General features: G+C 64.2%; 104 protein-coding genes, 1 rRNA gene, 2 pseudogenes and 1 other annotated feature (1 of these 108 only partly in view). Of the genes and pseudogenes, 98 read left to right on the forward strand and 9 right to left on the reverse strand.

Annotation, left to right across the window (positions count from 1 at the left end; translation table 11 throughout):
• From uvrA to A9Z00_RS10520, 3 genes are all read left to right on the forward strand, one after another.
• Window positions 1-872, forward strand: the 3' end of a protein-coding gene (gene uvrA / locus A9Z00_RS10510) for an excinuclease ABC subunit UvrA (protein WP_296976866.1). 2008 nt of this gene lie to the left of the window's left edge; 872 of the gene's 2880 nt are visible here — the last part of the coding sequence; the start codon falls outside the window, past its left edge; its stop codon occupies window positions 870-872.
• Between the two features lie 52 nt (window positions 873-924).
• Window positions 925-2016: a 3-isopropylmalate dehydrogenase gene (gene leuB / locus A9Z00_RS10515; RefSeq protein WP_296976869.1), complete on the forward strand. Its 1092-nt coding sequence runs from the start codon at window positions 925-927 to the stop codon at window positions 2014-2016.
• Between the two features lie 589 nt (window positions 2017-2605).
• Window positions 2606-2821 carry a DUF2759 family protein gene (locus A9Z00_RS10520; RefSeq protein WP_296976870.1) on the forward strand — a complete coding sequence of 72 codons (216 nt, stop codon included), beginning with the start codon at window positions 2606-2608 and terminating at the stop codon, window positions 2819-2821.
• Between the two features lie 103 nt (window positions 2822-2924).
• Here A9Z00_RS10520 and A9Z00_RS10525 read toward each other — a convergent pair whose 3' ends face one another.
• Window positions 2925-3893 (reverse strand): sugar phosphate isomerase/epimerase family protein, encoded by a 969-nt coding sequence (locus tag A9Z00_RS10525; protein WP_296976873.1) that lies wholly within the window; start codon window positions 3891-3893, stop codon window positions 2925-2927.
• Window positions 3894-4181: 288 nt separating this feature from the next.
• On the opposite strand from A9Z00_RS10525, the gene A9Z00_RS10530 reads away from it, so the two are divergent.
• The 8 genes from A9Z00_RS10530 (at window position 4182) to A9Z00_RS10565 (ending at window position 16438) form a co-directional block, all read left to right on the forward strand.
• Window positions 4182-6695: a U32 family peptidase gene (locus tag A9Z00_RS10530; RefSeq protein ID WP_296976875.1), complete on the forward strand. Its 2514-nt coding sequence runs from the start codon at window positions 4182-4184 to the stop codon at window positions 6693-6695.
• A gap of 209 nt (window positions 6696-6904) precedes the next feature.
• Complete coding sequence (locus A9Z00_RS10535) at window positions 6905-8623, forward strand: AfsR/SARP family transcriptional regulator (protein WP_296976878.1); 1719 nt, start codon at window positions 6905-6907, stop codon at window positions 8621-8623.
• Window positions 8611-10209, forward strand: coding sequence for an ATP-binding SpoIIE family protein phosphatase (locus A9Z00_RS10540; RefSeq protein WP_296976879.1), 1599 nt, complete (start codon window positions 8611-8613; stop codon window positions 10207-10209). Before A9Z00_RS10535 ends, A9Z00_RS10540 begins: the two co-directional genes overlap by 13 nt.
• Window positions 10210-10228: 19 nt before the next feature.
• Complete coding sequence (locus tag A9Z00_RS10545; protein WP_296976882.1) at window positions 10229-10618, forward strand: STAS domain-containing protein; 390 nt, start codon at window positions 10229-10231, stop codon at window positions 10616-10618.
• A 76-nt stretch (window positions 10619-10694) separates the two neighbouring features.
• Window positions 10695-11414 carry a heptaprenylglyceryl phosphate synthase gene (gene pcrB / locus A9Z00_RS10550; RefSeq protein WP_296976884.1) on the forward strand — a complete coding sequence of 240 codons (720 nt, stop codon included), beginning with the start codon at window positions 10695-10697 and terminating at the stop codon, window positions 11412-11414.
• A gap of 318 nt (window positions 11415-11732) precedes the next feature.
• Window positions 11733-14057: a DNA helicase PcrA gene (gene pcrA / locus A9Z00_RS10555; protein ID WP_296976887.1), complete on the forward strand. Its 2325-nt coding sequence runs from the start codon at window positions 11733-11735 to the stop codon at window positions 14055-14057.
• 77 nt (window positions 14058-14134) lie between these two features.
• Window positions 14135-16120 carry an NAD-dependent DNA ligase LigA gene (gene ligA, locus A9Z00_RS10560; RefSeq protein WP_296977143.1) on the forward strand — a complete coding sequence of 662 codons (1986 nt, stop codon included), beginning with the start codon at window positions 14135-14137 and terminating at the stop codon, window positions 16118-16120.
• A 183-nt stretch (window positions 16121-16303) separates the two neighbouring features.
• The gene (locus A9Z00_RS10565) at window positions 16304-16438 is read left to right on the forward strand and encodes a hypothetical protein (protein WP_296976889.1); all 135 of its coding nucleotides are present in this window, start codon (window positions 16304-16306) and stop codon (window positions 16436-16438) included.
• A gap of 142 nt (window positions 16439-16580) precedes the next feature.
• Here the strand turns inward: A9Z00_RS10565 and A9Z00_RS10570 are convergent, their stop codons facing one another.
• Complete coding sequence (locus A9Z00_RS10570) at window positions 16581-17561, reverse strand: hypothetical protein (RefSeq protein WP_296976891.1); 981 nt, start codon at window positions 17559-17561, stop codon at window positions 16581-16583.
• A 469-nt stretch (window positions 17562-18030) separates the two neighbouring features.
• Here A9Z00_RS10570 and A9Z00_RS10575 point away from each other — a divergent pair, with 469 nt between their 5' ends.
• From A9Z00_RS10575 to clpC, 7 genes are all read left to right on the forward strand, one after another.
• A complete protein-coding gene (locus A9Z00_RS10575; RefSeq protein WP_296976894.1) occupies window positions 18031-18369 on the forward strand; it encodes a DUF2512 family protein in 339 nt (112 codons plus the stop codon).
• 47 nt (window positions 18370-18416) lie between these two features.
• The gene (locus tag A9Z00_RS10580; RefSeq protein ID WP_296976897.1) at window positions 18417-18599 is read left to right on the forward strand and encodes a hypothetical protein; all 183 of its coding nucleotides are present in this window, start codon (window positions 18417-18419) and stop codon (window positions 18597-18599) included.
• A gap of 27 nt (window positions 18600-18626) precedes the next feature.
• Window positions 18627-19277 carry a hypothetical protein gene (locus A9Z00_RS10585; RefSeq protein WP_296976898.1) on the forward strand — a complete coding sequence of 217 codons (651 nt, stop codon included), beginning with the start codon at window positions 18627-18629 and terminating at the stop codon, window positions 19275-19277.
• A 207-nt stretch (window positions 19278-19484) separates the two neighbouring features.
• Window positions 19485-19952 (forward strand): CtsR family transcriptional regulator, encoded by a 468-nt coding sequence (locus tag A9Z00_RS10590; RefSeq protein WP_296976901.1) that lies wholly within the window; start codon window positions 19485-19487, stop codon window positions 19950-19952.
• A gap of 47 nt (window positions 19953-19999) precedes the next feature.
• Entirely contained in the window at window positions 20000-20515 is a 516-nt protein-coding gene (mcsA, locus tag A9Z00_RS10595; RefSeq protein WP_296976903.1) for a protein-arginine kinase activator protein McsA, read from the forward strand.
• A gap of 39 nt (window positions 20516-20554) precedes the next feature.
• Window positions 20555-21631: a protein-arginine kinase McsB gene (gene mcsB, locus A9Z00_RS10600; protein ID WP_296976906.1), complete on the forward strand. Its 1077-nt coding sequence runs from the start codon at window positions 20555-20557 to the stop codon at window positions 21629-21631.
• A gap of 4 nt (window positions 21632-21635) precedes the next feature.
• Window positions 21636-24092 carry an ATP-dependent protease ATP-binding subunit ClpC gene (clpC, locus tag A9Z00_RS10605; RefSeq protein ID WP_296976908.1) on the forward strand — a complete coding sequence of 819 codons (2457 nt, stop codon included), beginning with the start codon at window positions 21636-21638 and terminating at the stop codon, window positions 24090-24092.
• Window positions 24093-24276: 184 nt separating this feature from the next.
• Here clpC and A9Z00_RS10610 read toward each other — a convergent pair whose 3' ends face one another.
• The 4 genes from A9Z00_RS10610 to A9Z00_RS10625 form a co-directional block, all read right to left on the reverse strand.
• Window positions 24277-25263: an SPFH domain-containing protein gene (locus A9Z00_RS10610; protein WP_296976911.1), complete on the reverse strand. Its 987-nt coding sequence runs from the start codon at window positions 25261-25263 to the stop codon at window positions 24277-24279.
• A gap of 110 nt (window positions 25264-25373) precedes the next feature.
• Window positions 25374-26174: a TPM domain-containing protein gene (locus tag A9Z00_RS10615; RefSeq protein ID WP_296976914.1), complete on the reverse strand. Its 801-nt coding sequence runs from the start codon at window positions 26172-26174 to the stop codon at window positions 25374-25376.
• Window positions 26171-27202 (reverse strand): TFIIB-type zinc ribbon-containing protein, encoded by a 1032-nt coding sequence (locus tag A9Z00_RS10620; RefSeq protein ID WP_296977146.1) that lies wholly within the window; start codon window positions 27200-27202, stop codon window positions 26171-26173. The genes A9Z00_RS10615 and A9Z00_RS10620 overlap by 4 nt, the downstream gene beginning before the upstream one ends.
• 162 nt (window positions 27203-27364) lie before the next feature.
• The gene (locus tag A9Z00_RS10625) at window positions 27365-28054 is read right to left on the reverse strand and encodes a PspA/IM30 family protein (protein WP_296976917.1); all 690 of its coding nucleotides are present in this window, start codon (window positions 28052-28054) and stop codon (window positions 27365-27367) included.
• Window positions 28055-28224: 170 nt separating this feature from the next.
• Here A9Z00_RS10625 and A9Z00_RS10630 point away from each other — a divergent pair, with 170 nt between their 5' ends.
• From A9Z00_RS10630 to pssA, 3 genes are all read left to right on the forward strand, one after another.
• Window positions 28225-29154, forward strand: a complete 930-nt coding sequence (locus A9Z00_RS10630) for an alpha/beta hydrolase family protein (RefSeq protein WP_296976920.1) — start codon at window positions 28225-28227, stop codon at window positions 29152-29154.
• Window positions 29155-29263: 109 nt separating this feature from the next.
• Window positions 29264-30628: a DNA repair protein RadA gene (radA, locus tag A9Z00_RS10635; RefSeq protein WP_296976922.1), complete on the forward strand. Its 1365-nt coding sequence runs from the start codon at window positions 29264-29266 to the stop codon at window positions 30626-30628.
• Window positions 30629-30964: 336 nt separating this feature from the next.
• Window positions 30965-31702 (forward strand): CDP-diacylglycerol--serine O-phosphatidyltransferase, encoded by a 738-nt coding sequence (pssA, locus tag A9Z00_RS10640; protein ID WP_296976925.1) that lies wholly within the window; start codon window positions 30965-30967, stop codon window positions 31700-31702.
• 80 nt (window positions 31703-31782) lie between these two features.
• On the opposite strand, the gene A9Z00_RS10645 is transcribed toward pssA, so the two are convergent.
• Complete coding sequence (locus tag A9Z00_RS10645; protein WP_296976927.1) at window positions 31783-32178, reverse strand: DUF1573 domain-containing protein; 396 nt, start codon at window positions 32176-32178, stop codon at window positions 31783-31785.
• 159 nt (window positions 32179-32337) lie between these two features.
• Between A9Z00_RS10645 and A9Z00_RS10650 the strand changes: the two genes are divergently transcribed.
• The 73 genes and pseudogenes from A9Z00_RS10650 (at window position 32338) to A9Z00_RS11010 (ending at window position 94875) form a co-directional block, all read left to right on the forward strand.
• Window positions 32338-33432 (forward strand): PIN/TRAM domain-containing protein, encoded by a 1095-nt coding sequence (locus A9Z00_RS10650; protein WP_296976929.1) that lies wholly within the window; start codon window positions 32338-32340, stop codon window positions 33430-33432.
• Between the two features lie 314 nt (window positions 33433-33746).
• The gene (locus A9Z00_RS10655; RefSeq protein ID WP_296976932.1) at window positions 33747-35084 is read left to right on the forward strand and encodes an ABC transporter substrate-binding protein; all 1338 of its coding nucleotides are present in this window, start codon (window positions 33747-33749) and stop codon (window positions 35082-35084) included.
• A 166-nt stretch (window positions 35085-35250) separates the two neighbouring features.
• Window positions 35251-36987, forward strand: a complete 1737-nt coding sequence (locus tag A9Z00_RS10660; RefSeq protein WP_296976934.1) for a cache domain-containing sensor histidine kinase — start codon at window positions 35251-35253, stop codon at window positions 36985-36987.
• Window positions 36984-38498, forward strand: a complete 1515-nt coding sequence (locus A9Z00_RS10665; RefSeq protein WP_296976936.1) for a response regulator — start codon at window positions 36984-36986, stop codon at window positions 38496-38498. The genes A9Z00_RS10660 and A9Z00_RS10665 overlap by 4 nt, the downstream gene beginning before the upstream one ends.
• Complete coding sequence (locus tag A9Z00_RS10670; protein ID WP_296976939.1) at window positions 38485-39420, forward strand: carbohydrate ABC transporter permease; 936 nt, start codon at window positions 38485-38487, stop codon at window positions 39418-39420. The genes A9Z00_RS10665 and A9Z00_RS10670 overlap by 14 nt, the downstream gene beginning before the upstream one ends.
• Complete coding sequence (locus A9Z00_RS10675) at window positions 39417-40232, forward strand: carbohydrate ABC transporter permease (protein WP_296976943.1); 816 nt, start codon at window positions 39417-39419, stop codon at window positions 40230-40232. The genes A9Z00_RS10670 and A9Z00_RS10675 overlap by 4 nt, the downstream gene beginning before the upstream one ends.
• A gap of 40 nt (window positions 40233-40272) precedes the next feature.
• Entirely contained in the window at window positions 40273-42486 is a 2214-nt protein-coding gene (locus tag A9Z00_RS10680) for an alpha-galactosidase (RefSeq protein WP_296976947.1), read from the forward strand.
• 338 nt (window positions 42487-42824) lie between these two features.
• Window positions 42825-43514 (forward strand): annotated as a pseudogene (gene ispD, locus A9Z00_RS10685) (2-C-methyl-D-erythritol 4-phosphate cytidylyltransferase); the annotation flags it as partial.
• Window positions 43515-43595: 81 nt separating this feature from the next.
• Window positions 43596-44084 (forward strand): 2-C-methyl-D-erythritol 2,4-cyclodiphosphate synthase, encoded by a 489-nt coding sequence (gene ispF, locus A9Z00_RS10690; RefSeq protein ID WP_296977148.1) that lies wholly within the window; start codon window positions 43596-43598, stop codon window positions 44082-44084.
• A 56-nt stretch (window positions 44085-44140) separates the two neighbouring features.
• The gene (gene gltX / locus A9Z00_RS10695; RefSeq protein ID WP_296976950.1) at window positions 44141-45601 is read left to right on the forward strand and encodes a glutamate--tRNA ligase; all 1461 of its coding nucleotides are present in this window, start codon (window positions 44141-44143) and stop codon (window positions 45599-45601) included.
• A gap of 694 nt (window positions 45602-46295) precedes the next feature.
• On the forward strand, window positions 46296-47087 hold the full coding sequence (gene cysE, locus A9Z00_RS10700; RefSeq protein ID WP_296976954.1) for a serine O-acetyltransferase: 792 nt from the start codon (window positions 46296-46298) through the stop codon (window positions 47085-47087).
• 1 nt (window position 47088) lies between these two features.
• Complete coding sequence (gene cysS, locus A9Z00_RS10705) at window positions 47089-48537, forward strand: cysteine--tRNA ligase (protein WP_296976959.1); 1449 nt, start codon at window positions 47089-47091, stop codon at window positions 48535-48537.
• The gene (locus tag A9Z00_RS10710) at window positions 48534-49028 is read left to right on the forward strand and encodes a Mini-ribonuclease 3 (RefSeq protein WP_296976962.1); all 495 of its coding nucleotides are present in this window, start codon (window positions 48534-48536) and stop codon (window positions 49026-49028) included. Before cysS ends, A9Z00_RS10710 begins: the two co-directional genes overlap by 4 nt.
• Before the next feature lie 3 nt (window positions 49029-49031).
• Complete coding sequence (gene rlmB / locus A9Z00_RS10715) at window positions 49032-49841, forward strand: 23S rRNA (guanosine(2251)-2'-O)-methyltransferase RlmB (protein ID WP_296976964.1); 810 nt, start codon at window positions 49032-49034, stop codon at window positions 49839-49841.
• Between the two features lies 1 nt (window position 49842).
• Window positions 49843-50382 carry an NYN domain-containing protein gene (locus A9Z00_RS10720; RefSeq protein ID WP_296976967.1) on the forward strand — a complete coding sequence of 180 codons (540 nt, stop codon included), beginning with the start codon at window positions 49843-49845 and terminating at the stop codon, window positions 50380-50382.
• A gap of 138 nt (window positions 50383-50520) precedes the next feature.
• Window positions 50521-51255 (forward strand): ABC transporter ATP-binding protein, encoded by a 735-nt coding sequence (locus A9Z00_RS10725; RefSeq protein ID WP_296976969.1) that lies wholly within the window; start codon window positions 50521-50523, stop codon window positions 51253-51255.
• Window positions 51252-52304, forward strand: a pseudogene (locus tag A9Z00_RS15880) (ABC transporter permease). The gene A9Z00_RS10725 and the pseudogene A9Z00_RS15880 overlap by 4 nt, the downstream one beginning before the upstream one ends.
• 27 nt (window positions 52305-52331) lie before the next feature.
• Entirely contained in the window at window positions 52332-53021 is a 690-nt protein-coding gene (locus A9Z00_RS10735; RefSeq protein ID WP_296976972.1) for a TetR/AcrR family transcriptional regulator, read from the forward strand.
• A gap of 186 nt (window positions 53022-53207) precedes the next feature.
• Entirely contained in the window at window positions 53208-53858 is a 651-nt protein-coding gene (gene sigH / locus A9Z00_RS10740) for an RNA polymerase sporulation sigma factor SigH (RefSeq protein WP_296976975.1), read from the forward strand.
• Window positions 53859-54297: 439 nt separating this feature from the next.
• Window positions 54298-54447: a 50S ribosomal protein L33 gene (rpmG, locus tag A9Z00_RS10745; RefSeq protein WP_296976977.1), complete on the forward strand. Its 150-nt coding sequence runs from the start codon at window positions 54298-54300 to the stop codon at window positions 54445-54447.
• Between the two features lie 18 nt (window positions 54448-54465).
• Window positions 54466-54675, forward strand: coding sequence for a preprotein translocase subunit SecE (gene secE / locus A9Z00_RS10750; protein WP_296976980.1), 210 nt, complete (start codon window positions 54466-54468; stop codon window positions 54673-54675).
• 35 nt (window positions 54676-54710) lie between these two features.
• A complete protein-coding gene (gene nusG / locus A9Z00_RS10755) occupies window positions 54711-55244 on the forward strand; it encodes a transcription termination/antitermination protein NusG (RefSeq protein WP_296977149.1) in 534 nt (177 codons plus the stop codon).
• Between the two features lie 190 nt (window positions 55245-55434).
• Window positions 55435-55860, forward strand: coding sequence for a 50S ribosomal protein L11 (rplK, locus tag A9Z00_RS10760; RefSeq protein WP_296976982.1), 426 nt, complete (start codon window positions 55435-55437; stop codon window positions 55858-55860).
• Between the two features lie 103 nt (window positions 55861-55963).
• Window positions 55964-56656 carry a 50S ribosomal protein L1 gene (gene rplA / locus A9Z00_RS10765; RefSeq protein WP_296976985.1) on the forward strand — a complete coding sequence of 231 codons (693 nt, stop codon included), beginning with the start codon at window positions 55964-55966 and terminating at the stop codon, window positions 56654-56656.
• A gap of 16 nt (window positions 56657-56672) precedes the next feature.
• Window positions 56673-56827, forward strand: a sequence feature (ribosomal protein L10 leader region).
• Between the two features lie 53 nt (window positions 56828-56880).
• The gene (gene rplJ, locus A9Z00_RS10770; RefSeq protein WP_296976988.1) at window positions 56881-57384 is read left to right on the forward strand and encodes a 50S ribosomal protein L10; all 504 of its coding nucleotides are present in this window, start codon (window positions 56881-56883) and stop codon (window positions 57382-57384) included.
• A gap of 112 nt (window positions 57385-57496) precedes the next feature.
• On the forward strand, window positions 57497-57865 hold the full coding sequence (rplL, locus tag A9Z00_RS10775; RefSeq protein WP_296976990.1) for a 50S ribosomal protein L7/L12: 369 nt from the start codon (window positions 57497-57499) through the stop codon (window positions 57863-57865).
• Window positions 57866-57980: 115 nt separating this feature from the next.
• Window positions 57981-58595: a class I SAM-dependent methyltransferase gene (locus tag A9Z00_RS10780; RefSeq protein ID WP_296976992.1), complete on the forward strand. Its 615-nt coding sequence runs from the start codon at window positions 57981-57983 to the stop codon at window positions 58593-58595.
• A gap of 420 nt (window positions 58596-59015) precedes the next feature.
• Window positions 59016-62579 carry a DNA-directed RNA polymerase subunit beta gene (gene rpoB, locus A9Z00_RS10785; protein ID WP_296976993.1) on the forward strand — a complete coding sequence of 1188 codons (3564 nt, stop codon included), beginning with the start codon at window positions 59016-59018 and terminating at the stop codon, window positions 62577-62579.
• A gap of 128 nt (window positions 62580-62707) precedes the next feature.
• Window positions 62708-66328, forward strand: a complete 3621-nt coding sequence (gene rpoC, locus A9Z00_RS10790) for a DNA-directed RNA polymerase subunit beta' (protein WP_296976996.1) — start codon at window positions 62708-62710, stop codon at window positions 66326-66328.
• A gap of 344 nt (window positions 66329-66672) precedes the next feature.
• Complete coding sequence (locus tag A9Z00_RS10795; protein WP_296976998.1) at window positions 66673-66903, forward strand: ribosomal L7Ae/L30e/S12e/Gadd45 family protein; 231 nt, start codon at window positions 66673-66675, stop codon at window positions 66901-66903.
• A 141-nt stretch (window positions 66904-67044) separates the two neighbouring features.
• Window positions 67045-67467: a 30S ribosomal protein S12 gene (gene rpsL, locus A9Z00_RS10800; protein ID WP_296977001.1), complete on the forward strand. Its 423-nt coding sequence runs from the start codon at window positions 67045-67047 to the stop codon at window positions 67465-67467.
• A 46-nt stretch (window positions 67468-67513) separates the two neighbouring features.
• Window positions 67514-67984 (forward strand): 30S ribosomal protein S7, encoded by a 471-nt coding sequence (gene rpsG, locus A9Z00_RS10805; protein WP_296977005.1) that lies wholly within the window; start codon window positions 67514-67516, stop codon window positions 67982-67984.
• A 27-nt stretch (window positions 67985-68011) separates the two neighbouring features.
• Entirely contained in the window at window positions 68012-70099 is a 2088-nt protein-coding gene (gene fusA, locus A9Z00_RS10810) for an elongation factor G (RefSeq protein ID WP_296977009.1), read from the forward strand.
• 107 nt (window positions 70100-70206) lie between these two features.
• Window positions 70207-71400, forward strand: coding sequence for an elongation factor Tu (gene tuf / locus A9Z00_RS10815; protein ID WP_296977012.1), 1194 nt, complete (start codon window positions 70207-70209; stop codon window positions 71398-71400).
• Between the two features lie 256 nt (window positions 71401-71656).
• Window positions 71657-72568, forward strand: a complete 912-nt coding sequence (locus A9Z00_RS10820; RefSeq protein WP_296977015.1) for an ABC transporter ATP-binding protein — start codon at window positions 71657-71659, stop codon at window positions 72566-72568.
• A gap of 403 nt (window positions 72569-72971) precedes the next feature.
• Window positions 72972-73289, forward strand: a complete 318-nt coding sequence (gene rpsJ, locus A9Z00_RS10825) for a 30S ribosomal protein S10 (protein WP_296977018.1) — start codon at window positions 72972-72974, stop codon at window positions 73287-73289.
• Between the two features lie 52 nt (window positions 73290-73341).
• Window positions 73342-73962, forward strand: a complete 621-nt coding sequence (gene rplC / locus A9Z00_RS10830; protein ID WP_296977021.1) for a 50S ribosomal protein L3 — start codon at window positions 73342-73344, stop codon at window positions 73960-73962.
• A 32-nt stretch (window positions 73963-73994) separates the two neighbouring features.
• Window positions 73995-74621 carry a 50S ribosomal protein L4 gene (gene rplD / locus A9Z00_RS10835; RefSeq protein ID WP_296977023.1) on the forward strand — a complete coding sequence of 209 codons (627 nt, stop codon included), beginning with the start codon at window positions 73995-73997 and terminating at the stop codon, window positions 74619-74621.
• A complete protein-coding gene (gene rplW / locus A9Z00_RS10840; protein ID WP_296977026.1) occupies window positions 74618-74911 on the forward strand; it encodes a 50S ribosomal protein L23 in 294 nt (97 codons plus the stop codon). The genes rplD and rplW overlap by 4 nt, the downstream gene beginning before the upstream one ends.
• Window positions 74912-74938: 27 nt before the next feature.
• On the forward strand, window positions 74939-75769 hold the full coding sequence (gene rplB / locus A9Z00_RS10845; RefSeq protein WP_296977028.1) for a 50S ribosomal protein L2: 831 nt from the start codon (window positions 74939-74941) through the stop codon (window positions 75767-75769).
• Window positions 75770-75875: 106 nt separating this feature from the next.
• Window positions 75876-76157 (forward strand): 30S ribosomal protein S19, encoded by a 282-nt coding sequence (gene rpsS / locus A9Z00_RS10850; protein ID WP_296977030.1) that lies wholly within the window; start codon window positions 75876-75878, stop codon window positions 76155-76157.
• A gap of 96 nt (window positions 76158-76253) precedes the next feature.
• Window positions 76254-76589 carry a 50S ribosomal protein L22 gene (rplV, locus tag A9Z00_RS10855; protein WP_296977033.1) on the forward strand — a complete coding sequence of 112 codons (336 nt, stop codon included), beginning with the start codon at window positions 76254-76256 and terminating at the stop codon, window positions 76587-76589.
• A gap of 12 nt (window positions 76590-76601) precedes the next feature.
• The gene (rpsC, locus tag A9Z00_RS10860) at window positions 76602-77267 is read left to right on the forward strand and encodes a 30S ribosomal protein S3 (RefSeq protein ID WP_296977036.1); all 666 of its coding nucleotides are present in this window, start codon (window positions 76602-76604) and stop codon (window positions 77265-77267) included.
• Between the two features lies 1 nt (window position 77268).
• A complete protein-coding gene (rplP, locus tag A9Z00_RS10865; RefSeq protein WP_296977040.1) occupies window positions 77269-77712 on the forward strand; it encodes a 50S ribosomal protein L16 in 444 nt (147 codons plus the stop codon).
• Window positions 77702-77899 carry a 50S ribosomal protein L29 gene (gene rpmC / locus A9Z00_RS10870; RefSeq protein ID WP_296977152.1) on the forward strand — a complete coding sequence of 66 codons (198 nt, stop codon included), beginning with the start codon at window positions 77702-77704 and terminating at the stop codon, window positions 77897-77899. The genes rplP and rpmC overlap by 11 nt, the downstream gene beginning before the upstream one ends.
• A gap of 49 nt (window positions 77900-77948) precedes the next feature.
• Complete coding sequence (gene rpsQ, locus A9Z00_RS10875) at window positions 77949-78212, forward strand: 30S ribosomal protein S17 (RefSeq protein ID WP_296977043.1); 264 nt, start codon at window positions 77949-77951, stop codon at window positions 78210-78212.
• A gap of 37 nt (window positions 78213-78249) precedes the next feature.
• The gene (gene rplN / locus A9Z00_RS10880; RefSeq protein ID WP_296977046.1) at window positions 78250-78618 is read left to right on the forward strand and encodes a 50S ribosomal protein L14; all 369 of its coding nucleotides are present in this window, start codon (window positions 78250-78252) and stop codon (window positions 78616-78618) included.
• Window positions 78619-78695: 77 nt separating this feature from the next.
• Complete coding sequence (gene rplX / locus A9Z00_RS10885) at window positions 78696-79049, forward strand: 50S ribosomal protein L24 (protein ID WP_296977048.1); 354 nt, start codon at window positions 78696-78698, stop codon at window positions 79047-79049.
• A gap of 31 nt (window positions 79050-79080) precedes the next feature.
• Window positions 79081-79623: a 50S ribosomal protein L5 gene (rplE, locus tag A9Z00_RS10890; protein WP_296977051.1), complete on the forward strand. Its 543-nt coding sequence runs from the start codon at window positions 79081-79083 to the stop codon at window positions 79621-79623.
• 24 nt (window positions 79624-79647) lie between these two features.
• Window positions 79648-79833 carry a type Z 30S ribosomal protein S14 gene (locus tag A9Z00_RS10895; RefSeq protein WP_296977054.1) on the forward strand — a complete coding sequence of 62 codons (186 nt, stop codon included), beginning with the start codon at window positions 79648-79650 and terminating at the stop codon, window positions 79831-79833.
• Window positions 79834-79866: 33 nt separating this feature from the next.
• Entirely contained in the window at window positions 79867-80265 is a 399-nt protein-coding gene (rpsH, locus tag A9Z00_RS10900; protein WP_296977058.1) for a 30S ribosomal protein S8, read from the forward strand.
• A gap of 28 nt (window positions 80266-80293) precedes the next feature.
• A complete protein-coding gene (rplF, locus tag A9Z00_RS10905) occupies window positions 80294-80836 on the forward strand; it encodes a 50S ribosomal protein L6 (RefSeq protein WP_296977061.1) in 543 nt (180 codons plus the stop codon).
• 88 nt (window positions 80837-80924) lie between these two features.
• Entirely contained in the window at window positions 80925-81293 is a 369-nt protein-coding gene (gene rplR / locus A9Z00_RS10910; protein ID WP_296977063.1) for a 50S ribosomal protein L18, read from the forward strand.
• 28 nt (window positions 81294-81321) lie between these two features.
• Entirely contained in the window at window positions 81322-81819 is a 498-nt protein-coding gene (rpsE, locus tag A9Z00_RS10915) for a 30S ribosomal protein S5 (RefSeq protein WP_296977066.1), read from the forward strand.
• A 13-nt stretch (window positions 81820-81832) separates the two neighbouring features.
• Window positions 81833-82018, forward strand: a complete 186-nt coding sequence (rpmD, locus tag A9Z00_RS10920; RefSeq protein ID WP_296977069.1) for a 50S ribosomal protein L30 — start codon at window positions 81833-81835, stop codon at window positions 82016-82018.
• Window positions 82019-82074: 56 nt separating this feature from the next.
• A complete protein-coding gene (gene rplO, locus A9Z00_RS10925; RefSeq protein ID WP_296977073.1) occupies window positions 82075-82515 on the forward strand; it encodes a 50S ribosomal protein L15 in 441 nt (146 codons plus the stop codon).
• Entirely contained in the window at window positions 82515-83810 is a 1296-nt protein-coding gene (gene secY, locus A9Z00_RS10930; RefSeq protein WP_296977076.1) for a preprotein translocase subunit SecY, read from the forward strand. Before rplO ends, secY begins: the two co-directional genes overlap by 1 nt.
• A 77-nt stretch (window positions 83811-83887) precedes the next feature.
• Complete coding sequence (locus A9Z00_RS10935) at window positions 83888-84541, forward strand: adenylate kinase (protein ID WP_296977079.1); 654 nt, start codon at window positions 83888-83890, stop codon at window positions 84539-84541.
• The gene (gene map, locus A9Z00_RS10940) at window positions 84538-85290 is read left to right on the forward strand and encodes a type I methionyl aminopeptidase (protein WP_296977082.1); all 753 of its coding nucleotides are present in this window, start codon (window positions 84538-84540) and stop codon (window positions 85288-85290) included. The genes A9Z00_RS10935 and map overlap by 4 nt, the downstream gene beginning before the upstream one ends.
• A gap of 29 nt (window positions 85291-85319) precedes the next feature.
• Entirely contained in the window at window positions 85320-85601 is a 282-nt protein-coding gene (locus A9Z00_RS10945) for a KOW domain-containing RNA-binding protein (RefSeq protein WP_296977084.1), read from the forward strand.
• A 2-nt stretch (window positions 85602-85603) separates the two neighbouring features.
• The gene (gene infA / locus A9Z00_RS10950) at window positions 85604-85819 is read left to right on the forward strand and encodes a translation initiation factor IF-1 (RefSeq protein WP_296977086.1); all 216 of its coding nucleotides are present in this window, start codon (window positions 85604-85606) and stop codon (window positions 85817-85819) included.
• 45 nt (window positions 85820-85864) lie between these two features.
• Complete coding sequence (gene rpmJ / locus A9Z00_RS10955; protein WP_015253313.1) at window positions 85865-85978, forward strand: 50S ribosomal protein L36; 114 nt, start codon at window positions 85865-85867, stop codon at window positions 85976-85978.
• Between the two features lie 21 nt (window positions 85979-85999).
• The gene (gene rpsM, locus A9Z00_RS10960; protein ID WP_296977098.1) at window positions 86000-86365 is read left to right on the forward strand and encodes a 30S ribosomal protein S13; all 366 of its coding nucleotides are present in this window, start codon (window positions 86000-86002) and stop codon (window positions 86363-86365) included.
• A gap of 18 nt (window positions 86366-86383) precedes the next feature.
• The gene (gene rpsK / locus A9Z00_RS10965) at window positions 86384-86788 is read left to right on the forward strand and encodes a 30S ribosomal protein S11 (RefSeq protein ID WP_296977101.1); all 405 of its coding nucleotides are present in this window, start codon (window positions 86384-86386) and stop codon (window positions 86786-86788) included.
• A 156-nt stretch (window positions 86789-86944) separates the two neighbouring features.
• Window positions 86945-87889, forward strand: coding sequence for a DNA-directed RNA polymerase subunit alpha (locus tag A9Z00_RS10970; RefSeq protein ID WP_296977104.1), 945 nt, complete (start codon window positions 86945-86947; stop codon window positions 87887-87889).
• A 46-nt stretch (window positions 87890-87935) separates the two neighbouring features.
• Window positions 87936-88301: a 50S ribosomal protein L17 gene (rplQ, locus tag A9Z00_RS10975; RefSeq protein ID WP_296977106.1), complete on the forward strand. Its 366-nt coding sequence runs from the start codon at window positions 87936-87938 to the stop codon at window positions 88299-88301.
• Window positions 88302-88642: 341 nt separating this feature from the next.
• On the forward strand, window positions 88643-89425 hold the full coding sequence (gene truA, locus A9Z00_RS10980) for a tRNA pseudouridine(38-40) synthase TruA (protein WP_296977154.1): 783 nt from the start codon (window positions 88643-88645) through the stop codon (window positions 89423-89425).
• Window positions 89426-89735: 310 nt separating this feature from the next.
• The gene (rplM, locus tag A9Z00_RS10985) at window positions 89736-90173 is read left to right on the forward strand and encodes a 50S ribosomal protein L13 (protein ID WP_296977108.1); all 438 of its coding nucleotides are present in this window, start codon (window positions 89736-89738) and stop codon (window positions 90171-90173) included.
• Between the two features lie 22 nt (window positions 90174-90195).
• Window positions 90196-90588 (forward strand): 30S ribosomal protein S9, encoded by a 393-nt coding sequence (rpsI, locus tag A9Z00_RS10990; protein ID WP_296977110.1) that lies wholly within the window; start codon window positions 90196-90198, stop codon window positions 90586-90588.
• 164 nt (window positions 90589-90752) lie between these two features.
• On the forward strand, window positions 90753-91448 hold the full coding sequence (locus tag A9Z00_RS10995; protein WP_296977111.1) for a phosphoadenylyl-sulfate reductase: 696 nt from the start codon (window positions 90753-90755) through the stop codon (window positions 91446-91448).
• 165 nt (window positions 91449-91613) lie between these two features.
• Window positions 91614-92783, forward strand: a complete 1170-nt coding sequence (gene sat, locus A9Z00_RS11000; protein WP_296977156.1) for a sulfate adenylyltransferase — start codon at window positions 91614-91616, stop codon at window positions 92781-92783.
• A gap of 127 nt (window positions 92784-92910) precedes the next feature.
• Window positions 92911-93684 (forward strand): N-acetylmuramoyl-L-alanine amidase CwlD, encoded by a 774-nt coding sequence (gene cwlD / locus A9Z00_RS11005; RefSeq protein WP_483316295.1) that lies wholly within the window; start codon window positions 92911-92913, stop codon window positions 93682-93684.
• Window positions 93685-93777: 93 nt separating this feature from the next.
• Window positions 93778-94875 carry an Mrp/NBP35 family ATP-binding protein gene (locus tag A9Z00_RS11010; protein ID WP_296977117.1) on the forward strand — a complete coding sequence of 366 codons (1098 nt, stop codon included), beginning with the start codon at window positions 93778-93780 and terminating at the stop codon, window positions 94873-94875.
• Between the two features lie 183 nt (window positions 94876-95058).
• Here the strand turns inward: A9Z00_RS11010 and gerD are convergent, their stop codons facing one another.
• The gene (gerD, locus tag A9Z00_RS11015; protein ID WP_296977120.1) at window positions 95059-95775 is read right to left on the reverse strand and encodes a spore germination lipoprotein GerD; all 717 of its coding nucleotides are present in this window, start codon (window positions 95773-95775) and stop codon (window positions 95059-95061) included.
• 127 nt (window positions 95776-95902) lie between these two features.
• Between gerD and A9Z00_RS11020 the strand changes: the two genes are divergently transcribed.
• A complete protein-coding gene (locus tag A9Z00_RS11020) occupies window positions 95903-96532 on the forward strand; it encodes a KinB-signaling pathway activation protein (RefSeq protein ID WP_296977122.1) in 630 nt (209 codons plus the stop codon).
• A gap of 6 nt (window positions 96533-96538) precedes the next feature.
• On the opposite strand, the gene pdaB is transcribed toward A9Z00_RS11020, so the two are convergent.
• Window positions 96539-97339 (reverse strand): polysaccharide deacetylase family sporulation protein PdaB, encoded by an 801-nt coding sequence (gene pdaB / locus A9Z00_RS11025; protein WP_296977125.1) that lies wholly within the window; start codon window positions 97337-97339, stop codon window positions 96539-96541.
• Between the two features lie 126 nt (window positions 97340-97465).
• Here pdaB and A9Z00_RS11030 point away from each other — a divergent pair, with 126 nt between their 5' ends.
• The 3 genes from A9Z00_RS11030 to A9Z00_RS11040 form a co-directional block, all read left to right on the forward strand.
• Window positions 97466-98077, forward strand: coding sequence for a stage II sporulation protein M (locus A9Z00_RS11030; RefSeq protein ID WP_296977128.1), 612 nt, complete (start codon window positions 97466-97468; stop codon window positions 98075-98077).
• Between the two features lie 188 nt (window positions 98078-98265).
• Window positions 98266-98487: a hypothetical protein gene (locus A9Z00_RS11035; protein WP_296977131.1), complete on the forward strand. Its 222-nt coding sequence runs from the start codon at window positions 98266-98268 to the stop codon at window positions 98485-98487.
• Between the two features lie 548 nt (window positions 98488-99035).
• A 16S ribosomal RNA gene (locus tag A9Z00_RS11040) occupies window positions 99036-99434 on the forward strand; the annotation flags it as partial.

Genomic DNA, 99434 nt, shown 5'->3' on the forward strand with positions numbered 1-99434 from the left:
AGCACGATGCGATCCTCGGCCTCGAGCATCTCGACAAGGTGATCGACATCGACCAGTCGCCGATCGGCCGGACGCCCCGTTCCAACCCGGCGACGTACACCGGCGTGTTCGACGACATCCGCGACGTGTTCGCGAACACGCCCGAAGCGAAGGTGCGCGGCTACAAGAAGGGCCGCTTCAGCTTCAACGTGAAGGGCGGCCGGTGCGAGGCGTGCAGCGGCGACGGCATCATCAAGATCGAGATGCACTTCCTGCCGGACGTCTACGTGCCGTGCGAAGTGTGCAAGGGGAAGCGGTACAACCGCGAGACGCTCGAAGTGAAATACAAGGGCAAGAACATCGCGGACGTGCTCGACATGACCGTCGAGGACGCGGTCGAATTTTTCCGCAACATCCCGCGCATCCACCGCAAGCTGCAGACGCTGCTCGATGTCGGCCTCGGATACATCAAGCTCGGACAGCCCGCGACGACGCTGTCCGGCGGGGAGGCCCAGCGCGTGAAGCTCGCATCCGAACTGTATCGCCGCAGCAACGGCCGGACGCTCTACATTCTCGACGAGCCGACGACCGGCCTGCACGTCGACGACATCGGCCGCCTGCTGAAGGTGCTGCACCGGCTGGTCGACGCGGGTGACACGGTGCTCGTCATCGAGCACAACCTCGACGTCATCAAGACGGCGGACCACATCATCGACCTCGGACCGGAGGGAGGCGACGGAGGCGGCACGGTCATCGCGACCGGCACTCCCGAGGAAGTGGCGGAATCGCCGGTATCCTACACCGGCCGCTACCTGAAGCCGATCCTCGAGCGCGACCGGAAGCGCATGGAAGAGCGGCGGCGCGCCGAGATTGCGGCGGCCGAGGCGAAGTAGGAGAATTGTGGTATGATTAGGTTTGTGAATCACGCCTGAAGGAGTTGGAAAAATGGTCAGGGCAACGATAGGAGTTCTGCCGGGAGACTACATCGGTCCAGAAATCACCAGGGAAGCGCTCAAGGTACTGGATGCGATCAACCGGAAATACGGCTGGGACATCCGCACCGTGCATCTGGAAGCGAGCGGAGAGGCCTACGACAAATACGGCAAACATCTTCCGGACCATACGCTGGAAAAGGCGGCGACGTGCGATGCGCTCCTGAAGGGTCCGTTCGGCGGTCCGCCGGAGGAATTGCACCATCCGAAGTGGTCGGGCGTGGAACAGGGCGCGATCCTGCCGCTCCGGAAACATTTCGACCTGTTCATGAACCTGAGGGAAACGAAGGTATATCCTTCGCTCATCCAGCATTCTCCGATCAAGGAAGACATCGTGGCGGACACGAACATCCTGATCGTCCGCGAACTGACGTCCGGCATTTATTTCGGCAAGAAGGAAGAGCGAATCGTCGACAACGAACGCGAATATTCCGACGTCGAAGCGTACCGCGAATCGGAAATCCGGAGAATCGCGCTGCGGGCGTTCGAGATTGCCCGGAACCGGCGGAAAAAGGTCACGCTGGTCGCGAAATCGAACGTGCTGAAAAGCAGCGTGCTCTGGAGAGAAGTCGTCCAGGAAGTCGCGAAGGATTTTCCGGATGTCGTCCTGGATTACATGCACGTCGACAATGCCGCCATGCAGCTGATCCTGAATCCCCGGCAGTTCGACGTCATCCTGACCAACAACATGTTCGGGGATATTCTGTCGGACGAAGCCTCCGTCCTGAGCGGCTCCATCGGGCTGCTTCCCTCCGCAAGCCTGGGCAGCTCGACATTCGGGCTCTATGAGCCGATCCACGGTTCGGCTCCGAGCATCGCCGGCAAGAACATCGCCAACCCGATCAGCGCCATCCTGTGCATCGCCCTGATGCTGCGGTATACGTTCGACAAGGAACAGCAGGCGCAGGAAATCGAGAACGCCGTGGAAAAGGTGCTCGAACAGGGATATCGGACCGCGGATCTGGTGCAGGGCAGGCCCGATGTGCAGGTGGTCGGGACCGACCGGATGGGGGATCTGATTACGAAGCAGATTCTCGGATCTTGATCCGGAACATCACACGATGGGCCATGGCCGTCGCTGCTCGGGGCGCAGGGGCTGTTGATGCCGCCGCGCCGGCCGGGGAACGGACCTGGCCCGTTTTGCATTCAAGGACGGGGTGTTCGTTGCGTCCGGCCGATCTTGTTACAGTCCGCGGGTTTCGCGGATGTACAGATCCAGCGTTCTTCTGAACCATTCCCCGTAGCCCGCGAGCGGATAGACCGTCCATTCCGCCGGATGTCTCGCCACCTCGATTCCGTTCCATGATGGATCGATCGCCTGAGCGGGAAATCCCGGACGGTGATCCGAACGCCGTGTGGGGAGCAAGCCGCTGCTTCCGGGCGCGAGCAAACGTCCGGCTGCAGCGGAAATCCGCGGAATGTGACGGGAGCTGTCTTCCATTGTAGCAAAAAAACGGATGGTGCGGGCGAAAATGTTTTTGGGGCATGCTAAAGAACGGGCGGCTCCGGGAAGCCCGGAGCATGACAAACTTGTTAACAATGTGAAGAAAGGCTTGCAAGCGGCGCCATGACAGGCTAACATAGACGGAGACAGTGTTTACCTTCGGCGCGACGAATCAGAAGGAGGTCCCCTCATGTTGCTTCTTGCGGAAGAGTCTGCAACCGCCAGCAGCTTCGATCCGTTCGACATCATGATGCTGCTGTTCACCATCGTCATTGCGATCGGCTTTGTGCGGCTGCTCATGGAGCGTCCGCGCAAGAACTACTTCGCGATCGGATTCGCGGCCGTGTCCCTCGCGGTCTTCCTGTTCATCGACTATGTCATGATCTTCGAGATCTGGATGGGCTGACGTGCCGGCAGCGCATCCGGCGCGGAATACAAAGAGCCTCTCCGCCGCTCGGGCGGGAGGCTCTTGTCGTTCATGCCGTTCGGTTGATCGCGCGGCGGGCGGCTTACACCCACCACATCTCGCCCAGCGGTTCGCGGATCAGCACCTGCTGCAGATGCTGCACGGCCTTCGTGAAGCCTTCCTCGACGGACATCAGGCCGTCCTCGTGCTCGATGCTGACGACGTAGTCGTATCCGACCAGCCGCAGGGCGCTGATGATGTCGGCCCACGTCTTCAGGTCGTGGCCGAATCCGACGGTGCGGAACTGCCAGGCCCGTTCGAGCATGTTCGTGTACGGCTGCATGTCCGTCAGGCCGTAGCGGTTCACGTTGACCGGATCGATCGACGTGTCCTTCGCGTGGAAGTGATGGATCGCTCCGGCGCTGCCGAGGATGCGGACCGCCTGCACCGGATCGATGCCCTGCCACCACATGTGGCTCGGGTCGAGGTTGGCGCCGATCGCCTCGCCGGCCGCCTCGCGCAGGCGGAGCAGCGTCGCCGGCGAATGGACGGAGAAGCCGCCGTGCAGTTCGAGCCCGATCTTGACGCCCCGTTCGGACGCGTATTTCGCGATTTCGCTCCAGTACGGAATGACCTTGTGCTTCCACTGCCACTCGAGCACTTCCTGAAAGTCGTTCGGCCACGGCGCGACCGGCCAGTTCGGGTACTTCGCGTCCTCGCTGTCGCCCGGGCAGCCGGAGAACGTATTGACGACCGGCACGCCGAGCTTCGACGCCAGGTCGATCGTCTCGCGGATCAGCCGGTCGGCTTCGGACGCGATCGCCTTCTGCGGATGGAGCGGGTTCGCGTGGCAGCTGAACGCACTGATGATCAGACCGCGGGATTCAACCGCTTTCAAATATGCCTTGCGCTTGCCCTCGTCCTCCAGCAGTTCCCTCCGGTTGCAGTGGGCGTCGCCGGGGTAGCCGCCGGTACCGATCTCGACCGCCTCCAGCCCCTTCGAGGCGACGTAGTCGAGCATTTCCTCGAACGGTTTCTGTGCGAACAGCACGGTAAAAATGCCGAGTTTCATGCCGCCGCTGGACCTCCTTCGCATTCCGGCTTCTGACATCTTCTTCCCGTCCATTATATCATGCCCCCGATTCCCGCAGAACGCGCGCGCGGCAAAATGCCAAATTTGAATAGGAACAAACCAAACGGCCGCCCGTCTTCCGGTGCCGCCGCCCGGATTCGCGGCCGGGCTATTGGAATCCCGGCCGCCGGGTGTTACACTGGTGTTGCCTGCACGGGTGTTGCCGCGGCGGAGAACGGTATCTCGCGAAGGCGAAAGACAGGACATACCGGAGGATCGGAGATACGGATGAGAAGGAACGGATTGGGACGCGAAGACATCGAACTGCTGGCGCCGGCCGGCAACTGGGACTGCCTCCGGGCGGCGGCGGCAAACGGCGCGGACGCGGTGTACTTCGGCGTCGAGCAGTTCAACGCGCGGGCAAGGGCCGAGAATTTCCGGATGGAAGAGCTGCCGGACATCATGGCCTTCCTGCGCCGCTACGGCATGAAGGGGTATCTCACGTTCAACATCCTCGTCTTCGAGGATGAGCTGGAATATGCGAAGCGGCTGACCGAAGCGTGCGCCGACGCCGGCATCGATGCGGTCATCGTGCAGGATCTGGGCCTCGTGCGCATGATCCGCGAGATCTCGCCGGACCTGCCGATCCACGGTTCGACGCAGATGACGATCACCTCGGCGGAGGCGGTCGAATTCGCGGCAAGCCTCGGCATCAGCCGGGTCGTGCTCGGCCGGGAGAACAGCCTGAAGCACATCCGCCGGATCGCGGAGCAGACGGACGTGCCGCTCGAAGTGTTCGTCCACGGCGCGCTGTGCGTCTCGTATTCGGGCCAGTGCCTGACGAGCGAGATGTGGGGCGGCCGTTCGGCGAACCGGGGCGAATGCGCGCAGGCGTGCCGCCTGCCCTACGACCTGATCGTCGACGGCGTCGAGAAGCCGATGGGCGACGTCGCCTATCTGCTCTCGCCGAAGGATCTGGCCGCGATCGGGCTCGTGCCGGATCTGATCGAGGCGGGCGTCGTATCGTTCAAGATCGAGGGGCGCCTGAAAAGCCCCGAGTACGTCGCGAACGTCGTGGGCAAATACAGGGCCGCGATCGACCGGTATTTCGCGGGGGAGCACCGCGAGCCCTCGAAGGAGGAGATCCGGGAGCTTCAGCAGAGCTTTTCGCGCGGGTTCACGCCGGGTTTCCTGCTCGGCACGAACAACAAGCAGCTCGTGGAAGGGACGTTCCCGAAGAGCCGCGGCGTCTATCTCGGCCGCGTCGAGCGCGTCACCCGGGACGGCGTCGTATGCCGGCTCGAAGCGCCGCTCAAGCGCGGCGACGGCATCGTGTTCGACGCCGGAAATCCGGAACTGCCGGAAGAGGGCGGCCGCGTCTACGACATCCGGCGGAACGGCGCGAAGGTCGAGGGGGAAGCGGGGGAAGGCCAAACGGTTGAAATCGTGCCCGGCCGGAGCGATGTCAACCTGAAGCGGGTGAACCCGGGCGACCGGATCTGGAAGACGAGCGACCCGGCGCTCGAGCGGCGCCTGCGCCGGACGTTCGAGACGGACAAGCCGTACCGCACGTTCCCGGTCCGCGTCACGGTGTCCGGCCGCGCGGGCGAGCCGCTGCGGACGGTATGGACCGATATCCGCGCCTCGAACAGCGTGGAGATCGTCAGCGCGATGCCGCTGGCCGTCGCCGAGAAGCGCCCGCTGGACCGGTCGCTGCTCGCCGAACAACTGGGCCGGCTCGGCGGGACGATTTTCCGGTTGGAGGAGATGGAGATCGGGCTGGAGGGGCCGGTGATGCTGCCGGTCAGCGAGCTGAACCGGCTCCGCCGGGAAGCGGCGGCGAAGCTGGAGGAGGTCCGGATGAGGCCGCGGCCGTACGCGAAGCGGAGCATCGACCCCTACGCGGATGCCCGGACGGCTTCGCCCCTTGCGGGCGAACCGGAGCTGACCGCGCTGTGCCGCAGCCTGGAACAGGTCGAAGCCGCCTTCGCGGCGGGCGTCGGGCTCGTCTACGCCGACTTCGAATTCATCCGGCAGTATGCGTCGGCCGTCGAGCTGGCGCGCCGGGCGGGAAAGCGGATCGGGCTGGCGACGCCGCGCATCCACATGCCCGGGGAAAACGGGTACCATGCCATGATCCTGAAGCTCGAGCCCGACGCCGTGCTCGTCCGGAACACGGGCGCGCTCCAATACTATCTTCGGAAGCGGGCGGAGGCCGCGGGGTCCGAATCCCGGTTCCCCGAGCTGATCGGCGATTTCTCGCTGAACATCGCCAACCACAAGGCGGCGAACCTGATGCTGGACCTGGGCCTCCGGCGCGTCACGCTCTCCTACGATTTGAACGCGCAGCAGATGGCGGATCTGCTCCGGCGGATGGACGGCTCGCGGGCGGAGATCGTGATTCACCAGCATCTTCCGATGTTCCATACGGAGCATTGCGTCTACTGCACGTTCCTGAGCGACGGGACGGACCATACGAACTGCGGCCGGCCGTGCGAGAAGCACCGCGTGTCGCTCCGCGACCGGATCGGCATGCTGCATCCCGTCCGCGTCGACGACGGCTGCCGCAACACGGTGTACAACGCGATCGAGCAGTCGGGCGCCGAATATCTGCAGAGCTTCATCGCGCTCGGCGCAGGCACGTTCCGGGTCGAGTTCCTCGAGGAGCCGGCGGCGAAAGTGGAGGAAGTCATCCGGCTTTATACCGGCGCGATCCGCGGCAAAATCGGGGGAACCGAAGTCTGGCGCACCCTCAAGGCAATCAACCAGCTCGGCGTCACGCGCGGGGCTTTGGTCAAGTGATCGAAACGGCAGAACGGCACGACGGCCCGGCCGCGCGGCGTGGCGGCAGGGCTGCGTGCCGTTGTCGCATCGCCGGGGCGGGCCGCCGGGGCTGCCGGACGGAAGGAATTCAATGCGATGTGAGCGAACTTTGATTGTTAGAAAGTATTTCTTTTTTCCTAAACCGGTAGTACGATGAACCTACATTTCATGGAAACGGAGTCTTCACCATGCGTCACACCGGGAATCAAGGCGAACCGGACAACTTGAGAGAACGCGTGCTGAGGCTCGAGCAGGCCGTGCAGGACGGGCAGCTTCCCGATTGCGCGGAACTGGAGCAGCTTCCCGAACACGTCCTGTTCCGCTCGCCGTTCCTGCTCCGCGCCGGCGCCGTCAAGCACATGCTGGACGGCAGGCTCCGGGATGCGCGGAAATGGGCGCAGGCCGCCGTGAAGGCGTTCGCGGTGCTCGCGGACCATCGCGGCATGCTGTCGATGATCGGTCTGCTGTCGCTCATCCATGTGCGGATCGGCGATTTCGCGGACAACGAGGCGATGCTGATGCACCTCGACGCGGAAGCCGGGCGCGATCCGGATCTGTGCGGCGGCTACGTGTGGTGGGCGCTGGCGCGGGGCAAATGCTGGTCCCGGACGACCGCCTTTCTCGCACCCAGGCTGATCGACGACGACTTCGCCCGGGCGGCCGAGCGGTTCCGCGAGGACGGGGACGCGATCGGGTTCGCCTATGTGCTGCTGGACCGGTGGATGTACGATCCGGCCGGCATGCAGAAGGGCGCGTGGCCGGGCAGGATCGCCGAGCTCGGCCGCTGGGCGGCGCTCAGGCCGGAGTGCGCGTTGGTGTACGAGGCGCTGACGGGTGGGACGTACAGCGGTCTTCCGGAGCGGTATGCCTACATGATGCGCACGCTTCGGCCCGGGGCGGAGGACGTCGGCTGGCCGGAGGGCGAGCTTCGTTACGACGTGGAGGTGCAGATGTTCGCCTGCCGGCTCAACGTGGAGCGCCGCCTCGCGGAAGGCGAGCGGACGGACGCGGCGGTGGCGCTGCGGCAGCTGGAGCTGCTCCACAAAGAGATGTCGACGCCGCGCACGCTGGCCTGGGTGGCGGAGTTCAAGGGCAAGCTCGGCCTGGCCGCCGTCCAGCCCGTGCGGCCGAGCGAACCGCAGGAGGCGGGGTCGGAGGAGCGGGCGCGGCGGATGCGCATCCAGCTCATGTCCGGCATCCGCATTTTCCTGCCGGACGGCACGGCGCTGCAGCCGAAGTGGAAGCGCCGCAAATCGCGCGAGCTGTTCGTCTACCTGCTGCTGCAGCAGGATTACCGCGCGCTCCGCAACCAGGTGCTGGAGCAGCTGTTCGGCGAAGCGGACTCCTCCCGGGCGGCGAACCACCTGTATGTGTCGCTGCACGAGCTGCGCAGCGCGCTGGCGGGCATCGGCTTCGAAGACGCGATCGAGGTCCGCGGCGGGCTGGTCGGCTTCCGCGAGTCGGTCATCGACATGGTCGACGTCGAGCAGTATGTCACGCAGTCGCGCGTCGGCGACCAGCTCTGGTCGACGGACCGCGACGCGGCCGTCATGCTCTACATGGATGCCGTGCGGCAATACGGACTGCTCGGGGCGGACATGCCGGCTTCGGACTGGCTGGAACGGTGGCGGATCCAGCTGCTCGAGCGGCAGACGGTGATGCTGCGGCGGCTGGCGGAATATTACGTCAGCCTGTCCGAAGACAGCCTCGCGGAGCAATGGCTGACCGCCTGGATCGATCTCCGGCCGGACCAGGAGGAGGCGTATCAGGCCATGATCCGTTTCTGGAAAGAACGCGGCCGCCACGCCGAGGCGGTCAGTTGGTACAAGCGGCTCGAGCGCGTCTTCCGCGAAGAATACGGCATGGAACCGCTGGAGGAGACGAAGCGGCTGGCATGGGATTCATGAGGCGCCTGGCGTATCCGGCGGCCGCCGCGGCGCTGCTGATCGCCGGTGCCGCGGCCGGCTGGATGGCAGCGGCATTCCTGCCCCGCGACGCAGCCGCGGCGGCGGCCGCGGCGGTGCTGATGGCAGCCTCGTGGGCCGCGGGATGGGCGATGCGTTCCATGGTCCGGCGCGGGAGGTGCGAAGAACCGGACCCGCGGACGGACGGGGCGCGGGCGGAGCGGGAGGATGCGGGCGCGAAAGCGCCCGGTGACGGATGGAATGCCGGTTTTGACGCGAGGCAGCCTGCGGCCCGGGACGCGGCTTCCGGAGCGGCCGCTCCCGCCGAGCGGCCGTCGGCGCCGGGCGCGGCCGGCATCCGGGAAGACGGGGAAGGCCGCGCGCCGGCGGGCGTCGAACCGATGGCGGCCGAGCTGCGGCTTGCGATCGAGATCCAGCGCCGATGGCAGCCGCCCGTCGACCTGCGCCTGGACGCCTGCCGCGTGACGGCCCGCAGCCGCCAGGCGGCGGAGATCGGCGGCGATCTGTTCGACGCGGTCGTCCTCGACGACGCGTGTGTCGCCGTGCTGATCGGCGACGTTCCCGGCAAGGGGTTGCAGGCGGCCTTCATGGTTCCCGCGCTGCTGCTCCTGTTCCGCTCCGAGGTGAAGCGGGGCGGCGGTCCGGCGGAGCTGCTCGGGCGGATGAACCGCGTACTGGCGGGCATCGGCGCCGAAAGCCTGGCGGGGGGCGGCATTCCGCTCGGCATCGGCCTGTTGGACGCCAAGAAGGGCGAGATGCGGTACGCCGGCGCCGGACATCCGGCCCCCTATCTCGTGATGCCCGGAAGGGCGCCGAGGCAGATCGAAAGCTCGTCGCTGCCGCTCGGCGTGAACATGGAAGAGGAGTACCGCGACACGGTGTTCCGGTTCGCGCCGGGCGAGCGGTTCGTGCTTTATACGGACGGCATCATCGAGGATACCGGTCCGGACGGCGACATGTACGGCTTCGACCGGTTCGAGGCGGAGCTTGCGGCATGGCCGGCGGACATGCCGGCCGCGGAGTGGATGGAGCGGCTGCTGGACGGGCAGGAGCGACGCCGGGCATCCCGCCGCGACGACCGGACGCTGCTCGTCGTCGAGTACAATGCCGGCAAGGCCGGCCGGGTCAGGGAGCTTCGCGGGCGGAGCTGGCGCGTGCCGTCGGCGCCGGGCTGCGAGCGGTTGATCGCCGCGGAGCTGGCGTCCCTGCTGCGGGAAGAATGGGCCGATTCCGGACGGACCGACGACATCGTGTCCTGCGTCGCCGAGGCGGTGATGAACGCCGCCGAACACGGCAACGGCTTCGACCGGGAGAAGACGGTCACCGTCCAGGTCCACTTCGGCCAGTCGATCATGGTCTGCCGGGTGCGCGACGAAGGCGCCGGCTTCGATCCGAAGGCGTACCGGTCGGCCCGGACGGCGGGCTCCCGCCACGATGACGACGCCGATTACGGCCGCGGATGGGGAATCCGGCTGATCGACGAGCTGACCGATTACTGGATCGCCACGCGCGACCCGAACGGTTTTTGCGTGGAAATGTATTTTCTTTCGCATGATCGAAGACCGTGAAGCGGGGGGAGGGGTTGTGATGGATTCCATGCTTGAACTGAGCGTTGTGCCGTTCGATTCCGGGTTGTCCATCACGCTGAAGGGTGATCTGGACCAGCAGGCGGAACCGAAAATACGGTCCATCCTCAATTGGGAGGAAGGGCTCGGCGACGGGCGGCGTTATCTGATTCTGAACCTGCACGAGGTGAATTTCATCAACAGTGCGGGCATGGCGCTGCTCATCCGCATTGCCAGAACCGGCCGGAAGCGCGACTACCACACGTTCATCTGCGGCGCTTCGGCGCATTATCAGAAACTGTTCCGCATGGTCGGGCTCACCGAATACGTCATGCTGTATCCGGACGACTATGCGGCGATGCAGCGGATCGAAGCGCTGGAGAGCGGCGTGACCGGCGCCGGGCAGGTTTGACGATGCCGGAGGCGCCCGGACCGATGGGTCCGGAACCGGGGATGGCTACCGGCAACTCGCAAGCGGGGTGGAGGACATGAACGACCGCGCGGCGGAACGGCTGCTCAAGGCGTGGCGCCATCTCTTCAAACTGGATCCCGACCGGTACCTATCCGATTCGGCGCTGGACGCGGTTTGCCGGTCCGGAACGGACGCCGTCATCGTCGGCGGTTCGACCGGCGTGACCTTCGACAACACGGCCGATCTCCTGGCCCGCATTCGGCGCTACGAAGTGCCGTGCGTGCTGGAACTGTCGTCGGCGGACGCGGCCGTACCGGGGTTCGACGCGTATCTGGTGCCGATCGTGCTGAACGCCGGTACGGCGGAATGGATCGCCGGCCGGCAGGCGGAGGCGATCGCCGCCTACGGTTCGATGATTCCGTGGGACGTGACGATCGCCGAAGGATACATCATCCTGAACGGCGGCTCGGCGGCTGCGAGGCTCACGGGAGCCCGCACGGAGATCGGCGGGCGCGACGTGCTGGCCTACGCCCGCCTGGCGGACCGGCTGATGCGGCTGCCGGTCGTATATCTCGAATACAGCGGGCGCTTCGGCGACATGGAGCTGGTCGAGCGGGTGCGGGCCGACCTGAAGGGCGCGCGGCTGTTCTACGGCGGCGGCGTCACCGACGCGGAGCGGGCGCGCCGGGCGGCCGCGGCGGCGCACACGGTGATCGTCGGCAACGTGATCTACGAGCGGCTGGACGACGCGCTGGCGACCGTCGCGGCGGTCAAGGGCACGCCCCCGCCGGCGTGACGGAGCTTCCCGCGCCTGCCTTGCCTTCCGGCCTTGATGCCCCGTCCGCCAGGGCCCCGACCACGATGGTCCATCCCCCGGGCCCAACCCGTCTTTCCGCATTCCTCCGTTCGGGCAGCGTGGCGGGGTTTCATCTTCCGCCAACCGCTCCCGAACTTCGTGCTTCGCATCCACGGCGGTCCGCCGCCTCTCCGTCCGCATTCCGCATTGCGCGCAGATAACCGTCCGCATCCCTCCCCGGCCGCAAATTGACACGCCCGGTGCGGTCGACTAGACTGAGAACAGGCGAACAACCATGCGAACAGAAGGAGTTCTGCCATGTTCAGTTCCATCGACCTCGACCAGGCGGTCGAGCGGCTCAACCCGCGCCAGCGGGAGGCCGTTCAGACGACGGAGGGCCCGCTGCTCATCGTGGCCGGCGCGGGCAGCGGCAAGACGCGCGTGCTCACGCACCGGATCGCGTACCTGATCGGAAAGAAGCGCGTCGCCCCCTGGAACATCCTGGCGATCACGTTCACGAACAAGGCCGCGCGCGAGATGCAGGAGCGCGTCGAGGCGCTCGTCGGCCCCGGTGCCGCCGACATCTGGGTGTCGACGTTCCACTCCATGTGCGTCCGCATTCTGCGGCGCGACATCGAGCGGCTGGGCTATACGAAAAACTTCACGATCCTCGATTCGGCGGACCAGCTCTCGGTCATCCGGGCCTGCATGAAGGAGCTCAACTATGACGTCAAGAAATTCGAGCCCCGCATGATCCAGGCGAAAATCAGCGGGGCGAAGAACGAGCTCCTGTCCCCCGAACGGTACATGGGCCGCAAGGGCGATTACGTCGACCGCATCGCCGCCGAGGTGTATCAGCTCTACCAGAAGCGGCTCAAGAGCAACAACTCCCTCGACTTCGACGATCTCATCATGGCGACGATCGACCTGTTCAGGGCGGAGCCGGACGTACTCGAGTTCTACCAGAACAAATTCCGCTACATCCACGTCGACGAATACCAGGACACAAACCACGCGCAGTATGTGCTGTGCCGGATGCTTGCCGAGCGGCATCGCAACATCTGCGTCGTCGGCGACAGCGACCAGTCGATCTACCGCTGGCGCGGCGCCGACATCACGAACATCCTCAACTTTGAAAAAGATTACCCGGAAGCGGTAACGATATTGCTTGAGCAGAACTATCGGTCGACCGCCAACATCCTGAACGCGGCGAACGCCGTCATATCCCGGAACGTCGGCCGCAAGCCGAAGAATCTGTGGACCGACCGCGGGCCGGGCGAGCCGATCCGCGTCTGCCAGGCCGAGTCGGAACACGAGGAAGGGCTGTACGTCGCGAACGAAATCCGCAAGAACCGGGAAGCCGGGCGCCGGTATTCCGACCATGCGGTCCTGTACCGGACGAACGCCCAGTCCCGCGTCATCGAGGAAATGCTGATCAAGGCGGAGATTCCGTACCGCATCGTCGGCGGCATCCGGTTCTACGAGCGCAAGGAGATCAAGGACCTGCTCGCGTACCTCCGGCTCGTCTCGAACCCGCACGACGACATCAGCCTCGAGCGGATCATCAACGTGCCGAAGCGCGGCATCGGCGAGACGACGTTCGCGAAGCTGGCGGCCGAGGCCGCACGGCGCGGCACGTCGATCTTCGGGGTGCTCGGCAATCCCGAAGGGCTGGACGTGACGGGCAAGACGCGGGCGGCGCTCGAGGAATTCCGGCGGATGATCGAAGACCTGTCGCGGATGGTCGACTACCTGTCCGTGACGGAGCTGACGGAGCAGGTGCTCGAGCGGACGGGCTACCGCGAGGAACTCCTGCGGGAGAACACGCTCGAGGCCCAGTCCCGGATCGAGAACATCGACGAATTCCTGTCCGTCACGAAGGACTTCGAGCAGCGCAGCGAGGACAAATCGCTCGTCGCGTTCCTGACCGATCTCGCGCTGATCGCGGACATCGATACGCTGGACGACGGCGCGGACGGCGGGGATGCGGAAGACGCCGTCATCCTGATGACGCTGCACAGCGCGAAGGGACTCGAGTTCCCGATCGTCTTCATCATCGGCATGGAGGAGGGCGTCTTCCCGCACAGCCGGGCGCTGACGGACGAAGAGGAGCTCGAGGAGGAGCGGAGGCTCGCCTACGTCGGCATCACGCGCGCCCAGGAGCGGCTCTATCTCACCTGCGCACGGATCCGCACGCTGTTCGGCCGGACAATGGCCAATCTGCCGTCGCGCTTCCTGGCGGAGGTGCCGGACGAGCTGAAGCAGCACGATTCTCCCGATCGTTCGTTCGAACGGGGTTACTCCCGCTTCGGCGGCGCTGCAGCCGGAATCGGCCGGCGCGGCGGCTTCGGCGGCGGATATGGCGCCGGGTCCGGAGCCGGGATCGGCTTTGGCGCCCGGGGTGCCGCGGCGGCCACCGGAGCCGACGGCGCGCGGACGTCCGCCGGCGCCGCCCCTTCGGGCGGAGGCGCGGCCGGCGTGTCCTTCGCGCCCGGCGACAAGGTGAACCACGCGAAGTGGGGCGTCGGCACGGTCGTCGCCGTCAAGGGAGAAGGCAACGACCGGGAGCTGCAGATCGCGTTTCCGGCGCCGGTCGGGGTGAAGCGGCTGCTCGCCGCCTTCGCGCCGATCACGAAGCTGTAGCCTGTCAGGAACCGCAAGCCCGACGCAATCGTGAAAGTGGGGGTGCGACCGTGGCTATTCAGGAAAAGCTGGACCGGATGGCCCGGCTGGTGGATGAGATCAATTTTCACAACCGGAACTACTACACGCTCGACAGGCCCGTCATCAGCGACAAGGAGTACGACGCGCTGTACGACGAGCTCGTCGCGCTCGAGCGGGAGACGGGCGTCGTGCTGCCGGATTCGCCCACGCGGCGGGTCGGCGGCGAGATTCTGAAGGGCTTCGAGCCGCACCGCCACAAGGCGCGGCTGTGGAGCCTCGACAAGGCGCAGACCGTGGAGGATCTGCTTGCCTGGAACGCCCGCGTGCTGAAGGCGATCGCGGACTACAACGCGCAGAACCCGGACCATCCGCTGCCGAAGCCGACCTACGTGATCGAGCTGAAGTTCGACGGTCTGACGCTGAACCTGACCTATGAGAACGGCCAGCTTGTGCAGGCCGCGACGCGCGGCAACGGCATCGTCGGCGAAGGTATCCTGCCGCAGGTGAAGACGATCCGGACCGTGCCGCTCACGATTCCGTTCAAGGGCCTCATCGAGGTCCAGGGCGAAGGGATCATGCACCTGTCCGTCTTCGAGGAGTACAACCGGACGGCGGCGGAGCCGCTCAAGAACCCGCGCAACGCCGCGGCCGGCGCGCTGCGCAATCTCGATCCGCGCGTCACCGCCGAGCGGAAGCTGAACGCCTTCTTCTACAACGTCGGCTATTCGGAGGGCATCTCCTTCGCGACCCACGAGGAAATGATCCGGTTCCTGAAGGACAACGGCTTCCTCGTAAACGACTATATCGCCTATTTCGACCGGATCGAGGACGTGGCGGAGGAACTGAAGCGCATCGAGGAGCGGCGCGGCAGCTTCGATTTCCAGATCGACGGGGCGGTCGTGAAGCTCAACGACATGCGCACGCGCGAGGTGCTCGGCTACACGGACAAGTTCCCGCGCTGGGCGATCGCGTACAAGTTCGAAGCGGAGGAAGCGACGACGGTGCTGCTGGCCGTCGACTGGCAGGTCGGCCGCACCGGCAAGCTGACGCCGATCGCCCGCGTGGAGCCGGTCGAGCTGGCCGGCGTGACGGTGCAGAACTGCACGCTGAACAACATGGGCGACATCGAGCGCAAGGGGCTCAAGTACGGGCTCGGCACGCGCGTCTGGATCCGCCGCTCGAACGATGTGATTCCCGAAATCCTCGGCCGCGCGAGCGAAGAGGAGGGCGGCGAGATCGTCTGCCCGACGCATTGCCCGGCCTGCGGCTCGCCGCTCGAGCAGCGGGGCGCGCACCTCTACTGCAACAACCGGCTCGGGTGCAAGCCGCAGATCGTCGCACGCATCACGCATTTCGCGTCGCGCGACGCGATGGACATCGAGACGTTCAGCGTCGCGACGGCCGAACAGCTTTATGACGAATGCGGCGTGCGCGATCCGGCGGACCTCTACGATCTCACGAAGGAGGAGCTCGTCGCGCTGGAGCGGTTCGGCGAACGCAAGGCGCAGAAGCTGCTCGACGCGATCGAGCGGTCGAAGGAGCGCGACCTTGCTTCCTTCCTGTTCGCGCTCGGCATTCCGAACACGGGCAAGGCGACGACGAAGATGCTTGCGGACCACTACGGCAGCCTGGACGCCGTCATGGCGGCGAAGGCGGAGGAGCTTCGGCAACTGCCCGATGTCGGCGAGATCGTGGCGGAATCGATCGTCGGCTTTTTCGCCGATCCGGTGAACCGCGAGAGCATCGCGCGGATGCGCGCGGCCGGCGTGAAGGCGGAGGCCGGGCGGCCGGCGGCCGTTCGGACCGACAGCGTCTTCAGCGGCAAGACGGTGGTGCTGACCGGCACGCTGTCATCGATGACGCGGGATGAGGCGACGAAAAAGCTGGAGGCGCTCGGCGCGAAGGTGGCCGGCAGCGTGTCGAAGAAGACCGACTTCGTCATCGCGGGCGAAAGCGCCGGCAGCAAGCTGGCGAAGGCGCGGGAGCTCGGCATTACGGTCATCGACGACGAGGCGGAGTTCCTGCGGATGCTGGGCGAGTGAGCGGAGTTCCCGCGGATGCGGGCAGAAAGGGCACATGAAGCGGAGAAGCGGGCCGCAGGGGCGGTCCGTTTTTTCATGCAACGGATGGCCGGCCTTCCGGCAACCCCGGCGCGTCCGGCCGCATAACGCCGCGCGGGCGGTGCAGATGCTAACGGCTGAATTCACCGAAAGGGGGTGCCGGTCTTGGCGAAGAAAAACCGCGCCGGCAAGGCGGACGAGCAGACGACGAAACTGAACCGGCTGCCCGCCGACGATACGGAATTCGCGGGCGAATACGCAGCGGAGCAGAGGAAGAAGCAGAAGTCGAAGAACGCATGACGCCCCGCGACGGGCCGACGCAAAATGGATCGCCCATCCGGAGTGGTTGCCGGATGGCGGCACGTTGAACGGACCAAAGCAAATCAAGGGCCGCATCCCGCACGGGAGCGGCCCTCGTTTTCCGCCCGGTCCTGGTTCGGGTTCAGTGCACGGTCTCGTTCTCGATGACGAATTCGTCGATCAGCTTGTTGCGGTACATGAGGGAGAGGTTCAGGCCGTCGTACTCTTTTTCCTTGTCCAACTCCCGCATCAGCACCGCCGCGATCGCGCCGGCGTCGTCGGCGTGCCGCCGCTCGCGGAAGTCGATAAACCCGGTCAGGCGCCGCTCGCGGATGTCGACCGTCGCCGTGCCGATCGTCCGGTTGCCGTCGGCCTTCGACCGGATCTCGTAGGTGAGCGCGTCGCCGTCGTCGCGGATCAGCCGGGCTGTGAAGTTCGCTTCTCCGCGCATCCCGGGCTTGATCGCGGCCCCGGCCTTCTTTCCGCGTCCGGCCTTCCGCGCCTGCTCTTCTTCATACGCCAGCTCCACCGTCTCGATCAGTTCGTCGTCATGGCGGTGGTCGATCAGGAACTCGTCGACCGAGTCTTCATCGAAATCCGAGACGATCAGCTCCGTGACCAGCTCGATGTCATCCTCGTCCGGTTCGCGGCGCCATTCCACGCTGCCCGTCACTTTGCCGTTGGCCGCACGCAGACGGGCTTCCGCGAGCAGACGGCTCCGGTCGTCGTAGACGTGATAGTGCAGCCGGTTGCGCCGCTTGCCGACGAGCACCAGCTCGTATTCCGCTTCGCCCCATTCCGGCTCCGCGTCTTCTCCGGCCGCTTCAATCGCATCGTCCGCCGTCACGATGAGCTGCTCATACGGACTGTACGTGACGAACACTTCGCACGTATCGATGTCCGCGGCCATCACGACGGACCGGACGTAATCGTTGATCCGCGCGAGCACTTCCCGCTTGTCGCGGGCGCGAACCGCTTCGCGGTCGAGCTGGACGGCCCCGGTCAGCCGCCCGCCTTCGCGCCAGACGAGCGCCATCGTGCCGGCGAAGCGGCCGTCCACGAGGATGTCGTTCACTTCGCCTCCCGCCGTCCGAAGATCGGGACGCAGTTCGAACCGCTTCACATTGATGCCTCCTTCGCCTGGGTATGTCGCTCCAACGACGCGGCGCGGATGAGGCGCCGACTGTGTCAGCATTCCCCGATTGCGGGCCGGTTCATTCCGGCATCGGGTGCCGGGCGCGCCTTGCCGTGTATCGTTGCGGGGCGTTTGTGTCCGCAGCGCACCTCTGCATCCCGCTGCCAACGGTACGCTGTACCGTTGAAGGGATCCGGAGCGCGTTTGTCCCCGCAGCGTACCACCGCATTTCGCCGCTAACGGTACGCCGCTAACGGTACGTTGTACCGTTGGAGGGATGCGGCGGGCACTTCACGCGCGTGTAACGGTACGGCATACCGTCGGAGGGCGCCCGGCTTTGCGGGCGATCGCGGCGGGCCGGGAGTGCCGCCGCTGCCGGAAAGTTCCGCCGCTTAAAAAGCCGGACTCCGCGGAACACTAGCCGTGCGGCGCTCCCCGCGAGGAGGCGACAGTTCCCGTGCATTTTCTGTTCAAATGGCTTCTCAACGGCATCATCGTGACGCTGCTTGCGGCCTGGTACGCGGACGTGACGTATCTCGCCGCCCTGGCCGCCGCTTCGGCGCTGGCGGCGATCGCGTATCTGGCGGGCGACCTCTGGCTGCTGCCGAAGACGAACAACACGGTGGCAACCGTCTCCGATTTCGCGCTTGCGGCGGTATTCCTGTTCGCCGTCAGGTACTTCTTCGACTGGGACCTCGGCTTCGGCGAAATTCTCTTCATATCGGCGCTCGTCGCCTGGGCTGAATGGCTGTACCATCGTTACGTTCTCGGCGGCGAGCTGAAGGTTCCGGGGTAAGGCCGGGCTGCGGCGGCTCGATATTCTCCGGTCGGGAGGGACGCAACATGAGCCGGTTGAACGATGTTGTCGCAAATCACGAGAATCTCGACAAGCTGAACGTCATACTGAAGCATTACGGCGTGAGCGCCGAGTTCGTCGCCCATACGCTGGCGGAGGGTTTCAGCCAGGACAAGGAGCTGCCGAAGGAGCTCATCGAAGACATGAAGCAATTCTGCGCCATGCTGTGATGCGCGAATCCTGGAGGTGGGGCGGCCGTGAACAGGATCAGGCGGATCGCGATCGGAGTCGCCTGCGCGGCGGCGCTGACGACGCTGGCTTTGACGGGCTGCGCGGGCGGCGGGAACGACGGCGATCGGATCGGCGCGTTCGGCACCGGGTACGGATCGAACGGCACCCGGCTGCTGGAGCGGGACGATGACGGCAGGCCGTCCGCCGGCGCGCCGGAAGAGGCCGGTCGCATCGGCGGACCGGCAACCGATGAGGTCGGCGGATACGGCCGGCGCGGAGCGAAAGGCGGCTTCGCAGGCGGCGTGAAGGAAGAGGGCGGCCCAAGCGCGGGCCGGATCGAGCCCGGTCTGTCCGGAGAACGGCTGCGATCCGGAAGCCGGAGCGGCGTTCCGGTCGGCAACGGATACGACGGCATCACCCCGGACGGCAAGGGCACGTCCGATCCGAAGGGCGCCGCGGCGGAAAACTCCGGCGGGGTCGCGCTGCAGCTCGGCGGCCTCCGGATTGCGGACGCCGAAGCGATGGCCGGGGACGGCGCCCGCGTGCTGCGGGTGACAAGCCCGGCGGCCCGCCAGGCGCTCTCGCGGCTGAGCCGGAATTTGCAGTCCGGCCGCCCGTGGGACCGGGCCGACGAGATTGCGAGGGATCTGCGCATCGTGCTGAGGGACGCGCGCTGACGGACGAACGGCCGGCCGCGCCGGCCGATTCGTACATAGAAAATTCGTGGAAACACCGCTTGACGGAGATGAAAAATCAGGTATAATAAAGTTAAGGTCAAAGATAGTCAAAGTCAGAACACCGGAAACGGTGGGTCGAATCGGTACGGTCAAAGGGAATACACAGTTTGGTCAAATCCGGCCGGCCATCGACTGGGGGGTGTGACCATGCGCAATATTTCCGACCTCATTGAGCAATATCTGAAACAGATGATCCGGGAGAGCGCGGAAGGGATCGTCGAGATCCAGCGCAACGAACTGGCGGACAAGTTCTCGTGCGTGCCGTCGCAGATCAACTACGTCATCGCCACCCGATTCACGCTGGAACGGGGTTACCTGGTCGAAAGCAAGCGCGGCGGCGGCGGTTACATCCGCATCCGGAAGCTGGAGCTGCCGGCCCATCAGCCGATCCATGAACACGTGCTGCGCACGATCGGCGGCCGCATCGATCAATCCGCGGCGGAAGGCCTGATCGGCCGCCTGGCGGAGGCGCAACTGCTCAGCGACCGTGAAGCGAAGCTGCTGAAGGCCGCCGTCTCCCGCGAGGCGCTGGCGCTCAATCTGCCGCTCCGGGACGAGCTCAGGGCGCGGCTGCTCAAGTCGATGCTGGTGGCGCTCTTGGCGGAAGGGAACTGATGCCCATGGCGCGGAAATGGAAATATTACAGAAGGAGGTCGTCCGGCATGTTGTGTCAGGATTGCGGGAAACGTCCGGCCACACTGCATTTCACGAAGATCGTCAACGGCGAGAAGTCGGAGTTTCACTTCTGCGAGGCCTGCGCGCGCGAGCGGGGGGAGCTGATCCCGGGCACGGCGAACGGATTCTCGATCCACAGCCTGCTCTCCGGGCTGCTCGATTTCGATCCCCCGGGCGGCGGAGCCGGGCATGTCTCGCATCCGCTGCGCTGCGAATCGTGCGGGCTCACCTACAGCCAGTTCAGCAAGGTCGGACGCTTCGGGTGCAGCGACTGCTACCGGTACTTCTCCGGCAAACTGGACGGGCTGCTCAAGCGGGTGCACGGCAACACGGTGCACGTCGGCAAGGTGCCGCAGCGCGCGGGCAGGATGATCCGTTCCCGGCGCGAGATCGACCGGCTGAAGCGGGAGCTGCAGGAACGCATCGCCCGCGAGGATTTCGAGAGCGCGGCCCGCATCCGGGACCGGATCCGCGAGCTCGAGCGGAGGCTGGCGGAAGGCTGACCGTCGTTCACCACCGGACTGAGAGGGAGGGGATGTGAGATGGAAAAGCGTCGTTTTGCGCGCGAAGCGATCAGCGAATGGATGCGGCACGGCGGACCGGATTCCGACATCGTGATCAGCAGCCGCGTCCGTCTGGCACGCAACCTGAGCGGGCATCCGTTCCCGATGCTGGCGACGAACCATCAGGCGCGGGAAGTGATGGAGAAGCTGACCGGGGCGGTCCGGGCGGGCAAGTTGGACGAGATCGGGAAGTTTGATATTTTTGTGTTGGATGATCTGACCGAACTGGAGAAGCAGGTGCTGGTCGAGAAGCATCTCATCAGCCCGGCGCTGGCGAACGAGTCGCGCTGCGGGGCGCTCATCCTCGACCGCACCGAATCGGTCAGCATCATGGTGAACGAGGAAGACCATCTCCGCATCCAATGTCTGTATCCGGGCTTCCAGGTGAAGGAAGCGTGGACGAAGGCGAGCCGGATCGACGACAAGTTCGAGGAAGCGGTCGATTACGCGTTCGACGAGACGCGCGGGTATCTGACGAGCTGCCCGACGAACGTCGGAACGGGCATCCGGGCCTCCGTCATGATGCACCTGCCCGCGCTCGTCATCACGCAGCAGATCAACCGCATCATCCCGGCCGTGACGCAGGTAGGCCTGGTGGTGCGCGGCATCTACGGCGAGGGCAGCGAAGCGCTCGGCAACCTGTTCCAGGTATCGAACCAGATTACGCTCGGACAGTCGGAGGAGGAAATCCTCGACCATCTCCACAACGTGGCGCGGCAGATGATCGAGCACGAGAAGGCGGCGCGCCGGCGTCTGCTGGCCGAGTCGCGCCTGAGGATCCAGGACCGGGTGTGCCGTTCCTACGGCATTCTCTGCCACGCGGCCGTCATCGACTCGAAGGAGGCGGCGCAGCGGTTGTCGGACGTGCGGCTCGGCATCGACCTCGGGCTCATCCCGGACGTGCCTCCGGCGGTGATGAACGAGCTGTTGGTGAAGACGCAGCCCGCTTTCCTGCAGCAGACGTTCAACGAGACGATGACGCCGGAGCAGCGTGACGTCCGCCGCGCGGAGATGATTCGGGAGCACTTCAGAAAATTCAGGTACGGAGGTGCGTGAGGTCATGATGTTCGGAAGGTTTACGGAGCGCGCGCAGAAGGTGCTCGCGCTTGCGCAGGAAGAAGCGGTGCGTCTCGGCCACAACAACATCGGGACGGAGCACATTCTGCTGGGGCTCATCCGCGAGGGTGAAGGGATCGCCGCGAAGGCGCTGACGGCGCTCGGCCTCGGCCTCGAGAAGATTCAGGATGAGGTGGAATCGCTGATCGGCCGCGGCCAGGAGCATCCGACCAGCATCGCCTACACGCCGCGGGCGAAGAAAGTGATCGAACTGTCGATGGACGAAGCCCGCAAGCTCGGCCACACCTATGTCGGAACGGAGCACATCCTGCTCGGCCTGATCCGGGAAGGCGAGGGCGTCGCGGCGCGCGTGCTGAACAACCTGGGCATCAGCCTGAACAAGGCGCGGCAGCAGGTGCTGCAGCTGCTCGGCAGCAGCGAGGTCATGTCGAGCAGCCACGGAGCGCCGACGAACGTCAACACGCCGACGCTGGACAGCCTGGCCCGCGACCTGACGGCGGCGGCCCGCGACGGCAATCTCGACCCCGTCATCGGCCGGAGCAAGGAGATCGAGCGGGTCATCCAGGTGCTCAGCCGCCGGACGAAGAACAACCCGGTGCTGATCGGCGAGCCGGGCGTCGGCAAGACGGCGATCGCGGAAGGGCTCGCGCAGCGCATCGTCGCGAACGAGATTCCGGAGACGCTGCGCGACAAGCGCGTCATGACGCTGGACATGGGTTCGGTCGTCGCCGGCACGAAGTACCGCGGCGAATTCGAAGACCGGCTGAAGAAGATCATGGATGAGATCCGGCAGGCCGGCAACATCATCCTGTTCATCGACGAGCTGCACACGCTGATCGGCGCCGGCGGCGCGGAAGGCGCGATCGACGCGTCGAACATCCTGAAACCCGCGCTGGCGCGCGGCGAGCTGCAGTGCATCGGCGCGACGACGCTCGACGAATACCGGAAGTACATCGAGAAGGACGCGGCCCTGGAGCGCCGGTTCCAGCCGATCATGGTGGAGCAGCCGACGCCGGAGGAGACGATCCAGATTCTGCACGGGCTGCGCGACCGCTATGAAGCGCACCACCGGGTGAAGATCACCGACGAGGCGATCGAGGCGGCCGTCCGGCTGTCGGATCGCTACATCACCGATCGGTTCCTGCCGGACAAGGCGATCGACCTGATCGACGAAGCGAGCTCGAAGGTCCGGCTCCAGTCGTACACGGTGCCGCCGAACCTGAAGCAGCTGGAAGCGCGGCTGGAAGAAATCCGCAAGGAGAAGGACGCCGCGGTCCAGAGCCAGGAGTTCGAGAAAGCGGCCGCGCTGCGTGACACGGAGCAGAAGATCCGCGAAGAGCTCGAGATGACGAAGAACCTGTGGAAGGAGAAGCAGGGCCGCACCGATTCCGAGGTGACGCCGGAGGACATCGCGCAGATCGTCTCGAGCTGGACCGGCATCCCGGTCAGCAAGCTGAAGGAGGAGGAGACCGAGCGGCTGCTGAAGCTGGAGGAGATTCTCCACAGCCGCGTCATCGGGCAGGATGAGGCGGTCAAGGCGGTCGCCCGCGCCATCCGCCGCGCCCGCGCCGGGTTGAAGGATCCGAAGCGGCCGATGGGCTCGTTCATCTTCCTCGGCCCGACCGGCGTCGGCAAGACCGAGCTCGCCCGGGCGCTCGCCGAAGCGCTGTTCGGAGACGAGAATGCGATCATCCGCATCGACATGTCGGAGTACATGGAGAAACATTCGACGTCCCGGCTCGTCGGTGCGCCTCCGGGATACGTCGGCTACGAGGAGGGCGGCCAGCTCACGGAGAAGGTGCGCCGCAAGCCGTATTCGGTCGTGCTGCTTGACGAGATCGAAAAGGCGCATCCGGAAGTGTTCAACATCCTGCTCCAGGTGCTCGAAGACGGCCGCTTGACCGACTCGAAGGGTCGCGTCGTCGATTTCCGCAACACGCTGATCATCATGACGTCGAACGTCGGCGCCGACCAGATCAAGCGGAGCTCGACCCTCGGCTTCACGGCGACGCAGGATTCGAGCCGCGAGTTCGGCCAGATGAAGGAGAGGGTGCTGGCCGAGCTGAAGAAGACGTTCCGTCCGGAGTTCCTGAACCGGATCGACGAGACGATCGTGTTCCATCAACTCGAGCAGGAGCACATCAACCAGATCGTCACGCTCATGGCGAACGAGCTGCGCAAGCGGCTGCGCGAGCAGGACGTCGACTTCGAGCTGACGGATGCGGCGAAGGAATTCCTCGCGAAGGAAGGCTACGACCCGCAGTACGGGGCGCGTCCGCTGCGCCGCGCGATCCAGAAGCACATCGAGGACCGGCTGTCGGAAGATCTGCTGCTCGGCAAGATCAAGAAGGGAGACAAGCTGACGATCGACGTGCGGGACGGCGGGCTCGTCGTCATCCCCACGGGTTCGATCGCTCCGGAAGAAGCGGCATCGAAATAACGGCAAACAGAAATAACGGTATAAACGGCCTGTCGGGGCCTGACGGCACCCGGCAGGCCGTTCTTTGTCCCGGGATCCGGACGCCGCGGTGTCCACCGCTCGGTTCCGTGCGGATCGCATGCGGCGAAAGCCCAAAAAAAGGCCGTCCCGACAACCGTCGGAACGGCAGCGGCCTGCCGGCGGATCACACCAGCTTGTATCCGCAGTTGGAGCAGAAGTTGCCTTCGCCCGCCTTCGCGCCGCAGTTCGGGCAGAAGTTCGGCCGCGCGGCCCCGCCGGTCCCGGGCGCCTGCCCGGCCGCCGGCGTCTGCGCGGGACGGGGCTGCATCGCCTGGTTCATGTTCTCCAGCATCTTCCCCGCGATCTGCATGCCCATCATCATGCCCGCCATGTCCGGGGCGACGCCGCTTCCGCCCGTTTTGCCGGACGCCATCGCCTCCGTCATCGCGATCTGCTGGTACCGCCCGATGTCGCCCACCATCCCCTGCGACGCCACCTTGTTGATCATGTCCTGGACTTCCTTCGGATAGTTGAAGCTCACGATCGTGAACCCCGTGATCGTGATCCCGCTCTTCATCATCTCCATGTCCAGGTCTTCCCGGATCCCCCGGCCGATCTCCGCCGCGTTCGCCTGCAGGTTGAACATGTCCCGGCCTTCCCGCGTGATCCACTTCATCAGCAGCTGGTCCAGCACCGCGCTGATCCGGATCCGCACGTCCTCGACCAGATACTGGTCGCGCACGCCGGCGATCTGATCGATGAACGTCACATAGTCGCTCACCTTGAACGTGTACGTGCCGTGGGCGCGTACCGGCATGCCGCCGGGGAAGCCCGCGGCCGGAATGTTGATGACGTTCGGCGTGCCCCACTTGACGACGAATTCCTTCGTGCTGACGAACAGCACCTCGACCCGCATGCCGCTGTTGAAGCCGAACTTGAATCCCTTGAGGGTGGAGAGGAACGGGATGATCTGCGATTCGATGTCGTACTCGCCCTCGTCGCGGAAGATGCCCTCGATCTTCCCGTTGTTCAGGAAGATCGCGTCCTGTCCCGGGCGGATGATCAACCGGCTGCCCTTCTTGATCTCGTCGTTCTTCCACTTGTAGAAGATCATGTCGTCGCGGAATTCCTTCCACTCCACCACGTTCGCGAACTGCTTGCGGAAAAACATCGGATCTCCTCCTCGCCCTCGATGATCGGAACCGGCCCCTGCCGGATCGGAGCTTTCTCCGCCCGAGCGGAATCTGCCGCATCAGATCCCGGTCAATCGGACTCGACGCATCAGAACTTGCCCCGGCTGCTGCTGAAGGACCGGCCGCCCGGCGTGACGCCGCCTCCGCCGCCGAAACTTCCCCCTCCGGAGGAAGGCTTCTCGATCTTCGTCTTCGTGACGGTCTTGTGCGTGAACACATCCGACCGGCCGACGACGCCCGAGCGCCGTTCGTCGAGATAGGTGCGGGCGTTCACGGTCACCCGGCCGCCGGCGTTCATCGCCATGACGCCGACGGCGACGGCGGCGACAACCAGCGAGACGGCGACCTGGAACCACGCCTTGAACAGGATGTTGTCCGGATTGACACCGGGGCGGTAGCCCATATAGTCGTGGGCCAGTCCAAGGTATTTTTCGAACGCCTCGTAGAATTCCCCTTCCGACAGGAGGGGAGTGATCTTCCCGCGGATTTTGTCCAGCCTTCCGGAATCGAGCAGGGTTTCGGCCTTGCCGAATCCGGCCAGGAACACGTCGCGCTCCGCCAGGTCGACGGCCAGAATCGCGGCGTTGCCGTGGGGCCGGTCGTATCCCGGGGCTTCTTCGTCGTAGAACCGGGCGACATATGCTTCGATGTCCGGTCCGCCGGTGCCGTTCAGCGTGATGATCAGGAAATCGGTCTCGCGCTCCGCGCCCAGCCTGGCGGCAAGGCTGCCTAGCGCCCGCTCCTCCTCTTCGGCGAGCAGATCCGCGTGGTCGTACACCAGCTTTTTGGCGCGAACCGATTCCGCCGCGGCCGGAAACGCGAGCATCAGCGCAAGCAGGAGGGCGGCGGGCAGCAGGCACGCAAGCGCCGTTCCCTTCCGTCCGATCACAGGAAACCGCCTCCCAACGCCCAGGACAGGGTCTTCATCGCGAGCAGCGTGCCGGCGAAAATGCCGCCGAACCAGGCGGCGATTTTGGCCCGGCTGAGCGGCGGCCTGCCGGTGATCTTGCCGGTCTGGCCGTTCATCGCGAAGTTGTGCTTGAAGTTGTCGTAGTCGTAGACGACGAGCCAGACGGGAAGCAGCACGTAACGGCTTTCGACGTGCCGCGTGTCGATGTCCTCCGATACCCGCGTGACGGTGGCGTATCCGGAGAAACTGGAGCGGATCGCCGACTCGATGAAGCCGCGGATTTTGTCCTTCGCCCGGTCCAGCAATTCGCGGTCCGTGAACTGGTATTTTTCCGCCAGGAAGCCTGCCAGATACGCCGGGCGGAATTCCTTCAGCCCGTCGTACCGGTAGGGCTCGAGCCGGTCCATGAAGGCGTCATCCATCTTCGCGGACGCGTCGACGGGCACTTTGAGGTAATGCAGATCGAGCTCGCGGTATACATCGTAATAATGCGTCTCGGTGTACAGGTAGTCCCCCCTCCTGTAGGTGCGGACCTTCGTGCATACGGCCCGGACCTTGACCCGGCTGTTCAGATCGTACAGCCAGAACGGCACATAGATGCCCGTGATGCTGTTGATCCGGTCGGCCGTCATGAATCCGCGCGGCGTGAGCAGCCCGTTGCGGCACCATTTCCTGAACGCCTTGATCGCTTCTTCCCTGCCGATCGCGAACGGAATGACATACTCCGGCGCATGTTCCCCCGCCACCCGGTCGGCGAGGACGACGCCCGCGCCGCAGAACGCGCAGACCGTCGCGGCCGTCTCGGGCAGCGCCATCAGGTCGGCGCCGCAGTTCTCGCAGTGATACGCGGCGGTCCCGTCATGCCCGGGCTTCGGCCCGGAATCGGGCCTTGCGTCCGCCGCCTCGACGTCCATCTGCGCGCGGCAGGAGGGACAAACCAGTGTGCCGGTGCCGGCGTCGAACACCATATCGCTGCCGCAGCCGTGACATTTGTGGTGCAGGGTCATCATGGGCGACACCCCCCTCCGTCCGGTTCACGGTTAGCGGAAAAAGGCCGGGCCGGACGCGTCCCGGACGGCGGACCGCCTGGGACCGCTGCATCCTCCGGGTCGTCCGCCCGGATCCATACGCAAAGAAGCTGCGGCCGCATGCGGGCCGCAGCTTCCCGGTCAAGCCTGATCCTTGCCCTGAATCCGCGCTTTCAGAGCGGCCAGTTCCTCGTCGATCGACGCTCCCGACGGCGCATCGTATTTCGCTTTCAATTCCTCGATGTCGTCCGCGGCGCCCGCGTTCAGCTCGGCCAGCGCTTCGGCCTTGTCGAGCTCGCGGTTGATCCGGTCCTCCATCCGCCCGAACGCGGAGAGCGACCGGCCGGAATTCGCCGCCGAAGACGTGATCTCGTTGATCCGCTGCTGCGTCTTCGCGACCGACCATTTCGCCTTCAGCATCGCGCGGCGCTGCTCCAGCTCCCGGATGTCGCTGACCAGCTTGTCGTGGAGCTGCCGCATCTTCTCGGCGTTGGACGCGGCGATCTGCCACGCCTTGTGCAGCGACTCGGCCTGCGCGGAGGCTTGCGCCTTCCGCTCGAGGAACCTCCTTGCATCCGCCTCGTTGCCGGCTTCGAGCGCCTTGATCGCGTATTGCTCCAGCTTCGCGATCTCCTCCCGGCACTCGTCGTATTCGCGCCTGGCGCGGCGCTCCTCGGCGATGACCGCGGCCGTCTCGGACTTCACCTTCCCGAGATCGCTGTTCAGATTGCGCAGGTACTGGTCAATCATTTTCTCCGGATTTTCCGCCTTGTCGAGCAACGCATGGAAATTTGCCGCCATGATGTCCCGGAAACGCGCCAATATGCTCATTTTCCCACACCCTCCCGTCTGCCGGAGCCAATTTTCCAATTTACAGTCATTCATACTGTATGAACGGGAAAAAAGTTTCAACCAATATATGCAATCTGGTAAACTTCAATAAAGAAAACGGATTCATTCCCCATCAGGCATTCATCATCCGAGGAAAGGGGCCAGACGGCATGATGCAAGAAGCCACGAGTTCCGACAGCAGGCAGAAGCGCCGCGAAGCCCTGTACGGCCTGCTCGGCAGGCTGCCCGACCGGCTCGGCGAGCCCGCGTTCCGCACGCTGGAGCGGAGGATCGAAGGCGGCATCGCGATCGAGAAACTGGTGCTGGAACTGAACGGGCTGGAGCCGGTTCCCGCATACTTCCTGAAGCCGAAGGATGCGGAGGGCCGGCTGCCGCTCGTCGTCTACAACCATTCGCACGGAGGTTACTACGACGTCGGCAAGGAGGAGGTGTTGCGCTCCGCCCCCTACCTGCAGAAGCCGTCATACGGGGAGGCGCTGACGGCGGAGGGGTACGCGGTGCTCTGCATCGACCATTGGGCGTTCGGCGAGCGGAGCGGGCGGACGGAGCGGCAGATTTTCAAGGAAATGCTCTGGCGCGGCCGCGTCATGTGGGGCATGATGGTGTTCGACAGCATCCGCGCGCTCGATTACGCGGTCACCCGGCCGGACGTCGATCCGGAGCGCATCGCCACGCTCGGCATGTCGATGGGCGGCACGATGGCCTGGTGGCTGGCGGCGCTCGATCCGCGCATCCGCGTGACGGTCGACCTGTGCTCGCTGGTCGAGTACGATGCGCTGCTCGAGACGGGCGGCTACGACAGTCACAATTTTTATTATTTCGTTCCGGGGCTGCTTGGGCACTTCCGCGCCTCGGACATCAGCGCGCTGATCGCGCCGCGGCCGCACCTGAGCCTGGCGGGCGAGCGGGACCGGCTCACGCCGCCGGCGGGACTCGATGCGATCGACCGGAACATGCGGGAATTGTACCGCGCGCTCGGAGAGGAGGAGCGCTGGCGGCAGCTTCGGTATCCCGTCGGCCACGAGGAGACGGGGGAGATGCGGCGGGAGGCGCTCGCGTTTTTGCGGAAGTGGCTGTAGGACGCGGTCGGACTCGGGGAACATTCGTTCGTTTTTTCTTCCGTTCGGGCGGCCGGCGTGGTAAACTGGGGAAGGTCGAAAGCAACGGCGGAAACGGAGATTTGAAGCGATGGCGAAGATCAGGACGAAGTTCGTCTGCACGTCATGCGGCACCGAATCGCCGAAGTGGATGGGGAGATGTCCCGGCTGCGGCGAGTGGAACTCGATGGTCGAGGAGCGGGAAACGGCGCACCGGGCGCAGGCGGCGGTTCGCGCCTTCCAGGCGCAAGAAAAACCGAAGGCGATCATACACATAGAGAGCGGACGCGAGCCGCGCATCGAGACGAGGATGCGGGAGCTGAACCGCGTGCTCGGCGGCGGCATCGTGCCGGGATCGCTCATCCTCGTCGGCGGCGATCCGGGCATCGGCAAGTCGACGCTGCTGCTGCAGGCTTCGCACGAGTTGGCGCTGGCCGGCCGGACGGTGCTCTACGTCTCGGGCGAGGAGTCGGTCCGGCAGACGAAGATGCGGGCGGACCGGCTCGGCGCGCTGCACGAGCGGCTGTTCGTGCTGTGCGAGACGAACGTCGAGCGGATCGGCGAGGCGATCGACGAGGTGCAGCCGGATTTCCTCGTCATCGACTCGATCCAGACGATGTACGAACCGTCCGTTCCGTCCGCGCCCGGCAGCGTCGCGCAGGTCCGGGAGTGCACCGCCTGGTTCATGCGCGCGGCGAAGGGACGCGGGATCGCGACCGTGCTGGTCGGGCACGTGACGAAGGAGGGCGCGATCGCCGGCCCGCGGCTGCTCGAGCACATGGTCGACTGCGTCCTCTATTTCGAAGGCGAGCGGCATCACGCGTACCGGCTGCTGCGGGCGGTGAAGAACCGGTTCGGCTCGACGAACGAGATCGGCATTTTCGAGATGTCGGAAGCGGGACTGCGCGAGGTGGAGAACCCGTCGGAGCTGTTCCTGTCCGAGCGGCCGCTCGGCGTCTCCGGCTCGACGGTCGCCGCGAGCATGGAGGGGACGCGGCCCGTGCTCGTCGAGCTGCAGGCGCTGGTCGCGCCGACGATGTTCCCGTCCCCGCGGCGCATGTCGGCCGGCATCGACCATCAGCGGATGGCGCTCATCATCGCCGTGCTCGAGAAGCGGATCGGCCTGTTCCTCCAGAACCAGGACGCGTACCTGAACGTCGCCGGGGGCGTGCGGCTGGACGAACCCGCCGTCGACCTGGCGGCCGCGGTCAGCATCGCGTCCAGCTTCCGGGACGTGCCGACGCGGCCGTATGACGTCTTCTTCGGCGAGGTCGGGCTGACGGGCGAGGTGCGCGCCGTCTCCCGTGCAGAGCAGCGGGTGAAGGAGGCGGCCAAGCTCGGGTTCAAGCGGGTCATCATGCCGGAGCGGAGCCTCAAGGGGTGGAAGCCGCCGGAGGGTATCGAGATCATCGGCGTCGGGTCGCTGGAGGAAGCGCTCCGGGTCGCGCTGGGCTAGGCGGCCGGCGGACGGCCGCGGAGCGGCTGCGAACGCGGGCTGCGGCGGGCAGGGGCGCGGGTTCCCGATCCCGCGGCGGCGCGGCGCCGGAAGGGGCGGAAGCATCACAGGGCGCCGGGCCGCGCGGCCCGCGGCGATTCGCGCTTTCAGGAACAAGGGTTCATTGACAGGCACATCCGATTTTCTTTAGAATAGGGTGAATCCGGCTCCCCGTCATGAGACGCGGACCGCAGGCGTTCCGCCTGCAGACGCCGGTCTTCGCGTCATGGATGCGGCCGCCCGGGAGAACGGTTCCGTCCGGTCGTCCCGGGGCACTGTTGAGATGAGGTGGAGCAGATGTTCACGAAGTCCATACCGAGTCTGATCACGATCGGCAACCTGTTCCTCGGGATTGCCGCGATCATGCTCGTGTTTCACGGGAACCCGCAGCTCGCGGCCCTGATGGTCATCTTCGCCATGCTGCTCGACGGCGTGGATGGCCGGGTCGCCCGGGCGCTGGACGCGCAGAGCGACTTTGGCAAGGAACTGGACTCGCTGTCCGACGTCATCTCCTTCGGCGTAGCTCCGGCCTTCATTATGTACGTTGCCGCGTTCCAGGAAGTGAATCCCGCCGCGGCGTGGATCGTCACGGCGATCTTTCCGATCTGCGGCGCGCTCCGGCTGGCGCGGTTCAACACCGCCTCCGGCAATCCGGGCTATTTCGTCGGCCTGCCGATTCCGGCCGCGGGCGTCGTCGTCGCGACGCTGGCGCTGTTCTACGGGGACATCCCCGTCATCGTCCTGATGGTCGCCACGCTGGTGCTGTCGTTCCTGATGGTGAGCAACATCAAATATCCGAATTTCAAGAAGGTCGGCATTCCGCGCCATGCGGTGTGGATCGTGCCGCTGATCGTGGCGGTCGCGGTCGCGCTCGGCCTGCTGTTCCCCGACCATCTGGCGAAGATCCTGTTCGTCCCGCTGGCGCTGTATGCCCTCTACGGACTAAAAAAAAACGTTGACCGCCGCATCGCGAAGAAGAAGAGGGCCCGCGCCCTCCAGGCGGAGGAATCGGCGAAGTCCGAACATACGGCCTGAAAGCAAAGCGAGCCCGGGGACCGCATCCGCCGTCTCCGGGCTTGTTCGTTCGCTCATGGGGCGCAGCGCCGACGACCGGTTCAGGTCATGTTGAAAATGCCAAGCGTGGCGCATTTCTTCGATTCCTGCTCGAGCACGTCGTCCAGCCGGATGTCGAGCAGGTTCGCGAGCGCGCTCATATAGAAAAACTGCCTGCCGAGCTCGAATTTCAGCACGTCGCGGCAGTTCTCGCACAAACTTCCCGAGATGTGATGGTCGAGCTTCAGCTTCAGCTCTTCGATGCCGAGATCGCTGCGGAAATCCTGCCTGCGGGCATGCAGCTCGATGCACCCGCATTCCGTGACGGCCTTCGTGACGGCGCGGTTCACGGAAGCGGCCGATTGTACGTGCTTGGACAAGACATCCATCAGACTGCGGTGGCGAAGCAGCAACCCGGATACCTGCCGCTGAAAATCCTCCAGCGTCAAACCTTCCACCCCATTTCGAGAATGTGCTTCCGATTTCCATTATAGAGCAAGCGGACCGGATTTCCAAAAAAGATTTCGCGTGCCCGCGCGGGAGAACGCCGGTAAAAATCGCCTCCTTACGGTTAGGCCGACCATGATCGGCGCATACTTGTAACGGAGGTGAAGCTCATGGCGGTCAAACGCGTGATCCAGGCGCTCGGACTGATCCTCGGCGGCATGGCGGGCGACTCGGTCCATGCCTGGACCCATGGAACCGCAATCTGGAGCGGTTACGGCGATCTGACCCGATCGGGCAGCTACTACGCCGACGTCGCCCTCGGAGCGCTGCTCGGCCTCGCGGCCGCGACGATGCTGGCCGGACCGGCGGTTCACTGGATGCAGCGGGGCGCGGAGCGCGCGGCGTCCGTCCCGACCATCGACCTTGCGGCGGGCGGCCTGGGGATGACGGCGGGGCTGGCGATCTCGGCGCTTCTCCAACCGGCGGTATCGCGGCTGCCGGGTGCGGGAGCGGTGCTGCCGGCCGTGATGACGCTGCTCTTCGGCTATATGGGAATGCGCATCGGATTGAACAAGAAGGAGGAGATCAGCGGATTCTTCCGGATGCTGCTTGAGTCGAGGCGTCCGCCCGCGCAGGAGGAGGAAGAGCCGAGGCACCACGAGCACAAGATTCTGGATACCAGCGTCATCATCGACGGAAGGATTGCGGATATCTGCAGGACCGGATTCATCGAGGGTACTCTGGTCATTCCCGAATTCGTGCTGGAAGAGTTGCAGCATATCGCCGATTCTTCCGACCTGCTCAAGCGGAACCGGGGACGCCGCGGCCTCGACATCCTGAACAAGATCCAGAAGGAACTGGACGTGAAGGTGGTCATCTACGAAGACGACTTCGACGAGCCCGGCGAGGTGGACAGCAAGCTGGTGAAGCTCGCGAAGGCGCTGCGCGGCAAAGTGGTGACGAACGATTTCAACCTGAACAAGGTGTGCGAGCTGCAGGGAGTATCGGTCCTGAACATCAACGATCTCGCGAACGCCGTGAAGCCGATCGTGCTCCCCGGCGAGGAGATCGTCGTCCAGGTCATCAAGGACGGCAAGGAGCACGGCCAGGGCATCGCCTATCTGGACGACGGCACGATGATCGTCGTCGAGGGCGGGCGCGACTTCATCGGCTCGACGATGGAGGTGCTCGTCACGAGCGTGCTGCAGACGTCGGCGGGGCGCATGATCTTCGCGAAGCCGAAGCTGCTCGAGAAGGCGCAGTAACCGGGGCTTGCGGTCCGGCCCGGATTGCCTGCATGCATCGGGGTTGCAGACGGCGAATTCCGCGGGCGTGCGGACGGACGTGCCGGAAAGCGCTGGTTCGGCGGGCGCGCCGGCGGGAAGCGAGGCGAACGGCTACGGGAACCGTCCGGCGGGATCCGGCATGGCGCCGGGTCGCGCGGGCGGTCCATTTTTTTGTGCCGATACGAAAAATGAGCGCTCCCACCTAAAATCCGTGTCATTTGCAAGCGCTATCATTCGTGTTAGCCTGAAGCTGAACCCTGCAAGACACGCGATGAAGAAGGGGGAAACCACACGTGCGAAAGCCACTCCACATCCTGCTGACGGCGATCGTCGTTCTCACGCTGGCCCTGGCCGGCTGCTCCAAGCGCGAAGGCTCGGGCAACGGCGGCGCGCCGGACGGCGCCGGGACGGCGGAGAAGCCGCAGACCGAATCGAATGTTACGGGTTCGTCCGGCGGCGGGTCGGGCGAGAAGAAGCGGATCACGGTGTACGGCACCGCGGCCGACAAGGCGGTACAGGACGTGTACAAGGAAATCGCCGGGGCCTTCATGGCGGAGAATCCGGACATCGAGGTCGATCTGCAGTTCCCCGGCTCGGAATACGAGAACATCCTGAAGGTCAAGATGGCGGCGAACGACCTGCCCGACGTCTGGGATACGCACGGCTGGGCGGTCATCCGGTACGGCCATTATCTGGCCGACCTGCGGGATGAAGCATGGGTCGCGGACATGACGGACACGATCCGCGACGTGGTGACGGACGAGACCGGCAAGGTGCACGCGCTCGTGCTCGCCGAAGCGAAGGACGGCCTCACGTACAACGCCGACCTGCTCCGGCAATACGGCATCGAGCCGCCGCGGACGATCGACGAGCTGATGGCGGCCGCGGAGAAGATCGTGACCGAAAGCAACGGCCAGGTCATGCCGTTCTACTTCTCCGGCATCGACGACTGGATGATCGGGCAGTTCTTCGACTACTTCGCGACGTCGCTGCTGATCAGCCCGCAGCAGAACGAGGCGGAGAACCTGCTGAACGGCACGATGGACTGGAGCAAATGGACGCCGCTCGCGGAAGTGTTCCTCGACATGTACAAGAAAGGGTACATCAACAAGGACGTGCTGACCGCGAAATACAGCGACCTGCCGACCCTGTTCGCCCAGGGCAAGGTGGCGTTCACGCTGCTCGGTCCTTCCTTCGCCGACGAAGTGCACAAGATCAATCCGGACATCGAGATCGGCCTGATGCCCGTTCCGGCCTGGTACCCGGACGACGAGCCGAATTTCTCGGGCGGCGAACGGTACACGATGGGCGTCTGGAAGGACAGCAAATATCTCGAGGAAGCCAAGAAGCTGGTCGCCTATTTCGCGAAGCCGGAAAATCTGGCCAAGTTCGCCAACGTGACGAAGTTGCCGGCCGGCATCAAGGGCGTCGAGGCGAATCACGAATTTACGGAGTACTATGACAGGTACGCGAACATCCGCGTCTTCCCGTACTTCGACCGCGTCTATCTGCCGAACGGCATGTGGGATGTCATGTGCAAGACGGGTACCGCCCTGCTGGCCGAGCAGGTGACGCCGGAGCAATTCTCCGAGAAGATGAGGCAGGAAGTCGAGCGTCTGAGAAACCAATAATGCGACCGGACCTGGCAGGGGGCCGCGAAGAACCGGCCCCTTGCCCGTTTGTCCCGCGTCCCGGGCGCGGCGCGACGGTCCGTCCCCGCCGAATGGACTTGCGATTGATGTAAGATAGGGGTTGACGCAATCGACATTCGGCCGACGCGCGAGAGAGGGGATGGGCATGACGCTGACGCTTCGGCAAAAACTGGTCGTGCTGTACCTGCTGACCGTCGCGGTTCCGCTGGTCGTGATGATCGCCATCCTGCCTGCCTACTACCGGGACTTGTTCAACCGGCAGACGTCGGAGCTGTACGAGGGCACGCTGTCGTCCCTCACCTCCAATGTGGAAATCTATCTGGACGAGCTGGAGCGGCTGACGATCATGCCCTATCTGTCGAACGATGTCATGGTCGCGATGAAGCTCAGGGCGGACGGCCGCTTCGACGAGGCCAGCGAGTATTCCCGTCACCTCGCGGAGCGCGCGCTTCGCTTCACGCTGCCGAATCAGCTCCGCCAGACGCGCAACGATATTCTCGGCACCATCCTGGTGCTGGCGGACGGCTCGGTCTATTCCGTCAACAACACGAACCAGCCGGTGGAGCCGGATCCCGACTATCCGTACGAACGGCAGGAGTGGTACCGCAAGGCGGTGGAGCATGACGGCCGGGTGGCGTATATCAGCAGCCATCCGCAGGATTATTTCGGATCCGACCGGCAGGTGTTCTCCGTGGCCCGGCTGCTCAAGGACCCGGATTCCGGCAGGCCGCTGGGCGTCATGATGGCGGACGCGGACAACATCATCCTGGAGAACATCATCCGCAACGTCCGGTTCAACGTGACGACCATTGTGGCGGTGCTCGACGAGAACAATCGGCCGCTGTACGCGAACCGGCCGCTGACCGACGCGATGCTGGCCCAGCTGGCCGAAGGCCGGCAGACGGTGGCGGGACCGGACGACACCTACCGCACCGTCGTCAAAACGGTGGAAAAGTCGGGCTGGAAAATCGCCGTGCTGTTCTCCAACCGGGAGTTTCAATCGAAGCTGGCCTGGCTTTACCGGATCGGCCTGCTGTTCGCCGCGGGCGGCGTGCTGCTGACGCTGCTGCTCCACGTGTCGTTGACGCGCTGGATCGTCCGGCCGTTCACGGACATGGTGCGCGTCATGAAGAAGGTGCAGCACGGCGATCTGGACCAGCAGATCGACATCAGGGGAAGGGACGAGATCGCCCAGCTCGGCTCCGCGCTCAACATCATGATTTCGCGGCTCAAGGAGCTGATCGACCGGGAATACCGCGCCGAGCTCGGCAAGCGCAACGCGGAATTCCGGGCGCTGCAGTCCCAGATCCATCCGCATTTCCTGTACAACACGCTGAACGGCCTGATCGGCCTGAACCGTTCCGGACAGCACCGGCAGCTCGAGAAGGCCATCCTGTCGCTGAGCGGCATGCTCCGCTACACGCTGGAACAGGCGGACACCTCCACGCTCGGGCGCGAGATGGACTTCCTCGGGGCCTATCTGGAACTGCAGCAGCTCAGGTTCGGGAACCGGCTGGCCTATGACCTGGCGTACGATCCGGAGCTGGCCGATTTCCGGCTGCCGAAGCTGCTTCTCCAGCCGCTCGTCGAGAACGCCGTCATCCACGGGATCGAACCGCTGGACCGCCAGGGAAGGCTGACGATCCGGGCGGAGCGCGTGACGGAGCCGGACGGCGCGGGGGGATCGTGGGTTCGGATCCGGATCGAAGACGACGGAGCGGGGTTCGACATCGCCACGTCCGGCGAAGGCGTCGGCGTCGCGAACGTCCGCGAGCGGCTCGGGCTTTTCAACCGGGAAGCGAAGCTGATGCTGCGCAGTGTGCCGGGGAAGGGAACGACGACGGAGCTGCGGATTCCGGCCGGGGAGGTGACTGCCGGATGAAAATCGTCATTGCCGATGACGAGCCGTTGGTGCGCGTCAGCCTGAACAGCATGATCCAGGAGATGGAGGCATCGTGGGACATCGTCGGCGAAGCCGGAAGCGGGGAGGAGCTGCTGGATCTCCTCGCCGGACATCAGCCGGAAGTCGCGATCGTCGACATCCGCATGCCGAAGCTGGACGGCCTGGAAGCGATCCGCCGGGGCCGGGAGCTCTCGCCGCTGACGCGGTGGATCATCCTGTCGGGGTTTTCCGACTTCCAGTACGCGCAGCAGGCGCTCCGGCTCGGCGTGAACGAGTACCTGCTCAAGCCGGTCAACCCGGAGGAGCTGGAGAAGGCGCTCCACGCGGTCAGCGCGCAGAACCGGGAATACGCGTACCTGCTCAACTGCCAGTTCGAGAACCGGCTCATCGCGCTGGTCCACGGGCTGACGAACCCGGCTTCGGAACCGAAGGACAGCCTGCTGCGCAAGGGACATTTCCAGGCGCTCGTGTTTCTCTTCGACAGCCCGATGGAGGCCCGGGAGCTGGAGCCGCTGAAGGGCGCGTTCATCGACGAACTGCGGCGGGCCGTGCCGGACTATCTCGTCTGCGGCCTGCAGCTGGCCCTGTTCACGATGACCGGAGCGGAGTATGTGCTCGCCGGCGTCTGGGATCCGGAACGGGCGGATGCGCGCGGAGCCGCGAGGCTGTTCTTCCGTCATGCGGAGGAGGCCGCCCGGCTGATCCGGAGCGGCGAACTGGCCGTCACCGCGGTGCTGTCCGACCCCTGTGACTGCCGGGAACGGTTCTTCGGGCATCTCCGCGAAATCCAGGATCATGCCGGCTTTCATCTCGTATCCGGCATGAACCGGACCTGGACGTATGCGCAGATGAAGCGGATGGCCGAACCGGAGGAGCGGCTGAAGCTCGGCCGCCTGCTCCTCCGGCTTGCGGGCGACTGCCGCAACCGGCTGTATCTGAATTACCAGCACACGCTGGAGGAGATCGGCGCCCTCCTCGCCGGCATGCCGGAAGAGCTTCTGACCGGCGAGATCCGGCGCAACATCCGCGATTACGTCCGGTTGGCGTTCGGCGTGGAACTGGCGGACGATGACCGGACGGCCTGGATCCGGGAGCTGAAGGAGTGGGGCGAGCGCTGGCTGCGGCGGAACGCGGACGGGGCGGAGCCGCAGGATCTGGTCGATCAGATGCTCCGGTACATCGACCGGCATTACATGGAGAACCACATCAGCCTGAACCAGATCGCCGGTGAACTCAACGTGACGCCCAGCTACCTGAGCGCGCTGTTCCACAAGAAGACCGGCACGACATTCATCAAATATCTGACCCGGCTGCGGATCCTGAAGGCGAAGGAGCTGCTGCTCGGCACGAACCTGCAGGTCCGGCAGATCGCGGAGCGGGTCGGCTATCACAGCACCAGATATTTCACCAGACTGTTCGTGGACATGGTCGGCGAATATCCGTCGGATTACCGGAAGAAGGCGAGGAGAGAAGAGCATGCCGATCCTTGATCGAGCGCGCGCGGGTGTCAGGGCGCTCGTCCGGCTCATCCCGGACCGGTGGCGCCATTCGCCGGTCTGGCTCAATCTGCTGTACGTGCCCGCGCTTCTGCTGTTCGGCGTTTTCATCCTCTATCCGTTCATCCGCGGCCTGATGTATTCCTTCACGAACTGGGACGGCTACTCCCAGACGTACAAATGGATCGGCTGGTCCAATTACCGGCGCATGTTCTCGGATCCGGACGTCGCGCGCGTCATCCGGAACACGTTCATCTACGGGCTTGGCAGCGCGCTGTTCCAGAACATCATCGGGCTTGCGTATGCGCTGTTCCTGAATCTGAACCTCCGCCTGCGCGGGCTGACGCGGACGATCGTCTATCTGCCCGCGATCATCAGCCCGCTGATCATGGGCTACATCTGGTATTTCTTCTTCCAGTACCACGGAGGGGCGATCAACGACATCGTGCTGCTGTTCTCCGACGAGCCCCTCAATCTGCTGGGAGATCCGGACCTGAACGTCTGGATGATCACGATCGTGAATACGTACCAGTTCTGCGGCGTCGCGATGGTGATTCTGCTCGCGGGCCTGCAGGTGATCCCGAAGGATTTCCAAGAGGCGGCGAAGATCGACGGGGCCGGCGCGCTGGCGCGGTTCCGCCACGTCACCTGGCCGCTCCTGGCGCCCGCGGTCACGGTCAGCGTCGTGCTGAACGTCATCGGCGGCCTGAAGCTGTTCGACGTGATCACCGCGCTGACGAACAGCGGGCCGGGCTATTCGTCCGCGTCCCTGTCGACGCTCATGTATCTGCTCTATTTCGGCAGGCAGGACGCGGGATACGCGGCGACGATCGGCAACCTGATGTTCGTCATCATTTCCGTCGTGAGCTTCACGATCCTGTTCTACCTGAAGCGAAGGGAGACGCCGCTGGCATGAGGAAGATCGCCTGGGTACGCGAAGGGCTCGCGCTGCTCATCTGTCTCATCCACGTGCTGCCCTTCTACATTCTGGCCACGACGTCGTTCAAGGCGCACGATGATTTTTCCTCCAAATGGGTCGCGCCGGGCTATCTCTATCTGGACAATTTCGTCAACGCCTGGCGGGAGGCGCATCTGGACCGGGCGTTTCTCAACAACGTGATCGTGACGGCCGGATCCGGGCTCCTGATCGTGCTGGTCGGCTCGATCGCGTCGTATCCGCTCGCGCGGTACCGGACGCGGCTGAACCGGGCGGTGTACGGCATTTTCGTGTCCGCGCTGATCGTGCCGCCGCTCACGATTCTCGTGCCGCTGTACCGGTTCATGGTGGACATCGGCGCGATGAACACGCTGTGGGGCATCATTCTGCTCCATGTGACGTTCAGCCTGCCGATCACGATCTTCCTGTACACCGGCTTCATCAGCTCGATCCCGTTCGAGCTCGAGGAAGCCGCGCTGATCGACGGGGCGGGCCGGTTCCGCCTGTTCTACCTGATCCTGATGCCGCTTCTGAAACCGATTACGGCGACCGTCATCATCCTGACCTGCGTGAACATCTGGAACGACTACCAGTTCTCCGTGTTTTTCCTGCAGCGCTCGGAGATGCACACGATCACCGTCGCGCTGTCCGGATTTTTCAGCCAGTACAACAACTACATCGGCTGGGTGGCGGCCGGCTCGTTCCTCGGCGCCGTTCCGATCACGCTGGTGTACCTGTTCCTGCAGCGCTATTTCATTCAGGGCCTGTCTTCCGGCGCGGTGAAAGGCTGAGGACCGGGAAGGACGATCAGGCTGGGGGGAGGCTGGCTTGATGGCGATTTTGTATGACGAGGTTCGAAGGATTTTTCATTTGCAGACGCCGGGAACCAGCTACGTCATCGGGCTCGTGAAGGACGGCGCGGCGCCCGTCCATCTCTACTGGGGCCGGAAGATCCGGCCGGGCGCCGAAGAGCGGCTCCTGCGCCGGGGGTGGCGGCACGCGCCGGCGCCGTTTCCGGGCGACAACACGCTCTCGTACGACTGGCTGCCGCTGGAGTATCCCGGCTACGGCACGGGCGATTTCCGCCATCCGGCGTACGAGGCGCAGCTGGACGACGGCACGACGGCCGTGGAGCTCATCTACGACAGCCATCGCATTCTCCGCGGCAAGCCGCCGCTCGAGGGGCTGCCGGCCGTCTACGTCGAATCGGACGACGAGGCGGAGACGCTGGAGCTTGTGCTCGTGAACCGGTATTCGGGCCTGAAGGCGGTGCTCTCCTATACGGTGTTCGCGCGGCACGACGCGATCGCCCGGTCGGTGCGGTTCGTCCACGAGGGCGATCGGCCGATCCGGCTGCTCCGGGCGCTCAGCGCGAGCGTCGATCTGCCCGGCAGCCGTTATGACTGGCTTCACCTCAGCGGCGCCTGGCTGCGGGAGCGGATGATCGAACGGCGGCGGCTCACGACGGGCACGCAGGGCATCGAAAGCCGCCGCGGCGCGAGCAGCCACCAGCACAATCCGTTCATCGCCCTCCTGTCCCCGGACGCGGACGAGGATCACGGCGACGTGTATGCGATGAATCTCGTCTACAGCGGCAGCTTCGCGGCGCAGGCGGAGGTGGACCAGTACGGCACGACCCGCCTGTCGATCGGGTTGAACCCGTTCGATTTCGGCTGGCTGCTCGAGCCCGGCGAGTCGTTCCGGACGCCGGAGGCGATACTGGTCTACTCCGCGGAGGGGCTGGGGGCCATGTCGCGCACGTTCCACCGGCTGTACCGGACGCGGCTGTGCCGGGGCACGCACCGCGACCGGATCCGTCCGATTCTCATCAACAACTGGGAAGCGACGTACTTCGATTTCACCGAGGAGAAGCTGCTCGAGATCGCGCGGTCGGCCCGCGGGCTCGGCATCGAGCTGTTCGTGCTGGACGACGGCTGGTTCGGGAAGCGGAACGACGACACGTCGTCGCTCGGCGACTGGAAGGCGAACGAGCGGAAGCTGCCCGGCGGGCTCCGGCGGCTGGCGGAGCGGGTGCGGGACGAGGGCCTGCTGTTCGGGCTGTGGATCGAGCCGGAGATGGTGTCGCCGGACAGCGATCTCTACCGTGCGCACCCGGACTGGTGCCTCCACGTGCCGGGCCGGCGGCGGACGGAGATGCGGAACCAGCTCGTGCTCGATTTTTCGCGGGAAGACGTGTGCGAAGCCGTGTACCGCATGATTGCGGACATCCTGTCCTCCGCGCCGATCGGCTATGTGAAATGGGACATGAACCGGAACATGACCGAGATCGGCTCCGCCGCCCTGCCGCCCGAACGGCAGCGGGAGACGGCGCACCGCTACATGCTCGGGCTGTACCGGGTGCTCGACCGGCTGACGCGCGAGTTCCCGCATGTGCTGTTCGAGGGCTGCGCGAGCGGCGGCGGGCGGTTCGACCCGGGCATGCTGCACTATATGCCCCAGACTTGGACGAGCGACAACACCGACGCGGTCGCCCGCCTGAAGATCCAGTACGGCACGAGCCTCGTCTATCCCGCGATCGCCACGGGCGCCCACGTGTCGGCCGTGCCGAACCACCAGACGGGCCGCGTCACGCCGCTCGACATGCGCGCGCACGCGGCGATGTCCGCCAACTTCGGGTACGAGCTGGACGCGACGGCCCTGACCGAGGAAGAGAAGGAGCAGCTGCGGCGGCACGTCGCGCTGTACAAGGAGATCCGGCATCTCGTCCAGTTCGGCGACCTGTACCGGCTGCTCAGCCCGTTCGAGGGCGACGAGGCGGCCTGGATGTACGTGAGCGAAGATCGGGCGGAGGCGGTCGTGTTCTATTTCCGCGTGCTGGCCGAGGCGAACGGACCCTTCAGGCGCTTCCGGTTGAAGGGGCTGGACCCGGACGCCGCTTACCGGCTGGAGCCGCTTGACGGGCGGGAGGACGCGAACGGATCCGGGTCCGTGTACGGCGGGGATCAGCTCATGTGGGCGGGCCTGCATGCCGAGACGGGCCCCGGGGATTTCCGGAGCCGCCTGTGGCGGTTGACCCGGGTGTGAGATGGCGGCAATCTCCTTAATCGATGAGCATGTTCAAGCATGCTCCCCTTTTCCCGGAGGGAATGGCGGACGGGCCGATCGGGCGCGCCGCGGTTCCCGTTTTTTTTTGGGCCGGTCAGCGGCCGGGACGGCGGCATCCTTGCGAAAAGCGCGGAGATTCCCTTGCGGACGGATCCGCCGCTGTTCCCGCCGCCTCCCGCCGGAGAAGCGCGACGCCTCCGTCGACTCCCGGCGCCGGCGCGCGCCGCCCCGAACGCCGTCGGCCGTTGAAGCGCCGGCGGCGCTGGTGTTATGATAGGGGGGATATGCTGGCTGAAGGAAGGCGGGACTGCCGCATGATGGAACAATCGGCGGATCCGGGCGCCGCTTGGCCGGCCTGGAGCGCGGTCGTCGTCGCGGCGGGGCGCGGCTCGCGCATGGGAACGGACGAGCCGAAGCAGTATCTCGAATTCGCGGGCAAGCCGATCCTGCTGTACGCGCTGGAACTGTTCGAGGCGATGCCGGAGATCGGCGAGATCGTGCTGGTGGCCGCCGCGGATGAGATCGGACGGTGCGAGGCGCTGTGCCGGGAGCGCGGGCTGCGCAAGGTGCGGCGGATCGTCGCCGGCGGCGCGGAGCGGCAGCAGTCGGTATACCGCGGAATCGAGGCGGCGTCGGGCGACTGGGTGCTCGTGCACGACGCGGTGCGGCCGCTCGTGACGGCCGACGCGGTCCGGCGCTGCATGGCGCGCGCCCTTGAGACCGGCGCCGCGGTGCTCGCCGTGCCGGTTAAGGACACGATCAAAGTCGTGGACGAGGCCGGCCGGATCAAGGAGACGCCGGACCGCCGCGCGCTGCGGGCGGTGCAGACGCCGCAGGCGTTCCGTCGCGGGCTGCTGCTCGCCTGTCACGAGCGGGCGGCGCGCGAGGGATTCGCCGCCACGGACGACGCGATGGTCGTCGAGCGGTACGGCCATCCGGTGGCGGCGGCGGAGGGCGAATATGCGAACATCAAGATCACGACGCCGGACGATCTCGCGGCGGCGGAATGGCTGCTCAGGACCCGTCGTCCGGAGGCCGGGGCGGCTCCCGCGGGTTCGCCGGCGGGCGGGACGGAAGGAGCGGACGGCATGATCCGGATCGGACAAGGGTTCGACGTGCACGCGTTCGCGGAAGGGCGGCCGCTCGTCATCGGCGGCGTGACGATTCCCCACGAACGCGGCCTGCTCGGGCACTCGGACGCCGACGTGCTGCTGCACGCGATCGCGGACGCGGTGCTCGGCGCGCTCGGGCTCGGCGATATCGGGAAGCATTTTCCCGACACCGATCCCCGATACAAGGACGCCGACAGCACGAAGCTGCTCGGGCACGTCTGGTCGCTCGCGAAGGAGCGCGGATACCGGCTCGGCAACGTCGACGCGACGATCATCGCGCAGCGGCCGAAGATGGCGCCGCACATTCCGCGGATGGTCGAGACGATCGCGCGCGTGCTCGAAGCGGATGATCCGTCGCGGGTGAACGTGAAGGCGACGACGACCGAGCGGCTCGGGTTCACGGGCCGCGAAGAGGGAATCGCGGCGCAGGCGGTCGTCTGCCTCGTGAAGCGGGAACGGGAGTAGACGGCGGGCTTTCTTTTTCGGAAATCGGGAAATCGCAGCGGAAAGGGGTAGCGGTCATGGCAAGCGAAGTCCGCGTCCGTTACGCGCCGTCGCCGACGGGGCATCTGCACATCGGCAACGCGCGGACGGCGCTGTTCAATTATCTGTTCGCGCGCAGCGCGGGCGGAACATTCGTCATCCGCATCGAGGACACCGACACGAAGCGGAACGTCGAGGGCGGCGAGGAGAACCAGCTCAAGTATCTGCGCTGGCTCGGCGTGGACTGGGACGAGGGGCCGGACGTCGGCGGGCCGTACGGACCGTACCGGCAGACGGAACGGCTGGACTACTACCGCGAGCTGACGGAAGACCTGATGAGGCGCGGCCTCGCCTACAAATGCTACTGCACGGAGGAGGAGCTGGAGCGCGAACGCGAGGAACAGGCCGCCCGCGGCGAGACGCCGCGCTATTCCGGCCGATGCCGGAATCTGACCGAAGCGGAGCGCGCGGCGCTGGAGGCGGAAGGGCGCACGGCGAGCATCCGCTTCCGGGTGCCGGAAGGGAAGACGTACGCCTGGAACGACATGGTGAAGGGCGAGATCGCGTTCGAGTCCGACGGCTTCGGCGACTTCGTCATCGTGAAAAAGGACGGCATCCCGACCTACAACTTCGCGGTGGTCGCCGACGATCACGCGATGCGGATCAGCCACGTGCTGCGCGGCGAGGACCACATCTCGAACACGCCGCGCCAGCTCATGATCTACGAGGCGTTCGGCTGGGAGCCGCCGGTGTTCGGCCACATGACGCTGATCGTGAACGAGCAGCGCAAGAAGCTGAGCAAGCGGGACGAGACGATCGTCCAGTTCATCGAGCAGTACGAGAAGCTCGGCTATCTGCCGGAAGCGCTGTTCAACTTCATCGCGCTGCTCGGCTGGTCGCCGGAGGGCGAGCGGGAGCTGTTCAGCCGCGATGAGCTGACGCGGATCTTCACGCCGGACCGGCTCAGCAAGAGCCCGGCCGTGTTCGACCCGCAGAAGCTGGCGTGGATGAACGGCGAGTACATCCGGATGGCCGACCCGGACCGGGTCGCGGCGCTCTGCGTGCCGCATTTGCAGGCGGCGGGCTTCCTGCCGGAGGAGCCGGACGCGGCGCAGCTGGAGTGGACGAAGCGGCTGGTCCTGCTCGTCCGGGAGAAGCTGCACAGCGCGGCGGACATCGTGCCGCTCGCCGAGGTGTTCTTCCGCGAGGATCCGGAGGACGAGCCCGAGGCGGCCGGGGTGCTGCGCGAGGAGCACGCGCCGGTCGTGCTGCGCGCGTTCCTCGACGCGGTGCGCTCCGCGGAGGGCGAGTGGACGGTGGACGCCGTCAAGGCGCTCTTCAAGGATGTGCAGCAGGCGACGGGATTCAAGGGGAAGCAGCTTTTCATGCCGATCCGTGCGGCGCTGACGGGTCAGACGCACGGATCGGACCTGAACGAGACGATCGCGCTGCTCGGCCGGGAGAAGACGGAAGCGCGCCTGGTGAAGCGGCTGGGCTGATCGGGATCTGCGGCGGCCCGCGCGCGGCCTGAACGGCGGGTCCGGCCGATCAGGCCGGGCGGACGCGGTCGGTACCGCACGCATGACCGGGTCCGGCCGGACCGATGCGGGCGGGCGATGGTTCGCCGCGCGCCCGCGCGCAGCGTGCGCCGGTTCGCCTCCGTGCGCCGGTTCGCCTCCGCGCGCCGGTCCGCCGGATTGAAAGTTCACGCGCCTCGGGTTATACTTGTTGACAGACGGGCTCCCGCCCCGGGTGCGCGGGGCGCGGGGAGCGAAAGACAAGCGCATACGGCGACAAGCGTTGAACAGGAGAAGTACGTTCCGGCAGGATTCCCAGAGAGGACAACCGCGTGCGGGCGGTTCATCCGCCTTGTGCGCCGGCTGGAAGTTGTCCATTCCGCGGAACCGAACATGCGCCTGGGAGCTTCGCCCCGAACCCGCGGCCTTTCGTCCGGCGGCAGTAGGCGGCGACGGGTCGCGCCGTTACACGCGGCAAGAGATGGGAACGCGTGGCGTCGGGTCTCCGGCCTGACGGTCCCGCAAGCGGGCGCGGACGGCGTTCCCAAGCAGAGTGGAACCGCATGGAATCATGCCTCTGCAGCTTCGGCTGCAGAGGCTTTTTTGGCGTAGGGGCGAACGGAACGCGGACGGGCGGCCGGCGCGATTTCGTCCATACGGGGGTGAGAAAAAAGGGATGTTTCGCACGTTGAAGTCCGACATTCAGGCGGTGTTCGACAACGATCCCGCGGCGCGCAACTGGCTCGAGGTCGTGCTGACGTACTCCGGGCTGCACGCCATCTGGATGCACCGGATCGCACACGCGCTGTACAAGCGGAAATTCTTCACGCTCGCGCGCATCGTTTCGCAGTTCAGCCGGTTCATGACCGGGATCGAGATCCATCCCGGCGCGAAGATCGGCAAGCGGCTGTTCATCGACCACGGGATGGGCGTCGTCATCGGCGAGACGTGCGAGATCGGCGACGATGTGGTCATCTACCAAGGGGTGACGCTCGGCGGCACGGGCAAGGAGAAGGGCAAGCGCCATCCGACGATCGGCAACAATGTCGTCATCGGCGCGGGCGCGAAGGTGCTCGGCTCCTTCAAGGTCGGCGACAACTCGAGAATCGGCGCGAACTCGGTCGTCGTGCGGGAAGTGCCGCCGAACAGCACGGTCGTCGGCATTCCCGGACGGGTCGTGCGGAGCAACGGCCAGCGGGTCGACCGGCTCGACCATACGAAGATTCCGGACCCCATCATGGAAGTTTTCCGGAGCATGCAGCGGGAAATCGACGAGCTGCGCGGGGAACTGGAGGCGCTGAAGCGGCAGGCGGAAAGCCGGTCGGCGCGGGAGCAGGCGGCGCAGGCGGTGACGGTGCAGGCGGCTGCCGCCGAGCCGGCGCCGGCCGCCGCGCCGGAGCGGTCTTCGGGATCCGTGCCGGAACGGGATGCGGACAGACAGAAGATCACGACCGGAGGAGACGCGTGACATGACAGTCGGCGAAATCCGAATCTACAACACGATGACACGGGAGAAGGAAGTGTTCGTCCCGCAGACGCCGGGCAAGGTCAACATGTACGTATGCGGACCGACCGTATACGACTACATCCACATCGGCAACGCGCGGCCGGCGATCTTTTTCGACGTGGTGCGGAGGTATTTCGAGGCCGTCGGCTACGAAGTGAACTACATCGTCAACTTTACGGACGTGGACGACAAGCTGATCCGCAAGGCGCAGGAGCTCGGTTCGACGGTGCCGGAGGTCGCGGAGAAATATATCGCGGCCTACAACGAGGACATCGAGGCGCTCGGCGTGCGCAAGGCGACGGTCAATCCGCGCGTCATGCACCACATTCCCGAGATCATCGCGTTCATCGAGGGGCTGATCGCGAAGGGATACGCCTACGAGAGCGGCGGAGACGTCTATTTCCGGACGCAGAAGTTCCCGGATTACGGCAAGCTCTCGCACCAGAAGCCGGAGGAACTGCAATACGGCATCCGGGTCGAGGTGGGCGAGAAGAAGGAGAACCCGCAGGATTTCGCGCTGTGGAAGGCGGCGAAGCCGGGCGAAATTTTCTGGGAGAGCCCGTGGGGACCGGGGCGACCGGGCTGGCACATCGAATGCTCGACGATGGCGCGCAAGTACGCGGGCGACACGCTGGACATCCACGGCGGCGGCCATGATCTCCAGTTCCCGCATCACGAGTGCGAGATCGCGCAGTCGGAGTCGCTTACCGGCAAGCCCCTCGCGCGGTACTGGATGCACAACGGCTACATTCACATCAACAACGAGAAGATGTCCAAGTCGCTCGGCAACTTCGTGACGGTGAAGGATTTGCTGAAGCGGACGAAGCCGGCGGCGCTGCGTTATTTCATGCTGTCGGCGCACTACCGGAGCCCGCTCAATTTCAGCGAGGAGGCGATCCGCCAGGCCGAGAACAGCGTCGAGCGGATCGCGATTTGCCGCGTCAACCTGAACCACCGGCTGGCCGCGCTCGGCAGCCGCGGCGCCGCCGAGGCGGAGCGGGCGCGCGGGACCGGGTCGACCGGCGAGCCGGAGCTTGACCGCAGGATCGCGGAGATCCGCGCCCGGTTCCACGAGAAGATGAGCGACGATTTCAACACGCCGGACGCGGTGACCGCGCTGTTCGATCTCGTGAGCGAGGCCAACCAGGTGCTGAAGCGGGAAGTCGTATCGGGCGCCGTCCTCCAAGTGCTGCTCGACGAGCTGGAGGCGATCGACCGGGTGCTCGGCCTGCTGCCGCCGGAGGACGACGCGAAGCTCGAGGACGAGGAGATCGAACGGCTGATCGCGGAGCGGACGGAGGCGCGGCGCAACAAGAACTGGGCGCGCGCCGATGAAATCCGGAGCCTTCTGGCCGAACGGGGCATCATTCTCGAGGACACGCCGCAGGGAGTGCGCTGGCGCCGGAAATGAGCGAACCGCAATCAGCCGCACGCGAAGGAATGGACGGGGAATGCCGGGAGCACGAGCGGTGGCCGGTCGAACCGCCGGCAAGGCCGCCGCACCTGATGAATCCGATGGCGCTCGCCTATGTCGGCGACGCCGTTTTCGAGCTTTTGGTCCGCCAGCATCTGGCGGCCCGGCCGAACCATAAGCCGGGAGAGCTGCACCGGAGCGCGGTCCGGTACGTCTCCGCGAAGGCGCAGCGCGCGCTGCTCGACAAGCTGAAGCCGCACCTGACGGAGGAAGAGGCCGAAATCGTCCGCCGCGGCCGCAACGCGAAGTCCGGACCGCCCCCGAAGGGAGCGGACATGGTCGATTACCGCCACGCCACCGCGCTGGAATGCCTGTTCGGCTGGCTGTATTACGCGGGCCGGTTCGGGCGCATGGCGGAATTGTTGCGCGTGGCGGACGAAGAAGGACCGCTGGCCGGCTCCGGCAGCCGTCCGACGCAAGGAGGGTGACCGATGACCGGTCGGGAGACAGACATCGGGCAGGATGAGATCATCGCCGGCAGGCATCCGGTGCTGGAGGCGCTCAGGGCCGGCCGGGACATCCACAAGATCTGGATCGCCGAGGGCGTCCGGCGCGAGCTGATCCGGCCGATCGAGGAGGAGGCGCGCCGCCGCGGCATCGTCGTCCAGACGGCGGACCGGCGCAAGCTGGACCAGATCGCGCCGGGAGTCGCCCACCAGGGAGTCGCCGCGCAGGCGGCCGCCCACCGCTACGCGGAGCTGGACGAACTCTTGGAGCGGGCCGCGGCGAAGGGCGAGCCGCCGCTTCTCCTGCTGCTCGACGAGATTGAAGATCCGCACAATCTCGGGTCGATCCTGCGCACGGCCGAATGCGCGGGCGCGCACGGCATCGTCATTCCGAAGCGGCGCTCGGCGGGGCTGACGGCCGCCGCCTACAAGGCTTCCGCGGGCGCCGCCGCGCTCGTGCCCGTCGCCCGCGTCACGAACCTGGCGCAGACGATCGACCGGCTGAAGGAGCGCGGCATCTGGATCGCCGGCGCCGACGCGGCCGCGCCGGACGACGTCTGGCGGGCGGACCTGACGCTGCCGCTTGCGATCGTGATCGGCAGCGAAGGCCGGGGCATCGGCCGGCTCATCCGGGACAAATGCGATTTCCTCGTCAGACTGCCGATGTTCGGCCGAATCAACTCCCTGAACGCGTCCGTCGCCGCGGGCGTTCTGCTGTACGAAGCCGTCCGGCAGCGGGCCGCCGCGGCGGACAAGGGCGGAAGCGGCGTCCGGCCGGCGGAGCGGGACGTCTGACATGACCGTATCGCGGGAAGTCGTGCTCCTGGTCGACGGCTACAACATGATCGGCGCATGGCCCGAACTTGAAAGGCTGAAGGAGCGCGACTTCGAGGAAGCGCGCGACCGGCTGCTGGATATGCTCGCCGAATACCAGGGCTATTCCGGCACGAAGGTGTACGTCGTATTCGACGCGCACCAGGTGCCCGGCCCCGGCAGGACATACCGGCAGCGGCGGCTGAACGTCATTTATACGAAGGAAAACGAGACCGCGGACGCGTGCATCGAACGGCTCGTCGGCGAGCTGTCCGGGCGGGGGCGGCACATCTACGTCGCGACGTCCGACCACGTGGAGCAGCGCGTCGCCTTCGGCAAGGGAGCGCTCCGGATTTCGGCCCGCGAGCTGCTGATCGAGATCGAGCAGAACCGCAAATGCATCGACGACGCGCTGCGCCGGATGCCGGACAGGCGCAATCCGCTGGACGGGCTGCTGGACCCGGGCATCCGCCTGAAGCTGGAGCGGATGCGCCGCGGCGGGGAGGATTCGGACAAGGAATAAGCCCGGATGAAGGTCCGGCTTTTTCTTTTTGACGCACAACGTGCGTGAGTACTCACTTGAAAATCGGAAGCGGCCGGCGTATACTGGCGCCAAGAAAGTGAGTGATTACTCACTCGCATCGTAAAGGAGGATCCCCCGATGTCCCGTGAACAGCGCGTGTGCATGTCGGCCCGCGGCGTCGTTCGCAGGTTCGGCGGCAAGGAGGTCATCCGCGGCATCACGCTGACGGTCCGCGCCGGCGAAATTTTCGGCCTGCTCGGTCCGTCCGGCTCGGGCAAGACGACGCTGGTCAAGATGCTGGCCGGCATCGACAGGGCGACCGAGGGTGACATCGAGGTGCTCGGCACCCGCATGCCGAATCTGGAAGTGCTGAGCCGGATCGGGTACATGGCGCAGTCCGACGCATTGTACGCGGAGCTCACCGCCCGGGAGAACCTGGAATTTTTCGGCGCCCTGTCCGGGCTGCGCGGCGGCAGGCTGAAGCGGCGCATGCGGGACGTGATGGAACTGGTCGGGCTGGCGGAAGATCTGGACCGGTTCGTCGGCACGTTCTCGGGCGGCATGAAGCGCCGGCTGTCCCTCGCGATCGCGCTGCTGCACGAGCCGGAGGCGCTCATCCTCGACGAGCCGACCGTCGGCATCGACCCCGTGCTGCGCAAGTCGATCTGGGACGAACTTCACGCCCTGAGCCGCCGGGGCACGACGGTGCTCGTCACGACGCATGTCATGGACGAGGCCGAGAAATGCGGCCGGCTCGGCATGCTCCGCGACGGACGGCTGATCGCCGCGGGCACGCCGGAGGAACTGAAGGCGGAAGCCGGCGCCGCGTCCATCGAGGAGGCCTTTCTCCATTTCGGAGGTGTTCGCGCATGAGAGTCCGCGCCCTGATCGTCCGGATCATCCGCCAGTTCCTTCATGACAGGCGGACGCTGGCGCTGCTGATCATCGTCCCCCTGGCCGTGCTGTCGCTGGTCTATCTGGTCTTCGACGGCGATACCTATCGGCCCAGGATCGGTGCCGTCGGGGCGAAGGATTCGGCCATGCCGGATATCCTCGGGCCCTATGCCGAAGTCGCGATGTTCGACAGCGGGGAAGAGGCGGAGGCGGCGCTCGCCGGCCGCGAGATCGACGCGATCGTGAGGCTGGAGGGCGGTTCGCCGCGGGTGAAGCTCGAGGGCAGCGACCCGGCCCGGAACCGCGCCGTGACGGCGGCGGTGCAATCGGCGATGCGGGATCTCGCGGCCCTGCGGCACCAGGCCCTTTCCGTTCCGCTGCCGGATTTTCGAATATCTGCACGGCGGACCGGACATGTCGACCTTCGACAGCCTCAGCCCCGTGCTGATCGGCCTGTTCGCCTTCTTCTTCGTGTTCCTGATCGCGGGCGTATCCTTCCTGCGGGAGCGGACCGGCGGCACGCTGGAGCGGCTGCTCGCCACCCCGCTGCGCCGCTGGGAGATCGTGGCCGGCTATACGGCGGGTTTCGGCATTTTTACAAGCCTGCAGGCGGTGCTGATCGCGGGCTATGCCGTCGGCGTGCTCGGGAGCATGATGGCCGGATCGTTCGGCTGGGTGATCCTGATCATGCTGCTGCTGTCGCTGACCGCGCTGAGTCTCGGCACGTTCCTGTCCGCGTTCGCCGATACGGAGCCGATACGGAATACCAGATGATCCAGTTCATCCCGCTCGTCATCGTGCCGCAGGTGTTTTTCTCCGGCCTGTTCGACCTCGGGAGCATTTCCCCGTGGCTCCGCTGGCTCACGCACGTGACGCCGCTGAAATACGGCGCGGACGCGCTCCGGGACGTCATGATCCGCGGCGAGGGATGGAACGCGATCCGGTTCGAAGTCTTCGTCCTGCTCGGACTGTCTGTCGCCTTCATGGCGGCCAACGTTTTCGCATTGCGCAAACACAGGAAAATATAGTAACCTGAAGAAGCAGGGGGTTTTCGGGTGGTGCGAGGAGAGTCCGCCTTTCCAGACGATAGGGAGCAGTGGATCATCGACCTGCTCAACCGGCTCGAAGCGGATGACGTCAGGAAGACCGAGAAGCAGATCCGGATCATCGAGGCGGCCGTGGAAGTGTTCTCGGAGAAGGGATTCGCGGCCGCTTCCACGAGCGAGATCGCGCAGCGGGCGGGCGTCGCGGAAGGCACGATTTTCCGCCACTACAAGACGAAGAAGGATCTGCTGCTGTCGATCGCCGCTCCGGTCGCGGTCAAGCTGTTCGCGCCGTTCCTCATGCGCGACTTCGCGAAGCTGCTGGAGATGCCGTACGACCGGGCCGAGGATCTCTTCCGTGCCATCCTGCGGGACAGGCTGGACTTTGCGCGCAAGCACAAGAAGCTGCTCAGGATCCTCGTCCACGAGGTGCCGTTCCAGCCGGAACTGCTCGCGCAGGTCAAGGATCTGTTCACGCATATCGTCATCGCGCGGATCGAGCCGTTGATCCGCCATTTCCAGGAACGGGGAGCGCTGCGGGAGATGCCGACGTGGCGCGTCATCCGGGCGACCGTCAGCCAGTTTGTCGGCATGGTCGTGTTCCATGTCTTTCTGGCGCCGGAGTTCCCTTTTGACGAGGAAGAGGAAATCGAGCAGACGGTGGACATCCTCCTGCACGGCATCGCCGGGAGACCGTCCTGACGGACCCTGCGGATCACGGCGGGCCGATCCGGTGTCCGCAGCCGGCAAATCGCCCGAGTAGCAAGAAATGCCGGACGGCCGTTGTTGACGCTCCAAAAGATCATCCTTTATACTGACTCTATTATTGCGCCGCTATTTTTGCGGGCTCGGATGCGTACACGTCTTGCAGGCCGGAGGGATCAGTTCGTGGGCGTCGACCTCAAAGCTGAGCGAATGCGCGAGTTTGAATCGAGATCCGACGAGGACATTGTCGAGGCGGTGCGCGAAGGCGACAGCGACGCGCTGGAGTATCTGATCAACAAGTACAAGAACTTCGTGCGCGCGAAGGCGAGGTCGTATTTCCTGATCGGCGCGGACCGGGAGGACATCGTCCAGGAAGGCATGATCGGCCTCTACAAGTCGATCCGCGACTTCCGGGGCGACAAGCTCGCGTCGTTCAAGGCGTTCGCCGAACTGTGCATCACGCGCCAGATCATCACCGCCATCAAGACGGCCACCCGGCAGAAACATATCCCGCTGAACTCGTACATCTCGCTGGACAAGCCCATTTACGACGAAGACTCCGACCGTACGCTGATGGACGTTCTGTGCGGATCGCGCGTATCCGATCCCGAGGAACTGATCATCAACCAGGAGGAATTCGTCGGCCTGGAGGACAAGATGGCCGAGATCCTGAGCGATCTCGAGCGCCAGGTGCTCATGCTCTATCTGGACGGCCGTTCCTATCAGGAGATCGCGGTCGATCTGGACCGGCACGTGAAGTCGATCGACAACGCGCTGCAGCGCGTGAAGCGGAAGCTGGAGCGCTATCTGGAGATCCGGAACGTGGGCGGGTAAACGATTCGGCATACGCCGGAACCCGGATCGTCCGGATGATGGGAAGCGCTTTCAGACAGTGAACGGCTGCATGATGAACGGCGGGAAGCCGGGCGGGAAGCTGAATCGGATGCTGCGTCGGCCGGATCGGCGGAGCGGACGCGGGCGTATGGCGGGGGCTTTTTTTGACCATAATGGTCGGAAACGGGAAACATGGGCGAGCCCCCGCAGGCGATCACCCGCGCAAAATGCGTTGACAGGGGACGGCCGTTGTGCTAAAGTGTGTTAGGTAGCCCTATAAATACGAACGGTTTATTTTTTTTGTGCTTTATCCGCTGCCGGCTTCACCGCCGGCGGAACGGAGGACCGCGCCGCCCGGAAGGCGGTTTCCGGCGGTTGCCGAAACGCCGGAATGCCGAACGCGGCTTCGGGCACTACGAGTTCGGGAGGTGGACTTCACATGCGGGTGATCATCACGCTGGCTTGCACGAACTGCAAACAACGCAACTACACGACGTCGAAGAACAAGCGGACGACCCCCGACCGCATCGAGCTGAGAAAATACTGCAAGTTCTGCAACGAGCACACGCTTCATCGCGAAACGCGGTGAGGCACTGGAGGTATTGACGTGACCTTCCTGGCGAAAATGAAACAGGGCTTCGGTTCGACGATCAGCTTCTTCGCCGACAGCTGGAACGAGCTGAAGAAAGTCCGCTGGCCCAATCGCAAGGAACTGACGAGCTACTCGATCGTCGTCTTCGTGGCGATCATCTTCGTTACGATCTACTTCTGGGTGCTGGACATCATCATCTCCGAGCTGGTCGAGCTGATCATCTGACGAACCGCTCCGAAGGTGGCCTGCGCATGGATAAACTGGAGAAACGATGGTATGTCGTCCATACGTACTCCGGATATGAGAACAAGGTGAAGACCAATCTCGAGAAGCGGGTCGCTTCGATGGGCATGCAGGACAAAATTTTCCGCGTGCTCGTCCCGACCGAGGATGAAGTCGTCACCAAGGACGGGAAGAAAAAGACCGTCCAGCGCAAGGTGTATCCGGGCTACGTCCTCGTCGAGATGATCCAGACCGACGATTCCTGGTATGTCGTCCGCAACACGCCGGGCGTGACGGGATTCGTCGGGGCGAGCGGCTCGGGGTCCAAGCCGGTTCCGCTCCAGCCGGAAGAAGTCGAACAGATTCTGCGGCACATGGGCATCGAAGAGCCGAAACCGAAGATGGACTTCGAGCTGAAGGACACCGTCCGCGTCAAGAGCGGTCCCTTCACCGACTTCATCGGCACGGTGGAGGAGATTCTCTACGACAAGAACAAGCTGAAGGTCCATGTCAACATGTTCGGCAGGGAAACCCCGCTTGAGCTGGATTACACTCAGGTGGAAAAGATATAACATCCGGTTTCCGGCGTCCGCGCGCTCCGGCGCGCGGCGGTGGGAGGACCGCGGATGCGCTTCGCGGCGGCGTCCGAACGGGACGCGCTTGCCGGGGAAAGGCGCTTTCGTGACCGAAGGCGGTCCGGGCGCCCCGAAGGCGCGGCGGCGGTCCGTCTGACCACATTCCAGGGGCAGGAGGTGTTGCGAAATGGCGAAGAAGGTCATCAAGATCGTGAAGCTGCAGGTTCCCGCGGGCAAGGCCAATCCGGCTCCGCCGATCGGTCCCGCGCTCGGTCAGGCCGGCGTGAACATCATGCAATTCTGCAAGGAGTTCAACGCGCGCACGGCTGACCAGGCAGGCCTGATCATTCCGGTCGTCATCACCGTGTACGAAGACCGTTCGTTCACGTTCGAGACGAAGACGCCGCCGGCGGCCGTGCTCCTGCGCATGGCGGCAGGCGTCGAGAAGGGCTCCGGCGAACCGAACAAGAAGAAGGTGGGGACGGTCAAGCGCAGCAAGGTGCGCGAGATCGCCGAGCAGAAGATGCCCGACCTGAACGCGAATTCGATCGAGGCCGCCATGCGGATGGTCGAAGGCACGGCGCGGTCGATGGGCATCGTCATCGAAGACTGACCGGGCATCGGTACCGGTCGGAAGCGCGGATCCGACGGTCCGCGAACCGTGGGAGGACGCCCGGACGGGCGGTCCGCTGACACCACACAGGGAGGAGAGCGACATGGCAAAACGCGGCAAAAAGTACATCGAAGCCGCCAAGCAAATCGACCGCACCAAGGTCTACGAGCCGCTCGAAGCGGTGCAGCTCGTGAAGAAGGCGGCAACGGCCAAGTTTGACGAATCGGTGGATGTCGCCGTTCGTCTCGGCGTTGATCCGAAGAAGCAAGACCAGGCGGTGCGTGGCGTCGTCGTCCTGCCGCACGGCACGGGCAAGACGAAGCGCGTCCTCGTGTTCGCCAAGGGCGAGAAGGCGAGGGAAGCGGAAGCCGCCGGCGCCGACTACGTCGGCGATACGGACCTGATCCAGAAGATCCAGCAAGGCTGGCTCGACTTCGACGTCTGCGTGGCGACGCCCGACATGATGGCCGAAGTCGGCAAGCTCGGCCGGATTCTCGGCGGCAAGGGGCTCATGCCGAACCCGAAGGCCGGCACGGTCACGTTCGACGTGGCGAAGGCCGTGCAGGAGATCAAGGCCGGCAAGATCGAATTCCGCCTCGATCGCGCGGGTCAAATCCACGCGCCGATCGGGAAGGTGTCGTTCGAAGCCGAGAAGCTGGAGGAGAATCTGCGGGCCCTGATCGAAGCGCTGCTCCGGGCGAAACCGGCCGCGGCGAAAGGGGTCTACCTGAAGAAGATCGCGATCTCTTCCACGATGGGTCCGAGCGTAGCCGTCAACACGGCGGCCTATCGCTAAGGCATCACGCACATCCGAATCGAATATACGCGTACCGTAGACAGTAGGTGCCGCAAGGCTTAATTTCCTACCGAGGTGCTGGGCATAGATGCGATCCGCCGGAAGCGTTCGCTCCGGCGGCCGCACGGTCATGGCCTCCGCTGTCTGCGGAGGCCATGTTCATGCTTCGGGCGATTAAGCCGTCGGCATGCGGATGCGCGACTCTGTGAACGGGAGGTGTCATCATGGCAAACGCCAGGATCATTGAGGAAAAAGCGCGGCTCGTCGAGGAAATCACGCAGAAGCTCCGCGAAAGCGCGGCGACGGTGCTGACCGACTACCGCGGTCTGAACGTCGCGCAGGTGACGGAGCTGCGCCGCAAGCTGCGCGAGGCGGGCGTCGAGTTCAAGGTGCTGAAGAACACGCTGGTTCGGCGCGCGACGGCGCAGGCCGAGCTGACGGAGCTGGACGCGGCGCTCACGGGTCCGACGGCCATCGCATTCGGCAAGGACGATCCCGTGGCGCCGGCCAAGATTCTGAGCGAGTTCGCGAAGGAGAACGAAGCGCTCCAGATCAAGGGCGGCGTCGTCGAGGGCCGCGTCGTGAGCGTCGAGGAGATCAAGGCGCTGGCGAATCTTCCGTCCCGCGAAGCCCTGCTCTCCATGCTGCTCAGCATGCTGCAGGCGCCGATCCGCAATTTCGCGCTCGCCGTCAAGGCGGTCGCGGACAAGAAGGAAGCGGAAGCCTGACGGCGCGATTCGCGCGGCGGACGCTGTCCGCATGAGTTGCTGCATGCAATGATTCGCTGCCCGGAAGGGCAACCGGCGAAATGAACATAACATGATTGATGGAGGTCAGACCATGTCGAAGGAACAAATCATTGAAGCGATCAAGGGCATGACGGTCCTTGAGCTGAACGAACTCGTGAAGGCGATCGAGGAAGAATTCGGCGTCACGGCGGCCGCTCCGGTCGCGGTTGTCGCCGGCGCGGCGGGTGCCGCTCCGCAAGCCGCGGAACAGTCGGAATTCGACGTCATCCTGGCGAACCCGGGCGCGTCGAAGATCAACGTCATCAAGGTCGTCCGCGAAATCACGGGCCTCGGCCTGAAGGAAGCGAAGGACCTGGTCGACAACGCGCCGAAGCCGCTGAAGGAAAAGGTCAGCAAGGAAGAGGCCGAGTCGATCAAGGCGAAGCTCGAAGAAGCGGGCGCGACCGTCGAAATCAAATAATGCATTCAGCCTGATGTTTCATGCCGAACCCTCCGAAGCTTCCGTCTTCGGAGGGTCGGCGTCATTTTGGCCCGGTGCGCGCGGGCGGCGCGTCATCCGGCGGGAGGTGTGCGGCATGACCGAGCATTATTACACGAAATCGCCGCGGTCGGAAAGCGACAGAAGGCGGTTCGAGGCGGTGCTGCGGGGAAGAAGGCTGACGTTCGAGACGGACGCGGGCGTTTTTTCCCGGTCAGGCGTCGATTTCGGGAGCCGCCTGCTGATCGAGACGGCGGAGATCCCGGACGGGGCGCGCGTGCTCGACGTCGGCTGCGGTTACGGGCCGATCGGCCTCGCGATCGCGGCTTCGCTGCCGAACGCCCGCGTCACGATGGTCGACATCAACGAACGGGCCGTGGAGCTCGCGCGCGCAAACGCCGGGTTGAACGGCATCCGCAACGTGACGGTGCTCGAGAGCGATCTGCTGGAGGCGGTGCGCGGACAGACGTTCGATGCCGTGCTGACGAATCCGCCGATCCGCGCGGGGAAGGCGGTCGTGCACCGGATCTTCGCGGAGGCGCGGGAGGTGCTGGCGCCGGGCGGCGCGCTCTGGGTCGTCATCCGGAAGCAGCAGGGGGCGCCTTCGGCCACGGCGAAGCTCGAAGAGCTGTTCGGACCGGACCATGTGCGGACGGCGGCCCGGGACAAGGGATACCATGTTTTGCGGGCCGGGCGGCAAATCAATTGTTGACTCGCATTCTTCAGTGTGGTACCATTATAAAATGTCAGCATTTAAAATGGGGCACAAGTCTTTCGTTCGCCGGTTGTCAAGAGGGAATGTTGCCGTGGCGGCGGAAGCGGTGCCCGGGTTCGGCGGATCAGAGGTATAATGACCGGGTTTCGGGTGAAAATGATCTATCATATGGGGAATTCTGCCTCAACCGGAGAAGTGCGGCGCATCGGCCGTTTTCCGTTTTCGCGGCTCGCGCTGTGCAGGCGGTACCGGTTCGGCGGCGATTCGCGGCACGACGGTCTTTAACCGGGCGCATGCGTCCGGTAAGGCCTTTATTTCGTCTATGGGGTCTGCGGGCGTTATCGGGCCGCCGCGTCCGGACCCTCGCGTCGGGGCCCGGCGGATTGATGATAGAGCAGGCAAGGCTGCAAGTCAACCATGAGGGGTGGGGTAAAGTTGGCAGGACATCTCGTTCAGTACGGCCGACGCACGCGCAGAAGCTATTCCCGCATCAAGGAAGTGCTCGAGGTACCGAACCTGATCGAAATCCAGCAGAAATCGTACCAGCGCTTCCTGGAGCGGGACCTGCTCGAGCTGTTCCAGGACATCTCGCCGATCACGGACTTCACGGGGAATCTGCAGCTCGAGTTCATCGACTATTCCCTCGGTGAGCCGAAGTATACGGTGGACGATGCGAAGGAACGCGATGTGACGTACGCCGCTCCGCTTCGCGTCAAGGTTCGCCTGATCAACAAGGAGACGGGCGAGGTGAAGGAGCAGGAAGTGTTCATGGGCGATTTTCCGCTCATGACCGAGACCGGCACGTTCATCATCAACGGCGCGGAGCGCGTCATCGTCAGCCAGTTGGTCCGCTCCCCCAGCGTGTATTTCAGCACGAAGGTTGACAAGAACGGCAAGAAGACCTACACGGCTACGGTCATTCCGAACCGCGGCGCCTGGCTCGAACTCGAGACGGACACGAAGGACATCATCTACGTGCGGATCGACCGCACGCGGAAGATTCCGGTGACCGTGCTGCTGCGCGCCCTCGGCTTCGGCACGGATGCGGAAATCCTCGATCTGCTCGGCAACGACGAGTTCATCCGCAACACGCTCGACAAGGACAACACGGACTCCGTCGAGAAGGCGCTCATCGAAATCTACGAGCGGCTGCGTCCGGGCGAGCCGCCGACGCTCGAGAACGCGAAGAACCTGCTTGTCGCGCGCTTCTTCGACCCGAAGCGGTACGACCTGGCGAGCGTGGGCCGCTACAAGATCAACAAGAAGCTCAACATCAAGAACCGGCTGTTCAATCAGCGCCTGGCGGAGACGCTCGTCGATCCCGCGACCGGCGAGATCATCGCCGAGGCCGGCCAGGTGATCGACCGTCGGCTGCTCGACCAGATCACGCCTTACCTCGAGAACGGTGTCGGCTTCAAGACGTACCACGTCTCGAACGGGGTGTTGGATGCCCATAGCATTACCCTGCAATCGATCAGCGTATTCTCGCCCGAAGAGGACGGGAAGATCGTCAAGATCATTTCGAACGGCAACATCGACAAGTCGGTCAAGCACATCACGCCGGCCGACATCATCGCGTCGATCAACTATTTCATCAACCTGCTGCACGGCATCGGCAGCACGGACGACATCGACCATCTCGGCAACCGCCGCCTCCGTTCGGTCGGCGAGCTGCTGCAGAACCAGTTCCGCATCGGCCTGTCCCGGATGGAGCGCGTCGTCCGCGAGCGGATGTCGATCCAGGACGCGAACACGATCACGCCGCAGGCGCTCATCAACATCCGCCCGGTCATCGCGGCGATCAAGGAGTTCTTCGGCAGCTCGCAGCTGTCGCAGTTCATGGACCAGACGAACCCGCTGGCGGAGCTGACGCACAAGCGGCGTCTGTCCGCGCTCGGCCCCGGGGGTCTGACGCGGGAGCGCGCGGGCTTCGAGGTGCGCGACGTCCATCCGTCCCACTACGGCCGGATGTGCCCGATCGAGACGCCGGAAGGTCCGAACATCGGGCTGATCAACTCGCTGTCGACGTACGCGCGGGTCAATGAGTACGGCTTCATCGAGACGCCGTACCGCCGCGTCGATCCCGAGACGGGCGTCGTCACGGACGAGATCGTCTACATGACGGCGGACGAGGAGGACAACTACGTCATCGCGCAGGCGAACGCGCAGCTCACGCCGGAGGGCAAGTTCGCCGAGGACATGGTCGTCGTCCGCTACAACAAGCAGGCGGACAACATCCTGACGATGCCGAGCAACCGCGTCGACTTCATGGACGTGTCGCCGAAACAGGTGGTTTCGGTTGCGACGGCGCTGATCCCGTTCCTCGAGAACGACGACTCGAACCGCGCGCTGATGGGTGCGAACATGCAGCGCCAGGCCGTGCCGCTGCTCGTGCCGGAAGCGCCGCTCGTCGGCACCGGCATGGAGTACCGCGCGGCGATCGACTCGGGTGTCTGCGTCATCGCGAAGTGCGACGGCATCATCGAGCGCGTCACGGCGAACGAGATCTGGCTGCGTCGCGTCGACACGGTTGACGGCCGGCAGGTGACCGGCGATCTCATCAAATACAAGCTGCACAAGTTCGAGCGCTCGAACCAGGGTACCTGCATCAACCAGCGCCCGATCGTAAAGAAGGGCGATTTCGTGCGGAAGGGCGACGTCCTGGCGGACGGTCCGTCGACCGACCAGGGGGAACTCGCGCTCGGCCGCAACGTGCTCGTCGCGTTCATGACCTGGGAAGGGTACAACTACGAAGACGCGATTCTGCTCAGCGAGCGGCTCGTCAAGGAGGACATCTACACCTCCATCCACATCGAGGAATACGAGTGCGAGGCGCGCGACACGAAGCTCGGGCCGGAGGAGATCACGCGCGACATTCCGAACGTCGGCGAAGACGCGCTCAAGAATCTGGATGAGCGCGGCATCGTCCGCATCGGTGCCGAGATCAGCGCCGGCGACATCCTCGTCGGCAAGGTGACGCCGAAGGGCGTGACCGAGCTGACGGCGGAAGAACGCCTCCTGCACGCGATCTTCGGCGAAAAGGCGCGCGAGGTGCGTGACACGTCGCTGCGCGTGCCGCACGGCACGTCCGGCATCGTCGTCGACGTCAAGGTGTTCACGCGCGAGAACGGTGACGAGCTGCCGCCGGGCGTGAACCAGCTCGTGCGTGTCTACATCGCGCAGAAGCGGAAGATTTCCGAAGGCGACAAGATGGCCGGCCGTCACGGCAACAAGGGCGTCATCGCGCGCATTCTGCCGGAGGAAGACATGCCGTTCCTGCCGGACGGCACGCCGGTTGACGTCGTGCTGAACCCGCTCGGCGTCCCGTCGCGGATGAACATCGGGCAGGTGCTGGAAGTCCACCTCGGCATGGCGTGCAAGAAGCTCGGCATCTACGCCGCCACGCCGGTCTTCGACGGCGCGAACGAGGAAGACGTGTTCAACGCGATGGAAGAAGCCGGCATGCGGCGTGACGGCAAGACGATCCTGTACGACGGCCGGACGGGCGAACCGTTCGAGCGGGAAGTCACCGTCGGCGTCATGTACATGATCAAGCTGGCCCACATGGTCGACGACAAGATCCACGCCCGTTCGACCGGTCCGTACTCGCTCGTCACCCAGCAGCCGCTGGGCGGCAAGGCGCAGTTCGGCGGCCAGCGGTTCGGCGAGATGGAAGTGTGGGCGCTGGAGGCTTACGGCGCCGCCTACACGCTGCAGGAGATACTGACCGTCAAGTCCGACGACGTCGTCGGACGGGTGAAGACGTACGAAGCGATCGTCAAGGGCGAGAACGTGCCCGAGCCGGGTGTTCCCGAGTCGTTCAAGGTGCTCATCAAGGAGCTTCAGAGCCTCGGCATGGACGTGAAGATCCTGACCGAGAACGAAGAAGAGATCGAGATGAGGGAGATCGACGAAGAGGAAGAAGGCGCGGGCGAGAAGCTCAACCTGAGCCTCGAAGGATCGGAAGTCAGCATCGAGTGATCGACGCCGCATGACGCATCGTCGGACCGGGCGATGCCGCCGTCTCCGCGGCGCGCCGTGATGCGCGGTTTCTTGCTCGGCGCGCGGCTTCGCCCGCCCTGCGGCAGAGACTGGAGGAGGGTTGCTCCTTGTTGGATGTGAACAACTTCGAGTTCATGAAGATCGGTCTGGCTTCGCCTGACAAAATCCGCTCCTGGTCGCGCGGAGAAGTGAAGAAGCCCGAGACGATCAACTACCGTACGCTCAAACCCGAGAAGGAAGGGCTGTTCTGCGAGAAGATTTTCGGTCCGACGAAGGACTGGGAGTGCCACTGCGGCAAATACAAGCGCGTGCGCTACAAGGGCGTCGTCTGCGACCGATGCGGCGTCGAGGTGACGCGCGCGAAGGTGCGCCGCGAGCGGATGGGCCACATCGAGCTGGCCGCTCCGGTGTCCCACATCTGGTATTTCAAGGGTATTCCGAGCCGGATGGGGCTGGTGCTCGACATGTCGCCGCGCTCGCTCGAGGAGGTCATCTATTTCGCATCGTATGTCGTGACCGACCCGGGCGACACGCCGCTCGAGAAGAAGCAGCTCCTCTCCGAAAAGGAATACCGCAGCTACCGCGAGAAGTACGGCTACGGCTTCCAGGCCGGCATGGGCGCGGAAGCGATCAAGAAGCTGCTGATGGACATCGACCTCGACCGCGAGATCGAGATGCTGAAGGAGGAGCTGCGCACGGCGCAGGGACAGCGGCGCAACCGCGCGATCAAGCGGCTTGAGGTGCTCGAGGCGTTCCGCAATTCGGGCAACCGTCCGGAATGGATGATCCTCGATGTGCTGCCGGTCATCCCGCCGGAGCTGCGTCCGATGGTGCAGCTCGACGGCGGCCGGTTCGCGACGAGCGACCTGAACGACCTGTACCGCCGCGTCATCAACCGGAACAACCGGCTGAAGCGGCTGCTCGATCTCGGCGCGCCGGACATCATCGTGCAGAACGAAAAGCGGATGCTGCAGGAGGCCGTCGACGCGCTGATCGACAACGGCCGCCGCGGCCGTCCGGTCACCGGGCCGGGCAACCGTCCGCTGAAGTCGCTCAGCCACATGCTGAAGGGCAAGCAGGGCCGGTTCCGTCAGAACCTGCTCGGCAAGCGGGTCGACTACTCCGGCCGCTCCGTCATCGTCGTCGGGCCGAGCCTGAAGATGTATCAGTGCGGCCTGCCGAAGGAGATGGCGCTGGAGCTGTTCAAGCCCTTCGTCATGAAGGAGCTCGTGAACAAGGGGCTCGCGCACAACATCAAGAGCGCGAAGCGCAAAGTCGAGCGCGTCAGCCCGGAAGTGTGGGACGTGCTCGAGGAAGTGATCAAGGAGCATCCGGTGCTCTTGAACCGGGCGCCCACGCTGCACCGCCTCGGGATCCAGGCGTTCGAGCCGGTGCTGGTCGAAGGGCGCGCGATCAAGCTGCACCCGCTCGTCTGCACGGCGTACAACGCCGACTTCGACGGCGACCAGATGGCGGTGCACGTGCCGCTCTCGGCCGAGGCGCAGGCGGAGGCGCGGCTGCTCATGCTCGCGTCGGGCAACATCCTGAACCCGAAGGACGGCAAGCCGGTCGTCACGCCGTCGCAGGACATGGTCCTCGGCAGCTACTACCTGACGATGGACGACCCCGGCGCGAAGGGCACGGGCATGAAGTTCGCGACGGTGAACGAGGCGATCTCCGCCTATCACCGCGGCATCGTCTCGCTCCACGCGCGGATCGTGATTCCGGCCCGCGCGCTGAACAAGAAGACGTTCACGGAGGAGCAGGAGCGCTCGCTGCTCGTCACGACCGTCGGCAAGCTGATCTTCAACGAGATTTTCCCGGACACGTTCCCGTACATCAACGAGGCGACGAAGGAGAACCTGCTCCAGGGCACGCCGGATCGCTGGTTCATCAAGGAGAAGGGCGTCAACATCGACGAGTTCATCGCGCAGCTCCCGATCGCGAGCGCGGTGGGCAAGGAATATCTCGGCCAGATCATCTACGAGTGCTTCCGGCTGTACCAGACGACGACGACGTCGGTCATTCTCGACAAGATCAAGGAGCTCGGCTTCGCGTATTCGACGAAGGCCGGCATCACGATCGCGATCTCGGACGTCGTCGTGCCGGAGGAGAAGAAGGAGATTCTGGCCGAATCCGAAGAGAAGGTCCGGATCGTTACGAACCAGTACCGCCGCGGCCTGATCACGGACGAGGAACGCTACGACCGCGTCATCGAGATCTGGAGCCAGACGAAGGACCGGATCACGGACGTGCTGATGAAGTCGATGGACCGGTTCAACTCGCTCATGCTCATGGTCGACTCGAAGGCGCGGGGCAACAAGTCGCAGATCACGCAGCTCGGCGGCATGCGCGGCCTGATGGCGACGCCGTCCGGCCGGATCTTCGAGCTGCCGATCAAGTCGAACTTCCGCGAAGGGCTGACGGTCCTCGAGTACTTCATCTCGACGCACGGCGCGCGGAAGGGTCTCGCCGACACGGCGCTCCGGACCGCGGACTCGGGTTATCTCACCCGCCGTCTCGTCGACGTCGCGCAGGACGTCATCGTGCGCGAGGAAGACTGCGGCACGGATAAGGGCATCACGGTCACGAAGATCCACGACGGCAAGGAAGTCATCGAGGATCTGTACGACCGGATCGAAGGCCGGTTCGCCGCGACGGCGATCCGCCATCCGGAGACGGGCGAGATCATCGTCGGCAAGAACGAGATGATCGATGCCGAGAAGGCGGCGAAGATCATCGCGGCCGGCATCGAGAAGGTCGAGATCCGCTCCGTGCTCGCCTGCCGCGCCCGCCACGGCGTCTGCAAGATCTGCTACGGCCGGAACCTGGCGACCGGCAAGGTCGTCGAGATCGGCGAAGCGGTCGGCATCATCGCGGCCCAGTCGATCGGCGAGCCGGGGACGCAGCTCACGATGCGGACGTTCCACACGGGCGGCGTCGCGGGCGAAGACATCACGCAAGGTCTGCCGCGGATCCAGGAGCTGTTCGAGGCCCGGAATCCGAAGGGTCAGGCGACGATCTCCGAGATCGACGGCGTCGTGAAGGACATCCGCGACACGAAGGACCGGCGCGAGATCGAAGTCGAGGGCGAAGCGGAGACGAAGGTCTACTCGGTCAGCTACGGTTCGCGCATCCGCGTGAACATCGGCGACCGCGTCGAAGCGGGCGACGAGCTGACGGACGGCTCGATCGACCCGAAGGAGATGCTCCGGATCAAGGGCATCCGCGGCGTGCAGAACTACATCCTGCAGGAAGTGCAGCGCGTCTACCGGAACCAGGGCGTCGAGATCAACGACAAGCACATCGAGGTCATGATCAAGCAGATGCTGCGCAAGATCCGCATCGTCGACGCGGGCGACACGCCGCTCCTGCCGGGCACGTACGTCGACATTCACGAATACGAGGAAGCGAACCGCCAGGCGATCCTCGCGGGCAAAGAACCGGCCGTCGCGAAGCCGGTGCTGCTCGGCATCACGAAGGCGTCGCTGGAGACGGATTCCTTCCTGTCCGCGGCTTCGTTCCAGGAGACGACGCGCGTGCTCACCGACGCCGCGATCAAGGGCAAGGTCGACCAGCTGCTCGGCCTGAAGGAGAACGTCATCATCGGCAAGCTGATTCCGGCCGGCACGGGCATGGCGCACTATCGGAGCATCCGCCTGTCCGGAACGGAAGAAGATCCGCAAGCGCCGGAAGAAGCGCTTGAGGGCGTGGCGGTGGAATCCTGACGCGACGGAAGCCGGGTCCGTCGGCGGGAAGCGCCGCGCGTCCGCGGACAACAGGTTGACCCGATGACCCGAGCGTTGAGGATGGCGGCATGGGCCGGCCGGACGATCCGATCGTCCGGACCGGCCCGGCCGCTGTCCGGGGGGATTTTGCTTTGGCGTCAGGACGCGGCAAGCCGCGCGATTGCCGCAGGGCTTGTCGCGGTTGTTCGCAAAACGGACGCGTCAAATTGAATATTCGCCGCCGGCCGTTTTGCTTGACACACCCTGGCAGCAGGTGATACTATATCGAAGTGTGCCTGCACAAGGATGGGGATCGTGCGCCTTCGTGGACGGGAGGAATCTCCATGCCCTGGAAGATCGGCACCAAGCAGACGACGAAAGCTGTGGAGCAAAGGTTGGCCGCGCGGGTATACATCGCGCGCGATGCAGATCCTCGGTTGACGGGCAGACTCGTGGAGCTCTGCCGCGAAGCGGATATCGAGGTCGAATGGGTGGACCGGATGGCCGATCTCGGCAAGCGCTGCGGGATCGACGTCGGAGCCGCCTCGGCCGCCTGGATTCCGGATGGAACGTAACAGCAGGCAGCGTATGCGCCGGATTCCGCCGGAGGAATCGCGGTTCGGGCTTTTGTCTGCTTCAAAATGAGCCGCCTGGATCTGTGGACTTGAGACACGCAGCTTTGAGGCACCGAGACGGACAGGGAAGGGGGTGGCAACATGCCGACAATCAACCAGCTCGTGCGCAAGGGCCGCAAGGCGAAGATCGTGAAATCGAAGTCGCCGGCGCTGCAGCGTGGCTACAACGCCCTGAAGCGCATCTCGACGCCGCTCAGCTCGCCGCAGAAGCGGGGCGTCTGCACCCGCGTGGGCACGATGACGCCGAAGAAGCCGAACTCCGCCCTGCGGAAGTACGCGCGGGTACGCCTGACGAACCGCGTGGAAGTGACGGCCTACATTCCGGGCATCGGCCACAATCTCCAGGAGCACAGCGTCGTGCTGATCCGCGGCGGCCGGGTCAAGGACCTCCCGGGTGTCCGTTATCATATCATCCGCGGCGCGCTTGACACGGCAGGCGTGGCGAACCGCAAGCAAGGCCGCTCCAAGTACGGCGCGAAGCGCCCGAAGGATGGCAAGAAGTAATAGATCGGCGACGAACGGAGAAACATGATGGAAGGAGGTTGGAACGATGCCGAGAAGAGGACCGGTGCCGAAGCGCGATGTGCTGCCGGACCCGATTTACAACAGCAAGCTGGTCACGCGGCTCATCAACCGCATCATGGTCGACGGCAAGAAGGGCAAGGCATCGAGAATCCTGTATGAGGCGTTCGAGATCATCCGCGAGCGGACGGGCAAGGACCCGATGGAAGTGTTCGAGGCGGCGCTCAAGAACGTCATGCCGGTGCTCGAAGTCAAGGCCCGCCGCGTCGGCGGCGCGAACTATCAGGTTCCGGTGGAAGTCAGGCCGGAACGCCGGACGTCCCTCGGGCTCCGTTGGCTCGTCAACTACGCCCGCCTGCGCAGCGAGAAGACGATGCAGGAACGGCTCGCGGCCGAGATCATCGACGCGTCGAACAATACCGGCGGAGCCGTGAAGAAGCGCGAAGACACGCACAAGATGGCCGAGGCGAACAAGGCGTTCGCGCACTACCGCTGGTAGGATTCAGATTCGGAAGGAGACAACAGCATGCCTAGACAGTTCTCCTTGAAAGAGACGCGCAATATCGGGATCATGGCCCATATTGACGCCGGCAAGACGACCACCACGGAGCGCATCCTGTTCTACACCGGCCGCACGCACAAGATCGGCGAGGTACACGAAGGCGCCGCGACGATGGACTGGATGGAACAGGAACAGGAGCGCGGCATCACGATCACGTCCGCCGCGACGACCTGCCAGTGGAAGGGTCACCGGATCAACATCATCGACACGCCGGGCCACGTCGACTTCACCGTTGAAGTCGAACGTTCCCTGCGCGTTCTGGACGGAGCCATCGCGGTGTTCAGCGCGAAGGAAGGCGTTGAACCGCAATCCGAGACCGTCTGGCGTCAGGCGGACAAATACGGCGTTCCTCGGATCGCCTATGTCAACAAGATGGACATCATCGGCGCGGATTTCCTCGCCGTCGTCCAGGACATGCGCGACCGCCTGCAGGCGAACGCCGTCGCGATCCAGCTGCCGATCGGCGCGGAGAGCGACTTCCGCGGCATCATCGACCTGATCGAGCGGAAGGCGTATTTCTACCAGGACGACCTCGGCAAGAACATCGAAGTCGGCGAGATTCCGGCCGAACTGGCCGACAAGGCCGAAGAGCTCCGCAACGAGCTGGTCGAGAAGGTCGCCGAGATCGACGAGGATCTCATGATGAAGTATCTGGAAGGTGAGGAGATCACCGTTCCGGAACTGAAGGCGGCGCTCCGCAAGGGCACCTGCTCCGTGAAGATCTTCCCGGTCGTCTGCGGTTCTTCGTACCGGAACAAGGGCGTGCAGTTGATGCTGGACGCGGTCATCGACTATCTGCCGTCCCCGGTCGACGTGCCGGACATCCGGGGCGTGCTCGAAGACGGCACGGAGACGACGCGCAAGTCGTCCGACGACGAGCCGTTCGCGGCGCTCGCGTTCAAGATCATGAGCGACCCGTTCGTCGGGAAGCTGACGTATTTCCGCGTCTATTCCGGCGTCCTGCAATCGGGGACGTACGTGCTGAACGCGACGAAGGGCAAGCGCGAGCGGATCGGGCGCATCCTGCAGATGCACGCGAACCATCGCGAGGAGATCACGGAAGTGTACGCGGGCGACATCGCGGCGGCCGTCGGCCTGAAGGATACGACGACCGGCGACACGCTCTGCGACGAGAAGCATCCGATCATCCTCGAATCGATGACATTCCCGGAACCGGTCATCGAGGTCGCGATCGAGCCGAAGACGAAGAACGACATGGACAAACTGGGCGTCGCGCTGCAGAAGCTGGCCGAGGAAGACCCGACGTTCCGCGCCTACACCGACGAGGAAACCGGCCAGACGATCATCGCGGGCATGGGTGAGCTCCATCTCGAGATCATCGTCGACCGGCTGAAGCGGGAATTCAAGGTCGAGACGAACGTCGGCAAGCCGCAGGTCGCTTACCGCGAGACGTTCCGCACGCCGGCGCGCGTCGAGGGCAAGTTCGTGCGCCAGACCGGCGGCCGCGGCCAATACGGCCATGTCTGGATCGAATTCGAACCGCTTGAGCAGGGTTCGGGCTTCGTGTTCGAGAACAAGATCGTCGGCGGCGTCGTGCCGAAGGAATATGTGCCCGCCGTCCAGGCCGGGATCGAGGAAGCGATGCGCAACGGCGTGCTCGCCGGCTATCCGATCGTCGACATCAAGGCCACGCTCGTCGACGGTTCGTACCACGAAGTCGACTCGTCCGAAATGGCGTTCAAGATCGCGGGCTCGCTGGCGCTCAAGGCGGCGAAGGACGTCTGCAATCCGGTGCTGCTCGAACCGATCATGAAGGTCGAAGTCACGGTGCCGGAAGAGTACTTCGGCGACGTCATGGGCACGCTCAGTTCCCGCCGCGGACGGATCGAGGGCACGGACTCGCGCGGCGGCGCGCAGATCATCCGCGCGAAGGTGCCGCTCGGCGAAATGTTCGGCTATTCGACAACGCTCCGTTCGACCACGCAAGGCCGCGGGGTGTTCTCGATGGAACTGTCCCACTACGAGGAAGTTCCGAAGTCGATCGCGGACGAGATCATCTCGAAGTACAAGGGCAACAGCGGCAACGAGTGAGCATTCCGTTGCGGCACAACCGATGTGGATCCGGGACGGATGAAGCGGCGCGGTGCGCCGCTCCCGCTCCATAACCCAATCCATAATCCAAGGAGGCAATGGTTCACATGGCCAAGGCGAAATTCGAACGTACGAAACCGCACGTCAACATCGGCACCATCGGTCACGTCGACCATGGCAAGACGACGCTGACGGCTGCCATCACGACGGTTCTGGCGAAGCGGTACGGCACCGGCCAGGCGATCGCCTACGACCAAATCGACAAGGCGCCGGAAGAACGCGAACGCGGCATCACGATCTCGACCGCCCACGTCGAGTACGAAACGCCGAATCGCCACTATGCGCACGTCGACTGCCCGGGCCACGCCGACTACGTCAAGAACATGATCACGGGCGCGGCGCAAATGGACGGCGCGATTCTCGTCGTGTCCGCCGCCGACGGTCCGATGCCGCAAACGCGTGAGCACATCCTGCTCTCCCGTCAGGTCGGCGTTCCGTACATCGTCGTCTTCCTGAACAAGTGCGACATGGTGGAAGACGAAGAGCTGCTCGAGCTGGTCGAAATGGAAATCCGCGACCTGCTGAACGAGTATGAATTCCCGGGCGACACGACGCCGATCATCCGCGGTTCCGCGCGCGAAGCGCTGGAAAATCCGGACGGTCCGTGGGGCGACAAGATCATCGAGCTGTTCGAAACGATCGACAACTACATCCCGACGCCGCAGCGCGAAGTCGACAAGCCGTTCCTCATGCCGGTCGAAGACGTGTTCACGATCACCGGCCGCGGTACGGTTGCGACGGGTCGCGTCGAGCGCGGAACGGTGAAGGTCGGCGACGAAGTCGAGATCGTCGGTCTGCGTGACGAGACGAAGAAGACGGTCGTCACGGGTGTCGAAATGTTCCGCAAGCTGCTGGACGAAGCGCAAGCCGGCGACAACATCGGCGCGCTGCTCCGCGGTGTGGAGCGGAAGGAAATCGAACGCGGCCAGGTGCTCGTGAAGCCGGGTACGGTCAACCCGCACACGAAGTTCACGGCGCAAGTCTACGTCCTGACGAAGGAAGAAGGCGGCCGCCACAAGCCGTTCTTCTCCGGCTATCGTCCGCAGTTCTACTTCCGGACGACGGACGTCACGGGTGTCATCCAACTGCCGGAAGGCACCGAGATGGTCATGCCGGGCGACAACGTCACCCTGACGGTCGAACTGATCGCTCCGATCGCGATCGAGGAAGGCACGCGCTTCGCAATTCGCGAAGGCGGCCGCACGGTCGGCGCGGGCGCCGTTGCCAAAATCCTGCAATAACGCTGCGGTCATACGCAGCCCGCTGCGGCCGTTCGGCGGCACGTACCGCCGGACGGCCGTTGATTTTTGCTTCGGGGCGGCGGCAGATCATTGACGCCGAAAATGAGAACCATTATCATAGTAGACGGATCGATCTGAACGGCTGACCGATGGCCGGCCGCGGGCGGCAGACCGCCGCGGCCATCCGGCCGTGCGCCGGCGGCGAATCGTGAATCGGCCTGCGCAGGCAGGCGGACGAAAAGGGATGAGAGGCGCCATGGAAAGACTGGTCACGCGGGACCTGGCGATCGGATACGATGACCGGCTGATCGTCGAAGGGTTGAACCTGAGCATACCGTCCGGCAAGATCACCGCGCTCGTGGGGGCGAACGGATCGGGCAAGTCGACGATCCTGAAGACGATGGCCCGCATCATGAAGCCGAAGCGCGGCAGCGTGCTGCTCGACGGCAAGGCGATCCATTCGCAGCCGACGCGGGAAGTGGCGAAGCAGCTCGCGATTCTGCCCCAGAACCCCGTCGCGCCCGAGGGGTTGACGGTGCGCGAACTGGTCGGCTACGGCCGCTACCCGCATCAGCGGGGCTTCGGCACGTTGAGTCGCGAGGACCGCGAAATCGTGGAATGGGCGATCGAGGTGACCGGGCTCGAGGCGTTCGCCGACCGCGCGGTCGACCAACTCTCCGGCGGCCAGCGGCAACGGGCGTGGATCGCGATGGCGCTCGCGCAGCAGACGGAGATCCTGTTCCTCGACGAGCCGACGACCTATCTCGACATGGCGCATCAGCTCGAAGTGCTGAAGCTGCTCAGGCAGCTCAACGAAGAGCAGGGACGGACGATCGTCATGGTCGTGCACGACCTGAACCACGCCACACGCTTCGCGCACCACATGATCGCCATCAAGGCCGGCAAGATCGTGGCGGAAGGCGAGCCGGCGCAGGTGACGACGAAGGAAGTGCTGCGCGAGGTGTTCGGCATCGAGGCCGACATCCTGTTCGATCCGCGCACGGGCGTGCCGCTCTGCCTGCCGTTCGAGCTGTTCCGCGAAAGCCTGCGCGCGGCAAAGAAGCGCGAGGGCAGGCCCGCGAAGGACGGACGGGAGATGGGCGGCGCCGCGACAGGAGCGGCGGAGCGGCAGGCGGACATGCCGGCAGGCGCGGGTGCGCGCGGTTGAAGCCCCGCGCGGCGCCGGCGAAGATCGCGGCATGGCGGAGGCGGAGCGAAGCCACCGGTTCCCTTCGGGACGGTGGCTTCTTCTTTTTCCGGGACCTGATCCGTGACCGTCAGCCCGCCGGACGGAATCGGGAAGGCGCCGGGAGGAGCGCTTGACGGTGCAGACCGAAGCGCTTCCTTATTTTAATGGCAATCGCAGCGGCGGTCGTCAGCGCGGTTTCCGGAAAAGAAAAAGATTGCAATCGCTTGTACGGTCCGCTATAATGTTGCATGTTGGTCTGCGACGTTGCGATGATGCGGGAGGTTGCCGACACACCCGGCCCCTTTGCCATAGGGGGCCTGTCGGGGAAATTCTCGCGGAGTATGTCCGATTACCAAATTGGGCGACAGAAGGAGGGACTCATATGGCAGCCAAGGCGAAACAAAAGATCCGGATCCGTCTCAAGGCTTACGACCATCGCATTCTCGATCAGTCCGCGGAGAAGATCGTGGAGACGGCGAAGCGCTCCGGCGCTGGGGTCTCCGGTCCGATTCCGCTTCCGACGGAGAGACAGGTCATCACGATCCTCCGGGCGGTGCACAAGTACAAGGATTCCCGCGAACAGTTCGAGATGCGCACGCACAAGCGTCTGATCGACATCCTGAATCCCACGCCGCAGACGGTCGATGCGCTGATGCGTCTGGACCTTCCGTCCGGCGTCGACATTGAGATCAAGCTGTGAGGCCGCGGACGGGGCGGCCATTCTACGCACGACAAGGAAATGAGGTGTCAACATGAAAGGTATCTTGGGCAGAAAGCTGGGGATGACGCAGGTCTTCGCGGCTGACGGCTCCGTCGTACCGGTCACGGTCATCGAGGCCGGCCCGTGCGTCGTTCTCCAGAAGAAGGTTCGGGAGACCGACGGCTACGAAGCCATCCAGCTCGGCTTCGCCGACAAGAAGAACCCGAACAAGCCGGAAATCGGCCACGCCAAGAAGGCCGGCACGGCACCCAAGCGCTACGTGAAGGAAATCCGCGGGGTCAATGTGGACGAATACGAAGTCGGCCAGGAGATCAAGGCGGATATCTTCAAGGAAGGCGAGTTCGTCGACGTGACGGGCATTTCGAAGGGCAAGGGCTTCGCGGGCGCCATCAAACGCTGGGGGCAGCGCCGCGGTCCGATGGCCCACGGTTCGAAGTACCATCGCGGTCCGGGTTCAATGGGTTCGATCCAGGCGAACCGCGTGTTCAAGGGCAAGCCGCTGCCGGGCCGTATGGGCAGCGAGACCGTCACGATCCAGAATCTCGAAGTGATCCGTGTCGACGCCGAGCGCAACGTCATTCTCGTCAAGGGCTCGGTGCCGGGCACGCGGAATTCGTTCCTGAAGATCAGATCCTCGGTGAAGAAGCAATAGACCGATTCCCGCGGGGGAAGGAGGAACATGAAATGCCGAAGGTAGCAGTATACAATGTCAGCGGGGCGCAGGTCGGCGAGATCGAGCTGTCCGACGAGGTGTACGGCATCGAACCGCACGTGCACGCGCTGCACAGCGCGATCGTGCTGCAGGAAGCCGCCGAGCGCCGCGGTACGCATAAAACGAAGAACCGCGCGGAAGTGAGGGGCGGCGGCCGCAAGCCGTGGAGGCAGAAGGGCACGGGCCGCGCACGCCATGGCAGCATCCGTGCGCCGCAATGGAAGGGCGGCGGCGTCGTGTTCGGTCCGGTGCCGCGCACGTACGGATTCAAGCTGCCGAAGAAGGTTCGCCGTCTGGCGATGCGTTCGGCGCTCTCCGCGAAGGTGGGCGCGAGCGAACTGATCGTGCTGGATGAGCTGAAGATGGAACGGCCGAAGACGAAGGATTTCGTCGGCATTCTGAACAATCTCAAGGTCGACCGCAAGGCGCTCGTCGTAACGGCGGAATACGACGACAACGTGGCGCTCTCCGCGCGGAACATTCCGGGCGTGAAGTTCGTCGCGGCTGACGGCATCAACGTGCGCGACGTCATGGTTCACGACAAGCTCATCATGACGAAGGACGCGGCACTGAAGGTACAGGAGGTGCTGGCGCAATGAAGGACCCGCGCGACATCATCAAGCGTCCGGTCATCACCGAACGGACGACCGAAATGATGGCGAACAAGCGCTACGTCTTCGAAGTTGACATCAAGGCGACGAAGCCCGAGATCAAACGGGCGGTCGAGCAGATCTTCAAGGTCAAGGTTGTGAAGGTCAACACGATGCGCGTTCCGGCCAAGCCGAAGCGCTATGGCCGTTATGAGGGCTACACGAGCGAATGGAAGAAGGCGATCGTGCAGCTCAGCCCGGACAGCAAGGAACTCGAATTCTTCGAGGCGTCCGTCTGATTCTGTTGAGACAAGGAGGGGATACTCGTGCCCATCAAGAAGTACAAACCGACTTCTCCGGCCCGGCGCGCCATGACGGTCTCGACGTTCGAAGAAATCACGACGGACCGCCCGGAGAAATCGCTGCTGGCGCCGCTGAAGAAGAAGGCCGGCCGCAACAACCAGGGCCGGATCACGGTCCGCCATCGCGGCGGCGGCCACAAACGGAAATACCGGATCATCGATTTCAAGCGCGACAAGGACGGCATCGTCGGCAAGGTCGCGACGATCGAATACGACCCGAACCGTACGGCGAACATCGCGCTGATCCACTATGTCGACGGCGAGAAGCGCTACATCATCGCGCCGAAGGGGCTGAAGGTCGGCGACAAGATCATGTCCGGTCCCGACGCGGACATCAAGGTCGGCAACGCGCTGCCGCTTGAGAACATCCCGGTCGGTACGGTCATCCACAACATCGAGCTGAAGCCGGGCAAGGGCGGTCAGCTCGTGCGCGCGGCCGGCACCGAAGCACAGCTGCTCGGCAAGGAGGACAAGTACGCGATCGTCCGCCTGGCTTCCGGCGAGATGCGCCGCATCCTCCTGAAGTGCCGCGCGACGATCGGTTCGGTCGGCAACGAGGACCACGAGCTGGTCAGCATCGGCAAGGCGGGTCGCAGCCGCTGGCTCGGCAGACGCCCGGCGGTCCGCGGTGTCGTCATGAACCCGGAAGACCACCCGCACGGCGGTGGCGAAGGCCGCGCTCCGATCGGCCGGAAATCGCCGGTTACGCCGTGGGGCAAGCCGACGCTCGGCTACAAGACGCGCAAGAAGAAGAAGGCGTCGAACAAGTACATCATTCGTCGCCGCACGAAGTGATCGTACGCCCGCCGCGTGACGGATGGCTCCCGCGCGGAAGCCGCGTGAAGCGCCCGCGCGGATCCGGCGGGCTTCGGTCTCGATTCAAGCGAAGGGAGGAGCATCGATGGGTCGCAGCCTGAAGAAGGGGCCGTTCGCCGACGCTCACCTGCTGAAGAAGGTTCACGAGCTGAACAAGGCGAACAAGAAGGCGGTCATCAAGACCTGGTCCCGGCGTTCGACGATTTTCCCGGAATTCGTCGGCCACACGTTTGCGGTGTATGACGGCCGCAAGCATGTGCCGGTGTATGTGACGGAAGACATGGTGGGCCACAAGCTCGGCGAATTCGCGCCTACGCGCACGTTCAAGGGCCACACCGAGGAAGACCGCAAGACGGGCAAGCGTTAATCCGACATTTCGGCGCCTGTCGGCGGCCGCGTCCGCCCGGAAGGGCGGCCTGAGGCCGGCCGGAACAGGCTGATTGCGTGAGAGGAGGGTTCTGGGATGGCTGAAGCGAAGGCACACGCGAGATATGTGCGCATCGCGCCGCGCAAGGCAAGGCTCGTCGTGGACCTGATCCGCGGCAAGAGCGTGGGCGAGGCGCTCGCGATTCTGCGCCATACGCCGAAGGCGGCCTCCCCGATCGTGGAGAAGCTGCTGAATTCGGCGATCGCGAATGCGGAACATAATTACCATATGAACGTTGAACGGCTCTACATTTCCCAGGCGTACGTGAACGAGGGGCCGACCCTGAAGCGGTACCGTCCCCGCGCGCAGGGACGCGCGTTCCCGATCAGGAAACGTACGAGCCACATCACACTGGTGGTAGCTGAAAAATAAGGAGGGACATGTGTGGGTCAAAAGGTCAATCCGGTCGGTCTCCGCATCGGCATCATCCGGGATTGGGAATCGAGATGGTTTGCCGGCAAGGATTTCGGCGACCTGCTGCTTGAGGACGTCAAAATCCGCGATTTCCTGAAGAAGAAGCTGAAGGACGCCGCGGTCTCCCGCATCGAGATCGAACGGGCGGCGAACCGCGTCAACGTGACGATCCACACCGCGAAGCCGGGCATGGTCATCGGCAAGGGCGGCTCGGAAGTGGAAAATCTCCGCGCGGAACTGACGAAGATCACGAAGGGCAAGAAAGTTCACATCAATATCATGGAAATCAAGCAGCCGGATCTGGACGCGACGCTCGTCGCGGAATCGATCGCCCAGCAACTCGAGCGCCGCATCTCGTTCCGCCGCGCGATGAAGCAGGCGATCCAGCGGACGATGCGCGCCGGCGCGAAGGGCATCAAGTGCAGCGTCAGCGGCCGGCTCGGCGGCGCGGAAATCGCGCGCACGGAAGGTTACACGGAAGGCACGGTGCCGCTCCACACGCTGCGCGCGGACATCGACTACGGTACGGCGGAAGCCCATACGACTTACGGCCGCATCGGCGTGAAGGTCTGGATCTATCGCGGCGAGGTGCTTCCGGCGAAGAAGAAAGCTTCCGTCCAGGAAGGAGGCAACTGACATGTTGATACCGAAGCGCGTCAAACACCGCAAGGTGCAGCGCGGTACGCTGAAGGGCCGCGCGAAGGGCGGCACGGAAGTGACGTTCGGCGAATACGGCCTCCAGGCGCTGGAGCCGGCGTGGATCACGAACCGGCAGATCGAGGCCGCGCGGATTGCGATCACGCGTTATGTCAAGCGGGGCGGCAAGATCTGGATCAAGATCTTCCCGGACAAACCCGTGACCCAGAAGCCGCTTGAAGTCCGGATGGGCGCCGGCAAGGGCAACGTCGAGAAATGGGTTGCCGTCGTCAAGCCGGGCAAGGTCTTGTTCGAACTCGCCGGCGTGCCCGAGGAAGTCGCTCGTGAAGCGATGCGTCTTGCATCCCACAAGCTTCCGATCAAGACGAGGTTCGTGAAACGGGAAGAAGCGGGTGGTGAAGCAAATGAAGCAAATGAAGGCTAACGACTTCCGCAACATGACCACGGCCGAAATCGAAAAGAAGATTTCGGATTTCAAGGAGGAGCTTTTCAACCTGCGCTTCCAACTGGCCACGGGCCAACTCGAGAATCCGTCGCGCATCCGCGATGTGCGCAGGGCGATCGCGCGCGCGAAGACGGTCATCCGCGAACGCGAACTCGGCATCCGTTGAGCGGATCCGGCCAAGAACCGAACCTCTGTGACGAGGAAGGAGGAAGACCATGAGCGAACGCAACCGCCGCAGGGTGGAGATCGGACGCGTCGTCAGCGACAAGATGGACAAGACGATCGTCGTTGCGGTCGAGACGTACAAGAAGCACAAGCTGTACCACAAGCGGATCAAATACACGAAGAAGTACAAGGTGCACGACGAGCACAACGAGGCGAAGGTCGGCGACATCGTGAAGATCATGGAGACGCGGCCGCTGTCGAAGGAGAAGCGGTTCCGTCTGGTCGAGATCGTCGAGCGGGCCGTCGTGCTGTGAGGTTTCGGCTTTTTTGCCCTGAAAGGAGGACACTGGCATGATCCAACCGTTCACGCGACTGGTCGTAGCTGACAACACCGGCGCGAAGGAACTGATGTGCATCCGCGTCCTGGGCGGTACGGGTCGCCGCACGGGCCGGATTGGCGATATGATCGTGTGTTCCGTCAAATCCGCAACACCCGGGGGCGTTGTCAAGAAAGGCGATGTCGTGAAGGCCGTCATCGTACGGACGAAGCGCCCGCTGCGCCGCAAGGACGGCTCCTACATCGCGTTCGACGAGAACGCCGCCGTCATCGTGCGGGAAGACAAGAGCCCGCGCGGCACGCGGATCTTCGGACCGGTCGCCCGCGAGCTTCGGGACAAGGATTTCATGAAGATCATCTCGCTGGCGCCGGAAGTCATCTGACCGGACCAACCATGAACGGGCGGCACGGGGCCGCCGTCGGATAACGTCAACTCCGCAGTCAAAGTGAGGTGTAACGAATGCCCAGGCAGAAAAAGGTGCTCGCATCGCACAACAACAAGCTGCACGTGAAGAAGGATGACATGGTCATCGTCATCACGGGCAAGGACAAGGGCAAGAAGGGCCGCGTCATCGCCGCCTTCCCGCGCGAGAACCGGGTGCTGGTCGAGGGCGTGAACATCGTCAAGAAGCATACGCGTCCCTCGCCGAAGAACCCGCAGGGCGGCATCATCGAGCAGGAAGCGCCGATTCACGTTTCGAACGTGATGCATATCGACCCGAAGACCGGCAAGCCGACGCGGATCGGCTACAAGATTCTGGAGAACGGCAAGAAGGTCCGGTACGCGAAGCGTTCCGGAGAAGTCATCGACTGATGCGCAAGGCGAAAGGAGGTACGCCTGAGGAATGGCAGTACGGCTCAAGGAGAAATTCCTGAACGAAGTCACGCCTGCTTTGATGCAGAAGTTCAACTATACATCGGTCATGCAGGTGCCGAAGATCGAGAAGGTCGTCATCAACATGGGCGTCGGCGAAGCGGTCGGCAATCCGAAGGTGCTCGACGCGGCGGTGGACGACCTGACGAGGATCGCGGGCCAGAAGCCGGTTGTCACGCGCGCGAAGAAATCGATCGCGGGCTTCAAGGTGCGCGCCGGCATGCCGATCGGCGTGAAGGTGACGCTGCGCGGCGACCGGATGTACTATTTTCTCGACAAGCTGTTCAACATCGCGCTTCCGCGGGTTCGGGACTTCCGCGGCGTCTCGCCGAAGGCGTTCGACGGGCGCGGCAACTACACGCTCGGCCTGAGAGAGCAGCTGATCTTCCCGGAAATCGATTACGACAAGATCGACAAGGTGCGCGGCATGGACGTCGTCATCGTCACGACGGCCAGGACGGACGAAGAAGCTCGTGAGCTGCTGACCCAACTGGGCATGCCGTTCGCGAAGTAATCCGAAGGCGGGAGGTGCGAACCCATGGCGAAGACGTCGATGATCGTCAAGTCGAAGCGCAAGCCGAAGTTCAAAGTGCGGGCCTACACGCGCTGCGAACGTTGCGGCCGCCCGCATGCTGTTTTACGGAAATTCAAAATCTGCCGGATCTGCTTCCGCGAATTGGCGTACAAAGGCCAGATTCCGGGCGTGAGAAAGGCGAGCTGGTAATACACCCGGCACGGGAAGGAGGTTCTCGAACCAATGGTTATGTCCGATCCGATTGCAGATATGCTGACGCGTATCCGCAATGCGAACACCGTTCGTCACGAGGTCGTGGAAGTGCCGGCGTCCAAGATCAAGCGGCAAATCGCCGAGATCTTGAAGAACGAAGGCTTCATCCGCGATTGCGAATACATCGAGGACAACAAGCAGGGGATCCTGCGGATCTTCCTGAAGTACGGTCCGAACAACGAGCGCGTCATCACCGGGCTGAAGCGCATCAGCAAGCCGGGACTGCGCGTCTACACGAAGGCAAGCGAAATTCCGCGCGTGCTCGGCGGTCTGGGCATCGCGATCATTTCGACGTCCAAGGGCCTCATGACCGACAAGCAGGCCCGCCAGCTCAACACGGGCGGAGAAGTCATCTGCTACGTGTGGTAAGACCGCTACAACGACTGGAGGTGTCAACATGTCCCGTATCGGCCGCAAACCGATTCAGATACCGGACGGCGTGAGCGTCTCGGTGGACGGCAACGTCGTGACCGTGAAAGGCCCGAAGGGCACGCTGACGCGCGAATTGCACAAAGACATGAAGGTCGTCGTCGACGGCAACGCCGTGAAGGTCGAGCGTCCTTCCGACGAGAAGCTGCATCGCGCCCTGCACGGCACGACGCGCAGCGTCATCGCCAACATGGTGAGCGGCGTGACCGAAGGTTTCAGCAAGAGCCTGGAGCTGGTCGGCGTCGGCTACCGCGTGACCAAGTCGGGCAACAAGATCGTGCTGAACGTCGGCTATTCGCATCCGGTGGAAATCGTGCCGGACCAAGGCATCGAGTTCGAGGTCCCGTCGCAGACGAAGATCATCGTGAAGGGCATCGACAAGGAACTCGTCGGCCAGACGGCCGCGAAGATCCGCGCCGTGCGCGAGCCGGAACCGTACAAGGGCAAGGGCATCATGTACGAGGGAGAACGGATTCTCCGCAAGGAAGGCAAGGCCGGCAAGAAGAAGTGATCGGCCTGAGCGCATAAAGGACGGCACATCGGGCATGCGTCCGCGGCGGGAAGCCGCATAAGCCCGGGAAGGAGTGAAACCAGGCACTATGATCACGAAGATCGACAAGAACAAGGCCCGTCTGAAGAGGCATTTGAGGATTCGCAAGAAGATCAGCGGTACGGCGGAACGTCCGCGTCTGTCGGTTTTCCGTTCCGCGAAGCATATCTACGCGCAGCTCATTGACGACGAGAAAGGGATCACCCTGGCGTCCGCATCGACGCTCGACAAGGAACTTCGGGGCAAGATCGCGAACGGAGGCAACGTCGAGGCCGCGCGTCAGGTCGGCGAGCTGATCGCGAAGCGCGCGAAGGCGAAAGGGATCGACAAGGTCGTGTTCGACCGCGGCGGCTATCTGTACCACGGTCGCGTGAAGGCGCTGGCGGACGCGGCGCGCGAAGGCGGGCTCGAATTCTGATCCATCTCTCGATGAGGAGGTATAAGACTTGCGTGTAGATCCGAATACGCTGGAATTGACCGAGAAGGTCGTGTCCATCAACCGCGTCGCGAAGGTCGTCAAGGGCGGCCGCCGCTTCAGCTTCAGCGCGCTTGTCGTCGTCGGCGACGGCAAGGGCTGGGTCGGCGCCGGGATCGGCAAGGCGGCCGAAGTGCCGGATGCGATCCGCAAGGGCATCGAAGACGCGAAGAAGCACCTGATCCACGTTCCGATCGTCGGCACGACGATCCCGCACGAAGTCATTGGCCATTTCGGCGCGGGCAAGGTGCTGCTGAAGCCGGCTTCCCAGGGTACGGGCGTCATCGCCGGCGGTCCGGTCCGCGCGGTGCTCGAGCTGGCGGGCATCGGCGACATCCTGACGAAATCGCTCGGTTCCTCGAACTCCATCAACATGGTGCGCGCGACGCTCGAAGGGCTGTCCCGCCTGAAGCGCGCGGAAGATGTGGCGCGCCTCCGCGGCAAAACCGTCGAAGAGCTTCTGGGTTAAGGAGGGGTAACCGATGGCGAAACTGCAAATCACCCTCGTCCGCAGCCTGATCGGCCGCAACGAGAAGCAGCGCGCGACCGTGGCCGCGCTCGGCCTGCGCAAGCTGCACCAGACGGTCGTCAAGGATGACAACCCGGCCATCCGCGGGATGATCGACGTCGTCAAGCACATGGTCAAGGTCGAAGAAGTGCAAGGTTAACATACGGTGAAGAAGCCGATTGCAGCTGCACATTTTGCAAGGAGGTGCAACGAACGATGAAACTGCATGAGCTCAAGCCGGCGGAAGGTTCCCGCAAGGCGCCGAAGCGGGTGGGGCGCGGGATCGCCAGCGGCAACGGCAAGACGGCAGGCCGCGGTCACAAAGGTCAAAACGCCCGTTCCGGCGGCGGTGTCCGTCCGGGCTTCGAGGGCGGCCAGAACCCGCTGTACCGCCGTCTGCCGAAGCGCGGTTTCACCAACCGGTTCCGCAAGGAATACGCGATCGTCAATGTGGAGGAACTGAACCGCTTCGAGGCCGGAACCGAGGTTACTCCCGAGCTGCTCATCGAACGTGGCATCGTGAAGAATCCGCGGGACGGCATCAAGATCCTCGGCGACGGCGAAATCAAGGTCGGCCTTACCGTGAAGGCGCACAAGTTCTCCCAATCTGCGGTTGAGAAAATCCAGGCTGCCGGCGGTAAAACCGAGGTGATCTGATGTTCAGGACCGTCTCCAACATCTGGAAAGTGGAGGATCTGCGCAAAAAGATCCTGTTCACGCTCGGGATCTTGATCATTTACAGGATCGGATCGTTCATTCCGGTGCCGAACATCGACCGCGAGGCACTGAAAGCGGCGAACGAGGCCGGCAGCGACATTTTCGGGCTTCTGAACACGTTCTCCGGCGGTGCGCTCTTCCAGTTCTCGATCTTCGCGCTCGGGGTCATGCCGTACATCACGGCGTCAATCATCGTGCAGCTGCTCAGCATGGATGTGATCCCGAAATTCGCGGAATGGGCGAAGGAAGGCGAGAACGGCAGGCGCAAACTGGCGCAGTTCACGCGGTACGGTACGGTCATCCTCGGCCTGATCCAGGCGTTCGCGACGTCGATCGGGTTCAACAATCAGTACCGGATGGTGATCGACCCGAGCTTCACGACCTATCTCGTGATCGCGATCGTCATGACGGCCGGTACGGCCTTCCTGATGTGGCTCGGCGAGCAGATCACGGACAAGGGGATCGGCAACGGGATCTCGATCCTCATCTTCGCGGGGATCATCGCGGGCATCCCGGGCGGGATCCGTGCGATCTACGCCTCCGAGTTCGTGGACAACACGGACCAGCTGTTCCTGAGCATCGTGAAGGTGCTCCTCATCGGGCTGGTCGTCGTGGCGCTCGTCGTCGGGGTCATCTTCGTGCAGCAGGGCGTCCGGAAGATTCCGGTCCAATACGCGAAGCGGATCGTCGGCCGCAGGATGTACGGCGGGCAATCGACGCACATCCCGCTCAAAGTCAACAGCGCCGGCGTCATCCCGGTCATCTTCGCGATCTCGCTGCTGATGTTCCCGGTTACGATCGCCTCGTTCTGGGTCGGCAGGCCGTGGGCGGACTGGATCATCAACCACCTGTATTATGACCGGCCGCTCGGCATGGTCCTGTACGTGATCCTGATCATCGGGTTTACGTTCTTCTACACGTTTGTGCAGATCAATCCGGTCCAGATGGCGGATCAGATGAGGAAAAACGGCGGCTACATTCCGGGAATTCGTCCCGGCAAACCGACGTCGACCTATATCACCCGTGTCATCACGCGGATCACGCTCTTCGGCGCGATCTTCCTGGCGTTCGTCTCGATCCTGCCGGTGTTCTTCGGCGCCGTGGCCGGCCTGCCCCGCACGGTGCAGCTCGGCGGCACGTCGCTCCTCATCGTCGTCGGCGTCGCGCTCGACACGATGAAGCAGATCGAGAGCCAACTCGTGAAGCGCCACTACAAAGGCTTCATCAACAAGTGAAGGCACGGGTCGCGCAGCCGGAATCCGCATGCGCATGCGGAGTCCGGGCCTATTCTGCTTGAAGTGAGGAACGGCAAATGAACATCCTGTTAATGGGGCCTCCCGGCGCGGGCAAAGGCACTCAGGCCGAGCGGATCGTCGCGAAGTTCGGCATCCCGCACATCTCGACCGGCGACGCCTTCCGGCTCGCGATGAAGGAAGGCACGCCGCTGGGCCTGAAGGCGAAGGAATATGTCGACCAGGGCCTGCTCGTCCCGGACGACGTGACGAACGGCATTGTCCGCGAACGGCTGCAGCAGGATGACTGCAGGAACGGTTTCCTGCTCGACGGCTATCCGCGCACGCCGGCCCAGGCGGAAGCGCTGGACGGCATGCTGAAGGAGTCCGGGCGACGCATCGATCACGTCATCAGCCTGGTCGTCGACCGCGGGCTGCTCCTGAAACGGCTCACCGGCCGGCGGATCTGCCGCTCGTGCGGCGCGACATACCATATCTTGTTCAACCCGCCGAAGCAGGAAGGCACATGCGACAAATGCGGCGGCGAACTGTATCAGCGTTCCGACGACACGGAAGAGAAGGTCGGCACGCGGCTGGACGAATATCTCTCGAAGACGGAGCCGCTTCTCCGGTATTATCGGGATCAGGGGCTGCTGCGGGAGGTCAACGGCGAACTGGAGATTGACGAGGTCACCGCGCAGATCACTTCGATTCTGAAGGGGCAAGCGGAATGATCGTCTGCAAGTCTGCAGCCGAACTTGAACTCATGAGGGAAGCCGGACGCATCGTGGCGGAAACGCACCGCCTGCTCAAGCAGGCGATCAGGCCCGGCGTGACGACCGCCGAGCTTGACCGGCTGGCCGAAGCGTACATCCGCAGCCGGGGAGCCGTACCTTCCTTCAAGGGCTACAATCAATTTCCTGCCAGTATCTGTACTTCTGTCAACGACGAGTTGGTGCACGGCATTCCGGGGCCTCGCGTGCTGAAGGAAGGCGACATCATCAGCATCGACATCGGCGCGCAGTACCGGGGTTACCACGGGGATTCCGCCTGGACGTATCCCGTCGGCGAGATCTCCGAGGAACACCGGCGGCTGCTCGAGGTGACCGAGCGGTCGCTGATGGAAGGCCTGAAGCATGTCAAGGCCGGCGTTCGGCTCTATACCGTATCGCACGCGATTCAGCGGGTTGTCGAGGAGGCGGGCATGTCCGTCGTGCGCGAATATGTCGGCCACGGCATCGGCGCGAAGCTGCACGAGGAACCGCAGATCCCGAACTACGGCATCCCCGACCGCGGTCCGCGGCTCAAGGCCGGCATGACGCTGGCGATCGAACCGATGGTCATCCTCGGTGAGCGGTACGTCCGCACGCTGGAGGACAACTGGACCGTCGTCACCGTGGACGGAACGTGGTGCGCGCATTTCGAGCATACGGTCGCGGTGACCGAGGACGGCTGCGAGATCCTGACCATGATCCGCGATTAGCGGCGCGGCGCGAGGAGGATGATGGCGGCATGAGACCGGAACCCGAGATCGGCCGGCTGGTCCGCATCCTTCGCGGCAAGGATCGGGGCGGCTTCGCGGTGATCGTCGGCATCATCGACGAGCGGTTCGTGCTCATCGCCGACGGGAAGGACCGCAAGTTCGACCGTCCGAAGAAAAAGAATGTGCTGCACCTGGAGTTCCAGCCCGCTGTCAGCAGCGAAGTCGCGGACAGCATCCGGGAGACGGGCCGGGTGACAAACGCGAAGCTCCGTTATGCCATTCAGAAGTATCTTGAACGGAAAGGAGAATGACTGTGGCGAAGGAAGACGTCATCGAAGTCGAAGGTACGGTCATTGAACCGCTGCCCAACGCCATGTTCCGGGTGGAACTGGAGAACGGGCATCAGGTGCTCGCTCATGTGTCCGGCAAACTCAGAATGCATTTCATCCGCATCCTGACGGGTGACAGGGTCGTCATCCAGCTGTCGCCCTATGATCTGACCCGGGGTCGGATCACGTACCGGAAATAGGCCGTCGGCCCGCCCGGCCGGCGCAATCGGGAGGGATAACGAACCATGAAAGTCAGACCTTCGGTCAAGCCGATTTGCGAGAAATGCAAGGTCATTCGCCGCAAGGGCAACGTGATGGTCATCTGCGAGAATCCGCGCCACAAGCAAAAACAGGGCTGATAAAGGAGGGACAGACGAACGATGGCACGCATCGCTGGTGTAGACCTGCCGCGTGACAAGCGCGTGGTGATCGGCCTGACGTACATCTACGGCGTCGGCAAGTCGACGGCGAAGAAGATTCTGGCCGAGACCGGGATCGATGAAAATACCCGCGTGCGCGATCTGACGGAAGACGAAGTGAACCGTCTGCGCGAGAAGGTCGAAAGGCTGAAAGTGGAAGGCGATCTCCGCCGCGAAGTCGCGCTGAACATCAAGCGGCTCATCGACATCGGCTGCTATCGGGGCATTCGTCACCGCAAGGGGCTTCCGGTCCGGGGGCAACGGACGCGGACGAACGCGCGGACGCGCAAGGGACCGCGCCGCACGGTAGCGAACAAGAAGAAGTAATGAGGGGGGATACGTGAAATGGCCAGAGCAACCGCAACGAAGAAGACGACGCGCACGAAGCGCCGTGACCGGAAGAACATCGAAGCCGGCATCGCGCACATCCGTTCGACGTTCAACAATACGATCGTCACGATCACGGACCCGCACGGCAACGCCATCACCTGGGCGAGCGCGGGCAGCCTGGGCTTCAAGGGTTCCCGGAAGAGCACGCCGTATGCGGCCCAAATGGCGGCCGAAGCTGCGGCGAAGGCTGCGATGGAGCACGGCATGAAGACCGTTGAAGTCCTGGTCAAGGGACCGGGCGCGGGCCGTGAAGCGGCGATCCGTTCCCTGCAGGCCGCCGGGCTCGAAGTCAGCCTGATCAAGGACGTCACGCCGGTTCCGCACAACGGCTGCCGCCCGCCGAAACGTCGCCGCGTATAGCGCGCTCATCGCCTGTGGTATCAACGGATTGCAACTGGTGAATAATGGTTGTAACGGATTGGCATACTACATGGTTTTGAGCCGCGAGCGGTGCCGATCGGCCGTCCGGCCGATCGTGAGGTACGGCACGGAGCGACGTTGAAGGAGGGTTAAACCGTGATTGAGATCGAAAAGCCGAAAATCGAAATCGCAGAGATAAGCGAGGACGGCACCTACGGGCGGTTCGTGGTGGAGCCGCTGGAACGCGGCTACGGCACGACGCTCGGCAATTCGCTTCGCCGCATTCTGCTCTCATCTCTGCCCGGAGCGGCGGTTACGTCGGTCCAAATCGACGGCGTGCTTCACGAGTTCTCGACGATCCCGGGTGTGTACGAAGACGTCACCGAGATCATCCTGAACCTGAAGAAACTGTCGCTCAAGATCCATTCGGACGAGGAGAAAGTGCTGGAGATCGACGCGGAAGGCGAAGGCACGGTTACGGCCGGCGACATTCGCGCGGACAGCGATGTCGAGATACTCAACCCTGATCTTCACATAGCGACGCTCGCTTCCGGCGCACGGCTTCACATGCGCATTTTCGCCAATCGCGGCCGCGGCTATGTTCCTGCTGACCGCAACAAGAAAGAGGATCAGCCGATCGGCGTTCTGCCGGTGGACTCGCTCTACTCGCCGATTACCCGTGTCAACTACACGGTGGAGAATACGCGCGTCGGCCAGGTGACGAACTACGACAAGCTCACGCTCGAAGTGTGGACCGACGGCAGCATTCGTCCGGAGGAGGCGGTCAGCCTCGGCGCGAAAATCCTGAACTCGCACCTCGAGCTGTTCGTCAGCCTGACCGATGAGGCGAAGGACGCGGAGATCATGGTCGAGAAGGAAGAGGACAAGAAGGAGAAGGTCCTCGAGATGACGATCGAGGAGCTCGACCTGTCCGTCCGTTCCTACAACTGCCTGAAGCGCGCCGGCATCAACACGGTTCAGGAACTGATCATGAAGACCGAGGAGGACATGATGAAGGTCCGCAACCTCGGCCGCAAGTCGCTCGAGGAAGTGCAGGAAAAGCTCGCGGAACTCGGACTCAGCCTGCGGCAGGAAGATTGACGGCACCGGCAGCGGCAGCATACGCACCAAAAGGAGGGATAGCACGATGGGTTACCAGAAACTCGGGCGCGACTCGAGCGCGCGGAAGGCGCTTTTCCGCGATCTCGTGACCGATCTGATCCTGTACGAGCGCATCCAGACGACGGAAGCAAAGGCGAAGGAAGTCCGTTCGATCGTGGAGAAGCTCATCACGAAAGCAAAAAGAGGCGATCTGCACGCCCGTCGCCAGGCCGCGGCGTTTGTGCGGCGCGAGACGGTGAACGGCGAGCAGGATGCCCTTCAGAAGCTGTTCTCCGAGCTTGCCACCCGTTACGCTGAACGTGCGGGCGGATATACGCGGATCCTGAAGCTGGGTCCCCGCCGCGGGGATTCGGCGCCGATGGTCTACCTCGAACTGGTCGACAGGGTTTGAGGCGGAAGAGAAAGGGTGGCGGTGGCGCGCCGCCTTTTTTTCTTTTCGCGTCCGCGGGCCGGTGACGGCTGCGTTGCATGCGGCGGATGAGGCCCGTCCGGCGCCGGCGCGCGGCCGGTAACCGGGGCGGACGGCGCGCAATCGGGGCCGGGCCGGTGACGGAAGACGGACGGATTGACATTGGTGCGCACCGGTGTCTGCGGGTTCATCGCCTCCGCTTGCGCGCGCAGCCGGGACGGCTCTGCCGACGCCGGCCTGCGGGCTGCCGGCGGCAATCGTGGCGGGCCGCGTCGGCGGAGCGCCGGGAACACGCGGGAAAGCGGGGAGGAATGGTCTTGCAGGTGCGGAACATTGCGCTGATCGTCAGCTACGACGGCACGGCGTACCGGGGATTCCAGACGCAGCCGGGCGGCGGCACGATCCAGGACGAGCTGGAGCGGGCGATCCGCAGCCTGACCGGGGGCGACGAGCGGGTCGAAGGGTCCGGGCGGACGGACGCGGGCGTCCATGCGCTCGGCCAGGTCGTGAGCTTCCGGACGACGTCGCCGATTCCGATCGCGAAGTGGGCGCTCGCGCTGAACGGCCGCCTGCCGGACGACATCATCGTGCGCAGCGCGCACGAGATGCCGGAAGAGTTCCACGCCCGCTATTCGGCCATCCGGAAAACATACCGATATTCGATCACGAACGGGAAATATCCGGATATCTTCACCGCGCGCTACCGCTATCATCATTACCGGCCGCTCGACGAGGACGCGATGCGGGACGCGCTGAAATTCCTCATCGGCGAGCACGACTTTACGGCGTTCAGCTCGGCGGGCGCGCCCCGCAAGTCGAACGTGCGCACGATCTACGAGGCCCGACTGGAGCGGGAAGGAAACGATCTGCATCTCTATCTGACGGGCAGCGGCTTTCTCTACAACATGGTGCGGATCATCGCGGGCACGCTGATCGAAATCGGGGAAGGCAAGAAGGCGCCCGGCCATATCCCGGCCATTCTGGAGACGAAAGACCGGAATATGGCCGGTCCGAAGGCGCCGGCGAAGGGCCTTGCGCTGTGGCGGGTCGAATATCCGCCGGCCTACGAGTCGATTCTGGCCGTCGATCCCGCCGATGCACGATAGGCCTTGCAGATCAAGACATCCTGTAGTAGAATATAACTTGTGCTTTCTTGGTGGCTTTCCCACGGCCCCGGCCAGGAAAGTACGTTTGTTTTCGCATGTTCTTGACAAGGCAATGTACAAGAATCGCACGCACCGTGTCCGCGGGAGCGTTCCCGAAGACCGATCGCCCTTGATCGGTACGCCCCGCGGCGTTGACACGAACCGACACGAAGCACGGGATCCGACGAAAGCGCGACTGCAACGCGACCTGATTGGATAGACGGCAACGGGCGCCCGCGGGGGCGCGAAGCAATCGGAGGAGGACAACGAAATGCGTACTACGTACATGGCCAAGCCGAACGAAGTCGAACGCAAATGGTACGTCATCGACGCGGCGGGCCAGACGCTCGGCCGTCTGGCGAGCCAAGCGGCCGCGCTGCTCCGCGGCAAGCACAAGCCGCAATTCACGCCGCACGTGGATACGGGCGACTTCGTCATCATCGTGAATGCGGACAAGGTGCAGCTGACCGGCAAAAAGCTGCAGAAGAAGAAGTATTATCGCCATTCGGGTTATCCCGGCGGACTGAAAGTGACGACGGCGGGCGACATGCTGAAGAACAATCCGGTCCGCATGGTTGAACTGGCCGTTCACGGCATGCTGCCGAAGAACCGGCTGGGCGAGCGGCTCAAGCTGAAGCTGAAGGTGTATGCGGGCCCGGATCATCCGCATCAGGCGCAGAATCCGCAAGTCTACGAACTGAAGGGTTAATCCTTAAGGGAGGACATGGTTCATGGCTCAAGTGCAATATTACGGAACCGGCCGCCGCAAGACGTCGACAGCGCGGGTCCGCCTCGTCCCGGGTGAAGGCCGCATCATCATCAACAAGCGCGACATCGATGATTACTTTGGCCTCGAGACGCTGAAGCTCATCGTCAAGCAGCCGCTGGTGCTGACCGATACGCTGAACAAATACGATGTCATCGTCATCGCGAACGGCGGCGGATTCTCCGGACAAGCCGGCGCCATCCGCCACGGCATCGCCCGCGCGCTGCTGAAGGTCGATCCGGAATTCCGTCCGGTGCTGAAGCGCGCAGGCTTCCTGACGCGCGACCCGAGAATGAAAGAACGGAAGAAATACGGACTCAAGGCGGCACGCCGCGCTCCGCAATTCTCGAAGCGCTGACCGTCCGCCGATCGAGGCAAGCCTTTCCGGCATCCCGGAGAGGCTTTGTTTTTTTGCCGCCGGCAAAAGGGTTCGACGCAAGTGTTGTGGTTTTGGGCCCGGCGTCGTATACTAGAAAACATAGAAAACAGCTAGGAATGCTGAGTGGAGGGGAGAACGGACGCATGAATCTGCTGGAGAAGGAAGCGCTGATCGCCGAGAAGGCGGTGAGCCTGGAGAGCGAATCGCCGGAGGCGGTGCTGAAGTTCGCCGTCGAGACGTTCCCGAACATCGCGTTCGCGTGCAGCTTCGGAGCGGAAGATGTCGTCATCCTCGATATGTTGCAGAAGATCCGCCCGGAGACCGACGTGTTCTATCTGGACACGGATTTCCACTTCAAGGAAACCTATGAGACGCGCGACCGCCTGGAGCAGAAATACGGCAAGAAGTTCATTCAGGTGAAGCCGGATCTCACGCCGGAGGAGCAGGCGGCGCAATACGGGGAAGCGCTGTGGAAGTCGGACCCGAATCGGTGCTGCAACCTGCGCAAGGTGGAGCCGCTTGCGAAATTCCTTGCGAAATACGACGCCTGGATCACCGGCATCCGCCGCGAACAGGCGCCGACCCGCGCGAATGCGAAGAAGATCGAATACGATGCGAAATTCGGCCTCGTGAAGTTCAACCCGCTCGCGAGCTGGACATGGGACGACGTCTGGCACTACATCCGTGCGAACGACGTCATTTACAATCCGCTGCACGACCGGAACTATCCGAGCATCGGCTGCGAGCACTGCACGCGTCCGGTCAAGCCGGGCGAAGATCTGCGCGCAGGCCGCTGGTCCGGCACGGGCAAGATCGAATGCGGGCTGCACATGCAATGAGGAGGCCGGTGCATTCCATGAGGCCGCAAGGATTCCGCCGCAGACGTGCGAAAGCCGATGCGTGCAAGAGCCGGCAATCGCCCGGCCGGGCGGGACGACAGCGCACTCCGGAGCGGCAGCCGGACGGCCGGAGCGCTCCGGCAACAAGCAGGCAGGGAGGAACCGATTGTGAGCATCGAACCACATGGCGGCACATTGATCAACCGCATCGCGGACGCAGGCGAGCGCGAAGCGCTGCTTGCCGAAGCGGAGAAGCTTCCGGTCATACCGGTGAACGCCTGGACGATCTCCGATCTCGATCTGATCGGCGTGGGCGCGTTCTCGCCGCTCACGGGTTTCATGACGCAGGAAGATTATGAGAGCGTCGTGGAGAACATGCGCCTCTCGAACGGCCTGGTCTGGAGCCTTCCGATCACGCTGGCGGTGGAGCCCGGGCTCGCCGCGAAGCTCGGCAAGGGCGTCCGCGCGGCGCTCAAGGGCGAAGACGGCGTGATCTACGGCATCATTGATATCGAGAGCATCTACACCGTCGATCAGCGGCGTGAGGCCGTGAAAGTGTTCAAGACCGACGACACGGCCCATCCGGGCGTCGCGAAGCTGTTCGAACGGCCGAATACTTACGTCGGCGGCCCGGTCAAGGTGCTGAACCGGCCGAAGCCGGAGAGGTTCGCGGAGTACTATTTCGACCCGGCGGAGACGCGGCGCATCTTCGCCGAGCGGGGCTGGAAGACGGTCGTCGGCTTCCAGACGCGCAACCCGGTACACCGCGCGCACGAGTATATCCAGAAATGCGCGATGGAGATCGTCGACGCGCTGTTCCTCAACCCGCTTGTCGGCGAGACGAAGTCGGACGACGTGCCGGCCGAGGTGCGGATGAAGAGCTATCTCGCGCTGCTCGAGCATTATTATCCGAAGGACCGCGTTTTCCTCGGCGTCTTCCCGGCCGCGATGCGCTACGCCGGCCCGCGGGAAGCGGTCTTCCACGCGATCGTGCGCAAGAATTACGGCTGCACCCACTTCATCGTCGGCCGCGACCATGCCGGCGTGGGCGATTACTACGGCACGTACGAGGCGCAGGAGCTGCTGAGGACGTTCAAGCCCGAGGAGCTGGGCATCACGCCGCTCTATTTTGAACACAGCTTCTATTGCAGGAAGTGCGCCGGCATGGCGTCGCCGAAGACCTGCCCGCACGGCAGGGAGGATCACGTGGCGCTGTCCGGCACGAAGGTGCGCGAGATGCTGCGGAACGGCATCTGCCCGCCGCCGGAATTTTCGCGTCCGGAAGTCGCGCGCATTCTGATCGAGGGCATGGCCGTGCAGGCGGCGCAGTCCTGACTCCACTTGGCATGGCTTGTTCATAAAAGACCGCCCCGTCCCATATAGTGTATGGACGCCGGGTCCGTCCCCGCGGCGGGTCCGGCCGGACATGCGCTGCTCAGGGACTGGGGTGGTTTTCTTTATGATGCGGCGCTCGAGAAGACGGATCGTCATCTGGATCACCCGGCGGAGCGCGCTGCGCCTCGCGGCCGGCGCGGCCTGCGCGCTGCTCGTCCTCCTCCTGCTCCTGCGGGACATCCCCGCATCATACACGTGGACGTATTGGACGCTGCCGCTCTCGGGCAAGACGATCGTCGTCGACGCGGGCCACGGCGGCGTGGACGGCGGCGCGGTCAGCAGGCAGGGCGCGGTGGAGAAGGATCTCAACCTGGCGATCGCGCTGTACCTGCGCGACTATCTGCAGGAGGCGGGAGCGCTCGTCATCATGACGCGCGAGGACGACCGGGATCTGGCCGACGCGGGGACGCGCGGGTTCAGCCGGCGCAAGACGGAGGATCTGCTGCGGCGGGTCGAGCTGATCCGCCGGGAGAAGCCGGACCTCGTCGTCAGCATCCACATGAACAGCATCCCGTCGCCGCGATGGTCGGGCGCGCAGACGTTCTATTATCCGAATCATCCCGACAACGCCGAGCTTGCCGCCCTGATCCAGGATGAGATCCGGCGCAATCTCGGGAACACGAACCGGGTTGCCGGCAAGGTGAACGACGTGTTCCTGCTGAAGGCGATCGAAGACATTCCGAGCGTGCTCGTCGAGGTCGGCTTCCTCTCGAATCCGCAGGAGGCCGGCCGGCTCGCGGATCCCGAATATCAGCGGGCGGCGGCGGCCTGCATCTATCAGGGCATCCTGCGCTATGTCTCCGGAGAGCGGATCGGACGGCGGACGGGAGCGGGATTCTGAAGCACCGGGCGCGATGTGGTATAATGGTGTGCGGTTTGGATCAAAATCCCGTGCGATGCGGATTTTCGTACGGGTTGCGGGGGTACGGCTTCCATGTTGACACGTGAACAGGTGATCGAAGCGGCCGGTCGGGTGAAGCGGCCGGGAGACGGCGAAGGAAAGGGCGTCGCGGTCCGCGATGTGGTCGTGAAGGATCGCCGGGTGTGGCTGACGGTCCTCACGCCGGACGGCGGGAAGGACGCTTCGCTCGAAGCGGCGCTGCGCGAGGCGCTTGCCGCGATCGGCGCGGAGTCCGTGCACGTGCGGTTCGCGGCCGAAAGCGGCGGAGGCGCAGGCGGCGGACAGAGCGGGACGCCCGGCGCCGCGCAGCCGTCCGCCGGAGCGGGCCAGGTGCGGGGCCACGGCACCGGTTTGGAGCATCATCCGCTGCTCCGTCCGGACAGCGGCGTGGTCTTCATTGCCGTCGCGAGTGGCAAAGGCGGCGTCGGCAAGTCGACGGTGACCGTCAATCTGGCGGTCGCCCTCGCGCGGCTCGGCAAGCGCGTCGGCATCATCGACGCCGACATCTACGGCTTCAGCGTGCCGGACATGATGGGTATCGAGGAGCGGCCGGTCATCGAGCATGAACGCGTTTTGCCGGTCGAGCGGTTCGGCGTCAAGGTCATGTCGATGGGCTTCTTCGTCGAGGACAACAGCCCGGTCATCTGGCGCGGGCCGATGCTCGGCCGGATGCTGCGCAACTTCTTCGCCGACGTCGAATGGGGCGAGCTCGACTACATGCTGCTCGACCTGCCGCCGGGAACCGGCGACATCGCGCTCGACGTCCACCAGATGATCCCGCAGAGCAAGGAGATCCTCGTGACGACGCCGCACGCCACCGCCGCGTTCGTCGCGGCGCGCGCCGGCGCGATGGCCGTCAAGACCCGGCACGAGATTCTCGGCGTCATCGAGAACATGTCGTACTATGTCTGTCCGTCGTGCGGCGGCCGGCAGTACGTGTTCGGCCGGGGCGGAGGCGCCCGGCTGGCCGAGACGCTGCATACGGACCTGCTCGCGCAGATTCCGCTCGGGGCGCCGGACAACCATCCGTCCGAGCCGGATTTCTCGCCGTCCGTGTACAAGGCGGACACGGAGACCGGCCGGCTCTACGAGGAAGCCGCCCGCGCGATCATCGCGAAGTGCGGCAAATGAACGAGCGGCGCGGCCGGACGAAGCCGGTCTGCCGATCGGCGTTCCGCAGCGGGAGCCCGATGCGCATTCCGTATGTCCGCAAGGAAAAACAAGCGGCCGGACAAGCATCCGGTATGCCCGTGAGGGAACCGGACGCATCATCCCGCAGACCGCGCAGGCAAAAGAAAGCGGAGGGCGCCTTCGTCAGCTGCCCTCCGAGTCGCCTTCGTTTTCCGTCGTTTCTTCCGATTCGCTCTCATCCATTCCGCTTTCCTCGCCGCCCTGTTCGCCGTCTTGTTCATATTCCTGTTCCTGTTTCTCCTGGTCCTGCTTTTTTCGATGGTTGTTGGGGTTGAGTTCTTCCCGCACGGCCTGACGAAGCAATTCGTAGATCTGCAGCTTGATCATCGGGCTCTGGAACGATTCCTGCATGATCGTCACGATCCGCTTGCGATAGTTCGCGCTGTTCAGGGCTTCGAGGATGACCTGCTCCATCTCCGGTCCCTTGAACACGGAGACCAGGTCCTGCTGATAGGACGGATCCTTGAGCAGTTCCTTGTGGATCTTTTTGTTCTCCTTGTTGACGGCCTTCGCGAACTCGCCGGCGAAACGGACGTCCGTCATGATTTCCTCGAGCAGGGGCTTCGCATCCTCGGACAGCAGCACTTCCTTGATCGCCAGCTTGATCGTTTCACGGTCGGTCGCCGAGAGCGCCTGGAACCCGCCGATGCCGCTGATGCGCGACTGTTCCTGCAGCGCCTTCTGGGCGTCTTCCGTTTTCAGGATGTCAAGGACCATCTGTTTCATGTCACGGTATTCAATGGTCTGGCCACCGCCGCCGGAAGGCTCCGCTCCGCAGCCGACCACGGCCGCCGTCAGACAGGACAGCGCGAGGGCCGACATCAGCAGCCGCGTACGCATAGGCCACGACTCCCTTCGCATGGGTACAGTCTCTGTGGGAATATTGTGTGACGCCGTCTGCGGCATTATCCTGTCGATTTCGCTCCGGACATGGTAAAATGAATGGAAGCAGAGGAGGCTTTCGCGCATGACACTGAGAAAATGGTTTTTCCTGTTCTGGAGCTGCATGGCGGTCGGAGGTGCGGTCGCCGTGGCGGCGGGGCTGGTCATGCAGTGGACGGATCCCGACTTCGGTTTTCTCGGGATCGGGGCATCCGGATTCAACGCCTGGATGATGCTGCTGAGCGGCTTGCTCATCGGTGTGTTCAGTCAGATGGGGTTCTTCGCGTATCTCACGCTCAACTACATCGCGCTCGGCATTTTCCGGAAGGCCTATCTGTGGAATACGCTGCAAGCCTACACGACGGCGTTCATGATCCTCCTGTTCGGCTACCTGCTGTATGAGCGGCGGGCGGATCTCGGGAATGTCCTGTTCTGGCTGCTGCCGCTGCTCCTGGCGGCTGGCGCCTGGGCGGTCGGCGTCGTCAAGGTGAGGATGACGAACCGGTCGGCGCTCATCCCGACGTTGTTTCTGATGGTCGCCGGCACGGTGCTCGAGGCCTGGCCGGGCCTGAACGCCGAAAACGGCGGGGCGTCGTCCGTCATCTTCATGCTGCTTCCGCTCTTTGCCTGCAACGCGTACCAGATCCTGATGCTGCACCGGCTCGTGAAGCCGGAAGGGACCGGATCCGCGCACAGCGCGAATCCGGCCTCCTGACGCGCGCTACATTTCCATCGGGAGACGGAGTTCGGACGAGGCGGCGCCGGACCGGTCGCGCACCGGTTTTCCCTGCACCTCGGCCCGGGAGAGCAGCCGGGAGACGGAGACGAATTCGTATCCCTTCTCGCGGAGCTGGTCGATGATGACCGGCAGCGCTTCGTGCGTCTGTTTGCTGGAATCGCTGGCGTGCATCAGGATGATGTCGCCGGGGTGGGCGCGCGAGACGACGCGGCGGATGATTTTGTCCGTGCCGATGTTCATCCAGTCGAGCGAGTCGGTGTCCCACTGGATCACCGTGTAGCCGAGCTCGTTGGCGATCCGCAGCACCCGCTTGTCAAAATCGCCGTTCGGGAGGCGGATCAGCGTCGGCCGTTTGCCGGTGAGCGAGGCGAGGATCGATTCGGCGGTCCGGATCTGGCTGCGGATCTCGTCGTCGCTCATTTTCGTATAAAAGTCGTGCTTGTGTCCGTGGCTGCCGATCTCGTATCCGGCGTCCATGATCTTCTTCACGATCTCGGGATGGGACTGCGCCCAGGGAGAGGACAGGAAAAAGGTCGCTTCCTTGACGCCCTTCTCCTTCAGGATATCGATGATCGGGCCGGCGCGCTTGTCCCCCCAGCTGATGTCGAACGTGAGGGCGACGATCTTCTCGTCCGTCGGCACGCTGTAGACCGCGGCGGGCATCTGCGGCGCAAAGACGGTGATATGCTCCTTCTCGTTGTAAATGACACCGGCGGCCAGCAGCAGGCCCACGGCGGCCAGCAGATATCGCTTGAGCTTGCGTCCGTTCACCACATAGAACACGTTCCATCTCCTCCCGCGGTCGGATTGCAAGCCGGACAAAGCAGGCTTGGCCTCTGTTGGTACAATCTATGCCCGTCCGACGAAGTTATTCGTCCGCATGCGACGGACGGGCGGAGGGGAGGACCCATGTTCAATCTGCGAGCGAATCTGGATTACCTCGCCCGCATGAAGCCGTATCTCATCATGTCGGCCATGCTGTTTTTCGCGGGCGTCATCGTCGGAGGCACGAACGAGTCGCTGCACCGGTTCCTGCACGGGCAGCTGGCCGCGCTTGCGGAATTCGGCGATCTGGCGCAGTCGGCGGAGAATCCCGGACTCGCCTTCTTCCTGATCATCTTTCTCAACAATGTGATCAAGTCCGCGCTCGTCATTTACATGGGGGCGCTGCTCGGCATTTTCCCGGTGTTCTTCCTCGTCGTGAACGGCATGATCCTCGGCTATCTCTACCAATTCATCGGCGAGCAGGGTGAGAACGCCGCGCTCCTCTTCCTGAAGGGCGTGCTGCCGCACGGCATCATCGAGATTCCGGCCGTGCTGCTAGCGGGAGCCTTCGGCCTGAAGTTCGGTTCCCTCGTGTTCCGATCGATCGCTTCGATCTTCAGGGGGCGGCGCGGACTGGCCGACGAATTCGAGGCGTTCGTCATCCGATCGGTGCCGGCGCTGCTCGTCATCGTCCTTGCGCTGATGGTGGCGGCCGTCATCGAGAGCACGTTGACGGTCTGGCTCATCACGCTGTAGTCTCCGATTGGTCTCGGAAGGAACGTCCGTCGGCGGCATCCGGCTGAAAATCCGTTCCGGCAACGGTAATATTTTGATGCGAGTCTGCGCATAACAGTTACAAGCGGCGCATCGGCGCCGCTTACACGGCGCCGCCCGGGGCCGGTCATGCGCCCGAAGGGCGGCCGTTCTGCAGGAGGAGGACGTTCATGCTCGGCATGCTGCTGACGGACAAGGAATGCAAGGAACTGGATTACATGCTCCGCAAGGAGCTGGACGAGATGCTGCTCGATCTGCAGGACACGCGCCTGGATCCCGAGGTCCGGGAGTCCATCGTGCAGCGGTACCGCGTCATCTTCCGCATGTACGCCCGGTTCGCGTCTCCGAAGGAATTGTCCCGATATGTCCTGAACATCCGCAAGGATTCGTGAGCGTCCGCGGCCTGTGCCGGCATGGACATGCGCGCCCGCAAGACGGCCGGGAGTCCGGACCGGGCGCATACCGGAACCGGTCCGGGGCGAACGGCGGAACGGGCTCCCGGGAGGGAGTTCTTTTCATTAAATAAAAAAGTTTCTTGGCCGGGCGGGGCTGCATGTTCGTGCTCCCCGCGGCCGTGCCGTCGATGTCGGCGCGAGGCTTCCCGGCCGATCTCCAGGCTCGCGATCGTCCGGCAAATCCGGCAAACAAAGCCTCTTGACTGGCGCGCGGGGGCTGTGGTAAATTAACTATCCGGTCGGGTTAAGCGGCCAGCGGATGGCGGCGAACGACCCGGCGGCAGTTCGCGGAATACGGCAACGGAACATGGGGAAACAAAAAACATGTTGCAAAACCCCGTCGAACTGTGGTATAATAAAAAAGTCGCTGCCTGAAAGGGTGGCGGGTTGAGGAAGATTGCTCTTTGAAAACTGAACACGAGCTTGAGTTGCCCGTCGACCTGAGGGTAAGACCCTGAGGGTGACGAAACCGGAGCGCGCAAGCTTCTATGGAGAGTTTGATCCTGGCTCAGGACGAACGCTGGCGGCGTGCCTAATACATGCAAGTCGAGCGGAGTTCCCGTGACGGAAGCCTTCGGGTGGAAGACGCGGGGACTTAGCGGCGGACGGGTGAGTAACACGTGGGCAACCTGCCCGGAAGACCGGGATAACATCCGGAAACGGATGCTAATACCGGATAGGCGGTCTTCTCGCATGAGGGGATCGGGAAAGGCGGGGCAACCTGCCACTTCCGGATGGGCCTGCGGCGCATTAGCTAGTTGGCGGGGTAACGGCCCACCAAGGCGACGATGCGTAGCCGACCTGAGAGGGTGACCGGCCACACTGGGACTGAGACACGGCCCAGACTCCTACGGGAGGCAGCAGTAGGGAATCTTCCGCAATGG

Source organism: Thermobacillus sp. ZCTH02-B1, from assembly GCF_002159085.1.
In the GTDB taxonomy this organism is placed as follows: Bacteria; Bacillota; Bacilli; order Paenibacillales; family Paenibacillaceae; genus Thermobacillus.

Excerpts from the sequence above, each read along its gene's own strand:
- A9Z00_RS10630 (WP_296976920.1), top strand. The coding sequence starts at position 28,225 with ATGATGCAAGAAGCCACGAGTTCCGACAGCAGGCAGAAGCGCCGCGAA.
- rplK (WP_296976982.1), top strand. The coding sequence starts at position 55,435 with ATGGCGAAGAAGGTCATCAAGATCGTGAAGCTGCAGGTTCCCGCGGGC.
- A9Z00_RS10710 (WP_296976962.1), top strand. The coding sequence starts at position 48,534 with ATGAGCGAACCGCAATCAGCCGCACGCGAAGGAATGGACGGGGAATGC.
- rplP (WP_296977040.1), top strand. The coding sequence starts at position 77,269 with ATGTTGATACCGAAGCGCGTCAAACACCGCAAGGTGCAGCGCGGTACG.
- rpmJ (WP_015253313.1), top strand. The coding sequence starts at position 85,865 with ATGAAAGTCAGACCTTCGGTCAAGCCGATTTGCGAGAAATGCAAGGTC.
- clpC (WP_296976908.1), top strand. The coding sequence starts at position 21,636 with ATGATGTTCGGAAGGTTTACGGAGCGCGCGCAGAAGGTGCTCGCGCTT.
- rpmC (WP_296977152.1), top strand. The coding sequence starts at position 77,702 with ATGAAGGCTAACGACTTCCGCAACATGACCACGGCCGAAATCGAAAAG.
- A9Z00_RS10675 (WP_296976943.1), top strand. The coding sequence starts at position 39,417 with ATGAGGAAGATCGCCTGGGTACGCGAAGGGCTCGCGCTGCTCATCTGT.
- A9Z00_RS10670 (WP_296976939.1), top strand. The coding sequence starts at position 38,485 with ATGCCGATCCTTGATCGAGCGCGCGCGGGTGTCAGGGCGCTCGTCCGG.
- rplF (WP_296977061.1), top strand. The coding sequence starts at position 80,294 with ATGTCCCGTATCGGCCGCAAACCGATTCAGATACCGGACGGCGTGAGC.
- A9Z00_RS10780 (WP_296976992.1), top strand. The coding sequence starts at position 57,981 with ATGACCGAGCATTATTACACGAAATCGCCGCGGTCGGAAAGCGACAGA.
- ligA (WP_296977143.1), top strand. The coding sequence starts at position 14,135 with ATGGCCCGGCTGGTGGATGAGATCAATTTTCACAACCGGAACTACTAC.
- A9Z00_RS10725 (WP_296976969.1), top strand. The coding sequence starts at position 50,521 with ATGTCCCGTGAACAGCGCGTGTGCATGTCGGCCCGCGGCGTCGTTCGC.
- gerD (WP_296977120.1), bottom strand. The coding sequence starts at position 95,775 with ATGCGTACGCGGCTGCTGATGTCGGCCCTCGCGCTGTCCTGTCTGACG.
- rpsS (WP_296977030.1), top strand. The coding sequence starts at position 75,876 with ATGGGTCGCAGCCTGAAGAAGGGGCCGTTCGCCGACGCTCACCTGCTG.
- pssA (WP_296976925.1), top strand. The coding sequence starts at position 30,965 with ATGTTCACGAAGTCCATACCGAGTCTGATCACGATCGGCAACCTGTTC.
- A9Z00_RS10535 (WP_296976878.1), top strand. The coding sequence starts at position 6,905 with ATGCGTCACACCGGGAATCAAGGCGAACCGGACAACTTGAGAGAACGC.
- A9Z00_RS10935 (WP_296977079.1), top strand. The coding sequence starts at position 83,888 with ATGAACATCCTGTTAATGGGGCCTCCCGGCGCGGGCAAAGGCACTCAG.
- pcrB (WP_296976884.1), top strand. The coding sequence starts at position 10,695 with ATGAACGACCGCGCGGCGGAACGGCTGCTCAAGGCGTGGCGCCATCTC.
- A9Z00_RS10945 (WP_296977084.1), top strand. The coding sequence starts at position 85,320 with ATGAGACCGGAACCCGAGATCGGCCGGCTGGTCCGCATCCTTCGCGGC.
- A9Z00_RS10660 (WP_296976934.1), top strand. The coding sequence starts at position 35,251 with ATGACGCTGACGCTTCGGCAAAAACTGGTCGTGCTGTACCTGCTGACC.
- leuB (WP_296976869.1), top strand. The coding sequence starts at position 925 with ATGGTCAGGGCAACGATAGGAGTTCTGCCGGGAGACTACATCGGTCCA.
- A9Z00_RS10520 (WP_296976870.1), top strand. The coding sequence starts at position 2,606 with ATGTTGCTTCTTGCGGAAGAGTCTGCAACCGCCAGCAGCTTCGATCCG.
- A9Z00_RS10895 (WP_296977054.1), top strand. The coding sequence starts at position 79,648 with ATGGCGAAGACGTCGATGATCGTCAAGTCGAAGCGCAAGCCGAAGTTC.
- rpsG (WP_296977005.1), top strand. The coding sequence starts at position 67,514 with ATGCCGAGAAGAGGACCGGTGCCGAAGCGCGATGTGCTGCCGGACCCG.
- tuf (WP_296977012.1), top strand. The coding sequence starts at position 70,207 with ATGGCCAAGGCGAAATTCGAACGTACGAAACCGCACGTCAACATCGGC.
- A9Z00_RS10820 (WP_296977015.1), top strand. The coding sequence starts at position 71,657 with ATGGAAAGACTGGTCACGCGGGACCTGGCGATCGGATACGATGACCGG.
- rplE (WP_296977051.1), top strand. The coding sequence starts at position 79,081 with ATGGCAGTACGGCTCAAGGAGAAATTCCTGAACGAAGTCACGCCTGCT.
- rplJ (WP_296976988.1), top strand. The coding sequence starts at position 56,881 with ATGGCAAACGCCAGGATCATTGAGGAAAAAGCGCGGCTCGTCGAGGAA.
- cysE (WP_296976954.1), top strand. The coding sequence starts at position 46,296 with ATGTTTCGCACGTTGAAGTCCGACATTCAGGCGGTGTTCGACAACGAT.
- rplR (WP_296977063.1), top strand. The coding sequence starts at position 80,925 with ATGATCACGAAGATCGACAAGAACAAGGCCCGTCTGAAGAGGCATTTG.
- A9Z00_RS10545 (WP_296976882.1), top strand. The coding sequence starts at position 10,229 with ATGGATTCCATGCTTGAACTGAGCGTTGTGCCGTTCGATTCCGGGTTG.
- A9Z00_RS11030 (WP_296977128.1), top strand. The coding sequence starts at position 97,466 with ATGTTCAATCTGCGAGCGAATCTGGATTACCTCGCCCGCATGAAGCCG.
- A9Z00_RS10580 (WP_296976897.1), top strand. The coding sequence starts at position 18,417 with ATGAGCCGGTTGAACGATGTTGTCGCAAATCACGAGAATCTCGACAAG.
- A9Z00_RS10795 (WP_296976998.1), top strand. The coding sequence starts at position 66,673 with ATGCCCTGGAAGATCGGCACCAAGCAGACGACGAAAGCTGTGGAGCAA.
- rplQ (WP_296977106.1), top strand. The coding sequence starts at position 87,936 with ATGGGTTACCAGAAACTCGGGCGCGACTCGAGCGCGCGGAAGGCGCTT.
- rplL (WP_296976990.1), top strand. The coding sequence starts at position 57,497 with ATGTCGAAGGAACAAATCATTGAAGCGATCAAGGGCATGACGGTCCTT.
- A9Z00_RS10680 (WP_296976947.1), top strand. The coding sequence starts at position 40,273 with ATGGCGATTTTGTATGACGAGGTTCGAAGGATTTTTCATTTGCAGACG.
- mcsB (WP_296976906.1), top strand. The coding sequence starts at position 20,555 with ATGGAAAAGCGTCGTTTTGCGCGCGAAGCGATCAGCGAATGGATGCGG.
- A9Z00_RS11035 (WP_296977131.1), top strand. The coding sequence starts at position 98,266 with ATGCTCGGCATGCTGCTGACGGACAAGGAATGCAAGGAACTGGATTAC.
- A9Z00_RS10625 (WP_296976917.1), bottom strand. The coding sequence starts at position 28,054 with ATGAGCATATTGGCGCGTTTCCGGGACATCATGGCGGCAAATTTCCAT.
- rpsI (WP_296977110.1), top strand. The coding sequence starts at position 90,196 with ATGGCTCAAGTGCAATATTACGGAACCGGCCGCCGCAAGACGTCGACA.
- rplN (WP_296977046.1), top strand. The coding sequence starts at position 78,250 with ATGATCCAACCGTTCACGCGACTGGTCGTAGCTGACAACACCGGCGCG.
- A9Z00_RS10530 (WP_296976875.1), top strand. The coding sequence starts at position 4,182 with ATGAGAAGGAACGGATTGGGACGCGAAGACATCGAACTGCTGGCGCCG.
- rplA (WP_296976985.1), top strand. The coding sequence starts at position 55,964 with ATGGCAAAACGCGGCAAAAAGTACATCGAAGCCGCCAAGCAAATCGAC.
- fusA (WP_296977009.1), top strand. The coding sequence starts at position 68,012 with ATGCCTAGACAGTTCTCCTTGAAAGAGACGCGCAATATCGGGATCATG.
- A9Z00_RS10525 (WP_296976873.1), bottom strand. The coding sequence starts at position 3,893 with ATGAAACTCGGCATTTTTACCGTGCTGTTCGCACAGAAACCGTTCGAG.
- A9Z00_RS10540 (WP_296976879.1), top strand. The coding sequence starts at position 8,611 with ATGGGATTCATGAGGCGCCTGGCGTATCCGGCGGCCGCCGCGGCGCTG.
- rplC (WP_296977021.1), top strand. The coding sequence starts at position 73,342 with ATGAAAGGTATCTTGGGCAGAAAGCTGGGGATGACGCAGGTCTTCGCG.
- rpsL (WP_296977001.1), top strand. The coding sequence starts at position 67,045 with ATGCCGACAATCAACCAGCTCGTGCGCAAGGGCCGCAAGGCGAAGATC.
- rplX (WP_296977048.1), top strand. The coding sequence starts at position 78,696 with ATGCCCAGGCAGAAAAAGGTGCTCGCATCGCACAACAACAAGCTGCAC.
- rpsQ (WP_296977043.1), top strand. The coding sequence starts at position 77,949 with ATGAGCGAACGCAACCGCCGCAGGGTGGAGATCGGACGCGTCGTCAGC.
- cwlD (WP_483316295.1), top strand. The coding sequence starts at position 92,911 with ATGCGGCGCTCGAGAAGACGGATCGTCATCTGGATCACCCGGCGGAGC.
- rpoB (WP_296976993.1), top strand. The coding sequence starts at position 59,016 with ATGAGGGGTGGGGTAAAGTTGGCAGGACATCTCGTTCAGTACGGCCGA.
- A9Z00_RS10590 (WP_296976901.1), top strand. The coding sequence starts at position 19,485 with ATGCGCAATATTTCCGACCTCATTGAGCAATATCTGAAACAGATGATC.
- secY (WP_296977076.1), top strand. The coding sequence starts at position 82,515 with ATGTTCAGGACCGTCTCCAACATCTGGAAAGTGGAGGATCTGCGCAAA.
- A9Z00_RS10665 (WP_296976936.1), top strand. The coding sequence starts at position 36,984 with ATGAAAATCGTCATTGCCGATGACGAGCCGTTGGTGCGCGTCAGCCTG.
- pcrA (WP_296976887.1), top strand. The coding sequence starts at position 11,733 with ATGTTCAGTTCCATCGACCTCGACCAGGCGGTCGAGCGGCTCAACCCG.
- rpsJ (WP_296977018.1), top strand. The coding sequence starts at position 72,972 with ATGGCAGCCAAGGCGAAACAAAAGATCCGGATCCGTCTCAAGGCTTAC.
- A9Z00_RS10620 (WP_296977146.1), bottom strand. The coding sequence starts at position 27,202 with ATGACCCTGCACCACAAATGTCACGGCTGCGGCAGCGATATGGTGTTC.
- rplW (WP_296977026.1), top strand. The coding sequence starts at position 74,618 with ATGAAGGACCCGCGCGACATCATCAAGCGTCCGGTCATCACCGAACGG.
- rpmD (WP_296977069.1), top strand. The coding sequence starts at position 81,833 with ATGGCGAAACTGCAAATCACCCTCGTCCGCAGCCTGATCGGCCGCAAC.
- rpsH (WP_296977058.1), top strand. The coding sequence starts at position 79,867 with ATGGTTATGTCCGATCCGATTGCAGATATGCTGACGCGTATCCGCAAT.
- mcsA (WP_296976903.1), top strand. The coding sequence starts at position 20,000 with ATGTTGTGTCAGGATTGCGGGAAACGTCCGGCCACACTGCATTTCACG.
- cysS (WP_296976959.1), top strand. The coding sequence starts at position 47,089 with ATGACAGTCGGCGAAATCCGAATCTACAACACGATGACACGGGAGAAG.
- A9Z00_RS10995 (WP_296977111.1), top strand. The coding sequence starts at position 90,753 with ATGAATCTGCTGGAGAAGGAAGCGCTGATCGCCGAGAAGGCGGTGAGC.
- rplM (WP_296977108.1), top strand. The coding sequence starts at position 89,736 with ATGCGTACTACGTACATGGCCAAGCCGAACGAAGTCGAACGCAAATGG.
- radA (WP_296976922.1), top strand. The coding sequence starts at position 29,264 with ATGGCGAAGATCAGGACGAAGTTCGTCTGCACGTCATGCGGCACCGAA.
- rlmB (WP_296976964.1), top strand. The coding sequence starts at position 49,032 with ATGACCGGTCGGGAGACAGACATCGGGCAGGATGAGATCATCGCCGGC.
- rplV (WP_296977033.1), top strand. The coding sequence starts at position 76,254 with ATGGCTGAAGCGAAGGCACACGCGAGATATGTGCGCATCGCGCCGCGC.
- gltX (WP_296976950.1), top strand. The coding sequence starts at position 44,141 with ATGGCAAGCGAAGTCCGCGTCCGTTACGCGCCGTCGCCGACGGGGCAT.
- A9Z00_RS11020 (WP_296977122.1), top strand. The coding sequence starts at position 95,903 with ATGACACTGAGAAAATGGTTTTTCCTGTTCTGGAGCTGCATGGCGGTC.
- map (WP_296977082.1), top strand. The coding sequence starts at position 84,538 with ATGATCGTCTGCAAGTCTGCAGCCGAACTTGAACTCATGAGGGAAGCC.
- rpsM (WP_296977098.1), top strand. The coding sequence starts at position 86,000 with ATGGCACGCATCGCTGGTGTAGACCTGCCGCGTGACAAGCGCGTGGTG.
- A9Z00_RS10650 (WP_296976929.1), top strand. The coding sequence starts at position 32,338 with ATGGCGGTCAAACGCGTGATCCAGGCGCTCGGACTGATCCTCGGCGGC.
- rpsK (WP_296977101.1), top strand. The coding sequence starts at position 86,384 with ATGGCCAGAGCAACCGCAACGAAGAAGACGACGCGCACGAAGCGCCGT.
- A9Z00_RS10720 (WP_296976967.1), top strand. The coding sequence starts at position 49,843 with ATGACCGTATCGCGGGAAGTCGTGCTCCTGGTCGACGGCTACAACATG.
- rplD (WP_296977023.1), top strand. The coding sequence starts at position 73,995 with ATGCCGAAGGTAGCAGTATACAATGTCAGCGGGGCGCAGGTCGGCGAG.
- rplO (WP_296977073.1), top strand. The coding sequence starts at position 82,075 with ATGAAACTGCATGAGCTCAAGCCGGCGGAAGGTTCCCGCAAGGCGCCG.
- A9Z00_RS11010 (WP_296977117.1), top strand. The coding sequence starts at position 93,778 with ATGTTGACACGTGAACAGGTGATCGAAGCGGCCGGTCGGGTGAAGCGG.
- rpmG (WP_296976977.1), top strand. The coding sequence starts at position 54,298 with ATGCGGGTGATCATCACGCTGGCTTGCACGAACTGCAAACAACGCAAC.
- ispF (WP_296977148.1), top strand. The coding sequence starts at position 43,596 with ATGATCCGGATCGGACAAGGGTTCGACGTGCACGCGTTCGCGGAAGGG.
- A9Z00_RS10610 (WP_296976911.1), bottom strand. The coding sequence starts at position 25,263 with ATGTTTTTCCGCAAGCAGTTCGCGAACGTGGTGGAGTGGAAGGAATTC.